This is a genomic window from Klebsiella sp. P1954 (genome assembly GCF_018199955.1).
GTDB classification, from domain to species: Bacteria; Pseudomonadota; Gammaproteobacteria; order Enterobacterales; family Enterobacteriaceae; genus Klebsiella; species Klebsiella pneumoniae.
Window position 1 is genome coordinate 2,914,643 of record NZ_CP073373.1, and the last position, 115,343, is coordinate 3,029,985.

Annotated in this window: 105 protein-coding genes, 1 tRNA gene, 3 rRNA genes and 1 other annotated feature (2 of these 110 running past the window's edge); of the genes, 68 read left to right on the forward strand and 41 right to left on the reverse strand. The window is 56.0% G+C overall.

All coding sequences use genetic code 11. The features are described 5' to 3' along the window. From KB890_RS13955 to typA, 3 genes are all read right to left on the reverse strand, one after another. A protein-coding gene (locus KB890_RS13955; protein WP_004146232.1) for a virulence factor BrkB family protein crosses the window boundary here: on the reverse strand, positions 1-789 show its 5' portion. The gene continues 72 nt to the left of window position 1, outside the view; 789 of the gene's 861 nt are visible here — the first part of the coding sequence; the start codon lies at positions 787-789; its stop codon lies beyond the left edge, outside the window. After that, positions 783-1,382 (reverse strand): glucose-1-phosphatase, encoded by a 600-nt coding sequence (yihX, locus tag KB890_RS13960; protein ID WP_004151865.1) that lies wholly within the window; start codon positions 1,380-1,382, stop codon positions 783-785. Before yihX ends, KB890_RS13955 begins: the two co-directional genes overlap by 7 nt. A gap of 135 nt (positions 1,383-1,517) precedes the next feature. Continuing rightward, positions 1,518-3,341 carry a ribosome-dependent GTPase TypA gene (typA, locus tag KB890_RS13965; protein WP_002882755.1) on the reverse strand — a complete coding sequence of 608 codons (1,824 nt, stop codon included), beginning with the start codon at positions 3,339-3,341 and terminating at the stop codon, positions 1,518-1,520. 378 nt (positions 3,342-3,719) lie between these two features. Between typA and glnA the strand changes: the two genes are divergently transcribed. The 4 genes from glnA (at position 3,720) to KB890_RS13985 (ending at position 8,006) form a co-directional block, all read left to right on the forward strand. Beyond that, a complete protein-coding gene (glnA, locus tag KB890_RS13970) occupies positions 3,720-5,129 on the forward strand; it encodes a glutamate--ammonia ligase (RefSeq protein ID WP_002882753.1) in 1,410 nt (469 codons plus the stop codon). Positions 5,130-5,317: 188 nt separating this feature from the next. Beyond that, positions 5,318-6,367 carry a nitrogen regulation protein NR(II) gene (glnL, locus tag KB890_RS13975; protein WP_004146229.1) on the forward strand — a complete coding sequence of 350 codons (1,050 nt, stop codon included), beginning with the start codon at positions 5,318-5,320 and terminating at the stop codon, positions 6,365-6,367. Positions 6,368-6,375: 8 nt separating this feature from the next. Next, positions 6,376-7,785 (forward strand): nitrogen regulation protein NR(I), encoded by a 1,410-nt coding sequence (gene glnG, locus KB890_RS13980; RefSeq protein WP_002882749.1) that lies wholly within the window; start codon positions 6,376-6,378, stop codon positions 7,783-7,785. Positions 7,786-7,895: 110 nt separating this feature from the next. After that, on the forward strand, positions 7,896-8,006 hold the full coding sequence (locus KB890_RS13985) for a YshB family small membrane protein (RefSeq protein ID WP_004152951.1): 111 nt from the start codon (positions 7,896-7,898) through the stop codon (positions 8,004-8,006). 35 nt (positions 8,007-8,041) lie between these two features. Here KB890_RS13985 and hemN read toward each other — a convergent pair whose 3' ends face one another. Both hemN and yihI read right to left on the reverse strand, forming a co-directional pair. Next, positions 8,042-9,415: an oxygen-independent coproporphyrinogen III oxidase gene (hemN, locus tag KB890_RS13990; RefSeq protein WP_002882745.1), complete on the reverse strand. Its 1,374-nt coding sequence runs from the start codon at positions 9,413-9,415 to the stop codon at positions 8,042-8,044. 188 nt (positions 9,416-9,603) lie between these two features. Further along, on the reverse strand, positions 9,604-10,110 hold the full coding sequence (yihI, locus tag KB890_RS13995) for a Der GTPase-activating protein YihI (RefSeq protein WP_002882743.1): 507 nt from the start codon (positions 10,108-10,110) through the stop codon (positions 9,604-9,606). A gap of 583 nt (positions 10,111-10,693) precedes the next feature. Between yihI and yihA the strand changes: the two genes are divergently transcribed. After that, positions 10,694-11,326, forward strand: a complete 633-nt coding sequence (yihA, locus tag KB890_RS14000) for a ribosome biogenesis GTP-binding protein YihA/YsxC (RefSeq protein ID WP_002882734.1) — start codon at positions 10,694-10,696, stop codon at positions 11,324-11,326. Between the two features lie 347 nt (positions 11,327-11,673). Here yihA and polA read toward each other — a convergent pair whose 3' ends face one another. Beyond that, the gene (polA, locus tag KB890_RS14005; RefSeq protein ID WP_004195596.1) at positions 11,674-14,466 is read right to left on the reverse strand and encodes a DNA polymerase I; all 2,793 of its coding nucleotides are present in this window, start codon (positions 14,464-14,466) and stop codon (positions 11,674-11,676) included. A gap of 396 nt (positions 14,467-14,862) precedes the next feature. Here polA and KB890_RS14010 point away from each other — a divergent pair, with 396 nt between their 5' ends. Then, positions 14,863-15,762, forward strand: coding sequence for an acyltransferase (locus KB890_RS14010; protein WP_002882728.1), 900 nt, complete (start codon positions 14,863-14,865; stop codon positions 15,760-15,762). 48 nt (positions 15,763-15,810) lie between these two features. Here KB890_RS14010 and dsbA read toward each other — a convergent pair whose 3' ends face one another. The 3 genes from dsbA to KB890_RS14025 all read right to left on the reverse strand — a co-directional run bounded on the left by dsbA (position 15,811) and on the right by KB890_RS14025 (position 17,793). Next, complete coding sequence (gene dsbA / locus KB890_RS14015) at positions 15,811-16,434, reverse strand: thiol:disulfide interchange protein DsbA (RefSeq protein ID WP_004146224.1); 624 nt, start codon at positions 16,432-16,434, stop codon at positions 15,811-15,813. A 27-nt stretch (positions 16,435-16,461) separates the two neighbouring features. Next, the gene (locus tag KB890_RS14020; protein WP_004181610.1) at positions 16,462-17,448 is read right to left on the reverse strand and encodes a serine/threonine protein kinase; all 987 of its coding nucleotides are present in this window, start codon (positions 17,446-17,448) and stop codon (positions 16,462-16,464) included. Positions 17,449-17,523: 75 nt separating this feature from the next. Further along, positions 17,524-17,793: a YihD family protein gene (locus KB890_RS14025; RefSeq protein WP_002882612.1), complete on the reverse strand. Its 270-nt coding sequence runs from the start codon at positions 17,791-17,793 to the stop codon at positions 17,524-17,526. A gap of 71 nt (positions 17,794-17,864) precedes the next feature. Here KB890_RS14025 and mobA point away from each other — a divergent pair, with 71 nt between their 5' ends. Beyond that, a complete protein-coding gene (mobA, locus tag KB890_RS14030; protein ID WP_004181609.1) occupies positions 17,865-18,446 on the forward strand; it encodes a molybdenum cofactor guanylyltransferase MobA in 582 nt (193 codons plus the stop codon). After that, complete coding sequence (gene mobB / locus KB890_RS14035; RefSeq protein WP_002882596.1) at positions 18,443-18,949, forward strand: molybdopterin-guanine dinucleotide biosynthesis protein MobB; 507 nt, start codon at positions 18,443-18,445, stop codon at positions 18,947-18,949. The genes mobA and mobB overlap by 4 nt, the downstream gene beginning before the upstream one ends. Positions 18,950-19,161: 212 nt before the next feature. On the opposite strand, the gene rrf is transcribed toward mobB, so the two are convergent. The 4 genes from rrf to KB890_RS14055 all read right to left on the reverse strand — a co-directional run bounded on the left by rrf (position 19,162) and on the right by KB890_RS14055 (position 24,158). Beyond that, positions 19,162-19,277: ribosomal RNA gene (rrf, locus tag KB890_RS14040) — 5S ribosomal RNA — on the reverse strand. A gap of 96 nt (positions 19,278-19,373) precedes the next feature. After that, positions 19,374-22,275: ribosomal RNA gene (locus KB890_RS14045) — 23S ribosomal RNA — on the reverse strand. A gap of 182 nt (positions 22,276-22,457) precedes the next feature. Then, positions 22,458-22,533: transfer RNA gene (locus KB890_RS14050), tRNA-Glu, on the reverse strand. Between the two features lie 85 nt (positions 22,534-22,618). Next, positions 22,619-24,158, reverse strand: a 16S ribosomal RNA gene (locus KB890_RS14055). The 16S, 23S and 5S rRNA genes sit together here with 1 tRNA gene alongside, the layout of an rRNA operon. A gap of 476 nt (positions 24,159-24,634) precedes the next feature. Between KB890_RS14055 and KB890_RS14060 the strand changes: the two genes are divergently transcribed. Both KB890_RS14060 and mdtD read left to right on the forward strand, forming a co-directional pair. After that, complete coding sequence (locus KB890_RS14060; protein ID WP_002882540.1) at positions 24,635-25,336, forward strand: FadR/GntR family transcriptional regulator; 702 nt, start codon at positions 24,635-24,637, stop codon at positions 25,334-25,336. Between the two features lie 12 nt (positions 25,337-25,348). Beyond that, on the forward strand, positions 25,349-26,746 hold the full coding sequence (gene mdtD, locus KB890_RS14065; protein WP_002882539.1) for a multidrug transporter subunit MdtD: 1,398 nt from the start codon (positions 25,349-25,351) through the stop codon (positions 26,744-26,746). Here the strand turns inward: mdtD and rbsR are convergent. The 7 genes from rbsR to kup form a co-directional block, all read right to left on the reverse strand. After that, entirely contained in the window at positions 26,743-27,735 is a 993-nt protein-coding gene (gene rbsR, locus KB890_RS14070; protein WP_004187944.1) for a ribose operon transcriptional repressor RbsR, read from the reverse strand. The genes mdtD and rbsR overlap by 4 nt on opposite strands. Before the next feature lie 3 nt (positions 27,736-27,738). Beyond that, on the reverse strand, positions 27,739-28,671 hold the full coding sequence (gene rbsK / locus KB890_RS14075; protein WP_004181606.1) for a ribokinase: 933 nt from the start codon (positions 28,669-28,671) through the stop codon (positions 27,739-27,741). 100 nt (positions 28,672-28,771) lie between these two features. Continuing rightward, complete coding sequence (gene rbsB, locus KB890_RS14080; protein WP_002882536.1) at positions 28,772-29,662, reverse strand: ribose ABC transporter substrate-binding protein RbsB; 891 nt, start codon at positions 29,660-29,662, stop codon at positions 28,772-28,774. Positions 29,663-29,689: 27 nt separating this feature from the next. Next, a complete protein-coding gene (rbsC, locus tag KB890_RS14085; RefSeq protein ID WP_002882531.1) occupies positions 29,690-30,655 on the reverse strand; it encodes a ribose ABC transporter permease in 966 nt (321 codons plus the stop codon). A gap of 5 nt (positions 30,656-30,660) precedes the next feature. Next, the gene (gene rbsA, locus KB890_RS14090; RefSeq protein WP_020324519.1) at positions 30,661-32,166 is read right to left on the reverse strand and encodes a ribose ABC transporter ATP-binding protein RbsA; all 1,506 of its coding nucleotides are present in this window, start codon (positions 32,164-32,166) and stop codon (positions 30,661-30,663) included. Between the two features lie 10 nt (positions 32,167-32,176). Continuing rightward, positions 32,177-32,596 (reverse strand): D-ribose pyranase, encoded by a 420-nt coding sequence (gene rbsD, locus KB890_RS14095; RefSeq protein ID WP_002882527.1) that lies wholly within the window; start codon positions 32,594-32,596, stop codon positions 32,177-32,179. A gap of 185 nt (positions 32,597-32,781) precedes the next feature. Beyond that, positions 32,782-34,650 carry a low affinity potassium transporter Kup gene (kup, locus tag KB890_RS14100; RefSeq protein WP_002882520.1) on the reverse strand — a complete coding sequence of 623 codons (1,869 nt, stop codon included), beginning with the start codon at positions 34,648-34,650 and terminating at the stop codon, positions 32,782-32,784. Positions 34,651-34,867: 217 nt separating this feature from the next. Between kup and ravA the strand changes: the two genes are divergently transcribed. Next, positions 34,868-36,367, forward strand: a complete 1,500-nt coding sequence (gene ravA / locus KB890_RS14105; protein WP_004151555.1) for an ATPase RavA — start codon at positions 34,868-34,870, stop codon at positions 36,365-36,367. Next, entirely contained in the window at positions 36,364-37,812 is a 1,449-nt protein-coding gene (gene viaA / locus KB890_RS14110) for an ATPase RavA stimulator ViaA (protein WP_002882517.1), read from the forward strand. Before ravA ends, viaA begins: the two co-directional genes overlap by 4 nt. A 3-nt stretch (positions 37,813-37,815) precedes the next feature. Here viaA and asnA read toward each other — a convergent pair whose 3' ends face one another. After that, the gene (gene asnA, locus KB890_RS14115; protein ID WP_002882514.1) at positions 37,816-38,808 is read right to left on the reverse strand and encodes an aspartate--ammonia ligase; all 993 of its coding nucleotides are present in this window, start codon (positions 38,806-38,808) and stop codon (positions 37,816-37,818) included. Between the two features lie 151 nt (positions 38,809-38,959). Between asnA and asnC the strand changes: the two genes are divergently transcribed. The 23 genes from asnC to KB890_RS14230 all read left to right on the forward strand — a co-directional run bounded on the left by asnC (position 38,960) and on the right by KB890_RS14230 (position 63,578). After that, the gene (asnC, locus tag KB890_RS14120) at positions 38,960-39,418 is read left to right on the forward strand and encodes a transcriptional regulator AsnC (RefSeq protein ID WP_002882510.1); all 459 of its coding nucleotides are present in this window, start codon (positions 38,960-38,962) and stop codon (positions 39,416-39,418) included. Positions 39,419-39,517: 99 nt separating this feature from the next. Continuing rightward, complete coding sequence (gene mioC, locus KB890_RS14125; protein WP_004181604.1) at positions 39,518-39,958, forward strand: FMN-binding protein MioC; 441 nt, start codon at positions 39,518-39,520, stop codon at positions 39,956-39,958. A gap of 381 nt (positions 39,959-40,339) precedes the next feature. Continuing rightward, complete coding sequence (gene mnmG, locus KB890_RS14130) at positions 40,340-42,229, forward strand: tRNA uridine-5-carboxymethylaminomethyl(34) synthesis enzyme MnmG (protein WP_004144989.1); 1,890 nt, start codon at positions 40,340-40,342, stop codon at positions 42,227-42,229. Between the two features lie 115 nt (positions 42,230-42,344). After that, positions 42,345-42,968, forward strand: coding sequence for a 16S rRNA (guanine(527)-N(7))-methyltransferase RsmG (gene rsmG / locus KB890_RS14135; RefSeq protein ID WP_004151554.1), 624 nt, complete (start codon positions 42,345-42,347; stop codon positions 42,966-42,968). A gap of 616 nt (positions 42,969-43,584) precedes the next feature. After that, positions 43,585-43,965: a F0F1 ATP synthase subunit I gene (gene atpI, locus KB890_RS14140; protein WP_004144991.1), complete on the forward strand. Its 381-nt coding sequence runs from the start codon at positions 43,585-43,587 to the stop codon at positions 43,963-43,965. A 7-nt stretch (positions 43,966-43,972) separates the two neighbouring features. Next, on the forward strand, positions 43,973-44,788 hold the full coding sequence (gene atpB, locus KB890_RS14145; RefSeq protein ID WP_004173838.1) for a F0F1 ATP synthase subunit A: 816 nt from the start codon (positions 43,973-43,975) through the stop codon (positions 44,786-44,788). 49 nt (positions 44,789-44,837) lie between these two features. Further along, positions 44,838-45,077: a F0F1 ATP synthase subunit C gene (gene atpE, locus KB890_RS14150; protein WP_000429386.1), complete on the forward strand. Its 240-nt coding sequence runs from the start codon at positions 44,838-44,840 to the stop codon at positions 45,075-45,077. A 50-nt stretch (positions 45,078-45,127) separates the two neighbouring features. Further along, positions 45,128-45,598, forward strand: a complete 471-nt coding sequence (atpF, locus tag KB890_RS14155) for a F0F1 ATP synthase subunit B (protein ID WP_004107293.1) — start codon at positions 45,128-45,130, stop codon at positions 45,596-45,598. Positions 45,599-45,612: 14 nt separating this feature from the next. Beyond that, positions 45,613-46,146, forward strand: coding sequence for a F0F1 ATP synthase subunit delta (gene atpH, locus KB890_RS14160; RefSeq protein WP_004144994.1), 534 nt, complete (start codon positions 45,613-45,615; stop codon positions 46,144-46,146). A 12-nt stretch (positions 46,147-46,158) separates the two neighbouring features. Next, positions 46,159-47,700: a F0F1 ATP synthase subunit alpha gene (atpA, locus tag KB890_RS14165; protein WP_004144995.1), complete on the forward strand. Its 1,542-nt coding sequence runs from the start codon at positions 46,159-46,161 to the stop codon at positions 47,698-47,700. Positions 47,701-47,750: 50 nt separating this feature from the next. Beyond that, positions 47,751-48,614, forward strand: a complete 864-nt coding sequence (atpG, locus tag KB890_RS14170) for a F0F1 ATP synthase subunit gamma (protein WP_004144996.1) — start codon at positions 47,751-47,753, stop codon at positions 48,612-48,614. A gap of 26 nt (positions 48,615-48,640) precedes the next feature. Next, a complete protein-coding gene (gene atpD, locus KB890_RS14175) occupies positions 48,641-50,023 on the forward strand; it encodes a F0F1 ATP synthase subunit beta (RefSeq protein WP_004144997.1) in 1,383 nt (460 codons plus the stop codon). Between the two features lie 20 nt (positions 50,024-50,043). Beyond that, positions 50,044-50,463, forward strand: coding sequence for a F0F1 ATP synthase subunit epsilon (locus tag KB890_RS14180; RefSeq protein ID WP_001251971.1), 420 nt, complete (start codon positions 50,044-50,046; stop codon positions 50,461-50,463). Positions 50,464-51,159: 696 nt separating this feature from the next. Then, positions 51,160-52,530: a bifunctional UDP-N-acetylglucosamine diphosphorylase/glucosamine-1-phosphate N-acetyltransferase GlmU gene (gene glmU, locus KB890_RS14185; RefSeq protein WP_004181603.1), complete on the forward strand. Its 1,371-nt coding sequence runs from the start codon at positions 51,160-51,162 to the stop codon at positions 52,528-52,530. Between the two features lie 183 nt (positions 52,531-52,713). Next, positions 52,714-54,543 carry a glutamine--fructose-6-phosphate transaminase (isomerizing) gene (gene glmS, locus KB890_RS14190; protein ID WP_004150309.1) on the forward strand — a complete coding sequence of 610 codons (1,830 nt, stop codon included), beginning with the start codon at positions 52,714-52,716 and terminating at the stop codon, positions 54,541-54,543. A 336-nt stretch (positions 54,544-54,879) separates the two neighbouring features. Next, on the forward strand, positions 54,880-55,920 hold the full coding sequence (pstS, locus tag KB890_RS14195) for a phosphate ABC transporter substrate-binding protein PstS (protein WP_004150308.1): 1,041 nt from the start codon (positions 54,880-54,882) through the stop codon (positions 55,918-55,920). Positions 55,921-56,048: 128 nt separating this feature from the next. Beyond that, complete coding sequence (gene pstC, locus KB890_RS14200) at positions 56,049-57,008, forward strand: phosphate ABC transporter permease PstC (RefSeq protein ID WP_004145004.1); 960 nt, start codon at positions 56,049-56,051, stop codon at positions 57,006-57,008. Beyond that, entirely contained in the window at positions 57,008-57,898 is an 891-nt protein-coding gene (gene pstA, locus KB890_RS14205; RefSeq protein ID WP_004151547.1) for a phosphate ABC transporter permease PstA, read from the forward strand. The genes pstC and pstA overlap by 1 nt, the downstream gene beginning before the upstream one ends. Before the next feature lie 47 nt (positions 57,899-57,945). Further along, on the forward strand, positions 57,946-58,719 hold the full coding sequence (pstB, locus tag KB890_RS14210) for a phosphate ABC transporter ATP-binding protein PstB (RefSeq protein ID WP_004145006.1): 774 nt from the start codon (positions 57,946-57,948) through the stop codon (positions 58,717-58,719). A gap of 50 nt (positions 58,720-58,769) precedes the next feature. Beyond that, entirely contained in the window at positions 58,770-59,495 is a 726-nt protein-coding gene (gene phoU / locus KB890_RS14215) for a phosphate signaling complex protein PhoU (protein WP_004145007.1), read from the forward strand. A gap of 477 nt (positions 59,496-59,972) precedes the next feature. Further along, complete coding sequence (locus KB890_RS14220) at positions 59,973-61,607, forward strand: carbohydrate porin (protein WP_004150305.1); 1,635 nt, start codon at positions 59,973-59,975, stop codon at positions 61,605-61,607. 38 nt (positions 61,608-61,645) lie between these two features. Beyond that, entirely contained in the window at positions 61,646-62,812 is a 1,167-nt protein-coding gene (locus tag KB890_RS14225; protein WP_004145104.1) for an alpha/beta hydrolase-fold protein, read from the forward strand. Between the two features lie 49 nt (positions 62,813-62,861). Beyond that, positions 62,862-63,578 (forward strand): glucosamine-6-phosphate deaminase, encoded by a 717-nt coding sequence (locus KB890_RS14230; RefSeq protein WP_004181602.1) that lies wholly within the window; start codon positions 62,862-62,864, stop codon positions 63,576-63,578. A 79-nt stretch (positions 63,579-63,657) separates the two neighbouring features. Here KB890_RS14230 and yieH read toward each other — a convergent pair whose 3' ends face one another. Continuing rightward, positions 63,658-64,323: a 6-phosphogluconate phosphatase gene (yieH, locus tag KB890_RS14235; protein WP_004181601.1), complete on the reverse strand. Its 666-nt coding sequence runs from the start codon at positions 64,321-64,323 to the stop codon at positions 63,658-63,660. A gap of 169 nt (positions 64,324-64,492) precedes the next feature. Between yieH and KB890_RS14240 the strand changes: the two genes are divergently transcribed. After that, positions 64,493-65,830 carry an NCS2 family permease gene (locus KB890_RS14240; RefSeq protein WP_004145100.1) on the forward strand — a complete coding sequence of 446 codons (1,338 nt, stop codon included), beginning with the start codon at positions 64,493-64,495 and terminating at the stop codon, positions 65,828-65,830. A 45-nt stretch (positions 65,831-65,875) separates the two neighbouring features. On the opposite strand, the gene KB890_RS14245 is transcribed toward KB890_RS14240, so the two are convergent. From KB890_RS14245 to rpmH, 10 genes are all read right to left on the reverse strand, one after another. Then, entirely contained in the window at positions 65,876-66,442 is a 567-nt protein-coding gene (locus tag KB890_RS14245; protein WP_004181600.1) for an NADPH-dependent FMN reductase, read from the reverse strand. Positions 66,443-66,478: 36 nt separating this feature from the next. Next, positions 66,479-67,054, reverse strand: a complete 576-nt coding sequence (locus tag KB890_RS14250) for a 4'-phosphopantetheinyl transferase family protein (protein WP_004145098.1) — start codon at positions 67,052-67,054, stop codon at positions 66,479-66,481. Between the two features lie 309 nt (positions 67,055-67,363). Then, on the reverse strand, positions 67,364-68,323 hold the full coding sequence (gene yidZ / locus KB890_RS14255; protein ID WP_004181599.1) for an HTH-type transcriptional regulator YidZ: 960 nt from the start codon (positions 68,321-68,323) through the stop codon (positions 67,364-67,366). Continuing rightward, positions 68,298-69,476 (reverse strand): MFS transporter, encoded by a 1,179-nt coding sequence (locus KB890_RS14260; RefSeq protein ID WP_004181598.1) that lies wholly within the window; start codon positions 69,474-69,476, stop codon positions 68,298-68,300. Before KB890_RS14260 ends, yidZ begins: the two co-directional genes overlap by 26 nt. Before the next feature lie 99 nt (positions 69,477-69,575). Then, positions 69,576-69,995 carry a GNAT family N-acetyltransferase gene (locus KB890_RS14265; protein WP_004151539.1) on the reverse strand — a complete coding sequence of 140 codons (420 nt, stop codon included), beginning with the start codon at positions 69,993-69,995 and terminating at the stop codon, positions 69,576-69,578. 119 nt (positions 69,996-70,114) lie between these two features. Next, positions 70,115-71,479 carry a tRNA uridine-5-carboxymethylaminomethyl(34) synthesis GTPase MnmE gene (gene mnmE, locus KB890_RS14270; RefSeq protein WP_004181597.1) on the reverse strand — a complete coding sequence of 455 codons (1,365 nt, stop codon included), beginning with the start codon at positions 71,477-71,479 and terminating at the stop codon, positions 70,115-70,117. 194 nt (positions 71,480-71,673) lie between these two features. Then, a complete protein-coding gene (yidC, locus tag KB890_RS14275; protein ID WP_004150295.1) occupies positions 71,674-73,320 on the reverse strand; it encodes a membrane protein insertase YidC in 1,647 nt (548 codons plus the stop codon). 2 nt (positions 73,321-73,322) lie between these two features. Next, positions 73,323-73,580, reverse strand: coding sequence for a membrane protein insertion efficiency factor YidD (gene yidD, locus KB890_RS14280; RefSeq protein ID WP_020324524.1), 258 nt, complete (start codon positions 73,578-73,580; stop codon positions 73,323-73,325). Further along, positions 73,544-73,903 (reverse strand): ribonuclease P protein component, encoded by a 360-nt coding sequence (rnpA, locus tag KB890_RS14285; RefSeq protein ID WP_004151535.1) that lies wholly within the window; start codon positions 73,901-73,903, stop codon positions 73,544-73,546. Before rnpA ends, yidD begins: the two co-directional genes overlap by 37 nt. A 15-nt stretch (positions 73,904-73,918) precedes the next feature. Continuing rightward, complete coding sequence (gene rpmH, locus KB890_RS14290; protein WP_000831330.1) at positions 73,919-74,059, reverse strand: 50S ribosomal protein L34; 141 nt, start codon at positions 74,057-74,059, stop codon at positions 73,919-73,921. A gap of 621 nt (positions 74,060-74,680) precedes the next feature. Here rpmH and dnaA point away from each other — a divergent pair. The 13 genes from dnaA to KB890_RS14355 all read left to right on the forward strand — a co-directional run bounded on the left by dnaA (position 74,681) and on the right by KB890_RS14355 (position 90,561). Further along, positions 74,681-76,084, forward strand: coding sequence for a chromosomal replication initiator protein DnaA (gene dnaA / locus KB890_RS14295; RefSeq protein WP_004151534.1), 1,404 nt, complete (start codon positions 74,681-74,683; stop codon positions 76,082-76,084). A gap of 4 nt (positions 76,085-76,088) precedes the next feature. Beyond that, positions 76,089-77,189 (forward strand): DNA polymerase III subunit beta, encoded by a 1,101-nt coding sequence (dnaN, locus tag KB890_RS14300; protein ID WP_004145090.1) that lies wholly within the window; start codon positions 76,089-76,091, stop codon positions 77,187-77,189. 146 nt (positions 77,190-77,335) lie between these two features. Then, positions 77,336-78,409, forward strand: a complete 1,074-nt coding sequence (gene recF / locus KB890_RS14305; RefSeq protein ID WP_004151532.1) for a DNA replication/repair protein RecF — start codon at positions 77,336-77,338, stop codon at positions 78,407-78,409. Positions 78,410-78,437: 28 nt separating this feature from the next. Further along, on the forward strand, positions 78,438-80,852 hold the full coding sequence (gyrB, locus tag KB890_RS14310) for a DNA topoisomerase (ATP-hydrolyzing) subunit B (protein ID WP_004173845.1): 2,415 nt from the start codon (positions 78,438-78,440) through the stop codon (positions 80,850-80,852). 201 nt (positions 80,853-81,053) lie between these two features. Further along, on the forward strand, positions 81,054-81,866 hold the full coding sequence (yidA, locus tag KB890_RS14315) for a sugar-phosphatase (protein WP_004151530.1): 813 nt from the start codon (positions 81,054-81,056) through the stop codon (positions 81,864-81,866). 149 nt (positions 81,867-82,015) lie between these two features. Then, the gene (locus tag KB890_RS14320) at positions 82,016-83,098 is read left to right on the forward strand and encodes a porin family protein (protein ID WP_009485044.1); all 1,083 of its coding nucleotides are present in this window, start codon (positions 82,016-82,018) and stop codon (positions 83,096-83,098) included. Next, positions 83,095-84,228 carry a BamA/TamA family outer membrane protein gene (locus KB890_RS14325; RefSeq protein WP_004181596.1) on the forward strand — a complete coding sequence of 378 codons (1,134 nt, stop codon included), beginning with the start codon at positions 83,095-83,097 and terminating at the stop codon, positions 84,226-84,228. Before KB890_RS14320 ends, KB890_RS14325 begins: the two co-directional genes overlap by 4 nt. 229 nt (positions 84,229-84,457) lie before the next feature. Beyond that, positions 84,458-85,147 (forward strand): D-galactonate utilization transcriptional regulator DgoR, encoded by a 690-nt coding sequence (gene dgoR, locus KB890_RS14330; protein ID WP_004145084.1) that lies wholly within the window; start codon positions 84,458-84,460, stop codon positions 85,145-85,147. Beyond that, a complete protein-coding gene (locus KB890_RS14335) occupies positions 85,144-86,022 on the forward strand; it encodes a 2-dehydro-3-deoxygalactonokinase (RefSeq protein ID WP_004145083.1) in 879 nt (292 codons plus the stop codon). Before dgoR ends, KB890_RS14335 begins: the two co-directional genes overlap by 4 nt. Beyond that, entirely contained in the window at positions 86,006-86,623 is a 618-nt protein-coding gene (locus KB890_RS14340; RefSeq protein ID WP_004181595.1) for a 2-dehydro-3-deoxy-6-phosphogalactonate aldolase, read from the forward strand. Before KB890_RS14335 ends, KB890_RS14340 begins: the two co-directional genes overlap by 17 nt. After that, the gene (gene dgoD, locus KB890_RS14345) at positions 86,620-87,768 is read left to right on the forward strand and encodes a galactonate dehydratase (RefSeq protein WP_004150286.1); all 1,149 of its coding nucleotides are present in this window, start codon (positions 86,620-86,622) and stop codon (positions 87,766-87,768) included. The genes KB890_RS14340 and dgoD overlap by 4 nt, the downstream gene beginning before the upstream one ends. 177 nt (positions 87,769-87,945) lie before the next feature. Then, a complete protein-coding gene (locus KB890_RS14350; protein ID WP_004150285.1) occupies positions 87,946-89,283 on the forward strand; it encodes an MFS transporter in 1,338 nt (445 codons plus the stop codon). Positions 89,284-89,334: 51 nt separating this feature from the next. Then, positions 89,335-90,561 carry a DUF3748 domain-containing protein gene (locus tag KB890_RS14355; protein WP_004181594.1) on the forward strand — a complete coding sequence of 409 codons (1,227 nt, stop codon included), beginning with the start codon at positions 89,335-89,337 and terminating at the stop codon, positions 90,559-90,561. Position 90,562: 1 nt separating this feature from the next. Here KB890_RS14355 and KB890_RS14360 read toward each other — a convergent pair whose 3' ends face one another. Then, on the reverse strand, positions 90,563-90,895 hold the full coding sequence (locus tag KB890_RS14360) for a YceK/YidQ family lipoprotein (protein WP_004151524.1): 333 nt from the start codon (positions 90,893-90,895) through the stop codon (positions 90,563-90,565). Positions 90,896-91,140: 245 nt separating this feature from the next. After that, positions 91,141-91,216: a sequence feature (ROSE (Repression Of Heat Shock gene Expression) occurs in the 5'-region of heat shock genes and acts as an RNA thermometer to modulate expression.), on the forward strand. Here KB890_RS14360 and ibpA point away from each other — a divergent pair. The 4 genes from ibpA to KB890_RS14380 all read left to right on the forward strand — a co-directional run bounded on the left by ibpA (position 91,210) and on the right by KB890_RS14380 (position 94,892). Then, positions 91,210-91,623, forward strand: a complete 414-nt coding sequence (gene ibpA, locus KB890_RS14365) for a small heat shock chaperone IbpA (protein WP_004151523.1) — start codon at positions 91,210-91,212, stop codon at positions 91,621-91,623. Its footprint overlaps the feature before it by 7 nt. 116 nt (positions 91,624-91,739) lie before the next feature. Continuing rightward, the gene (gene ibpB, locus KB890_RS14370) at positions 91,740-92,168 is read left to right on the forward strand and encodes a small heat shock chaperone IbpB (protein WP_004181593.1); all 429 of its coding nucleotides are present in this window, start codon (positions 91,740-91,742) and stop codon (positions 92,166-92,168) included. Positions 92,169-92,304: 136 nt separating this feature from the next. Then, positions 92,305-93,129 carry a DNA damage-inducible protein D gene (dinD, locus tag KB890_RS14375; RefSeq protein ID WP_004181592.1) on the forward strand — a complete coding sequence of 275 codons (825 nt, stop codon included), beginning with the start codon at positions 92,305-92,307 and terminating at the stop codon, positions 93,127-93,129. A 101-nt stretch (positions 93,130-93,230) separates the two neighbouring features. Further along, a complete protein-coding gene (locus tag KB890_RS14380) occupies positions 93,231-94,892 on the forward strand; it encodes a putative transporter (protein WP_004181591.1) in 1,662 nt (553 codons plus the stop codon). Here the strand turns inward: KB890_RS14380 and KB890_RS14385 are convergent. After that, entirely contained in the window at positions 94,860-95,606 is a 747-nt protein-coding gene (locus tag KB890_RS14385; RefSeq protein ID WP_004181590.1) for a GntR family transcriptional regulator, read from the reverse strand. The genes KB890_RS14380 and KB890_RS14385 overlap by 33 nt on opposite strands. A gap of 298 nt (positions 95,607-95,904) precedes the next feature. Here KB890_RS14385 and KB890_RS14390 point away from each other — a divergent pair, with 298 nt between their 5' ends. The 5 genes from KB890_RS14390 (at position 95,905) to KB890_RS14410 (ending at position 100,144) form a co-directional block, all read left to right on the forward strand. Then, positions 95,905-97,527: an alpha-glucoside-specific PTS transporter subunit IIBC gene (locus tag KB890_RS14390; protein ID WP_002923307.1), complete on the forward strand. Its 1,623-nt coding sequence runs from the start codon at positions 95,905-95,907 to the stop codon at positions 97,525-97,527. Then, positions 97,524-98,846 (forward strand): 6-phospho-alpha-glucosidase, encoded by a 1,323-nt coding sequence (locus KB890_RS14395; protein WP_004181589.1) that lies wholly within the window; start codon positions 97,524-97,526, stop codon positions 98,844-98,846. The genes KB890_RS14390 and KB890_RS14395 overlap by 4 nt, the downstream gene beginning before the upstream one ends. Positions 98,847-98,947: 101 nt before the next feature. Continuing rightward, on the forward strand, positions 98,948-99,295 hold the full coding sequence (locus tag KB890_RS14400; RefSeq protein ID WP_002923305.1) for a YidH family protein: 348 nt from the start codon (positions 98,948-98,950) through the stop codon (positions 99,293-99,295). Next, complete coding sequence (locus KB890_RS14405) at positions 99,285-99,647, forward strand: DUF202 domain-containing protein (RefSeq protein ID WP_002923304.1); 363 nt, start codon at positions 99,285-99,287, stop codon at positions 99,645-99,647. The genes KB890_RS14400 and KB890_RS14405 overlap by 11 nt, the downstream gene beginning before the upstream one ends. 74 nt (positions 99,648-99,721) lie before the next feature. Next, a complete protein-coding gene (locus KB890_RS14410; protein ID WP_002923302.1) occupies positions 99,722-100,144 on the forward strand; it encodes a radical SAM protein in 423 nt (140 codons plus the stop codon). Positions 100,145-100,147: 3 nt separating this feature from the next. On the opposite strand, the gene dsdA is transcribed toward KB890_RS14410, so the two are convergent. Both dsdA and dsdX read right to left on the reverse strand, forming a co-directional pair. Then, positions 100,148-101,476, reverse strand: a complete 1,329-nt coding sequence (dsdA, locus tag KB890_RS14415; protein ID WP_004181588.1) for a D-serine ammonia-lyase — start codon at positions 101,474-101,476, stop codon at positions 100,148-100,150. A gap of 17 nt (positions 101,477-101,493) precedes the next feature. Then, entirely contained in the window at positions 101,494-102,831 is a 1,338-nt protein-coding gene (dsdX, locus tag KB890_RS14420) for a D-serine transporter DsdX (protein ID WP_004173855.1), read from the reverse strand. A gap of 91 nt (positions 102,832-102,922) precedes the next feature. Here dsdX and KB890_RS14425 point away from each other — a divergent pair, with 91 nt between their 5' ends. Both KB890_RS14425 and dsdC read left to right on the forward strand, forming a co-directional pair. Then, on the forward strand, positions 102,923-103,057 hold the full coding sequence (locus KB890_RS14425) for a hypothetical protein (protein WP_004145063.1): 135 nt from the start codon (positions 102,923-102,925) through the stop codon (positions 103,055-103,057). After that, positions 103,057-103,980, forward strand: coding sequence for a DNA-binding transcriptional regulator DsdC (dsdC, locus tag KB890_RS14430; protein WP_004150274.1), 924 nt, complete (start codon positions 103,057-103,059; stop codon positions 103,978-103,980). Before KB890_RS14425 ends, dsdC begins: the two co-directional genes overlap by 1 nt. Positions 103,981-104,139: 159 nt before the next feature. Here the strand turns inward: dsdC and emrD are convergent, their stop codons facing one another. From emrD to KB890_RS14455, 5 genes are all read right to left on the reverse strand, one after another. Continuing rightward, positions 104,140-105,324, reverse strand: coding sequence for a multidrug efflux MFS transporter EmrD (emrD, locus tag KB890_RS14435; RefSeq protein WP_004181587.1), 1,185 nt, complete (start codon positions 105,322-105,324; stop codon positions 104,140-104,142). 175 nt (positions 105,325-105,499) lie between these two features. After that, positions 105,500-106,333, reverse strand: coding sequence for a DMT family transporter (locus KB890_RS14440; RefSeq protein ID WP_002923296.1), 834 nt, complete (start codon positions 106,331-106,333; stop codon positions 105,500-105,502). A gap of 68 nt (positions 106,334-106,401) precedes the next feature. After that, entirely contained in the window at positions 106,402-106,848 is a 447-nt protein-coding gene (locus KB890_RS14445) for a GNAT family N-acetyltransferase (protein ID WP_002923294.1), read from the reverse strand. A gap of 90 nt (positions 106,849-106,938) precedes the next feature. Then, positions 106,939-107,058, reverse strand: a complete 120-nt coding sequence (gene tisB / locus KB890_RS14450; protein ID WP_004145059.1) for a type I toxin-antitoxin system toxin TisB — start codon at positions 107,056-107,058, stop codon at positions 106,939-106,941. 452 nt (positions 107,059-107,510) lie between these two features. Next, positions 107,511-107,678 (reverse strand): hypothetical protein, encoded by a 168-nt coding sequence (locus KB890_RS14455; RefSeq protein ID WP_004150272.1) that lies wholly within the window; start codon positions 107,676-107,678, stop codon positions 107,511-107,513. Between the two features lie 12 nt (positions 107,679-107,690). On the opposite strand from KB890_RS14455, the gene ivbL reads away from it, so the two are divergent. The 8 genes from ivbL to KB890_RS14495 form a co-directional block, all read left to right on the forward strand. Further along, positions 107,691-107,786 (forward strand): ilvB operon leader peptide IvbL, encoded by a 96-nt coding sequence (ivbL, locus tag KB890_RS14460; RefSeq protein WP_002923286.1) that lies wholly within the window; start codon positions 107,691-107,693, stop codon positions 107,784-107,786. A 104-nt stretch (positions 107,787-107,890) separates the two neighbouring features. Further along, positions 107,891-109,579, forward strand: coding sequence for an acetolactate synthase large subunit (gene ilvB, locus KB890_RS14465; protein ID WP_004181586.1), 1,689 nt, complete (start codon positions 107,891-107,893; stop codon positions 109,577-109,579). Positions 109,580-109,582: 3 nt separating this feature from the next. Continuing rightward, positions 109,583-109,870, forward strand: coding sequence for an acetolactate synthase small subunit (ilvN, locus tag KB890_RS14470; RefSeq protein WP_002923283.1), 288 nt, complete (start codon positions 109,583-109,585; stop codon positions 109,868-109,870). 150 nt (positions 109,871-110,020) lie between these two features. After that, positions 110,021-110,614 (forward strand): transcriptional regulator UhpA, encoded by a 594-nt coding sequence (gene uhpA / locus KB890_RS14475; protein WP_094965550.1) that lies wholly within the window; start codon positions 110,021-110,023, stop codon positions 110,612-110,614. Positions 110,615-110,631: 17 nt separating this feature from the next. Continuing rightward, positions 110,632-112,113 carry a signal transduction histidine-protein kinase/phosphatase UhpB gene (uhpB, locus tag KB890_RS14480; protein WP_020324525.1) on the forward strand — a complete coding sequence of 494 codons (1,482 nt, stop codon included), beginning with the start codon at positions 110,632-110,634 and terminating at the stop codon, positions 112,111-112,113. 11 nt (positions 112,114-112,124) lie between these two features. Then, positions 112,125-113,453 carry an MFS transporter gene (locus KB890_RS14485; RefSeq protein ID WP_004181584.1) on the forward strand — a complete coding sequence of 443 codons (1,329 nt, stop codon included), beginning with the start codon at positions 112,125-112,127 and terminating at the stop codon, positions 113,451-113,453. 145 nt (positions 113,454-113,598) lie between these two features. Next, positions 113,599-114,990: a hexose-6-phosphate:phosphate antiporter gene (gene uhpT / locus KB890_RS14490; RefSeq protein ID WP_002923280.1), complete on the forward strand. Its 1,392-nt coding sequence runs from the start codon at positions 113,599-113,601 to the stop codon at positions 114,988-114,990. Positions 114,991-115,126: 136 nt separating this feature from the next. Next, positions 115,127-115,343, forward strand: the 5' portion of a protein-coding gene (locus KB890_RS14495) for a DUF1198 domain-containing protein (protein WP_004181583.1). 236 nt of this gene lie beyond the right edge of the window; 217 of the gene's 453 nt are visible here — the first part of the coding sequence; it begins with the start codon at positions 115,127-115,129; the stop codon falls past the right edge of the window.

A 115,343-nucleotide genomic window follows, 5' to 3' on the forward strand; every position in this document is an offset into this window, starting at 1 on the left:
CAAGACGATACACCAGGTCCAGTACACCCAGACGAACAAAATCGGCACCACCGAAATCACGCCATAAATTAGCTGATAGGACGGAAAGGTGGTGATATAGAGGGCAAACGCCTTTTTACCTGCCTCAAACAGCAGCGCCGCCACCAGCGCCCCGATCACCGCGTCGCGGTTACGTACCTGGGTAGTCGGTACAATACTATAGAGCAGCCAGAACGCTGCCCAGGAGAGGATCAGCGGAAATAGGCGGAGCAGATTATCAATTACGCCGTCCAGGTCGCTTGCCCAGCGCAGCGACAGCAGATAGGAACTGATCGCCAGGCTGGCGCCCGCCAGCAGCGGGCCGAGGGTCAGGATCATCCAGTAAACGGCAAAGGAATAAACTTTGGGGCGGCTGCGCGTGCTACGCCAGATGGTGTTTAGCGCGCTGTCGATCGAGTACATCAGCAGCAGCGAGGTGACGATCAGGCCAAAGGCGCCTACGGCGGTCATGCGGCTGGAGTTGGCCACGAACTGCTCGATATATCCCTGGATTACATCCCCGGTCGCCGGAATAAAATTGGCGAAGATAAAATGACGGATCTGCACGCTGACTTCGGAGAACATAGGAAAGGCCGCAAACAGCGCGAACACGACGGCAATCAGCGGCACCAGGGACAGTAATGACACATAGGCGAGGTTCCCCGCCAGGGTGGTCATATGGTCTTCATCAATGCGCCGCCACAGCAGCTTTAGCCACGCCAGCAGCGGCCGGGTATGGTGGAGTAATTTTTGATGAACGGTTTTTAGCATAGCTGTTTCGCGAAATAGTCAGGGATGGTCTCCTTACCAGTCACCAGGATACTGGTGATCCCCAACCGGTTGGCCCCTGCTATATTATCGACGTTATCATCAAAAAAGACCGTATCTGCGGCGGAAAACCCCTCTTCTTCCAGTACTCGCAGATAAATTTGCGCTTCAGGCTTACGCAATCCCATCTCCTGCGACAGATAAATGCGATCGGCGGCCGCGCGCACTTCCGGGTATTCATCGGGCCAGAACGTGGTGTGCAGACGATTGGTATTGGAGAGCACCACCACCCGATGCCCCTGGGCACGAAGTTTATGCATGATGGTAATCACCTCCGGGCGCAGCGCGACAAATACCGCCTGCCAGCCGTGAGCAAACTGTTCATAGCTGAGGGGCATATTCATTTCATGGCACATGGCGGCGGCAAAGTCTTCATCGCTGAGCTCGCCGCGCTCATGCTGATGGAAAGCCTCACCCATGGTGAAATGCTGCTTCAGCGTCGCCAGCGGGATGCGGGTTAAATCGCTCCAGGCTCCCAATACCCGGTTGAAGTCAATGTCGACAATCACATTACCTAAATCAAAGATATAGAGCATTTTTGTCTCCTTCCGCGCCGTGGAAAATTAACTTTAGCGGGAAAGGCTGGATTTGACTATTGGCGTGTGATGCAGGAATGAAAAAAAGAAACCCCGCCGGAGAGGCGGGGTTTAGCGAACAACAAGAAGAAAAAATTACTCTTCTTTTGCACCGCGCATCGCGCGTTTACGGTCGTTCTCGGTCAGGTGACGTTTACGGATACGGATAGAGGTCGGAGTAACTTCTACCAGTTCGTCGTCATCGATGAACTCCAGAGCCTGCTCCAGGGTCATCTTAACCGGCGGAACCAGAACCGTGGCTTCGTCAGTACCAGACGCACGCATGTTGGTCAGTTTCTTACCGGTCAGGCAGTTTACCGTCAGGTCGTTGGAACGGCTGTGAATACCGATGATCTGGCCTTCGTAAACTTCAGCGCCGTGGCCGAGGAACAGCTTACCGCGATCCTGCAGACCGAACAGCGCGAACGCTACCGCTTTACCCTGACCGTTGGAGATCAGTACGCCGTTGTTACGCTGGCCCACTTCGCCCGGACGAACGTCGTCGTAGTGGCTGAAGGTGGAGTACAGCAGACCGGTACCGGAGGTCATGGTCATGAACTCTGAACGGAAGCCGATCAGACCGCGGCTTGGGATCACGTAGTCAAGACGTACGCGGCCTTTACCGTCCGGATTCATGTTTTTCAGGTCGCCTTTACGCTCGCCCAGCGCCTGCATGACAGAACCCTGGTGCTGCTCTTCGACGTCCAGCGTCACGTTCTCGAACGGCTCTTGTTTACGGCCGTCGATTTCGCGGAAGATAACTTTCGGACGGGAAACCGCCATCTCGAAACCTTCACGACGCATGTTTTCAATCAGAACGGACAGGTGCAGTTCACCACGGCCGGACACGCGGAACGCATCAGCGTCTTCGGTTTCTTCAACGCGCAGCGCCACGTTGTGCACCAGCTCTTTATTCAGACGGTCCAGGATCTGGCGAGAGGTAACGAACTTACCTTCTTTACCGCAGAACGGAGAGGTGTTGACGTTGAAGAACATGGAAACGGTCGGCTCATCAACGGACAGGGCCGGCAGCGCTTCGACATTCTGCGGGTCGCAGATGGTGTCGGAGATGTTCAGCTCGCCCAGACCGGTGATCGCGATGATGTCGCCAGCTTCAGCTACGTCGCTCTCAATTCGCTCCAGACCCAGGTGAGTCAGCACTTTACCGACTTTACCGTTACGGGTTTTGCCTTCGCTATCGATGATAGTGACCTGCTGGTTCGGCTTCACTTTACCGCGCTTGATGCGGCCGATGCCGATAACACCAACGTAGTTGTTGTAGTCCAGCTGGGAGATCTGCATCTGCAGCGGACCGTCAAGATCAACGTCCGGCGCCGGCACGCGATCGACAATCGCCTGGTACAGCGGGGTCATGTCGTCAGCCATGTCTTCGTGATCCAGACCCGCGATACCGTTCAGCGCGGACGCGTAAACGATCGGGAAGTCCAGCTGTTCGTCGGTCGCATCGAGGTTAACGAACAAGTCGAACACCTGATCGACAACCCAGTCCGGACGCGCGCCCGGGCGGTCAACTTTGTTGATGACCACGATCGGCTTCAGACCGTGGGCAAAAGCTTTTTTGGTCACGAAGCGCGTTTGCGGCATCGGGCCATCAAAGGCATCTACCACCAGCAGCACAGAGTCAACCATGGACATAACACGCTCAACTTCACCTCCGAAGTCGGCGTGCCCTGGGGTATCAACGATGTTGATACGGTAATCATTCCATTTGATTGCGGTGTTTTTCGCGAGGATGGTAATCCCACGCTCTTTCTCCAAATCGTTGGAGTCCATCACACGTTCTTGTGCTTCAGTACGTGCGTCGAACGTACCGGATTGCTGTAGCAGCTTGTCAACCAGGGTAGTTTTACCATGGTCAACGTGCGCGATGATGGCGATATTACGCAGATTTTCGATCACAACTTTGCCTCAGGCATTAGAAATAGCGCGTTATTGTACACGTATTAAGCGAAGGACTGAACAGGATCACAAACATCCTCCGCAAACAAGTATTGCAGAGTTTCTTTGTGACCGCTTTCACGGAGCGATAAAAGGGCACCGTAACAAAAATTGCACCAAAATGGTGCTCAATGTTCACACTGAAGCACTATTTTGGTGCATTATCTCCATCATGGTGCAGTCCTTTTGCACTATGGTGCGCATGATACAGCGTTTTATAGGGCATTTAAAAGTTGGCACAGATTTCGCTTTATATTTTTTAAGGCAACAACGCCACTTTTAAGCAGTATGAAGTTTTCGTTACCACGACGACAATGACCAATCCGGGAGAGTTTAAGTATGTCCGCTGAACACGTTTTGACGATGCTGAACGAGCACGAAGTGAAGTTTGTCGATCTGCGCTTCACCGATACCAAAGGTAAAGAACAGCACGTCACGATTCCGTCTCATCAGGTAAATGCCGAATTCTTCGAAGAAGGCAAAATGTTTGATGGCTCCTCGATTGGTGGCTGGAAAGGTATCAACGAATCTGACATGGTCCTGATGCCGGACGCGTCCACCGCGGTCATTGACCCGTTCTACGAAGAACCGACCCTGATCATCCGCTGCGATATCCTCGAGCCAGGCACCCTGCAGGGCTATGACCGTGACCCGCGCTCCATCGCGAAACGCGCTGAAGAGTACCTGCGCGCCACCGGCATCGCTGATACCGTCCTGTTCGGGCCAGAACCAGAATTCTTCCTGTTCGACGACATCCGTTTTGGCGCCTCTATCTCCGGCTCCCATGTCGCGATCGATGACATTGAAGGTGCGTGGAACTCCTCCACCAAATACGAAGGCGGTAACAAAGGTCACCGTCCGGGCGTGAAAGGGGGTTACTTCCCGGTTCCGCCAGTAGACTCTTCTCAGGACATCCGTTCCACCATGTGTATGATCATGGAAGAGATGGGTCTGGTTGTTGAAGCCCATCACCATGAAGTAGCAACCGCAGGTCAGAACGAAGTGGCAACCCGCTTCAATACCATGACCAAAAAAGCGGATGAAATTCAGATTTACAAATACGTTGTTCACAACGTCGCTCACCGCTTTGGTAAAACCGCGACCTTTATGCCGAAACCGATGTTCGGCGACAACGGCTCCGGCATGCACTGCCATATGTCTCTGGCGAAAAACGGTACCAACCTGTTCTCCGGCGACAAATACGCCGGTCTGTCTGAGCAGGCGCTGTTCTACATCGGCGGCGTAATCAAACACGCTAAAGCCATCAACGCCCTGGCGAACCCGACCACCAACTCCTACAAGCGTCTGGTCCCGGGTTACGAAGCGCCGGTTATGCTGGCTTACTCTGCCCGTAACCGCTCTGCCTCTATCCGTATTCCGGTGGTGACCTCTCCGAAAGCGCGTCGTATCGAAGTGCGCTTCCCGGACCCGGCTGCCAACCCGTACCTGTGCTTTGCGGCGCTGCTGATGGCTGGCCTTGATGGTATCAAGAACAAAATCCATCCGGGCGAAGCAATGGATAAAAACCTGTATGACCTGCCGCCGGAAGAAGCGAAAGAGATCCCGCAGGTTGCCGGTTCTCTGGAAGAAGCCCTGCAGGCCCTGGATGCTGACCGCGAGTTCCTGACCGCTGGCGGCGTGTTCACCAATGACGCTATCGATGCCTACATCGCCCTGCGTATGGAAGAGAACGACCGCGTACGCATGACTCCGCATCCGGTTGAGTTCGAACTGTACTACAGCGTCTAATTTTGCTGTAAATCCAGGGTATGTCGTGTTGTGGCGCGAGATGCCCGGGATATTTTGTTGCCGTGGAAACTTTCAGCCCATCTCAGGATGGGCTTTTTTCTCCACCAACACGCTGATCTCGCGAGCTTTTTACCGATAAAAAGCTATACTGCACTAAATTGGTGCACTCATTTTCAGGAGACTGTCGAATGGCAACAGGCACACTGCCCGATGCTGGGCAGATCCTTAACTCCCTTATCAACAGTATTTTACTGGTCGATGATGACCTGGCGGTGCACTTTGCCAACCCTGCGGCGCAGCAGCTGCTGGCGCAGAGCTCGCGCAAACTGTTTGGCACCCCATTACCTGAGCTGTTGAGCTATTTTTCGTTGAATATCGGGCTGATGCAGGAGAGCCTGCAGGCGGGCCAGGGATTTACCGATAACGAAGTGACGCTGGTTATCGATGGCCGTTCGCACATCCTGTCGTTGACCGCCCAGCGGCTGCCGGAAGGCTTTATTCTGCTGGAAATGGCGCCGATGGATAATCAGCGCCGCCTGAGCCAGGAGCAGCTGCAGCATGCGCAGCAGGTCGCCGCTCGCGACCTCGTCCGCGGCCTGGCGCATGAGATAAAAAACCCGTTAGGCGGCCTGCGCGGCGCGGCCCAGCTGCTCAGCAAAGCGCTGCCCGACCCGGCGCTAACGGAATATACCAAAGTGATCATTGAGCAGGCCGACCGGCTAAGAAATCTGGTCGACCGCCTGCTCGGACCACAGCATCCGGGCATGCACGTTACCGAAAGCATCCACAAAGTCGCCGAACGGGTAGTTAAACTGGTTTCCATGGAGTTGCCGGACAACGTGAAGTTGATCCGCGATTACGACCCCAGCCTACCAGAGCTACCCCACGACCCGGATCAAATTGAACAGGTGTTGCTGAACATCGTCCGTAATGCGCTGCAGGCGCTGGGGCCGGAAGGGGGCGAAATTATTCTTCGCACCCGCACCGCTTTCCAGCTGACGCTGCACGGGGTGCGTTATCGCCTCGCCGCCCGCATCGACGTTGAAGATAATGGCCCGGGTATTCCGCCCCATCTCCAGGATACGCTGTTCTATCCGATGGTCAGCGGCCGCGAAGGCGGTACCGGCCTGGGCTTATCTATCGCCCGTAGCCTTATCGATCAGCACTCCGGCAAAATTGAATTCACCAGCTGGCCGGGTCATACCGAATTTTCGGTATACCTGCCTATTCGGAAGTAGAGGTGTTTATGCAACGAGGGATAGCCTGGATCGTTGATGACGATAGCTCCATCCGCTGGGTGCTTGAACGCGCGCTCACCGGAGCCGGCTTGAGCTGCACAACGTTCGAAAGCGGCAATGAGGTGCTAGATGCCCTCACCACCAAAACCCCGGATGTACTGCTGTCAGATATCCGTATGCCCGGAATGGATGGTCTGGCGCTGCTCAAACAGATTAAGCAGCGCCATCCAATGCTTCCGGTCATCATAATGACCGCGCATTCCGATCTGGACGCCGCGGTCAGCGCTTATCAGCAGGGCGCGTTTGATTATTTGCCTAAACCTTTTGATATCGATGAAGCCGTCGCCCTCGTCGACCGGGCGATAAGCCACTATCAAGAGCAGCAGCAGCCGCGAAATGCGCCGATAAGTAGCCCAACTGCCGACATCATCGGCGAAGCGCCAGCTATGCAGGATGTCTTTCGCATTATTGGCCGCCTGTCGCGCTCATCCATCAGCGTGCTGATCAATGGCGAATCCGGTACCGGTAAAGAGCTTGTCGCACATGCCCTGCATCGCCATAGTCCACGCTCAAAAGCGCCGTTTATCGCGCTGAATATGGCGGCGATCCCCAAGGACCTGATTGAGTCCGAGCTGTTCGGCCATGAAAAAGGAGCCTTTACCGGCGCAAATACCGTCCGTCAGGGTCGCTTTGAACAGGCTGACGGCGGTACGCTGTTCCTGGATGAAATTGGCGATATGCCGCTTGATGTCCAGACTCGTCTGCTGCGCGTGCTGGCGGATGGTCAGTTTTATCGCGTGGGCGGTTACGCGCCGGTGAAGGTCGATGTGCGGATCATCGCCGCTACCCACCAGAACCTGGAACAGCGCGTGCAGGAGGGGAAATTTCGTGAAGATTTGTTCCACCGTCTGAACGTCATCCGGGTGCATTTACCGCCGCTGCGCGAGCGCCGGGAAGATATTCCACGCCTGGCCCGCCATTTTCTGCAGATAGCCGCCCGCGAGCTCGGCGTTGAAGCCAAACAGCTGCATCCGGAAACGGAGACAGCGCTGACCCGCCTGGCGTGGCCAGGCAACGTCCGTCAGCTGGAAAACACCTGTCGCTGGCTCACCGTCATGGCCGCCGGCCAGGAGGTGCTGACGCAGGATCTGCCGAGCGAACTGTTTGAGACCACGATTCCTGATAGCCCAACGCAGATGCAGCCTGACAGCTGGGCTACGCTGCTGGGTCAGTGGGCCGATCGGGCGTTGCGATCCGGTCATCAAAACCTGCTCTCAGAAGCGCAACCCGAAATGGAGCGCACGCTGCTAACGACCGCCCTGCGCCATACTCAGGGGCACAAGCAGGAGGCTGCGCGCCTGCTGGGATGGGGACGTAATACCCTGACGCGTAAGCTAAAAGAGTTGGGTATGGAGTAGGGTTCAACAGCATGATGAAAAATAGCCGATCGGCGCAAAGTGCTGCTATTTTGTACTTTACTGTTCCGATGAGTTGAGTATGATCGTGCCCGGCATTAGGGGAGAGCATCATGTTTGAATCACTGGTGAGTATGATATCGAGCGGCGCCGCTGCGAGTCACACGCCACAAACGGCAGTCGCTGCCGTGCTGTGCGCTGCGCTGGTCGGGCTGTTCAGCTAATTGTTCCCCCTCTCCTGCGGGAGAGGGGGAAAATATTAAATAACCCGTGAGAACTGCTGCATCCGGGCCTTTTGCCGTAGGTAGGCATCAAAGCACATACAGATGTTGCGGATCAGCAGGCGGCCTTTCGCCGTCACCTGAATGACCTTATCATCCACAGCCACCAGCCCGTCATGCGCCAGCGGCGCCAGCAGCTTCAGATCCTCGGCGAAATAAGACGCAAAATCCACGTCCCACTGCGCCTCGACCGCCGCGATATCCAGCTGGAAGTTACAGATCAACGCTTTAATCACGTCGCGACGCAGACAGTCATCGCGAGTTAACGCGATCCCGCGCCACAGGGCGTTCCCTTGCTCTGCTACCTGCTGGTAGTACTGCTTGAGCTCTTTTTGGTTCTGGGCGTAGCTGTCGCCAATCATGCTGATCGCCGAAACGCCCATCCCCAGCAGATCGGTATCGCCCTGAGTGGTGTAGCCCTGGAAATTACGATGCAGTACGCCGTGACGTTGCGCGACCGCTAATTCATCATCGGGACGGGCGAAATGGTCCATGCCGATAAACTGATAGCCTGCCGTCGTCAGCGAGCCGATGGTTTCCTGCAGGATCTCCAGCTTCTGCTCAGCGGAGGGCAGATCGGCATCTTTAATCTTCCGCTGAGCGGCAAAGAGCGTGGGCAGATGCGCATAGTTAAACACGCTCAGGCGGTCAGGATTGAGCTCGGCGACCTTTTGCAGGGTAAAGGCGAAGCTCTCCGGCGTTTGCTTCGGCAGGCCATAAATGAGGTCGATATTGGTCGAGGTAAAACCAATCTCCCGCGCATGGTTGAGCAAATCAAAGATGAACGCTTCGTCCTGCTCACGGTTAACCAGACGCTGAACCTCTTTATTGAAGTCCTGTACGCCCATACTCAGGCGGTTGAAACCCTCAGCGCGTAAATGATCGAGGACATCCAGTTCGATCTCACGCGGATCGACCTCTATGGAGATCTCGGCTTCCGCGCTGAAATGGAAATGGCTGCGCAACAGATCCATCAGGCGACTGATTTGCGCCTTATTGAGATAAGTTGGCGTGCCGCCCCCCCAGTGCAGTTGCTTCACCTGGCGAGTGGCAAACAGCGGCGCGCGGTGGATGATCTCCTGTTCAAGGACATCGAGATATTGATCGGCCTTATGCTGCTGGCGGGTGACTATCTTATTGCAGCCGCAGAAATAACACAGCTTATGGCAAAACGGGATATGCACGTACAGCGACAGGGGACGCTGTGGGTAACGGGCCACAGCGGCATCGAATTCCGCCGCGCCAAATTGCGGTGAAAACTCCAGCGCGGTGGGATACGAGGTATAGCGCGGCCCGGAATAGTTATATTTCTGGATCAGGGCCAGATCCCAGTCGATTATCTGCTCAGACATGCTCACTCCTTCCGATGGTGCCGCCGACGGGTACGCCGTCCCGGCCCCACCGCACCGCGGGTCATGAGCCGGTTGCGCAGCCATTTCTGACGCCGCGACAACCGTCGTAGTTTAACGAATAACCACAGCAGATAACATATAACCAGAAGGGTTATAAGGAGTACCGGGAATCCGATGGGATGCAAATGTTAGTTTCCACCCTTCAGCAGACGCATCATATCTTCCTGACGCTCTTCCTCTTCTTCATCTTCATCATCGTAAGAGAGGCCGAGCTGCTGCATCAGCTCATCAATGCGATCCAGTTTGGCGTCCACCCAGCTCTGCTCTTCAGCATTCAGGGTGCCGCCCTCTTCCAGACGTTCCAGCAGCGCGTCCAGGCGCTCATCATTCTCCAGCAACTCCAGCTCAGCCTGCGGTGAAAGCATAGGTTTCTCGCTCTTTGGTTTATGCTGCTTGGGGGCTGGAGCGCTGCTTTCGCTCACGCCCAGCGGGATCGGTTTTTTGCTACCCACGCGCGGATCTTGCGCCTGACGCTGTTTTTTACCCGCTGAAGCCGCATCGCCGCCGTTCGCGCGACTGCCTGCCGCGTGGCCACGATGTTTCTTCTGCCGTTTGCGATCGCGAGCTTCCTGATTTAACTCTTCACGCGACTTGCGGCCGGATTTGCCACGGGTGGCGGATGTCGGTTTTTTCATGATGTGTAATCTTCAGACAGTAGTATTCAGTATAGAATTGAGGCGGAATCTAGCAGAAAGCAAGCAAAGAAAAAAGGCGACAGATTACTCTGTCGCCTTTTTCCTCACTGACCACCCTTAACGGGCTCTTCTTTCCCTGTTCGCTAACGACTCACCCTGTCTTTCCCTTAGCGTCCAACGGTCCCTGTTTCTTCCTTTTCCCTGTAAAACGTCTCCAAGACGCGCGTCATCCTGACTATCCTGTGGTCTTCGCCTCCTGGCGCTTCCTGACTCCTCGTCCTGAGTCCTAATCCTTTCAGCATCCCCGCCGTTGTGTATTACTTTACCTTGTTGACAAAAATCGACAACCAGTCTGGCAGTTAAAAATCTATTTTCAGAATTCTCTATTTCTATAATTAATTAATTTTCAACACTTTAAATATGTTTTGTCTTATTTTCCTCAGGTATGTCCTATACAAAGAATAGTCAATGTCTCACAAACCATATGGTTTTTACTTACAGGAACGGCGTGCGGTAAAAACAGCCTTTTTCTGCTGTTCAGGTATAATCCCTGCCATAGCCTGTTTTAACGGAGACGACCGTCTTGACCAACTGGAATTATCAACTGACGCACTTTGTCACTAGCGCGCCAGATATCCGCCATCTTCCTGCCGATACCGGTATTGAAGTGGCGTTCGCCGGCCGCTCCAACGCGGGAAAATCCAGCGCGCTGAATACGCTGACTAATCAGAAGAATCTGGCGCGTACCTCCAAAACCCCGGGGCGTACGCAGCTGATTAACCTGTTCGAAGTCGCTGAGGGCAAGCGCCTTGTCGACCTGCCCGGCTATGGTTATGCGCAAGTACCCGAAGAGATGAAGATCAAGTGGCAGCGCGCGCTGGGGGAATACCTGGAAAAACGTCTGTGCCTGAAGGGTCTCGTGGTGCTGATGGACATACGTCATCCGCTTAAAGATCTCGATCAGCAGATGATCGAATGGGCGGTAGAGAGCGATATTCAGGTGCTGGTACTGCTCACCAAAGCCGATAAGCTCGCCAGCGGCGCGCGTAAAGCGCAAGTGAATATGGTGCGTGAAGCGGTACTGGCCTTCAATGGCGATGTCCAGGTTGAACCCTTCTCTTCGCTGAAAAAATCTGGCGTCGATAAGCTGCGACAGAAGCTGGATAGCTGGTTTAACGAAATCCCGCCGCAAGAAGCCGTCGAAGACGCCGAGTAACCCCCGCTTTTTCCGGATAACGGCGCGTAGCGCCCTATCCGGACGTTCATACTACGTTGTTTTCACAGCCTAAAACTTTTCTTTCGCGCAATAAAAAACGCCCCGGTCATAAATGACCGGGGCGGCTAAAATATTCAGCCAAATCCGATTACGTGAAGTAAAAGGTCTGAAAGATAGAACATCTTACCTCTGTACCCTACGCGAATAACTTTACTCTTCTTTCGCTCACGGATAAAGCATTTTTTGTAGTTTTTTTTCACTATTTACATAGCAAATTCAAATGATCCTCACAAAACTCTATAAGTTATGTTGCTTACTTACAGAAAATCGCGTTGCGCTTTGTATACTTAGTGCGCTTGATCCCAGTTTTCGCCGCTGCCCACTTCCACCAGCAACGGTACCGCCAGCGTAGTGCTGTTCTCCATCAGTTCGTGGATCTTTTTCGATACGGCATCGAGCTCATCCTTATGCACTTCAAAGACCAGTTCATCGTGAACCTGCATGATCATCCGCACGCGAGGTTTCTCGCTCCGCAGCCATTCATCAACGGCAATCATCGCCCGCTTGATAATATCCGCAGCCGTTCCCTGCATCGGGGCGTTAATCGCCGCACGCTCCGCGCCGGCACGACGAGCGCCATTGCTGGACTTGATATCCGGCAAATAGAGTCGACGGCCATCCAGCGTTTCAACATACCCTTGCTCCTTCGCCTGTGCGCGGGTGCGCTCCATATACTCCAGGACGCCCGGATAACGCTCGAAATAAAGATCCATGTACTTCTGCGCTTCTTTACGCGGGATGTTCAGCTGGCGGGCCAGGCCAAAGGCGCTCATGCCGTAGATCAGACCGAAGTTGATGGCTTTCGCACTACGCCGCTGTTCGCTGCTGACGCTGTCCAGCGGTAAGCCAAATACTTCAGCCGCCGTCGCCCGGTGAATATCCTTCCCTTCCGCGAAGGCGGTCAGCAGGCCTTTATCCCGCGACAGGTGCGCCATAATGCGCAGCTCGATTTGCGAGTAGTCCGCCGAGACAATGACGTAATCTTCCGGCGCGATAAACGCCTGGCGAATACGGCGCCCTTCTTCGTTACGCACCGGAATGTTTTGCAGGTTTGGATCGGTAGACGACAAACGGCCGGTGGCGGTGACCGCCTGATGATAGGAGGTATGCACGCGGCCCGTTTTGGGGTTAATCATCAGCGGCAGCTTATCGGTATAGGTCGACTTCAGCTTCGCCAGCCCACGATACTCCAGAATCACTTTCGGCAACGGATAATCGAGCGCCAGCTCTTCCAGCACCTCTTCAGAGGTGGACGGCGCACCGCCCGGCGTCTTCTTCAGCGGCTTGATACCCTGTTTTTCAAACAGGATCGTTTGCAGCTGTTTGGTGGAGGAGAGATTAAACGCTTCCCCGGCGATCTCATGTGCCCGCTGCTCCAGCTCAACCAGGCGCTGGGCAATTTCCTGCGAGTGCGCATGCAGCACGGCGGGGTCGATTTTAACGCCGTTGCGCTCAACGCGAGACAGCACCGGCACCAGCGGCATTTCAATGTGCTGGAAGATATTCAGCGGGCCTTCATGCTGCTGTAGCTTCGGCCACATCTTCAGATGCAGCTGGAGCGTAACGTCGGCATCTTCCGCCGCGTAGCGACCAGCCTCTTCCAGCGCAATCTGGTTAAAGGTGAGCTGATTCTTACCTTTACCAGCGATCTCTTCGAAGGTAATGGTTTTATGTTTCAGCCAGCGGTCGGAAAGACTGTCCATATCGTGGCGGCCCGCCACGCTGTCGAGAATGTAAGACTCGAGCATGGTATCGAACGCAATCCCGCGCAGCTCAATGTCGTAATTAGCCAAAATGCCGCGATCGTATTTGAGATTTTGCCCGACCTTGAGCACCTTCTCATCCTCCAGCAGCGGTTTAAGCAGCGTCAGCACGCGCTCGCGCGGGATCTGATCCGGCGCATCAAGGTAATCATGCGCTACCGGGACATAGGCGGCCACGCCCGGCTCAATAGCGAATGAAAGACCAACCATGTTGGCGGAGATGTTATCCAGGCTGTCGGTTTCCGTATCAAAGGCAAAGAGCGGCGCCTGCTTCAGCTTATCGATCCAGGTGAGCAGCGTAGCCTCATCAAGGATAGTGACATAATGCTCTGCTGAAAGTGCAGTAGCGTCTTCAACCTCTTCTTCCGCTTCTGCCGCTGCTGCAGGCGCTGCAGGTTTCGCAGCCGGTTTGCCCCCCTTAGCCTGCAGCCATTTTCCGGCCTCAACGTCGGTGGTCCAGCGCTTAAATTCATACTGTCTGAACAGCGCCAGCAGATCGTCTGCCGCCGGCGGCTGCACCTCCAGCTCTTCGCAGGTGAGCTCCAGCTCGACGTCGGTTTTGATGGTCGCCAGCTGATAAGAGAGATAAGCCACGTCCTTGTTCTGCTCGAGCTTCGCCGCCATCGTTTTCGCGCCGCGGAAGCTCAGTTCAGCGATCTTCTCCGGTTCCGCATACAGCGTATCAAGGCCGCCGAGGCCTTGCAGCAGCGCCTGGGCGGTCTTTTCGCCCACGCCCGGCACGCCGGGAATGTTATCCGAGGAGTCGCCCATCAGCGCCAGGAAATCAATAATCAGCTCCGGCGGGACGCCGTACTTAGTAACCACCTCATCCGGTCCGAGGATAGTGTTGGTCATGGTATTGATCAGGGTGATGCCCGGCGTCACCAGCTGGGCCATGTCTTTATCGCCGGTGCTGATCAGGACTGGGCGACCTGCCCTTTCCGCTTCCCGCGCCAGGGTGCCAATCACATCGTCAGCTTCGACGCCCGGGACTGCCATCAGCGGCAGCCCCATCGCTTTCACCATCTTATGCAACGGCTCAATCTGCGCGCGCAGATCGTCCGGCATCGGCGGGCGGTGAGATTTGTAATGCTCGAACAATTCATCACGGAAGGTTTTCCCTTTCGCATCAAAGACCACGACGGCATGAGTCGGTTGATACTGCAGTATCAAACTGCGCAGCATATTCAGTACGCCGTACATAGCCCCGGTGGGCTCCCCTGCGCTGTTAGTCAGCGGCGGAAACGCATGATACGCCCGATAAAGATAGGAGGAGCCGTCAACGAGGATGAGAGGGTTTTCTGGGATCTGAACCATAATTTCCGTGCCTGTTTATCAGATTATGGATAAAGGATGCCACAGACGGGCATGAAATCCTGAATTTTTCCCGCAATTCGCGGAAAAGATTCAACGATCGTCGCGATCGCGCGACAACTTAGCTTGTGGATAACTTTGTGTATAGTTTTACAACGTCAGCTTATCCGCCCCTGAAAATAAATGAATAAATAGTATTATTTACTATTTATCAACCACTTAAAAACAGATCAACGATCCTGGCATTAATTTGATGACCTAATCTTCCATGTGGATAGAAGATCCTTGTTTTTTTCTGTTCTGGTAAGACCCGTCATTTGCCGCGTTTTCTGATAAAATCAGCCTCTTGCGCAGCTTAAAGGCGCTCTTTGTCAGCCTAACTTTCTGAATAAACTAACTATGTCGAGATTACTCGCTGCGATAACACTTCCGCTGAGTATCGCCTTAACCATCTTAGTCACCATTATCTGCTCTGTACCGATCATCGTCGCCGGGCTGATTAAACTGCTGGTCCCCATTCCAGCGGTATGGCGCTCTATATCCGTTTTTTGCAATTTTATGATGTACTGCTGGTGCGAAGGGCTGGCGCTGCTGTTGCATCTCAATCCCTGGCTAAAATGGGACGTCCAGGGTCTGGAAGGCCTGAACAAAAAGAACTGGTATCTGCTGATCAGCAACCACCACAGCTGGGCAGACATCGTGGTGCTGTGCGTGCTGTTCCGCAAGCATATTCCGATGAATAAGTACTTCCTTAAACAACAGCTGGCGTGGGTACCCTTCATTGGCCTCGCCTGCTGGGCGCTGGATATGCCTTTTATGCGCCGCTACTCGCGCAGCTATCTTATTCGTCACCCGGAGCGCCGCGGTAAAGATGTCGAAACCACCCGCCGTTCGTGTGAAAAATTTCGCGCGCATCCGACGACTATCGTCAATTTTGTGGAAGGCTCGCGTTTTACCGAAGAAAAAAAGCGCGAAACGCGCTCTCCTTACCATAACCTGTTACCGCCGAAAGCCGCTGGTATCGCCATGGCGCTCAACGTACTCGGTTCGCAGTTCGATAAACTGCTGAACGTCACGCTGTGCTACCCGGATAATCATACAAGACCATTTTACGATATGTTAAGCGGCCGCCTGACGCGCATCGTGGTCCGTATCAATCTGGTCCCTATTGGCGAAGAGCTGCACGGCGATTACGTTAACGATAAGAACTTTAAGCGCGGCTTCCAGCGCTGGCTGAATGGCCTATGGGAAGAGAAAGACCGTCAGTTGACTGACATCATGAGGGACAAAGAACGGTAGCTATTGCAAAACAGATAAAGTAACGCCGGTCAGTGACCGGCGTTTTTTTTATTTCTTCTCTACCAGTTGCTTCACGGTATCCGCATACTGAGCGACGAAGACATCCATATTGCTGGTGTCCATCCCCTGCGGATTCAGCTGGTATTTACCATTAACATACATAGCCGGTACGCCCTGCAGCTGCAGATCGGCTGCCGCTTTCTCTTGCTGAGCGACCAGAGATTTCACCACGAAGCTATTCCATGCGGCATCGTAGTCTTCCCCTTTCACGCCAGCGTCGACAAACACTTTACGAATGTCAGCCACACTCTGCACAGTCTGGTTTTTCTGCACGGCTTCGAACATCGGCGCAGTAATTTTGTCTTCAACGCCCAGCGCGATGGCCACCGCCCATGCCTGCGTCAGATCCTTGCCCAGCGGACCCAGGAACTCAACGTGGTATTTGGTCATTTTAGTGCCTTCCGGCAATTTCTGGCGCACATTGTCAGAGACATGCAGCACTTCTTCAAACTGGTAGCAGTGCGGGCAGTAGAACGAAAAGAACTCGAGCACCTGCGGCTCGCCAGCTATCGGCTTATCAAGGGTGATGTACTGCTTGCCGTCGGTGATCTGGGCAGCGGATGCACTAAAAGCCAGAATCATACCAGCCAGCGCCAGCCAAACTTTTTTCATGATTTACTCTCTCCTGGATATATCACATTAATACATTGGCGTTAACTGAAGCGGGGGTTCCTGTAGAACCTTCACCTGCTCAAGAAAAGTCGACGTCTGCCCCCGCCAGTAATCCTCCCCGGTTAACCAGGGGAAATTGACCGGGAAAGCGGGATCGTCCCAGCGTCTGAGCAACCACGCCAGATAATAAACCAGTCGCATAGCGCGTAAAGGTTCAATCAGCGCGATTTCATCGCTGTTAAAGGGGCTGAATTCCTCATAGGCCTCGACAATAGTCTCCAGCTGCATACGCTGTTCAGCCTTATCGCCGTTGAGCAGCATCCACAGATCCTGAATCGCCGGGCCGGTGCGCGCATCGTCTAAGTCGACAAACAGTGGTCCGTCGCGCCAGAGGATATTACCGGCATGGCAGTCACCGTGCAGGCGCAACTTGTTCCCGCGGCCGTGCCATTGCTCCATGACGGCAGCAATGAGTTTATCGGTCGCCTTCAGGAAATCGGCCTTCAGGCCAGAGGGGATCAGCGTCGCCTGCTCAAACACCTGACGCGGTTCCAGCAGGTACTCCTGCACGCCAATTTCCGGGCGGGCAGTAAAGCGCTGTTTGCAGCCCGTCTGGTGCAGGCGCCCCAGATAGCGGCCAACCCATTCCATCTGATCAAGGTTATCCGCTTCGAACTGACGACCGCCAAGGCTTGGGAATACGGCAAAGTAGAATCCCTGATGCTGATGAAGCGTGCTGTCATTAAATAAGAGCGGCGCAGCAACGGGCACTTCATCTTCTACAAGCTGAAGCGCAAACTGGTGTTCTTCAAGGATCTGTTCTGCGGACCAGCGCTCAGGACGATAGAACTTTACCACATAGCGATGGCGCTCTTCGTCCTGGAACTGATAAACGCGGTTCTCATAGCTGTTTAGCGGGGTGAGACCGGAGTCCACCCGCATACCCAGATCGAATAACCCATCGATAATGGTATCCGGGCGAAGCGTCTGAAAAGTAAAAGCCTTATCGTGCATCCTGACATCCGATAATCGTACGAATAGTTCAGGATATCATCTCATTGCACTTTACGCGGTAGCGCTTACAACCTTTTACTCTTTTATTACCCCGCGGGCGCGCAGCAGCGCGGTTTTAAAGTCCTCTTCATAATCCTTCTGAATACCCGGGATGACAGCATCTTTGGAAGAGTCGCGCATCTTCAGGTGATAGATCAGAATATCGTCGGAAAGATCGCTCAGTTCGCCATCATAGCCGGCCTCTTTCGCCAGCTTCTGCAAAAATTGCATCAGGTTCAGTTCAGGCTCTTTTTGCCAGGCTGGCTGGAGGAGTTCAATTACTTCATTCAGACGTTTACATTTCATGGTCATGCTCCTTACTCTTGATAGGGACAAGTTAACAGGGTCAATCCCACAATGAAAGAGGCGATATTCATATGCAAAGCGAGGCGATAACCGGCGTCGTGCTGGCGGGCGGCAGGGCCACGCGGATGGGCGGCATTGATAAAGGATTACAGGCGCTAAATGGTCGCCCTCTCTGGCGACACGTCGCGGAAGCATTAGCCCCGCAGGTAGATGAGTTAGTCATTAGCGCCAATCGTCATCTTGAACAGTGGCGTGCCAGCGGATATCCGGTCTTTCGAGACATACAGGAGGGTTATCAGGGGCCGCTGGCCGGAATGCTTGCTGTGATGCAGCAGGTCGCGAGCCCATGGTTTGTTTTTTGCCCCTGCGACACGCCGTTCATTCCGTCCTTTTTGGTGGAGCGCTTTATCCAGCAGAGAGGGGACGCACCGGTCGTTTGGGCCCATGACGGCGAACGGGATCATCCTGCCGTTGCATTAGTTCATCGTCAAATCATTCCGGAACTGGAAGCTTATCTGGCACATGGAGAGCGCAGGGTGATGGTTTTTATGCGACAAATGGGTGGGCGCCCGGTGAATTTCAGCGATGTGAAAACTGCTTTCATTAATGTAAATACGCTCGAAAATTTGCAGCAGATGCAGGAGCCATCATGATCCCATTACTGGCGATCGCCGCATGGAGCGGTACCGGAAAAACAACATTATTAAAGCGTCTTATCCCTGAGCTTTGCGCTCTAGGATTACGCCCGGGACTGATAAAGCACACCCATCATGATATGGACGTGGATAAGCCGGGCAAAGATAGCTATGAACTGCGTAAGGCGGGCGCTGCGCAAACTATTGTCGCCAGCGAACAGCGGTGGGCATTGATGACCGAGACGCCAGAGAAGCCGGAATTAGATCTCACGTGGCTGGTCAGTCGAATGGATGCCAGCAAACTGGACCTGGTTTTAGTGGAGGGGTTCAAACATGAACCCGTGCCGAAGATCCTGCTTTTTCGGCAAAACAGCGGCCATCGTGTAGAAGAGCTGGTAATTGATGAGCATACCATCGCCGTGGCCAGCGATGTATCGATCGCGACCTCACTTCCGCTGCTGGATTTAAATGATGTACCACAGATCGCGACATTTATTGTGAGTTGGTTAGAGAGGCAATAGTCATTTATCGACGGTGATATAGGAGGGATTTTCCCGGAGGCGGTGCTGCGCACTTTGTCCGGGGTACGGTTTTGTAGCCCCGGTAAGCGCAGCGCCACCGGGGGAGATATACCCCACACAGCAAAAAACCCCGCACCTTTCGGGGCGGGGTTCTTTTTAAACGCAAAAACAAAAAGCCCGGTCTTTTGACCGGGCTTTCTGCTTTATTTGATGCCTGGCAGTTCCCTACTCTCACATGGGGAGACCCCACACTACCATCGGCGCTACGGCGTTTCACTTCTGAGTTCGGCATGGGGTCAGGTGGGACCACCGCGCTAGTGCCGCCAGGCAAATTCTGTTTTATCAACACGTCTCACCAACGTATCGATTAATCTGTATCAGAGCTGAAAATCTTCTCAATCCGCCAAAACATCTTCGGCGTTGTAAGGTTAAGCCTCACGGTTCATTAGTACCGGTTAGCTCAACGCATCGCTGCGCTTACACACCCGGCCTATCAACGTCGTCGTCTTCAACGTTCCTTCAGGAGACTTAAAGTCTCAGGGAGAACTCATCTCGGGGCAAGTTTCGTGCTTAGATGCTTTCAGCACTTATCTCTTCCGCATTTAGCTACCGGGCAGTGCCATTGGCATGACAACCCGAACACCAGTGATGCGTCCACTCCGGTCCTCTCGTACTAGGAGCAGCCCCCCTCAATTCTCCAGCGCCCACGGCAGATAGGGACCGAACTGTCTCACGACGTTCTAAACCCAGCTCGCGTACCACTTTAAATGGCGAACAGCCATACCCTTGGGACCTACTTCAGCCCCAGGATGTGATGAGCCGACATCGAGGTGCCAAACACCGCCGTCGATATGAACTCTTGGGCGGTATCAGCCTGTTATCCCCGGAGTACCTTTTATCCGTTGAGCGATGGCCCTTCCATTCAGAACCACCGGATCACTATGACCTGCTTTCGCACCTGCTCGCGCCGTCACGCTCGCAGTCAAGCTAGCTTATGCCATTGCACTAACCTCCTGATGTCCGACCAGGATTAGCTAACCTTCGTGCTCCTCCGTTACGCTTTGGGAGGAGACCGCCCCAGTCAAACTACCCACCAGACACTGTCCGCAACCCCGGTCAGGGGCCAACGTTAGAACATCAAACATTAAAGGGTGGTATTTCAAGGTTGGCTCCACGCAGACTGGCGTCCACGCTTCAAAGCCTCCCACCTATCCTACACATCAAGGCTCAATGTTCAGTGTCAAGCTATAGTAAAGGTTCACGGGGTCTTTCCGTCTTGCCGCGGGTACACTGCATCTTCACAGCGAGTTCAATTTCACTGAGTCTCGGGTGGAGACAGCCTGGCCATCATTACGCCATTCGTGCAGGTCGGAACTTACCCGACAAGGAATTTCGCTACCTTAGGACCGTTATAGTTACGGCCGCCGTTTACCGGGGCTTCGATCAAGAGCTTCTCCTTACGGATAACCCCATCAATTAACCTTCCGGCACCGGGCAGGCGTCACACCGTATACGTCCACTTTCGTGTTTGCACAGTGCTGTGTTTTTAATAAACAGTTGCAGCCAGCTGGTATCTTCGACTGGTCTCAGCTCCACCCGCAGGGGCTTCACCTACACACCAGCGTGCCTTCTCCCGAAGTTACGGCACCATTTTGCCTAGTTCCTTCACCCGAGTTCTCTCAAGCGCCTTGGTATTCTCTACCTGACCACCTGTGTCGGTTTGGGGTACGATTTGATGTTACCTGATGCTTAGAGGCTTTTCCTGGAAGCAGGGCATTTGTTACTTCAGCACCGTAGTGCCTCGTCATCACACCTCAGCCTTGATTATCCGGATTTGCCTGGATAATCAGCCTACATGCTTAAACCGGGACAACCGTCGCCCGGCTAACATAGCCTTCTCCGTCCCCCCTTCGCAGTAACACCAAGTACAGGAATATTAACCTGTTTCCCATCGACTACGCCTTTCGGCCTCGCCTTAGGGGTCGACTCACCCTGCCCCGATTAACGTTGGACAGGAACCCTTGGTCTTCCGGCGAGCGGGCTTTTCACCCGCTTTATCGTTACTTATGTCAGCATTCGCACTTCTGATACCTCCAGCATGCCTCACAGCACACCTTCGCAGGCTTACAGAACGCTCCCCTACCCAACAACACATAGTGTCGCTGCCGCAGCTTCGGTGCATGGTTTAGCCCCGTTACATCTTCCGCGCAGGCCGACTCGACCAGTGAGCTATTACGCTTTCTTTAAATGATGGCTGCTTCTAAGCCAACATCCTGGCTGTCTGTGCCTTCCCACATCGTTTCCCACTTAACCATGACTTTGGGACCTTAGCTGGCGGTCTGGGTTGTTTCCCTCTTCACGACGGACGTTAGCACCCGCCGTGTGTCTCCCGTGATAACATTCTTCGGTATTCGTAGTTTGCATCGGGTTGGTAAGTCGGGATGACCCCCTAGCCGAAACAGTGCTCTACCCCCGAAGATGAATTCACGAGGCGCTACCTAAATAGCTTTCGGGGAGAACCAGCTATCTCCCGGTTTGATTGGCCTTTCACCCCCAGCCACAAGTCATCCGCTAATTTTTCAACATTAGTCGGTTCGGTCCTCCAGTTAGTGTTACCCAACCTTCAACCTGCCCATGGCTAGATCACCGGGTTTCGGGTCTATACCCTGCAACTTAACGCCCAGTTAAGACTCGGTTTCCCTGCGGCTCCCCTATACGGTTAACCTTGCTACAGAATATAAGTCGCTGACCCATTATACAAAAGGTACGCAGTCACACCCGAAGGTGCTCCCACTGCTTGTACGTACACGGTTTCAGGTTCTTTTTCACTCCCCTCGCCGGGGTTCTTTTCGCCTTTCCCTCACGGTACTGGTTCACTATCGGTCAGTCAGGAGTATTTAGCCTTGGAGGATGGTCCCCCCATATTCAGACAGGATACCACGTGTCCCGCCCTACTCTTCGAGTTCACAACCTGTGCATTTTGGTGTACGGGACTATCACCCTGTACCGTCGGACTTTCCAGACCGTTCCACTAACACACAAGCTGATTCAGACTCTGGGCTGCTCCCCGTTCGCTCGCCGCTACTGGGGGAATCTCGGTTGATTTCTTTTCCTCGGGGTACTTAGATGTTTCAGTTCCCCCGGTTCGCCTCGTTAACCTATGTATTCAGTTAACGATAGTGCAACGAATTGCACTGGGTTTCCCCATTCGGACATCGCCGGTTATAACGGTTCATATCACCTTACCGACGCTTTTCGCAGATTAGCACGTCCTTCATCGCCTCTGACTGCCAGGGCATCCACCGTGTACGCTTAGTCGCTTAACCTCACAACCCGAAGATGTTTCACTTCTGATTGCGAAAATTTGAGAGACTCGAACACACATTGACTGTGTGTCGTTTCAATTTTCAGCTTGATCCAGATTTTTAAAGAGCAAATATCTCAAACGTCACCCGAAGATGAGTTTTGAGATACATCGGCACGCGTCTTTCACTCACGAACCAGCAAGTGGCGTCCCCTAGGGGATTCGAACCCCTGTTACCGCCGTGAAAGGGCGGTGTCCTGGGCCTCTAGACGAAGGGGACACTGAAGTCTCAATCGCAAGACGCCTTGCTTCTTTACGTTCATCAGACAATCTGTGTGAGCACTACAAAGGCAGGTTCTTTAAGGTAAGGAGGTGATCCAACCGCAGGTTCCCCTACGGTTACCTTGTTACGACTTCACCCCAGTCATGAATCACAAAGTGGTAAGCGCCCTCCCGAAGGTTAAGCTACCTACTTCTTTTGCAACCCACTCCCATGGTGTGACGGGCGGTGTGTACAAGGCCCGGGAACGTATTCACCGTAGCATTCTGATCTACGATTACTAGCGATTCCGACTTCATGGAGTCGAGTTGCAGACTCCAATCCGGACTACGACATACTTTATGAGGTCCGCTTGCTCTCGCGAGGTCGCTTCTCTTTGTATATGCCATTGTAGCACGTGTGTAGCCCTGGTCGTAAGGGCCATGATGACTTGACGTCATCCCCACCTTCCTCCAGTTTATCACTGGCAGTCTCCTTTGAGTTCCCGGCCGAACCGCTGGCAACAAAGGATAAGGGTTGCGCTCGTTGCGGGACTTAACCCAACATTTCACAACACGAGCTGACGACAGCCATGCAGCACCTGTCTCACAGTTCCCGAAGGCACCAATCCATCTCTGGAAAGTTCTGTGGATGTCAAGACCAGGTAAGGTTCTTCGCGTTGCATCGAATTAAACCACATGCTCCACCGCTTGTGCGGGCCCCCGTCAATTCATTTGAGTTTTAACCTTGCGGCCGTACTCCCCAGGCGGTCGATTTAACGCGTTAGCTCCGGAAGCCACGCCTCAAGGGCACAACCTCCAAATCGACATCGTTTACGGCGTGGACTACCAGGGTATCTAATCCTGTTTGCTCCCCACGCTTTCGCACCTGAGCGTCAGTCTTTGTCCAGGGGGCCGCCTTCGCCACCGGTATTCCTCCAGATCTCTACGCATTTCACCGCTACACCTGGAATTCTACCCCCCTCTACAAGACTCTAGCCTGCCAGTTTCGAATGCAGTTCCCAGGTTGAGCCCGGGGATTTCACATCCGACTTGACAGACCGCCTGCGTGCGCTTTACGCCCAGTAATTCCGATTAACGCTTGCACCCTCCGTATTACCGCGGCTGCTGGCACGGAGTTAGCCGGTGCTTCTTCTGCGGGTAACGTCAATCGATGAGGTTATTAACCTCACCGCCTTCCTCCCCGCTGAAAGTGCTTTACAACCCGAAGGCCTTCTTCACACACGCGGCATGGCTGCATCAGGCTTGCGCCCATTGTGCAATATTCCCCACTGCTGCCTCCCGTAGGAGTCTGGACCGTGTCTCAGTTCCAGTGTGGCTGGTCATCCTCTCAGACCAGCTAGGGATCGTCGCCTAGGTGAGCCGTTACCCCACCTACTAGCTAATCCCATCTGGGCACATCTGATGGCATGAGGCCCGAAGGTCCCCCACTTTGGTCTTGCGACATTATGCGGTATTAGCTACCGTTTCCAGTAGTTATCCCCCTCCATCAGGCAGTTTCCCAGACATTACTCACCCGTCCGCCGCTCGTCACCCGAGAGCAAGCTCTCTGTGCTACCGCTCGACTTGCATGTGTTAGGCCTGCCGCCAGCGTTCAATCTGAGCCATGATCAAACTCTTCAATTTAAGTTTGATGCTCAAAGAATTAAACTTCGTAATGAATTACGTGTTCACTCTTGAGACTTGGTATTCATTTTTCGTCCGAGGACGTTAAGAATCCATGTCACTTTGAGTGCCCACACAGATTGTCTGATAAATTGTTAAAGAGCAGTGCCGCTTCGTTTTCGCTGCGGCGCGGGGTGTGCATATTACGCTTTCCCGCTGCAGAGTCAAGCATTTATTTTTGCTTTTCTCTGCGAGGTCCTCACCGGAACCCCGCTGACCCGGCGGCTTGTTTGCCGTTGTTCCGTGTCAGTGGAGGCGCATTATAGGGAGTAATTCTGAGGTGACAAGGGGAAATGCAAAAAAAGTTTTCAACCGTCTCTTTTTTCAACAACGCGGCGAGGAATGTCGCAAAAAACCGCCGTTTTGCCGTTTTAACCGACGAAACGGGGCGCTTGGTGGCATACTGTTAGAGTAGAGGAAAGAAAGGAACGGCATTTATGTCTTTAAGCGCACAGCAACTGGCGGCACAAAAGAACATCTCCTGGGTACTGGCCGAAAAGCTCGCCCAAAAAATACTGACTGGCGAATATCAGCCGGAAAGCATTCTTCCCGGCGAAATGGAGTTGGGGGAGCAGTTCGGCGTAAGCCGTACCGCCGTCCGCGAAGCGGTGAAGACGCTTACTGCAAAAGGCATGCTGCTGCCCCGCCCTCGCATTGGCACCCGGGTGATGCCGCGCAGCAGCTGGAATTTCCTTGATAAGGAACTGCTCTCCTGGTGGCTAACAGAAGATAACTTCGAAGAGGTGGTAAGCCACTTTCTCGTCATGCGCAGCAGCCTGGAGCCACAGGCCTGCTTTCTCGCCGCCGCCAACGGCACCGCCGGGCAAAAAGCGCAGCTCAATACATTAATGGAAGAGATGATTGCTCTGAAACGCCATTTTCAGCGCGAACGCTGGATAGAAGTCGATATGGCCTGGCATGAACATATCTATGAAATGAGCGGTAATCCTTTCCTCAGCTCTTTCGCCTCGCTGTTTCATTCGGTCTACCACACCTACTTCACGTCGATTACGCAAAATGAAGTGGTGAAGCTCGATCTCCACCAGGCGATTGTCGATGCCATTCTTAACAGTGATGCGCCGGGGGCGTTGCTCGCCTGCCAGGCATTGTTGAACGCCCCACACCACGTAAATCAATAACAAGGATTTGGCATGAGCGGAAAAAAAGGGCGCAGCATGGCTGGCCTGCCGTGGATCGCGGCGATGGCCTTCTTTATGCAGGCGCTGGATGCCACCATTCTTAACACCGCCCTCCCGGCTATCGCCCACAGTCTTAATCGTTCTCCCTTAGCGATGCAGTCGGCCATTATCAGCTATACGCTGACGGTGGCGATGCTGATCCCGGTCAGCGGCTGGCTGGCCGATCGCTTCGGCACGCGCCGGGTCTTTATCATCGCCGTTAGCCTGTTCACCCTCGGTTCCCTCGCCTGCGCCCTCTCCAGTTCCTTAACGGAACTGGTCATTTTTCGCGTAATTCAGGGGATCGGTGGGGCGATGATGATGCCGGTGGCGAGGCTGGCCCTGCTGCGTGCCTACCCCCGCAGCGAACTGTTGCCGGTCCTGAACTTTGTCACCATGCCGGGATTGGTGGGGCCGATTCTGGGCCCGGTACTCGGCGGGGTATTTGTTACCTGGGCCAGCTGGCATTGGATTTTCCTGATAAACATTCCGATCGGCGTAATTGGCATTCTGTACGCCCGTAAATACATGCCAAATTTCACAACGCCGCGCCGACGCTTCGATATAGGCGGTTTTCTGTTATTTGGCTTAAGTCTGGTGTTATTTTCCAGCGGTATTGAACTGTTTGGGGAAAAAATCGTGGCGACATGGCAGGCGCTGGCCGTGATTGCCGTCAGTCTGTTACTGCTCGTGGCCTATGTGCGTCACGCGCGTCGCCATCCGACGCCGCTTATCTCGCTCTCTTTATTTAAGACCCATACGTTCTCGGTTGGCATTGCCGGCAACCTCGCCACGCGGTTAGGTACCGGCTGCGTACCGTTTCTGATGCCGCTGATGCTGCAGGTTGGTTTCGGCTATCCGGCCATTATCGCCGGCTGTATGATCGCCCCCACCGCTATCGGCTCGATTATTGCGAAATCCACCGTTACCCAGGTGCTGCGCTGGTTTGGCTATCGTAAGACCCTGGTGGGGATCACCGTGTTTATTGGCCTTATGATCGCCCAGTTCTCGCTGCAGTCGCCAGAGATGCCGCTGTGGATGCTTCTTCTGCCGCTGTTCGTGCTGGGGATGGCGATGTCCACGCAGTTTACCGCCATGAATACCATTACCCTGGCCGATCTGACCGATGATAATGCCAGCAGCGGCAACAGCCTGCTGGCCGTCACCCAGCAGCTTTCAATTAGTCTCGGGGTGGCCATCAGCGCTGCGGTGCTACGCTTCTATGAAGGTTTTGATAATGCAAGCACGGTACAGCAGTTTCACTACACCTTTATAACCATGGGCGTGATAACCATTATATCGGCGCTGATGTTTATGCTGTTAAGAGCGAAGGATGGCCGCAACCTGATTAGCGAGCGGCATAAACGCTAAGCGGAACCGCGAACCACCAGCTCCGGCGTTAACTGAACGCGCTGCTGTTTTTGCTGCGGATCGGCCATGCGATGGATCAGTACGTCGATGGCCAGTTCCCCCAGCTCATCCTTTGGCTGGTGAATGGTGGTCAATGGCGGCGTCATATAACGTGCCAGCTCAATATCATCGTAGCCCACCAGCGCCATATCCTGCGGAATCTGCAGCCCGGCCTGGTATAACGCCTGATAAGCGCCAACCGCCATCGCATCGTTACCGACAAACACCGCCTGCGGACGCTGCGGCAACGCCAGCAGCTGCTGCATCGCGCTAAACCCGCCGCCAAACTCAAAATCACTGGTCACCACGTATCCTTCGGCAACCGGCAGGCCGCAGCGCGCCATCGCGGCATGATAGCCTTCAAGACGCAGGCGCGCCGGGGTTTTATCCAGCGGGCCGGCAATACAGGCAATGCGTGAATGCCCCTGGTCAATCAGATACTGGGTCGCCATATCGCCGCCGAGCAGCGAGTTATCCTGAATCAGATCGCTATCGCCATCAAAGGGGGCCCAGTCCATCATAACCGTCGGTACCGACGGATAGCGCTGCATGATTTCCGGGGAGGGCTGATGGGTCTCCGTGCACAGCAGGAGTAATCCATCGACGCGTTTTTGCATTAGCGTCTCCAGATTACGATTCATTCGCTGCTCATCACCTTCGGTATTGCAGAGCACGAGGCTATAACCCCGCTCAAAGCAGCTACGCTCCACGCCCCGCACCAGCTCCGAATAAAACGGATTGGTACTGGCGGTGATCAGCATGCCGATGGTACGGGTTTGATTGAGCTTGAGGCTACGCGCCAGCGCAGAGGGGGCGTAGTTGAGGCTTTTGATCGCAGCGTCAACTTTGGCGGTAATCGCCTCGCTGACAAAGCGGTCCTTATTGATGACGTGTGACACCGTCGATGTGGAAACGCCCGCGATGCGGGCCACATCTTTCATCGTAGCCAAGCATTACCCCTGTTGCGCTAAAAATTCATCGATCTCTGTGCGCCACGGCACGGACGGCTGAGCGCCTTTGCGGGTTACGGCGATCGCCGCTGCGGCATGCGCAAAGCGAATCGCCTCCGGCAGGGCGGTCCCTTCCAGCAGCGCGGTCACCAGCGCGCCGTTAAAGGTATCACCGGCCGCGATAGTATCAATGGCCTGTACGCGAAACCCTAGGATCCGGCGGCTTTCGCCTTCGGCACTGAGCCAGACGCCGCGGCTGCCGAGGGTGATCATCACCGTACCAATGCCTTTGGCATGCAGCACGTCGGCGGCTTTTGCCGCATCTTCGTCACTCTCAACGCGAATACCGGTCAGCTTTTCCGCTTCGGTTTCGTTAGGGGTAATAATATCCACCAGCGCCAGCAGTTCATCCGGTAGTTCACGCGCTGGCGCGGGGTTCAGCACCACGGTGGTGTGATGGTGATGGGCGATTTTCGCCGCCGCTATGACGCTCTCCAGCGGCGACTCCAGCTGCATCAACAACGCCTGTGCGCTGGCGATACGCTCTTTTTCCGCCTCAACCTGGGAGACGGAAAGCGCCGCATTGGCGCCGGCATGAATACCGATGACATTCTCACCTTCGGCGTTAACGAAAATTAACGCCACCCCGGTCGCTTCCCCGGCAACCGCGCGCACGGGCGCCACGTCGATTTTATCGCTCGCCAGCTGACGACGGATGCGTTCACCGATATCGTCATCGCCGGTGCAGGCGATAAACGCGATATCCGCTCCGCTGCGCCCGGCGGCCACCGCCTGGTTGGCCCCTTTTCCACCGAACGCCACCTGATAATGGTGGCCGGTGACGGTTTCGCCCGGCGTCGGGAAAGCGTCAAGGTTAAGAATGTGATCGGCATTGATACTGCCAAGGACGACAAGTTTGCCTGCAGTTTTCATCATTTCTGTTCCCGGGAAAGCGCGCCACCGGGATCCGGTGGCGCATGCCCTGCTTTTCTTTTTTTATATTGTCCCTCGGACCGTTGCCAGTCCGAATCGCATATTACTGCTTAACGACCAGCTTCAGCTCAACCGGGTAGTTAGCTTCCACTTTTTCGCCCTTCAGTACCTTATCAGCAGTCTCAACGCCTTTCGCGCCGATCTGCTCCGGCAACTGTGCGACGGTCGCCGCCAGTTTGCCACTGTTTACTGCTTTTTCGCCATCCGGAGTGCCGTCAAATCCAACCACCATCACATCGGACTTGCCTGCGGTCTGCAGCGCGCGCAGGGCGCCCAGCGCCATTTCATCATTTTGCGCAAACACTGCCTGGACGTCAGGATGTGCGGTCAGCAGGTTCTGCATCACGTTCAGGCCTTTGGTGCGGTCAAAATCGGCCGGCTGGCTGGCCAGGACGTTGAATTTGTGCGCCGCCACGGCCTGTTTAAAGCCTTCGCCACGCTCGCGCGCCGCAGAAGTTCCGGCAATGCCCTGCAGCTCAATGACTTTTGCACTTTCACCCACTTTTTTCGCGATGTAATCGCCAGCCATTTTCCCACCCTGCACGTTGTCAGAGGCGATATGGCTCACGACATCGCCTTTTGTCGCCTGACGGTCGAGAGTGATGACCGGGATTTTCGCCTGGTTCGCCATCTTCACGGCGTTGCCGACGGCATCAGAGTCGGTGGGGTTGATCAGCAGCAGCTTGGTACCGCGCACCGTTAAATCCTGGACGTTCGCCAGCTCTTTCGCCGGGTTGTTCTGGGAATCCAGCACCACCAGGTTGTAGCCCAGCTTGTCAGCTTCTTTTTGCGCGCCGTCTTTCAGCGACACGAAGAACGGGTTGTTGAGGGTAGAGATAACCAGAGCGATGGTGTCTTTGGCCATCGCGTTCGCGCTAACGGTCGCACTTAGCGCAACAGCAGAGACCAGGGTCGCCAGTTTTTTCATATTCATAGTTAAGATGTCCTGTAGAGTTCTCAGTTACTGCTTTTTGTTATCTACCAGTACCGCCAGCAAAATCACCACCGCTTTAACGATCATCTGGTAATAGGAAGAAACGCCTAAAAGATTAAGACCATTATTCAGGAAGCCAAGGATCAGCGCACCAATCAGCGTGCCGACAATGCGTCCTTTGCCACCAGCGAGGCTGGTGCCGCCGAGCACCACCGCCGCAATGGCGTCCAGCTCATAGCCCGTCCCCGCCGTCGGCTGCGCGGAGGAGAGACGCGCCACTTCGATGATCCCGGCCAGCGAAGCCAGCATTCCGCACAAGGCGTAAACGATAATTTTAACTTTATTGACGCTAATCCCGGACAGACGCGTCGCCGCTTCATTACCGCCCAGGGCATAAATATAACGGCCCAGGCGAGTATGGTGCAGCATGTACCAGGCCGCCAGGAAGACAATCGCCATGATCCATACCGGCGTCGGGATCCCCAGCGGACGCCCGATGCCAAACCAGCCAAACAGATCGGCATTATCGCTAAAGCCGGTATTGATCGGGCTGCCGTTGGTGTACACCATGGTTACGCCGCGCAGCAGCAGCATCATCACCAGGGTGGCGATGAAGGCCTGCACGCGGCCTCTCGCTACAATCACCCCGGTGACTGCGCCGATCGCCGCACCTAATGCGAGGGCAGCCGCGACCGCCACCAGCGCATTAACCTCAATGCCAACGATCGACGCTGCCACCGCACCGGTGAGCGCCAGCAGGGAACCGACGGACAGATCGATCCCCGAGGTCAGTATGACCAGCGTCATCCCTACCGCCATAATGGCGTTAACGGAGGTTTGCTGCAGAATATTGAACAGGTTATTGACGGTAAAAAAGTTGGGGCTCATGGTCGATACCACCGCGATCAGCACCAGCAGGGCAATCAGCGATTTTTGCTCCATCAGCCACGCTTTTGTGAAATAGCGGCGACCAGAAACAGCCTGGGTTGTCATCTTTCTTACTCCTGATTCACACGGTTAAGCTTGCCCACAGCGGCAGCCATCAATACTTCCTGGGTGGCCTGCTCGCGTGTGAATTCACCGCCGAGATGCCCTTCATGCATCACTATGATGCGATCGCTCATGCCCAACACTTCCGGCATCTCGGAGGAGACCAGAATGATGCTCAGGCCGTCGGCTTTGAACTGGTTGATGAGCTGGTAGATCTCTTTCTTCGCCCCGACGTCGACGCCGCGGGTCGGTTCATCGAGGATCAGCACCTTCGGCCGGGTCATCAGCCCGCGGGCGATGGCGACCTTTTGCTGGTTGCCGCCGGAGAGCAGGCCGATCGCCTGCTCCATGGACGGCGTTTTCACGTTAAACAGGCGGATGAAATCACTCACCGCCTGCTGTTCATCTTTATGCTTAAGACTACCGCCCGCCCGGCTGAAATAGCGCAGCGCCGTCAGGGACATGTTTTCTTTTACCGACATCCCGAGAACCAGACCATCGCGCTTACGGTCTTCGGAGATATAGACAATGCCGTTCGCCAGACCATCCTGCGGCGAACGGGTCACCACTTCGCGGCCATCGAGCGTCACGGAACCGCTGCTGCGCGGCAGCGCGCCGTACAGCACTTTCATCAGTTCGGTCCGCCCCGCGCCCATCAGCCCGGCAACGCCGAGGATCTCCCCCTGGCGCAGGGCAAAGGTCACGTTATCCACCCCCGGGCCGCAGAAGTTGTCGACCTTCAGGCGCACCGCGCCGGGCGCCTTATCGAGGTGGGGATATTGGTCTTCCAGCTTACGGCCGACCATCATCTCGATAAGTCGGTCCTCATCCAGCGACGAGACCTCGCGCTCGGCGATAAACTGCCCGTCACGAAAGACCGTCACGTCGTCGCAAATCTCGAAGATCTCTTTCATACGGTGGGAGATATAGACGATACCGCGCCCCTGCGACTTCAGTTCGCGGATGACGCGGAACAGCGATTCGGTTTCGGTATCGGTCAGCGCATCGGTCGGTTCATCCATAATGATGACTTTCGATTCGAAGCTCAGCACTTTGGCGATCTCCACCATTTGCTGATCGCCAATCGATAGATCGCCCACCAGTTTCTGGCTGGTAAAGCGGAGATTCAGCTTTGCCAACAGCTTGTCGGCTTCGGCATACATCAGCTTCCAGTCGATTTTGCCAAAACGGTTAACGAACTCGCGGCCAAGGAAGATGTTCTCGGCGATCGTCAACTGAGGGATCAGGTTCAGTTCCTGATGGATAATGCCGATCCCGGCTTCCTGGGAGGATTTTGGGCCGTTAAAGGTCGTCTCTTTGCCTAACCACAGCAAAGAGCCGGCATCACGGGTGTAGATCCCGGTCAACACCTTCATCATAGTGGACTTGCCGGCGCCATTTTCCCCTACCAGCGCCATCACCCGGCCGGCATAGACATTCAGCGCCGCGCCGGAGAGCGCCTTGACGCCAGGGAACGCTTTGTCGATCCCTTTCAGTTGCAATAAGGCTTCCATGACGGCGACCTCAGAACGTGACGCCGGCACAGAGAATGATATTCGCAAACGGGGAACACTCCCCGCTGCGAATTACCGCCTGACTGTCTGCGGTTTGTTTTTTGAACTGCTCATGGCTGGTGTAACGAATTTCAATGGTATTTCCCTGGTGCTGCTGCAGCTGCTCGAGGTGAGTGAGCAACGTCGCGTGGAGCTGCGGATTATGGGTTTTAATCTCTTCCGCGATGACAGCCGCTTCAACCTGCATTTCCGTCGTCACCACTTCCAGCACCTGCATAAATGAAGGTACGCCCTGAGTCAGCGCCATATCAATGCGCGTGCTGCTGCGGGGAACCGGTAATCCGGCATCGCAGACCACCAGCGTATCGGTGTGGCCCAGGCGGGAAATGACCGCGGAAATATCAGCGTTAAGTACGGTGCCTTTTTTCATTTTTTCTCTTTTGCTCCACTAGCGAAACGTTTCGCTAAAATAATTATTATCAATGTGTGAGCAGAAAACCATCACCAGAAGAGAGAAATGTGATCGCCATCGAAACGTTTCGCGAGGCAGCGACAGGACATAACAACCGGAGTGAGAAACAAAAAGCCCTTCGCAACGGAAGGGCTTTTTTGACATCAGATTTCGACCTGGGTACCGAGCTCGATAACCCGGTTTGGCGGGATCTCAAACTGATCCGGCGCCCGCAGGGCGTTACGCTGCAGCAGCAGATAAAGCTTGCCGCGCAGGCGCAGATACCATGGCCGTTTGCCGATAATCAGCGACTCATGCGACATAAAGAACGAGGTTTCCATCATCCGGCAGCTGAGTCCTTCCAGGCCACAGCGGTGGAACACCTCTTCAACGTTAGGCGTTTCCCGCCAGCCGTAGCTGGCCACCACCCGCCAGAAGGACGGTGACAGCTGCTCAATCTGCACCCGGCGAACGTTATGCACGTAAGGCGCATCTTCGGTACGCAGGGTCAGGAGGATCACTCGCTCATGCAGCACCTTGTTGTGCTTCAGGTTATGCAGAAGGGCAAACGGGATCACGTTCAGGGCGCGGGACATATACACCGCAGTACCCGGCACACGCACTGGCGGTGACTTCTCCAGCGAAGAGATCATCGCTTCCAGCGAGTTGCCATGCTCGTGCATCCGGCGCAGCAGGCGGAAACGCTCGCTCTTCCAGGTCGTCATCACCGTAAACATGACCATCCCCAGGGACAACGGTAGCCAGCCGCCGGAGACAATCTTATCGAGGTTCGCCGAGAACAGCGGAATATCAATGCACAGGAAGGCCACCAGCATCAGACCGACAAACAGCTTGTTCCAGTGCCAGTTTTTGCGCGCCACGGTCGCCGACAGAATGGAGGTCAGCACCATGGTGCCCGTTACGGCGATACCATACGCCGCCGCCAGGTTAGACGAATGCTCAAAGCTGACGATAACGATGACCACAGAAACGTACAGCAGCCAGTTAATGAACGGAATGTAAATCTGCCCGGACTCCATTTCCGAGGTATGGATAATGCGCATCGGCGACAGATAGCCCAGACGCACTGCCTGACGGGTCAGGGAGAAGACCCCGGAAATCACTGCCTGGGAGGCGATAACCGTCGCCAGCGTGGCGATAATCAGCATCGGGATCAGCGCCCACTCAGGCGCCAGCAGGAAGAACGGGTTTTTAATCGCTTCCGGGTGCTTCAGCAGCAGCGCGCCCTGGCCAAAATAGTTCAGCACCAACGAGGGCAGCACGACGGAGAACCAGGCAACGCGGATCGGCAGTTTGCCGAAGTGGCCCATATCGGCGTACAGCGCTTCCACCCCGGTAATCGACAGCACCACCGCGCCAAGCGCAATAAAGGAAACGGTCTTGTATTGCAGGAAGAAGTGCACAGCCCAGTAGGGGTTCAGCGCCTGCAGAACTTCCGGATTAGCGTAAATGCTTCGCGCGCCCAGCACCGCCAGCAACAGGAACCAGATCAGCATAATCGGCGCAAACAGCTTGCCGACCATGCCAGTCCCGTGCTTCTGGATCACAAACAGCAGGGTGAGCACGATAATGGAGATAGGGACAATCCAGGTATCGAGCTGCGGGGCGATAATTTCTAACCCCTCTATCGCCGACATTACCGAAATCGCCGGGGTAATCACCACTTCGCCATAGAAGAAACTGCCGCCGATAAGGCCGAGGATCACCAGCACGGAGGTCATTCTGGCCGAAGTATTACGTCCGGCCAGCGACATCAGCGTTAAGATCCCGCCTTCCCCGGCGTTATCCGCCCGCATCACGAAGGTGATGTATTTAATCGATACGGTAAAGATTAACAGCCAGAAAATCAGCGACAAAAAGCCAAAAACGGCATCGCGCTCTACGCCAAAGCCAAACTGACCTGACAGGCATTCGCGCAGGGTATACAGTGGACTGGTACCGATATCGCCGTACACCACGCCGATGGCCGCCAGCGTTAACGCCGGCAACGATTGTTTATTATCAGTGCTCATAGACTAGTCTTTTCGTTTATAAAACAAATGTGTGCCTAGTCCCTTGGCCCACAAAAAGCGCACAGTATGCACGATTATTTGTGAAATCGTACCCCTAACAGACACCATATTAACCTGGCTCAAAAAAAATAAATCGATTCTTCAGGCTATTACCGCCCCGGCTCTAACATCTATACTCGTCCCAATAACGATACATGACAAAGCACGCAACTCAATTATGGCTCAAACACATTTACTGGCTGAAAGAATTTCCCGGCTCAGCGCGGCACTCGAAAAAGGACTCTTTGAACGCAGCCACGCGATACGCCTCTGCCTGCTGGCGGCGCTCAGCGGCGAGAGCGTTTTTTTGCTTGGTCCACCGGGGATCGCCAAAAGCCTGATTGCCCGCCGCCTCAAATTCGCCTTCCAGCAGGCGCGCGCTTTTGAATACCTGATGACCCGCTTCTCCACCCCGGAAGAGGTATTTGGGCCACTGTCCATTCAGGCGCTGAAAGATGAAGGCCGTTACGAACGTTTAACCGCCGGCTACCTGCCGGAAGCGGAAATCGTGTTTCTCGATGAAATATGGAAAGCAGGTCCGGCTATCCTCAACACCCTACTGACGGCGATTAACGAACGTCACTTCCGCAATGGCGCGCATGAAGAGAAAATCCCAATGCGCCTGCTGGTGGCCGCGTCGAACGAACTCCCGGAAGCCGACAGCAGCCTGGAAGCGCTGTATGACCGAATGCTGATCCGTCTATGGCTTGATAAAGTGCAGGATAAAGGTAATTTCCGTTCGATGCTGGTCAGCCAGCAGGATGAAAACAGCAATCCAGTGCCCAGCGCGCTGCAGGTGAGCGACGAGGAATTTACCCAATGGCAGCAGCAGATCGGCAATATTAAACTGCCGGACGCGGTGTTTGAGCTGATATTCCAGCTCCGCCAGCAGCTGGACGCCCTGCCAAATGCCCCCTACGTCTCGGATCGCCGCTGGAAAAAGGCTATTCGCCTGCTGCAGGCCAGCGCCTTCTTCAGCGGCCGCGACAGCATCGCGCCGATTGACCTTATCCTGCTGAAAGATTGTCTGTGGCACAACGTCGAAAGTATGAACCTGATGTCGCAGCAGCTGGAAACGCTCATGACCTGTCACGCCTGGCAACAGCAGGCGATGCTGACGCGGTTGGGGGCGATTGTGCAGCGACGCATTCAGATCCAACAACAGCAAAGCGACAAAACGGCGCTGAAGGTCACCCGCCTTGGCGGGATGTTTAGCCGCAAACCGCACTATGAACTGCCGGCGGAGATCCAGGGGACCACCCTGACGCTGCTGCTGCAGCAGCCGCTCAAACTTCACGATATGGAAGTGATCCACATTACTTTTGAACGCGAGGCGTTAGCCAACTGGCTGGAAAAGGGCGGCGAGATCCGCGGTAAGCTCAACGGGATCGGCTTTGCCCAACTACTCAATATGGATGTCGACACCAGCCAGCATCTGGTCGTCCGCGATGTGAGCCTGCAGGGCTCACGCCTCGCGCTGCCCGGCAGCGCAGCGCAGGAGAATATGCCGGCGGAAATTCGCCAGCAGCTGGAAGCGCTGGATGATGAGTGGCACCAGCAACACAACCGCTTCAGCGAGCAGCAAAAGTGCCTGTTTATCCCGGTCGAATGGCTGGGAAGAATCGAAGCCAGCCTGCAGGACGTCGGCGCGCAGATTAAACAGGCGAAGCAGCCATGACGCTCGATATGCTGAATGTCATGCTGGCAGTCAGCGAAGAGGGAATGATCGAGGAGATGCTGCTGGCGCTGTTGGCCTCTCCTCAGCTGGCGGTGTTCTTTGAAAAATTTCCCCGCCTGAAAAACATCATCGCGGCGGATATTCCGCGCTGGCGGGAAGCCGTTCGCGCCCGCTTAAAAGAAGTTAACATCCCGCCGGATCTGGACGCCGAAGTGCAAACCTATCAGCAGGCTCAGCTGCTCTCTACCTCGCAGTTTATCGTCCAGCTCCCGCAAATTCTCGGCAAACTGCACCAGCTCCAGTCCCCTTTTGCCGCCCAGGCGCAGAAGCTGGTGGATGACAATGCCACCTTTACCCCGGCGCTCCATACGCTGTTTTTACAGCGCTGGCGACTGAGCCTGGTGGTGCAAGCCACCAGCCTTAACCAGCAGCTGCTGGACGAGGAGCGCGACCAGTTGCTCAGTGAGGTCCAGGAACGAATGACGCTCAGCGGTCAGCTCGATCCGGTGCTGGCGGAAAATGATACCGCCGCCGGACGCCTGTGGGATATGAGCGCCGGGGAACTCAAACGAGGCGACTACCAGCTGATCGTGCGCTATGGCGATTTTCTTAACCAGCAACCGGAGCTGCTGCAGCTGGCGGAACAGCTGGGGCGTTCAAGGGAAGCGAAATCCGTGCCGAAGAAAGATGCGCCGATGGAAACCTTCCGCAGCCTGGTACGCGAGCCGGCAACGGTGCCTGAACAGGTCGACGGCCTCCAACAGAGTGACGACATTCTACGCCTGCTGCCGCCGGAGCTGGCGACGCTTGGCATCACGGAGCTGGAGTTTGAATTTTATCGCAAGCTGGTGGAGAAACAGCTGCTCACCTACCGGCTACACGGCGATGCCTGGCGCGAGAAAATTACCGAACGCCCGGTAACGCGGCAGGATTTTGATGAGCAACCGCGCGGGCCGTTCATTGTCTGCGTCGATACGTCAGGATCGATGGGCGGTTTTAACGAACAGTGCGCTAAGGCCTTTTGTCTGGCCCTGATGCGCATCGCGCTGGCCGATAACCGTCGCTGCTTCATTATGCTGTTCTCCAGCGAAGTGGTGCATTACGAGTTGACCAGCGAGAGCGGACTGGAGCAGGCGATCCGTTTCCTGAGCCAGCGTTTTCGCGGCGGCACCGATCTGGCCAGCTGTTTTCGCGCCATTATTGAACGTTTGCAAAACCCGCAGTGGGTGGATGCGGATGCCGTGGTGATCTCCGACTTTATTGCCCAACGGTTGCCGGATGAGGTGATTGCTCAGGTGGGGGAGTTACAGCGTAAGCATCAGCACCGTTTTCACGCGGTGGCGATGTCGGTTCACGGCAAACCCGGCATCATGCGCATCTTCGATCATATCTGGCGCTTTGACACCGGGCTGCGTAGCCGCCTGCTGCGACGCTGGCGGCGCTAATCGTTACAGCAGCGCGGAAACGCTTTCGCGAACCTGCGCTGGCCATACGCCGCACTGCACCTGACCGATATGGTCAAGCTGCAGCAACAGCATCGTCAAACGAGACTGGCCAATGCCGCCGCCGATAGTCTGCGGCATCTCGCCGCGCAGCAGCGCCTGGTGCCACTCCAGTTTCAGGCGATCTTCATCGCCGGTCAGCGCCAGCTGGCGCTTTAGCGCCTCGGCGTCAACGCGGATCCCCATCGAGGAGATCTCGAACGCATCCTCCAGCACCGGGTTCCACACCAGGATATCGCCGTTCAGGCCGGCAAAACCTTCAGAAACCTCAGTACTCCAGTCATCATAATCCGGCGCACGCACGTCGTGGCGCTTGCCATCAGCTAGTTTGCCGCCGATACCAATTAAGAAGACGGCGCCCAGCTCTTTGGCAATAGCCCGCTCACGACCTTTGGCATCAAGCTCTGGATAGCGGCTCAGCAGCTCCTGGCTGTGAACAAAATGGATCTGTTCCGGCAGGAACGGCGTCAGGCCAAACTCCTGGCTGACCGCCAGCTCGGTGGCTTTGATCCCGGCGTAGATCGCCTCGACGGTTGCCTTCAGGGTGCCGACGTGACGCTCTTCATCCCCCATCACGCGCTCCCAGTCCCACTGGTCCACATAGACGGAATGGATAGGCGTCAGACGGTCTTCATCGGGGCGAAGGGCTTTCATGTGCGTGTACAGCCCTTCGCCCGCGCTGAAGTCGTGTTGTCCCAGGGTTTGACGCTTCCACTTCGCCAGCGAATGAACCACTTCGAACTGGGCGTCGGGCAGTGTTTTCACTTTTACCTGAACCGCTTTCTCGCAGCCGGACAAGTTATCCTGCGTCCCATCGCCCACGCGGCTTAAGATTGGCGCCTGGACTTCAATCAGGCCAAGCTTCTCTTCCAGCTGACGGGAAAAGTGGGATTTAACGAAACTGATCTGGCGTTGTTTTGCGATATATGCGGTTTTCATTTTTATGACTCCTGCGTCCTGTTGCCATTGATTAAGCAACAAAACAGGGCGACAATACAATAATCAATCAATAAAAAGGCGCATCAACTTTTAATTCATTAAAATATGGCGCTAAAATAGTAAGAACCCTCAAACTTCATAAGAAAAAGATATGGAAAATTATCAGATCGACAATCTGGACCGCGGCATTCTTGATGCGCTGATGGCCAACGCCCGTACCGCCTATGCCGAACTGGCCAAACAGTTCAGCGTCAGCCCGGGCACCATTCACGTGCGCGTCGAAAAGATGAAGCAGGCGGGTATCATTACCGGCGCGCGCATTGACGTCAGCCCCAAGCAGCTGGGCTACGACGTCGGTTGCTTTATCGGCATTATTTTAAAAAGCGCCAAAGACTATCCCTCCGCCCTCGCCCGCCTGGAAAGTCTGGAGGAGGTCACCGAGGCTTACTACACCACCGGCCACTACAGCATCTTTATTAAGGTGATGTGTAAATCCATCGATGCTCTGCAGCAGGTACTTATCAACAAGATCCAAACAATCGATGAAATTCAGTCCACTGAAACTCTGATCGTGCTGCAGAACCCGATCATGCGCACCATCAAGCCCTGATCGCTTTTTTTAATCCCACATTTTTCCACAGGTAGATCCCAGCTCGCTCACAGCGTACAATACGCCACTCTGAACAGTTGAGCGGGCGATCGGCGATCTATGGCAGACATTACACTTATCAGCGGCAGCACCCTGGGCAGTGCGGAATATGTAGCAGAGCATCTGGCGGAAAAGCTGGAAGAAGCCGGCTATAGCACTGAAATCCAGCACGGTCCGCTGGTGGACGATCTGCAGGCGCAAGGGATCTGGTTAATTATCTCTTCCACCCATGGCGCCGGCGACATTCCCGACAACCTGGTTCCCTTCTATGACGCGCTGCAGGAGAAGCTGGCCGATCTTTCCGCCGTGCGCTTTGGCGCTATAGGGATCGGCAGCCGCGAATACGACACCTTTTGCGGCGCGATCGATAAATTAGAAGCGGCGCTGAAGGCCTGCGGGGCAAAACAGATCGGTGAGACGCTGAAGATCAACGTCCTTGAACACGAAATTCCGGAGGATCCAGCGGAAATCTGGCTGGGATCCTGGAAAAATTTGCTCTGAGAATTGTAAAGATCGTCCGATCTTCTGTGGATAACCATGCTTAAAAGCTTGGATCAACCGGTAGTTATCCAAAGAATAACCGTAGTATGGTTTTTGAGCTGTGCATAACCCTTCATTCTGATCCCAGCTTATACGGACCAGGATCACCGATCATTCACAGATAGTGATCCTTCTTAAGCTTTTGATCTTACTTCGCGGATCCGACTTATCCACAAAGAGAGTCGATCCTAATAAGAGATCACAATAGAACAGATCTCTATATAAAGATCTTCTTTTTAATACTCAGGATCCCGGAGTCTTTCTCGAAAGACGAAAGTTGAGTAGAATCCACGGCCCGGGCTTCAATCCATTTTCATACCGCTTTATGCGAGGCAGACCACCATGTTTTATCAGGATCCTTTTGACGTCATTATCATTGGCGGGGGTCATGCAGGCACTGAGGCCGCAATGGCCGCAGCGCGTATGGGTCAACAAACCCTGCTTTTGACACACAATATCGACACGCTGGGGCAAATGAGTTGCAACCCGGCGATTGGCGGCATTGGGAAAGGACACCTGGTAAAAGAAGTGGATGCGCTCGGCGGTTTGATGGCCAAAGCGATCGATCAGGCGGGTATTCAGTTTAGGATACTAAACGCCAGCAAAGGACCGGCAGTGCGCGCCACCCGCGCCCAGGCTGACCGCGTGCTTTATCGTCAGGCAGTACGTACCGCGCTGGAGAACCAGCCGAACCTGATGATCTTCCAGCAGGCGGTTGAAGATCTGATTGTCGAAAACGATCGCGTCGTGGGCGCCGTCACCCAGATGGGCCTCAAATTCCGCGCTAAAGCGGTAGTGCTGACCGTCGGGACCTTCCTTGACGGCAAAATCCATATTGGTCTGGACAACTACAGCGGCGGCCGCGCCGGCGATCCGCCGTCTATCCCGCTGTCTCGTCGTCTGCGTGAATTGCCTCTGCGCGTAAGTCGTCTGAAAACCGGTACTCCGCCGCGTATTGACGCGCGCACCATCGATTTCAGCGTGCTGGCGCAGCAGCATGGCGATAACCCGATGCCGGTCTTCTCGTTCATGGGATCCGCGGATCAGCATCCGCGCCAGGTACCGTGCTATATCACCCACACTAACGAGAAAACCCACGATGTGATCCGCAATAACCTCGATCGCAGTCCTATGTACGCCGGAGTGATCGAAGGGATCGGACCTCGCTATTGCCCGTCGATCGAAGACAAAGTCATGCGCTTTGCCGATCGCAACCAGCATCAGATCTTCCTCGAGCCGGAAGGACTGACCTCAAACGAAATTTATCCGAACGGTATATCCACCAGCCTACCGTTTGATGTGCAAATGCAAATCGTCCGCTCGATGCAGGGGATGGAGAATGCGCGGATCGTCCGTCCAGGCTACGCTATTGAGTACGATTTCTTCGACCCGCGCGATCTGAAGCCAACGCTTGAGAGCAAATTTATTCAGGGTCTGTTCTTCGCCGGCCAAATCAACGGTACCACCGGTTATGAAGAGGCGGCGGCTCAGGGGCTGCTGGCCGGACTTAACGCCGCCCGCTTCTCTGCGGAAAAAGAGGGCTGGGCGCCGCGTCGCGATCAGGCTTACCTCGGCGTGCTGGTAGATGACCTCTGCACCCTGGGTACCAAAGAACCGTACCGCATGTTTACTTCCCGCGCTGAATATCGTCTGATGCTGCGCGAAGACAACGCCGATTTGCGTTTGACCGAACAGGGGCGCGAGCTGGGTCTGGTGGATGACGAACGCTGGGCACGTTACAACGAGAAGCTGGAAAGCATCGAACGTGAACGCCAGCGTCTGAAATCCACCTGGGTGAATCCGCAGGCAGAGAGCGCCAACGAAGTGAACGCTCACCTGACCGCGCCGTTGTCGCGTGAAGCCAGCGGCGAAGATCTGCTGCGTCGTCCGGAAATGACCTACGAACAGCTGGTTCAACTCTCGCCATTCACCCCGGGACTGGAAGATCGTCAGGCGGCTGAACAGGTAGAGATCCAGGTGAAGTATGAGGGCTATATCGCGCGCCAGCAGGATGAGATTGAGAAACAACAGCGCAATGAGAATACCTTGCTGCCAGCGACCCTCGACTACCGCCAGGTCACTGGGCTGTCTAACGAGGTGATTGCCAAACTGAACGACCATAAACCGTCGTCGATAGGGCAGGCGTCACGTATCTCCGGGATCACCCCGGCGGCGATCTCTATTTTGCTGGTTTGGCTGAAAAAGCAGGGGATGCTGCGCCGCAGCGCCTGATTGCGGCTGCCTGCCGCGCTGATTTCCCAGTTGCATAATCAGCGTTCGCCTTTATCATTCATAGCCCGGTAAGCGTTAGCGCCTCCGGGCTCATTATTTTTTGAAGGTACTTACCGTGCTCAACAAACTTTCTCGTCTGCTGGATGAAGCGGGTATTTCGCTCACCGATCACCAGAAAAATCAGCTGGTGGCTTACGTCGGACTGCTCGATAAGTGGAACAAAGCCTATAACCTGACCTCCGTTCGCGATCCGAATGAGATGCTGGTGCGTCATATTCTCGACAGCATCATCGTGGCGCCTTATCTGCAGGGCTCGCGCTTTATCGATGTTGGTACGGGCCCGGGGTTGCCGGGGATCCCGTTGGCCATCGTATGTCCGGAGTCACATTTCACCCTGCTGGACAGCCTTGGCAAGCGCGTGCGCTTCCTGCGTCAGGTGCAGCACGAGCTGAAGCTGGATAACGTCACCCCGGTGCAGAGCCGCGTGGAAGCCTTCCCGGCCGAGCCGCCGTTTGATGGCGTGATAAGCCGCGCTTTCGCATCGCTTAATGATATGGTGAGCTGGTGCCATCATCTGCCGGCAGCGAATGGTCACTTCTATGCGCTCAAAGGGTTAGCGCAAAAAGAAGAAATGGAAAGTCTGCCGGAAGGGTATGACATTGTCGAGGTGATTGAGCTGCATGTTCCTCGGTTGGAAGGGGAGCGGCATCTGGTGGTGATTAAGCCAAAATCGAGTTAATTTTTATCAAAAAATGTGGAAAAAATGTGGCCCGCGCATGTTACAAAAATAAAGGACGTCCCCCGATATTAACGGGCTGCATTTAACCTTGTTTTTACTAAGGCTTTTCTTGCAGTTAACTTAGTGTAAGTGATTCACTGACAAAATAGTCAACTTTGAAAATATCAGGGTGCTAAAAATCGACAATGATGAACAGCATAGTGATGTTAAATTTTTATTATAAATGTCAATAAAAGGTTTTTATTGTATGTGAGGTTGTTTTAGATAATGTCCTCACTTTTTATCTTGAATATCAAAAGCATGAAAAATAGTGTTTTATGTCCTTGATTCATTAAAGGGCGCTTGAAATGTTTATTATGTGATCTGATGCACGCTTTAATTGCCGTGTTTCCTCGTTATTTGCAGTTTTGTATGACCGCTCACAGAACGCTGAAATGCACGGAAAGTTGTCCGTTGGAAAATAATTAAACATTTATTCACTATTTTGCTACTTATTGTTTGAAATCACGGGGCGTCACCGTATAATTTGTCCGCTTTTTGATGCTTGACTCTTCGTCTTAAAGGACGTTTTATACGACACGCGACATACCTCAAAGGGAGCAGGAGTAAAAACGTGATGTCAGTGTCGCTCTTGAGTCGAAACGTTGCTCGCAAGCTTCTGTTTATTCAGTTACTGGCAGTAATGGCAAGTGGACTGCTGTTCAGCCTCAAAGACCCCTTCTGGGGCATTTCCGCTGTATGCGGCGGTTTGGCAGTGGTCTTGCCAAATCTGATGTTTATAATTTTTGCCTGGCGTCATCAGGCGCATACACCAGCAAAAGGCCGTGTGGCCTGGACCTTCGCCTTCGGTGAAGCCTTCAAGGTGTTGCTGACCTTCGCCCTTCTGGCGGTGGCGCTGGCCGTTTTAAAAGTGGTATTTTTGCCACTGATCGTGACGTGGGTTTTGGTGCTGGTGGTACAAGTTCTGGCGCCAGCTGTAATTAACAACAAAGGGTAAAGGCATCATGGCTTCAGAAAATATGACGCCGCAGGATTACATAGGACACCATCTGAACAACCTTCAGTTGGACCTGCGTACATTCTCGCTGGTGGATCCGCACAACCACACAGCCACCTTCTGGACGCTCAACATTGACTCCATGTTCTTCTCGGTGGTTCTCGGTCTGCTGTTCCTTGCCATGTTCCGTAGCGTTGCTAAGAAAGCGACCAGCGGCGTACCAGGGAAATTCCAAACCTTCATCGAAATGATCATCGGCTTCGTCCATGGCAGCGTCAAAGACATGTACCATGGCAAGAGCAAGGTTATCGCGCCGCTGGCGCTGACCGTGTTCGTCTGGGTCTTCCTGATGAACCTGATGGACCTCTTGCCTATCGATTTCTTACCTTGGATCGGTGAGCACATACTCGGCCTGCCTGCACTGCGCGTGGTTCCGTCTGCCGACGTGAACATCACCCTGTCGATGGCGCTTGGCGTGTTCATCCTGATTATTTTCTACAGCATCAAAATGAAAGGCGTTGGTGGGTTCGTTAAAGAACTGACCATGCAGCCGTTCAATCACTGGGCGTTCATTCCTGTCAACTTAATCCTTGAAGGGGTAAGCCTGCTGTCCAAACCGGTCTCTCTCGGTCTGCGACTGTTCGGCAACATGTATGCCGGTGAGCTGATTTTCATTCTGATTGCTGGTCTGTTGCCGTGGTGGTCACAGTGGGTTCTGAATGTGCCTTGGGCCATTTTCCACATCCTGATTATTACGCTGCAAGCCTTCATCTTCATGGTTCTGACGATTGTCTATCTGTCGATGGCATCTGAAGAGCATTGATTTTTTACCAACACTACTACGTTTTAACTGAAACAAACTGGAGACTGTCATGGAAAACCTGAATATGGATCTGCTGTACATGGCTGCCGCTGTGATGATGGGTCTGGCGGCAATCGGTGCTGCGATCGGTATCGGCATCCTCGGAGGTAAATTCCTGGAAGGCGCAGCGCGTCAGCCGGATCTGATCCCTCTGCTGCGTACTCAGTTCTTTATCGTTATGGGTCTGGTGGATGCTATCCCGATGATCGCTGTAGGTCTGGGTCTGTACGTGATGTTCGCCGTCGCGTAGTAAGTTGTTAGAAACCTAAGCCACAGAGTTAATTAAAGAGGTATTGTGCTGTGAACATGAACGCAACAATCCTCGGCCAGGCCATCGCGTTTGTTATCTTCGTATGGTTCTGCATGAAATACGTATGGCCGCCTTTAATGGCTGCCATCGAAAAACGCCAGAAAGAGATTTCTGACGGTTTAGCTTCTGCAGAACGCGCTAAGAAAGATTTGGACCTTGCACAGGCCAACGCGACCGACCAGCTGAAAAAAGCGAAAGCGGAAGCCCAGGTAATCATTGAGCAGGCGAACAAGCGCCGCTCTCAGATTCTGGACGAAGCTAAAGCTGAAGCAGAACAGGAACGCACCAAAATCGTTGCACAAGCGCAGGCTGAAATTGATGCTGAGCGTAAACGTGCACGCGAGGAGCTGCGTAAGCAGGTCGCTATCCTGGCTGTTGCTGGCGCCGAGAAGATCATCGAACGTTCCGTGGATGAAGCTGCTAACAGCGACATCGTGGATAAACTTGTCGCTGAACTGTAAGGAGGGAGGGGCTGATGTCTGAATTTGTAACGGTAGCTCGCCCCTACGCCAAAGCAGCTTTTGACTTTGCCGTCGAACACAACAGTGTTGAACGCTGGCAGGATATGCTGGCGTTTGCCGCCGAAGTGACCAAAAACGACCAAATGGCAGAGCTTCTCTCCGGTGCTTTGGCGCCGGAAACGCTCTCAGAAGCGTTTATCGCTATCTGCGGCGAGCAACTCGACGAAAATGGCCAGAACCTGATTAAGGTGATGGCGGAAAATAATCGTCTGAAGGTGCTCCCGGACGTTCTTGAGCAATTCATTCACCTGCGCGCGGCCAGTGAGGCCATCGCAGAGGTAGAAGTAATATCTGCCAACCAACTGAGTGATGAACAGCTTGCCAGGATCGTCAGCGCGATGGAAAAACGTCTGTCACGCAAAGTTAAGCTGAATTGCAAAATCGATAAGTCTGTTATGGCAGGTATTATCATCCGTGCGGGTGATATGGTCATTGATGGCAGCGTACGCGGCCGTCTTGAGCGCCTTGCAGACGTCTTGCAGTCTTAAGGGGACTGGAGCATGCAACTGAATTCCACCGAAATCAGCGAACTGATCAAGCAGCGCATTGCTCAGTTCAATGTTGTGAGCGAAGCTCATAACGAAGGTACTATTGTTTCTGTAAGTGACGGTGTTATCCGCATCCACGGCCTTGCCGAATGTATGCAGGGCGAGATGATCTCCCTGCCGGGTAACCGTTACGCTATCGCACTGAACCTGGAGCGCGACTCCGTAGGTGCGGTGGTAATGGGTCCGTACGCTGACCTCGCCGAAGGCATGAAGGTGAAATGTACTGGCCGTATCCTGGAAGTTCCGGTAGGCCGTGGCCTGCTGGGCCGCGTGGTTAACACCCTGGGCGCGCCAATTGATGGTAAAGGTCCGCTGGAAAATGACGGTTTCTCCGCCGTTGAAGCGATCGCACCGGGCGTAATCGAACGTCAGTCCGTCGATCAGCCGGTACAGACCGGTTACAAATCCGTTGACGCCATGATCCCAATCGGTCGTGGTCAGCGTGAACTGATCATCGGCGACCGTCAGACCGGTAAAACTGCGCTGGCTATCGATGCCATCATCAACCAGCGTGATTCCGGCATCAAGTGCGTCTATGTCGCTATCGGTCAGAAAGCGTCCACCATCTCTAACGTGGTGCGTAAACTGGAAGAGCACGGCGCGCTGGCTAACACCATCGTAGTGGTAGCGACTGCATCTGAATCTGCTGCACTGCAATACCTGGCGCCATACGCTGGTTGCGCAATGGGCGAATACTTCCGCGACCGCGGTGAAGATGCGCTGATCGTTTACGATGATCTGTCTAAACAGGCTGTTGCTTATCGCCAGATCTCCCTGCTGCTCCGTCGTCCGCCTGGACGTGAAGCGTTCCCGGGCGACGTATTCTACCTCCACTCTCGTCTGCTGGAGCGTGCTGCGCGTGTTAACGCCGAATACGTTGAAGCCTTCACCAAAGGTGAAGTGAAAGGGAAAACCGGTTCTCTGACCGCGCTGCCGATTATCGAAACGCAGGCGGGTGACGTTTCCGCATTCGTTCCGACCAACGTAATCTCTATTACCGATGGTCAGATCTTCCTGGAAACCAACCTGTTTAACGCCGGTATTCGTCCTGCGGTTAACCCGGGTATCTCCGTATCCCGTGTTGGTGGTGCAGCGCAGACCAAGATCATGAAGAAACTGTCCGGTGGTATCCGTACCGCGCTGGCGCAGTATCGTGAACTGGCGGCGTTCTCCCAGTTTGCATCCGACCTTGACGATGCAACCCGCAAACAGCTGGACCACGGTCAGAAAGTGACCGAGCTGCTGAAACAGAAACAGTATGCGCCGATGTCCGTCGCGCAGCAGTCTCTGGTTCTGTTCGCAGCAGAACGTGGTTACCTGGCTGATGTAGAACTGGCGAAAATCGGTAGCTTCGAAGCCGCTCTGCTGGCTTACGTCGACCGTGATCACGCTCCGCTGATGCAAGAGATTAACCAGTCCGGTGGCTATAACGACGAAATCGAAGGCAAGCTGAAAGGCATCCTCGATTCCTTCAAAGCAACCCAGTCCTGGTAACGTCTGGCGGTCTGTCTTAGGGCAGGCCGCAAGGCATTGAGGAGAAGCTCATGGCCGGCGCAAAAGAGATACGTAGTAAGATCGCAAGCGTCCAGAACACGCAAAAGATCACTAAAGCGATGGAGATGGTCGCCGCTTCCAAAATGCGTAAATCGCAGGAGCGCATGGCGGCCAGCCGTCCTTACGCAGATACTATGCGCAAAGTGATTGGTCACCTTGCGAACGGTAATCTGGAATATAAGCACCCTTACCTGGAAGAACGCGACGTTAAGCGCGTGGGCTACCTGGTGGTGTCGACCGACCGTGGTCTGTGCGGCGGCTTGAACATTAACCTGTTCAAGAAACTGCTGGCGGAAATGAAAGCATGGTCCGATAAAGGCGTTCAGTGCGACCTCGCAATGATCGGCTCTAAGGGCGTTTCTTTCTTTAACTCCGTGGGCGGCAACGTGGTTGCACAGGTGACCGGTATGGGGGATAACCCATCCCTGTCCGAACTGATCGGCCCGGTAAAAGTGATGTTGCAGGCCTATGATGAAGGCCGTCTGGACAAGCTGTACGTTGTCAGCAACAAATTTATTAACACCATGTCTCAGGTTCCGACGATCACTCAGCTGCTGCCGTTACCGGCATCAGAAGATGCTGATCTGAAACGTAAATCCTGGGATTACCTGTATGAGCCCGATCCGAAAGCGCTGCTGGATACCCTCCTGCGCCGCTACGTCGAATCTCAGGTTTATCAGGGCGTGGTTGAAAACCTGGCCAGCGAGCAGGCCGCCCGTATGGTGGCGATGAAAGCCGCGACCGATAATGGCGGCAGCCTGATTAAAGAGCTGCAGTTGGTATACAACAAAGCTCGTCAGGCCAGCATTACTCAGGAACTCACCGAGATCGTCTCGGGGGCCGCCGCGGTTTAACCAGGTTATTTCGTAGAGGATTTAAGATGGCTACTGGAAAGATTGTCCAGGTAATCGGCGCCGTGGTCGACGTCGAGTTCCCTCAGGATGCCGTACCACGCGTGTACGAAGCCCTTGAGGTACAGAATGGTAATGAAGTTCTGGTGCTGGAAGTTCAGCAGCAGCTGGGCGGCGGTATCGTACGTACCATCGCCATGGGTTCTTCTGATGGTCTGCGCCGCGGTCTGGATGTAAAAGACCTCGAGCACCCGATCGAAGTCCCGGTAGGTAAAGCAACGCTGGGTCGTATCATGAACGTACTGGGTCAACCGGTTGACATGAAAGGCGACATCGGCGAAGAAGAGCGTTGGGCTATCCACCGCGCGGCACCGTCCTATGAAGAGCTGTCCAGCTCTCAGGAACTGCTGGAAACCGGCATCAAAGTTATCGACCTGATGTGTCCGTTCGCCAAGGGCGGTAAAGTTGGTCTGTTCGGCGGTGCGGGTGTAGGTAAAACTGTAAACATGATGGAGCTGATCCGTAACATCGCGATCGAGCACTCCGGTTACTCTGTGTTTGCGGGCGTAGGTGAGCGTACTCGTGAGGGTAACGACTTCTACCACGAAATGACCGACTCCAACGTTATCGATAAAGTATCCCTGGTGTACGGCCAGATGAACGAGCCGCCGGGAAACCGTCTGCGCGTTGCGCTGACCGGCCTGACCATGGCTGAGAAATTCCGTGACGAAGGTCGTGACGTACTGCTGTTCGTCGATAACATCTATCGTTACACCCTGGCCGGTACTGAAGTATCCGCGCTGCTGGGTCGTATGCCTTCAGCGGTAGGTTATCAGCCGACCCTGGCGGAAGAGATGGGCGTTCTGCAGGAACGTATCACCTCCACCAAAACCGGTTCTATCACCTCCGTACAGGCGGTATACGTACCGGCGGATGACTTAACTGACCCATCCCCAGCCACTACCTTTGCTCACTTAGATGCAACCGTAGTACTGAGCCGTCAGATCGCATCCCTGGGTATCTACCCGGCCGTTGACCCGCTGGATTCCACCAGCCGTCAGCTGGATCCGCTGGTTGTTGGTCAGGAACACTACGACACCGCGCGTGGCGTTCAGTCCATCCTGCAGCGTTATCAGGAACTGAAAGACATTATCGCCATCCTCGGTATGGACGAACTGTCTGAAGAAGACAAACTGGTGGTAGCTCGCGCGCGTAAGATCCAGCGCTTCCTGTCCCAGCCGTTCTTCGTGGCAGAAGTCTTTACCGGTTCTCCGGGCAAATACGTGGCGCTGAAAGACACCATCCGTGGCTTTAAAGGCATCATGGAAGGCGAATACGATCACCTGCCAGAGCAGGCGTTCTACATGGTCGGTTCCATCGACGAAGCCGTGGAAAAAGCCAAAAAACTTTAACGCCTTAATCGGAGGGTGATATGGCAATGACTTACCACCTGGACGTCGTCAGCGCAGAGCAACAAATGTTCTCTGGTCTGGTCGAAAAAATCCAGGTAACGGGTAGCGAAGGTGAACTGGGTATTTACCCGGGCCACGCGCCGCTGCTCACCGCCATTAAGCCTGGTATGATTCGCATCGTTAAACAGCACGGTCATGAAGAGTTTATCTATCTGTCCGGCGGCATTCTTGAAGTGCAGCCTGGCAGCGTGACCGTCCTGGCGGATACCGCAATTCGCGGTCAGGACCTCGACGAAGCGCGAGCGCTGGAAGCGAAACGCAAAGCGGAAGAGCACATTAAGAGCTCTCACGGCGATGTGGATTACGCTCAGGCGTCTGCGGAACTGGCCAAAGCGATCGCTAAACTGCGCGTTATCGAGTTGACCAAAAAAGCGATGTAACACCGGCTTGAACGTAAAAAGCCAGTCTGGGTTCCAGGCTGGCTTTTTTTATTGCCCGCTGCTGACGAGCGGATGAAGTGAAAACAGCATTCACCCTTAATTGTTATTGATTAGTTAAATGATGAGGCGTAAACTCTTTTTGTGTGATGTATATCACAAAAAAGAGCGTTATAAACTGCACCTGCGTCAGGAAATCATCATGAAACTGTTCCATAAAATCATCGCTAAATTTAGCGTCCTGAGCTTCTAAGCTCCGCGCTATCTCGCCCGCTGACACGACGTATCGCCCATCAAAACGACAACACTGGCGATGTGAAACCGGGAAAAGAAGGTCACCTGATAGGTGGCCTTTCGTTTTTTATGGATAGCATCCATCACTTTACCGCCCTCCCCCGCCAGCGACTGGCGAATATTTATCCTGGTTCTTCCCGCTGTGGGTGCTGATAAACGCCTGCCGCTGCGGCTTTATTCAGGTGGCGAAAAAACAGCAAAAGCAGTGAGATAGTTAATGATTCTCCACCCCGCCCTCCTTTTTCAGCGTTAAACTGATTTGCAGTGGTTAAAAATAGCGTCATAAAATGGGGTAAAACAGTGAGCCTGGACGTTTTCTCCACGTCTCGTTTTATGATGAAAAATATGTAGAAATTTCAACGTGAAAGGCTTTTACTTTTCGTTCTAACTACCGTCAGGATGAGTATGTCAAATAGTGCGATGAGCGTGGTTATCCTTGCTGCAGGCAAAGGGACCCGCATGTATTCCGATCTTCCTAAGGTGCTTCATACCCTGGCCGGGAAGCCAATGGTGCAGCATGTCATTGATGCCGCTAACGATTTAGGCGCATGTGCGGTACACCTGGTATACGGCCACGGCGGCGATCTGCTGCGTCAGACTCTGCATGAAGACAACCTGAACTGGGTGCTGCAGGCCGAGCAGCTCGGAACCGGGCACGCTATGCAGCAGGCGGCGCCATTCTTCAATGATGATGAAGACATCCTGATGCTCTATGGCGACGTGCCGCTGATCTCCGTTGAGACGCTACAGCGCCTGCGCGCCGCGAAACCACAGGGTGGGATTGGTCTGTTAACGGTGAAGCTGGATGACCCAACCGGCTATGGCCGCATTACCCGTGAAAATGGCCAGGTGACGGGCATCGTTGAGCACAAAGATGCCAGCGAGGCCCAGCGCCAGATCCAGGAAATCAACACCGGGATCCTGATCGCCGGCGGAGCGGATCTAAAGCGCTGGCTGGCGAAACTCACCAATAACAACGCTCAGGGTGAATACTACATCACCGATATCATCGCCATGGCGCACCAGGAAGGACACCAGATCGTCGCAGTGCATCCGCAGCGCCTGAGCGAAGTCGAAGGCGTCAACAACCGCCTGCAGCTTGCGCGCCTGGAGCGCGTCTACCAGGCGGAGCAGGCGGAAAAGCTGCTGCTGGCGGGCGTGATGCTGCGCGATCCGGCGCGTTTCGATCTGCGCGGTACGCTGCAGCACGGGCGCGATGTAGAGATCGATACTAACGTTATTCTGGAAGGCAACGTGGTGCTGGGCGATCGAGTGAAAATCGGCGCCGGCTGCGTGATCAAAAACAGCACCATCGGCGATGACTGCGAAATTAGCCCCTACAGCGTGGTGGAAGATGCCCAGCTGCATGCGGCCTGCACCATCGGTCCATTTGCCCGTCTGCGCCCGGGCGCCGAACTGCTGGAAGGCGCCCACGTTGGTAACTTCGTGGAAATGAAAAAAGCGCGTCTCGGGAAAGGCTCCAAGGCGGGTCATCTGACCTATCTGGGCGATGCGGAGATTGGCGATAACGTCAATATCGGCGCGGGCACCATCACCTGCAACTACGATGGTGCGAACAAGCATAAAACGATTATTGGCGATGATGTCTTTGTCGGCTCGGATACCCAGCTGGTGGCCCCGGTCACGGTAGGCAACGGCGTCACGATCGCCGCCGGCACCACCGTCACGCGCAATATCGCCGATAACGAGCTGGTGTTGAGCCGCGTACCGCAGGTCCACAAACAGGGCTGGCAGCGTCCGGTGAAGAAGAAATAATTTGGATTATCGCCGGGGAAATTTTCCCGGCGAACCAGGATGAGAGGGTCAACATAGATCCCCGTCCGCAGGCAGTACCATAACAATAACCCCACTCTCTACAAGGCTCGGGGCGCCCGGAAAACGGGCAAATACAGGTCAGCGACAACGCATGGCATATCGCCATTATCAGGAAATTTAACTATGTGTGGAATTGTTGGCGCAGTCGCGCAGCGTGATATTGCTGAAATCCTTCTCGAAGGTTTACGTCGTCTGGAATACCGTGGCTATGACTCTGCCGGTCTGGCAGTGGTCGACAGCGAAGGTCATATGACCCGCGTGCGTCGCCTGGGTAAAGTTCAGATGCTGGCTCAGGCGGTAGAAGAGCAACCGTTACACGGTGGTACCGGGATCGCCCATACTCGTTGGGCGACGCACGGCGAACCGTCTGAGAGCAATGCGCATCCGCATGTTTCTGAACACATTGTGGTGGTCCATAACGGGATCATCGAAAACCATGAGCCGCTGCGCGCCCTGCTGCAGTCTCGCGGCTATGTCTTCGTCACTGAGACCGATACCGAAGTTATTGCCCATCTGGTGCACTGGGAGCTGGAACAAGGCGGTACCTTGCGTGAAGCCGTCCTGCGCGCTATCCCGCAGCTGCGCGGCGCTTACGGTACGGTGATCATGGATACCCGTGACCCGGGAACTCTGCTGGCGGCCCGCTCCGGTAGCCCGCTGGTAATTGGCCTGGGGATGGGTGAAAACTTTATCGCTTCCGACCAGCTGGCATTGCTGCCAGTTACCCGCCGCTTCATCTTCCTCGAAGAAGGCGATATCGCGGAAGTGACTCGCCGTTCGGTGGTGATTTTTGATAAGTCCGCTGCGCAAGTGAAGCGCCAGGAGATCGAATCCAATCTGCAGTATGACGCTGGCGATAAAGGTATCTACCGCCACTATATGCAGAAAGAGATTTTCGAGCAGCCGAACGCGATTAAGAACACCCTGACCGGGCGCATCAGCCATGGCGAAGTGGATCTCAGCGAACTGGGGCCGAACGCCAATGAAATGCTGGCTCAGGTTGAACATATTCAGATAGTTGCCTGCGGGACTTCCTATAACTCCGGGATGGTCTCCCGCTACTGGTTCGAAGCGTTAGCCGGCGTCCCGTGCGATGTGGAAATCGCCTCCGAATTCCGCTATCGCAAGTCCGCAGTGCGTCGCAATAGCCTGATGATCACCCTCTCCCAGTCCGGTGAAACCGCCGATACCCTGGCGGCGCTGCGTCTGTCGAAAGAGCTGGGCTATCTCGGCTCGCTGGCCATCTGCAACGTGCCGGGCTCGTCGCTGGTGCGCGAGTCCGATCTGGCGCTGATGACCAAAGCCGGAACGGAAATCGGCGTGGCCTCGACCAAAGCCTTTACCACTCAGCTAACCGTGCTGTTGATGCTGGTGGCGAAACTGGCGCGACTGAAAGGTCAGGATGCGTCTATCGAGCATGATATCGTGCACGGCCTTCAGGCTCTGCCGAACCGTATCGAGCAGATGCTCTCCCAGGACAAGCGTATTGAGCAGCTGGCAGAGCGCTTCTCTGATAAGCACCATGCGCTGTTCCTTGGCCGTGGCGATCAGTATCCGATCGCTATGGAAGGGGCGCTGAAGCTGAAAGAGATCTCCTACATTCACGCGGAAGCCTATGCGGCGGGCGAGCTTAAGCACGGCCCACTGGCGCTGATTGATGCGGAAATGCCGGTGATCGTGGTGGCGCCGAACAACGAACTGCTGGAAAAACTGAAATCCAACATCGAAGAGGTTCGTGCCCGCGGCGGTGAACTATACGTCTTCGCCGACGGTGAAGCCGGCTTCAACGGTAGCGATAACATGCACATCATTGAGATGCCGCATGTGGAAGAGACCATCGCCCCTATCTTCTATACGGTTCCGCTGCAGCTGTTGGCTTATCACGTCGCGCTGATCAAAGGCACTGACGTTGACCAGCCGCGTAACCTGGCGAAATCGGTAACGGTTGAGTAAAGCATCCTATCCTGCAAAGGGCTGCCGACGGCGGCCCTTTTTATTTGCACCTGCTGTTTTCCACCGATTACGTGCGTAATATTTTGGCTGGCGGTAGATGACAAACGATCGTTTTACGGTCCGATTTCGCCGTCATAAAAAGAAAATTATTTTGTCATTGCACGGTCATGATTAAAGATAACCATCTGAGTTATAAGTGTATTATTTGGCGTAAAATCCACTCTCCCGGCCTGTCATAAAACTGTCATAATTCGTACATTTTACTGTCACCTCTTTGACCTATTTTGCTCACCATAGCCTCGAAACAATGATTTACGAATCCCAGCAGGAGACATTATGAACGTTATGCGTACCACCGTCGCAACAGTTGTCGCCGCGACCTTATCGATGAGCGCTTTCTCTGCCTTCGCAGCAGCAAGCCTGACTGGCGCAGGCGCAACTTTCCCTGCGCCGGTGTATGCCAAATGGGCTGATACCTATCAGAAAGAAACCGGCAATAAAGTGAACTACCAGGGTATTGGTTCCTCTGGTGGCGTTAAGCAGATTATTGCCAACACCGTTGATTTCGGTGCTTCTGATGCTCCGCTGGCTGATGACAAACTGACTCAGGAAGGTCTGTTCCAGTTCCCCACCGTGATTGGCGGCGTGGTACTGGCGGTTAACCTGCCTGGCGTGAAATCTGGCGAGCTGGTGCTGGATGGCAAAACCCTCGGTGATATCTACCTGGGTAAAATTAAAAAATGGGATGACGAAGCGATCGCTAAGCTCAACCCGGGCCTGAAGCTGCCGTCGCAGAACATCGCCGTGGTCCGCCGCGCCGATGGTTCAGGTACCTCCTTCGTTTTCACCAGCTACCTGTCCAAAGTGAATGAAGAGTGGAAATCGAAAATCGGCGCCGGCTCTACCGTAAACTGGCCAACCGGTCTGGGCGGTAAAGGCAACGATGGTATCGCCGCCTTTGTTCAGCGTCTGCCGGGCTCGATTGGTTACGTCGAATACGCTTACGCTAAGCAAAACAACCTGGCCTACACCAAACTGGTCTCTGCCGACGGCAAGCCGGTTAGCCCGACTGAAGACAACTTCGCTAACGCCGCAAAAGGCGTTGACTGGAGCAAGTCTTTCGCTCAGGACCTGACCAACCAGAAAGGCGAGAATGCATGGCCGATCACCTCAACCACCTTCATCCTGGTGCACAAGGCGACGAACAAGCCGGAACAGACCGCTGAAGTGCTGAAGTTCTTCGACTGGGCGTATAAAAACGGCGGCAAAGAAGCGAATGCGCTGGATTACGCGACGCTGCCGGAAAGCGTGGTAGAGCAGGTTCGCGCGGCATGGAAAACCAACGTCAAAGACAGCAGCGGTAAAGCGCTGTACTAACAGTAGATTTTTGACGAAGATGGCGGGGGCGTTCAGGCGCTGCCCGCCCTACGGTTCAGACTGTAGGCCCGGGAGCCAACGCCACCGGGCATTTATTCGAACAAGTTTTAATACGTAAAGAGTAATCTATGGCTGCAACCAAGCCTGCATTTACCCCTCCGGGGAAAAAGGGTGACATGATTTTCAGTGCGCTGGTAAAACTGGCTGCGCTGATTGTGCTATTGATGCTGGGCGGCATCATCGTTTCCCTGATCATCTCTTCCTGGCCGAGCATTCAAAAGTTTGGCTTTGCCTTTTTGTGGACCAAAGAGTGGGATGCGCCTAACGAGATCTTCGGCGCGCTGGTCCCGATTTACGGAACCCTGGTCACCTCTTTTATCGCGCTGCTGATCGCCGTTCCGGTGAGCTTCGGCATCGCGCTGTTTCTGACAGAATTGTCCCCCGCCTGGCTCAAGCGTCCGCTGGGCATTGCGATTGAGCTGCTGGCGGCAATCCCGAGCATCGTGTACGGCATGTGGGGCCTGTTTATTTTCGCCCCGCTGTTTGCGACTTACTTCCAGGAGCCGGTCGGCAACGTCCTGTCGACCATCCCGTTCGTCGGCGCGCTGTTTGCCGGCCCGGCTTTTGGTATCGGTATTCTCGCCGCTGGCGTCATTCTGGCCATCATGATCATCCCTTACATCGCCGCGGTCATGCGCGATGTTTTCGAGCAGACCCCGGTGATGATGAAAGAGTCGGCCTATGGCATCGGCTGCACCACCTGGGAGGTGATCTGGCGCATCGTTTTACCGTTCACTAAAAACGGGGTGATCGGCGGGGTGATGCTCGGTCTGGGCCGCGCGCTGGGTGAAACCATGGCGGTCACCTTTATCATCGGCAACACCTACCAGCTCGACAGCATCTCGTTGTATATGCCGGGGAACAGTATTACCTCCGCGCTGGCTAATGAGTTCGCCGAAGCGGAAACCGGCCTGCACGTGGCGGCGCTGATGGAGCTGGGCCTGATCCTGTTCGTTATCACCTTTATCGTTCTGGCCGCGTCGAAGTTTATGATTATGCGCCTCGCGAAGAATGAGGGGGCACGCTAATGGCGACCATTGAATTGCAAACTACCGCCGAACTGGCGGAGTCCCGTCGCAAGATGCAGGCCAAACGCCGCATGAAGAACCGTATCGCTCTGGCGCTGTCGATGGCGACCATGGCGTTTGGTTTGTTCTGGCTTATCTGGATCCTGATGGCGACGATAACCCGCGGTTTCGACGGCATGAGTCTGGCGCTGTTCACCGAAATGACGCCGCCGCCGAATACGGCGGGCGGTGGACTGGCTAACGCCCTCGCCGGCAGCGGCCTGCTGATCCTGTGGGCAACCGTATTTGGTACGCCGCTGGGTATCCTCGCCGGAATTTATCTGGCGGAATATGGCCGCAAGTCGGTGCTGGCGGAAATCATCCGCTTTATCAACGACATTCTGCTTTCCGCGCCGTCTATCGTGGTGGGTCTGTTCGTCTACACCATTGTGGTGGCGCAGATGCAGCACTTCTCGGGCTGGGCGGGCGTTATCGCGCTGGCGCTGCTGCAGGTGCCTATCGTTATTCGTACCACCGAAAACATGCTGAAGCTGGTGCCGGATAGCCTGCGTGAAGCGGCCTATGCGCTGGGGACGCCGAAGTGGAAGATGATCTCGGCGATCACCCTGAAAGCCTCCGTCTCAGGGATTATGACCGGGATCCTGCTGGCTATTGCCCGTATCGCCGGGGAAACGGCGCCGCTGCTGTTCACCGCGCTGTCCAACCAGTTCTGGAGCACCGACATGATGCAGCCGATTGCTAACCTGCCGGTGACCATTTTCAAATTTGCCATGAGTCCGTTTGCGGAGTGGCAGCAACTGGCATGGGCCGGGGTGTTGATTATCACCCTGTGCGTCTTGCTGCTGAACATCCTGGCGCGCGTTATCTTCGCCAAGAAGAAACACGGTTAATTTTTTGCGGCGCAGCAACTGCTGCGCTGAATGAGGAAGAGATTGAGATGAGTATGGTGAATACAGCTCCGGGTAAGATTTCAGTTCGTAACCTGAACTTCTACTACGGCAAATTCCATGCCCTGAAGAACATCAACCTGGATATCACCAAAAACCAGGTGACGGCGTTTATCGGTCCGTCAGGCTGTGGTAAATCCACCCTGCTGCGCACGTTCAACAAGATGTTTGAACTGTATCCGGAGCAGCGCGCGGAAGGTGAGATCCTGCTGGATGGCGACAACATTCTGACTAACACCCAGGATATCGCCCTACTGCGCGCTAAGGTTGGCATGGTGTTCCAGAAACCAACGCCGTTCCCGATGTCCATATACGACAATATCGCCTTCGGCGTGCGCCTGTTTGAAAAGCTGTCCCGTGCCGATATGGACGAGCGCGTGCAGTGGGCGCTGACCAAAGCCGCATTATGGAACGAAACCAAAGATAAACTGCACCAGAGCGGGTATTCTCTCTCCGGTGGTCAGCAGCAGCGTCTGTGCATTGCCCGCGGTATCGCGATCCGCCCGGAAGTGCTGCTGCTTGATGAGCCGTGCTCCGCGCTGGACCCGATCTCCACCGGGCGTATCGAAGAGCTGATCACCGAGCTGAAACAGGACTACACCGTCGTTATCGTGACTCACAACATGCAGCAGGCTGCGCGTTGCTCCGACCATACGGCATTTATGTATCTTGGCGAGCTGATTGAGTTCAGCAACACGGATGACCTGTTCACTAAGCCCGCGAAGAAACAAACTGAAGATTATATTACTGGCCGCTACGGTTGATTTGCCCTTGTGCTTTCAGGCTCTCACCAGTTGGGCAATCAGGAGACACCATGGACAACCTAAATCTTAACAAACATATTTCCGGCCAGTTCAACGCTGAACTGGAGTATATCCGCACCCAGGTGATGACCATGGGTGGGCTGGTGGAACAGCAGCTCTCTGATGCCATCACCGCCATGCATAACCAGGACAGCGATCTGGCGAAACGCGTCATCGACGGCGACAAGCAGGTCAACATGATGGAAGTGGCTATCGATGAAGCGTGCGTGCGCATCATCGCCAAGCGCCAGCCGACCGCCAGCGACCTGCGCCTGGTGATGGCGATCATCAAGACTATCGCTGAGCTGGAACGCATTGGCGACGTGGCGGATAAAATCTGCCGCACCGCGCTGGAGAAGTTTTCCCAGCAGCACCAGCCGCTGCTGGTGAGCCTCGAATCGCTGGGCCGCCACACGGTGCAGATGCTGCATGACGTACTGGATGCGTTTGCGCGTATGGATCTCGACGAAGCGGTACGTATCTATCGCGAAGATAAGAAAGTCGACCAGGAGTATGAAGGCATCGTGCGTCAGCTGATGACCTACATGATGGAAGACTCGCGCACTATTCCCAGCGTCCTGACCGCGCTGTTCTGCGCGCGCTCCATCGAGCGTATCGGCGACCGCTGCCAGAATATCTGCGAATATATTTTCTACTTCGTCAAAGGTCAGGATTTCCGTCACGTTGGCGGCGATGAGCTGGATAAACTGCTCGCTGGCAAAGATCCGAAAGAGTAATAATCATTCTGTCTAATTCTGGTAAATGGATTTATCAGAATTAGATATGTTTTACCCCGCGGCAGCGAGATTGCTGAGATTATCGTCACAATTAACAATCTGCCCGTTTGAGTTATTCATTTTATCGCGTAACAATCAGCTGCCACTCACTGAGTTTTAACGCTCAGGATGGTTTAAACGGATTGTGACTGCGACAGCAGGCAAAACCTGATATTGCTCCTGGGGGCGATATCAGGTTTTTTGTTTTATGCGGGCCAATAATGGCTGAATGAGGGTTGCTACCGCGATGCGCGGGCAAAACCTGAAGAGGATTATCTGCCAAGGCAGATGGTCTTCTTCAGGTTTTTTTGTTTTTGTCTAACCGCAAAAATAACAGCCGCCGCGACGTCAAACGGTATGGATACGGCTATTAGCACCGGCACGGAATAGGGTTGTTGTCGTGTTTTATTTACGCCAATGATTATATAAGGGAATATTATGATGAGAAAAAACAGGATCGCTTCGGCGATAGTCTTGCTGGCGCCACTTTGTTATTCAACTAATCTGCTAGCGAGCCAGTTGACGGTGGAACAACGGCTTGAGCTGCTGGAAAAAGCGCTCAAAGACACGCAAAAAGAGCTCAAAAAATATCAGGACCAGGAAAGAAAAAGAGACCAGATTTGGGCCTCATGGTCTCCACCTGCGGAAGGTCAGAAGCGCAAGACCGGGGGGGCGACCGCCGGGCCGAAAACGGCGGTTAAACCGGATGCGGTGCTGGTTAAAAATCAACAACCTGTCACCGATGGCGCGCCAGCCTACAGCGCGATGACGCTGAAAGACTTTAGCAAGTTCGTGAAAGATGAAATTGGCTTTAGCTATAACGGCTACTTCCGTTCCGGCTGGGGGACCGCCTCGCACGGCTCGCCAAAATCATGGGCGATCGGTTCGCTTGGCCGCCTGGGCAATGAATATTCCGGCTGGTTCGATCTGCAGCTGAAGCAGCGGGTGTTTCAGGAAGGCGATAAACGCGTCGACGCCATCGTGATGCTCGACGGGAACGTCGGCCAGCAGTATTCCACTGGCTGGTTTGGTGACAATGCCGGCGGCGAAAACTACATTCAATTCTCGGATATGTATGTTAACACCAAAGGGTTCCTGCCGTTTGCGCCGGAAGCCGATTTCTGGGTCGGCAAACACGGGGCGCCAAAAATTGAAATCCAGATGCTGGACTGGAAAACGCAGAGAACCGATGCGGCGGCCGGCGTAGGGCTGGAAAACTGGCAGGTGGGCGCCGGGAAATTCGATATCGCGTTGATTCGCGAAGATGTCGATGATTATGACCGTTCTTTAAGCAATAAGCAGCAAATTAACACCAACACCCTGGACGTTCGCTACAAAGAGATTCCGCTGTGGGATAAAGCCAGCCTGATGGTTAGCGGACGCTATGTCGCCGCCAACCAAAGTTCATCAGAGAAATATAAAGAGGGCAATGAAGGTTATTATCCGTGGAAAGATACCTGGATGGCTGGTACCTCGTTAACGCAGAAATTTGCTAACGGCGGCTTTAACGAATTCTCTTTCTTACTGGCCAATAACTCTATTGCCAGCAGCTTCTCACGCTATGCCGGATCCAGCCCCTATACCACCTTTAATGGCCGCTATTATGGCGATCATACCAATGGCACCGCCGTGCGCTTAACCTCGCAGGGGGAAACCTATTTACGCGATGACGTTATTATGGCGAATGCCATCGTCTACTCTTTTGGTAACGACGTCTATAGCTACGAAACCGGGGCCCACTCCGATTTTGAATCTATCCGTACGGTTCTGCGACCGGCTTATATCTGGGATAAATATAACCAGACCGGCGTCGAGTTGGGGTACTTCAAACAGCAAAACAAAGATGTTACCGGCAAGAAATATAACGAGTCCGGCTACAAGACCACGCTGTTCCATACCTTCAAAGTCAATACCAGTATGCTGACCTCGCGCCCGGAAATTCGTTTCTATGCCACCTATATTAAAGCGAAGGATATTGACCTGGATAAGGCCGCGAATAATACCACCAGCATTTTTGAAGACGGGAAGAACGATCAGTTTGCCGTGGGGGCGCAGGCGGAAATCTGGTGGTGAGACGATAACTGAGCGGACACAACGAAAGAGGAACAACGATGAAACGACATGCAATTTATTTCGCCCTGGCGCTGGCGGGCGCGGCGTTTACCCTCCAGGCGGCGCCATTACCCGCGATGCCGGACCCAAGCCTGCCGGTGAGCCACTTTATCACCCAGGTTAACGCGGATAAGAGTATCACTTACCGCTTGTTTGCCCCTGATGCCCGGCGGGTCTCGATAGTGACTGGCGCCACGCCGGACTCCTTTGTCTCGCACGACATGACCAAGGCAGCGGACGGAGTCTGGACATGGAAAAGCGAGCCGATGAAGCCCAATCTCTATGAATACTATTTCGATGTGGATGGCTTCCGCTCGGTAGATACCGGCAGCCGCTATCAGAAGCCGCAGCGCCAGGTGAACACCAGTTTGATTCTGGTGCCGGGCAGTATTCTTGACGATCGGGAGGTTGCGCATGGCGATCTGCGCACCCTCACCTATCACTCGAAGGCTCTGAACGCCGAACGTCGTCTCTATGTCTGGACGCCGCCGGGCTATAGCGGAACCGGCGATCCGCTGCCGGTGCTCTATTTCTATCATGGCTTTGGCGACAGCGGCCTGTCGGCCATCGATCAGGGGCGGATCCCGCAAATCATGGATAACCTGCTGGCGGAGGGCAAGATTAAGCCGATGCTGGTGGTGGTCCCGGATACCGAAACCGATATCCCGGAAGCGGTAGCGGAAAACTTCCCGCCGCAGGAGCGGCGCAAAACCTTCTATCCACTTAATGCGCAGGCGGCGGATAAAGAGCTCATGCAGGATATTATTCCGCTGATCGATGCCCGATTTAACGTGCGTAAAGATGCCGACGGTCGGGCGCTGGCGGGCCTCTCGCAGGGCGGTTATCAGGCGCTGGTTTCCGGAATGAATCATCTGGAGAGCTTTGGCTGGCTCGCCACCTTTAGCGGCGTTACGACTACCACGGTGCCGAATGCCGGCGTGGAAGCGCAGCTGAAGCAGCCTGACGCGATCAATAAGCAGCTGCGTAACTTTACCGTGGTCGTCGGGGAAAAAGATTCTGTGACCGGTAAAGACATTGCTGGTCTGAAAAGTGAGCTGGAAAAACAGCAGATTAAATTTGATTACCACCAGTATCCCGGCCTGAACCATGAAATGGACGTCTGGCGCCCGGCCTACGCCGAGTTTGTGCAAAAACTGTTTAAATAACCTTTAGGGGGCCTTCAGCCCCCGTTTTGTGCTTGTGAAGGACGACAAGATGAAAATGATTGTGACCGAAGATTATGAAGAGATGAGCCTGGTCGCCAGCCATCATGTTCTGGGCTATATCACGGCGCCGCGGCGGGTGAATCTGGCGGTGACGGCGGGGAGCACGCCAAAGCGGATGTATGAGCATTTGACCGCCGCCGTGAAAGGCAAAGCATTCTATGATCGGGTGCACTATTACAACTTCGATGAGATCCCTTTTCGCGGCCAGTCGCGAGAAGGCGTCACGATATCTAATTTGCGCCAGCTGTTTTTTACTCCGGCGCAGATCAAAGAAGAGAACATTCACAAGCTGACGCTGGACAACGCCGCTCAGCACGATCGCCATCTGGAAGAGGCTGGCGGTCTGGATCTGATGGTGCTGGGGCTGGGGGCTGACGGCCATTTTTGCGGCAACCTGCCGAATACCACCCGCTTTCATGATCAGACGGTCGAAGTGCCGATTCATGGGGAAATGATTGCTCTTATCGCTAACAGCGAGATGGGCGGGGATATCTCGGCAGTACCAGACAGCTATGTCACCATGGGGCCGAGAAGCGTGATGGCGGCGAAAAATTTATTGCTAATTGTCAGCGGTGCGGCAAAAGCGCACGCGTTAAAGCAACTGGTGGAAGGTCCGGTCAGCGTGCAGGTGCCGGCTTCAGTGCTCAAATTGCACCCTTCACTGGTGATTATTGCCGATAAAGCGGCGGCGGAATTGCAGCAATAAAAAGCCGCTAGTTCTATTCCCCGCTTACGCAGATGCATAGCGGGGGTTCATCGATGCCAACGTGCCGCTCACCAGGCCCTTAACGCGTGATATCCCAGCCGCGCGCCTGCCACAATGCCGGCAGCTCTGCCAGATCGGTAAAGGTCGTCACTTTGGGATGATCGATCGGCTGGTTGTGCGGATCGGCGCAGAAATAAAACACTTCCATGCCGGCGGCAATCCCCGACTGAGCGCCGGCGCTGGAGTCATCCACCAGAATACAGTTTTCGGCTTTTACCTGCATGGCCTCTGCCGCATGAAACATCAGCGCCGGGTCGGGCTTCCAGCGCTGAATATCGTAGCCGCTGTACAAGCGGTCAGTGAAATGGCGCAGCAGGCCGGTGCGTCCGAGCGAGTGCTGCATCTTACTGACCGGGCCATTGGAAACCACGCACATCGGGACGCTTACCGCATCCAGCAGCGCCTGGGCTCCGGGAATCACCTCCAGCTCGCTATCGAACAGGCGAGCGACCTCCGTCCGGTAAATCGGCTCCAGGGTGGCCTTTTGCAGGTTAACGCCATACTCAGCGTTGATGGTGTCGATAATTTCGTACAGCTTCACACCTTTGAAGCGCTTAAAAATCTCGGCGAGGTCCAGCGTAATGCCGAATTCCTGAAACATGTGAACGTAGGCGCGGGAGCAAATCACCTCGCTGTCGACCAGCGTGCCGTCACAGTCAAAAAATACTGCTTCTGGTTGAGTCATAGCCTTTCCATATTAACAAGTTTAACGTTTTCGTAATGCTCAATGCCGCGACGCAATCGTTGCCGTATAAGCAAAATAAATGAAAAAAATTACCATACAACCGCGCCTGGTGCCGTAATTTGGTATAGGATAGCCTCGAATTTTCCCTCCTTACGTTCGGAAACCGATAATGAGTCAACAACAAACCAGCCAGTCTTCTGGCCAGGGTCTGCTGGAGCGCGTATTTAAGCTGCGCGAGCACGGCACCACGGTGCGCACCGAAGCCATCGCCGGTTTCACCACGTTCCTGACGATGGTGTATATCGTTTTTGTTAACCCACAAATTCTTGGCGTAGCGGGCATGGATACCAGCGCCGTGTTTGTGACCACCTGTCTGATTGCCGCTTTCGGCAGTATCCTGATGGGTCTGTTCGCGAACCTGCCGGTCGCCCTGGCGCCGGCGATGGGCCTGAACGCCTTTTTCGCCTTTGTGGTGGTGCAGGCGATGGGGCTGCCGTGGCAGGTGGGCATGGGCGCCATCTTCTGGGGCGCCGTGGGCCTGCTGCTGCTGACCATCTTCCGCGTACGTTACTGGATGATCGCCAATATTCCGCTTAGCCTGCGTGTAGGTATCACCAGCGGTATCGGCCTGTTTATCGGCATGATGGGCCTGAAAAACGCCGGGGTGATTGTCGCCAATCCGGAAACGCTGGTCAGCATTGGTCATTTGACTTCCCACAGCGTACTGCTGGGCGTGCTGGGCTTCTTTATCATCGCGATTCTGGCGTCGCGCAACATTCACGCCGCGGTACTGGTCTCTATCGTTGTGACCACCCTGCTGGGCTGGATGCTGGGCGACGTGCATTACACCGGGATCGTCTCGGCGCCGCCGAGCGTGGCTTCGGTGATTGGTCAGGTCGATCTGGCGGGCTCCCTGAACCTGGGCCTGGCCGGCGTGATCTTCTCCTTTATGCTGGTCAACCTGTTTGACTCCTCCGGGACGCTGATTGGCGTGACGGATAAAGCGGGTCTCGCGGATGCCAACGGTAAATTCCCGCGCATGAAGCAAGCGCTGTTTGTCGATAGCGTCTCGTCGGTGGCGGGCTCCTTCATCGGTACCTCGTCGGTGACGGCCTATATCGAATCTTCTTCCGGCGTTTCCGTGGGCGGGCGTACCGGCCTGACCGCCGTTGTCGTTGGTATCCTGTTCCTGCTGGTTATTTTCCTCTCTCCGCTGGCGGGGATGGTTCCTGGCTATGCCGCCGCGGGCGCGCTGATATACGTTGGCGTGCTGATGACCTCCAGCCTCGCGCGCGTGAAGTGGAGCGACCTGACCGAGGCGGTGCCTGCGTTCATCACCGCAGTGATGATGCCGTTTAGCTTCTCGATCACCGAAGGTATCGCCCTGGGCTTTATCTCTTACTGCGTGATGAAGATCGGTACCGGCCGGCTGCGCGAGCTCAGCCCGTGTGTGATTATCGTTTCGCTGCTGTTCGTGCTGAAAATTGTCTTTATCGATGCACATTAATCCGCACGCATGATGAAAAAGCCCGGCATCGCTGCCGGGCTTTTTTTATGCTTTAACCCGCCGAATATAGTCGCCGAAAGCGGTCAGTTGGCCGCGCAGATGGTCGAGGGTGCTTTGATCGACCACTTCACCCGCCTGCGGATCCACTTTGTTCTGGATGACGCCGCCCATAAATTCCGGTTTATTCATTACCATCGCATCAAGGAAGACCAGAATCTGCCGCAGATGATACTGGCAGCGCGCACCGCCGATGGCGCCCATTGAGCTGGTCTGAATCAGTACCGGTTTGCCGGACAGCGGCTGCTCGGGCAGGCGTGACAGCCAGTCGATGGCGTTTTTCAGGCCGCCAGGCACGGAATAGTTATATTCTGGAGTGACTATCACTACCCCATCCGCCTCGCGGATCTGTTGCGCAATCTCCTGCACGCGCTGCGGAAAACCTTCTTCCTCCTGCATATCAGCATCGTACAGCGGGATATCACCGATCGACGGCAGCGCGGAGATATCCATGCCCGCTGGCGCGATGTCGGGCAGGGTGCGCGCGACCATTCCATTAAACGACCCTTTACGCAGGCTGCCGAGTAACGTAACCACTTTCAAGGTATCTGACATGATTGCTCCTTTGGATCATGATGCCGGCAAGACCGGTCAATTGAGGGATAAGGTTTTTTCCATGGGTAAGCTGGTAAAGCGCATCAGGCGGGCTGACGGTTCGCGTGCGCGCTGCTGCGCATCCGCCAGGCTGCGCCAGTCACCTCCCTTAGCATCATATTCCCAGACCTTCAGCGAGCCGATGTTCGGGGTAGCGGCAATGGACCATACCAGCAGCGATTCGGCGTCACATACCGCTTCGATTGGCTGACTGCCGGCGGTGCGCAGGCGGCCAGAGCCGGGCAGCAGCTGCAGCTGCGTTGATGCTTCGCCGGTCAGCTTTAGCACGCTGCGACGCAGCGCTACCAGCTGGCTGCGCGCTTCGTCCGGATCATGCTGTATGTTAATCCACAGATTCTCATTGTTGCTGAAATTGTGCCGGTCGGCGTCGTGGCTGCGGACAGTGCGCTGCAGTTCCATGTCGAGGCCACAATCCCCCTCGGTGGTGAGGGCAACACCAACGATATTGCCAGTATAAGCGATCGAAAAGCGGGGGAGTTGGCGATCGCTAAAAACCGGTCGGCCATTCGCTTCGTTGATGATTTCAGGCAGCTCGCTGATGCCGTAAAGCATAAACAGCAGCTCGGCAAGCAGCGAGCGCGACGCGCAAAAGCGAGCCTGGCGATATGTCGGGAGAAGACGTGCGGATTGATGACAGGCCGCTGACAAACGTGTCGATAGCGGCTCCCCGGTACTGAGTATCCCTCTTGCAAAATGCGTTGCCATACGTCGCTCCGTGAGTAATGGTCTGGATAAAACTGCGGGCGCTATTATCGCCTGGTATTAACAGGTTTTAATGCCGAAATCCCCCATTGAAAAGGGAATTTGTTTGAATTTTACAAATTCTTGCGCAAATAAGGTGCTATGGGCACGAAACAAGGCTTAAAGCGTACCGGAATAGAGCGCTTTCAGCGTATCTCTAAGCCAGACAAGCTTCGGGTTGTAGCTGTTGCGCTTATGCCATAGCAGGGTGAAGGGAACGCGCAGCTTTTCCAGATGCTGCGCCTCCAGGGGGAGCGGCCGGGAGACGAGCGGCAGCTGGTGCTGCTGATTATAGTGCTGACAGTAGCGCGGCGCGGTGGCCAGCATGGTGTGCTGCGGCTGAGCGGCCATAAAAAGTGATTGCTCAAACCCCGGCACGGTCAGCGCCACGTTACGCTTATACCCCAGCTCCTGCAGCACGTCGTCCAGGGCCCAGGTATCGCGTTGTTCCCAGCAGATAGTGATATGCGGATAGCGTAAGAATGCCGCCAGATCCCACTCTTCCCTGAGCGCCGGATGATCGGCGCGCAGCCAGACCTGCGGCAGGTCGGTGAACAGCACATCAAAATCGATATACCACGGCAGCAGGCTCAGCAGCTCACGCGACTGCGGATGGCTTTCGCGTCCGCAGAAGCCGATATCCACCTCACCGCGGATGATGGCGTCCAGGGAGTCGTAGTCCCAGTTGCGCAAACGAATCAATGCCTGCGGATAGCGCTGATAGATGCGCTGAGAGAGGGTGTTAAACAGGATCATCAGCAGCGGCGTTTCCGCCGCCAGTTCGAATTTGAGGCCGCTGGGCATGGTATGGTGCGGTTTATCGAGGATTTGGTTGCCCATCTGCATCCAGTCCGCCAGATCCTGCTCCATGCTGCTGACCAGCGGCGTGGGCGCCAGGCCCAGCGGGGTTTTCACAAACAGCGGATCGTCAAACCAGGCGCGCAGTTTGGCCAGCGACTTGCTCACCGCTGACGGCGAAACGTTCATCCGCTTCGCCGTACGGGTAACGCTGAGCTCCTGGGTCAGGAGCTGCAGGCAGAGGAGTAAATTAAGATCAAGACTCGACAGCGGCTTCTTCATCGTATTGCGCAACCCGCGGCGGGGTGACGACCAGTAACAAAACAAGGCTCACTATGCTACAGGCAATGAGTATCCCGATCAGCATATTCATTGCGCTGAGTCCGATGATGGCGGCGAGCCAAATCCACAGCGATGAACCGCACACCTGCGCGATGCCGAGGACCGAGCTGGCGACGCCCGCGCGCAGCGTGAACGGCCCCAGCGCCTGGCTCATCGCGACGCCGAACCCAACGGAGAAGCCGGCGCAAATCATGCCCAGCCCGATCAGGGTGACGGCCTGGCGAGTGGCGAGGCTCAGCGTCACGCCTGCCGCCAGAAACAGCACCTGTGAGGTCAGCATTAAGGTGCGGGGATTAAACAGCGACAGGGCGAACGGCGTTGAGAAGGAGACCGCCATGCTGATCATCGCCATCAGAGCCATCGCCATTGAGTAAGTTCCCCGGTCGAACCCCATCTCTTCCATCATTAGTACCGGCGAGACGTTAACGTAGGTCAGGATCACCGTCACGCTGAGGGTGGTAATGAGTAAGCGGCTGAGGAAAAAGCGGTTCAACAGCGATTCGCCAGCGTCATGCTGCGGTGACGCTGCCTGCGGAGGCGCCGTCGGCCGCGTTTCACGCAGGATAAAGACCGACAGCACAGCGACCATGACGCCCATGCCGGTCATCGTGTAGAACAGGCTCTGCCACGGATATTTCAGCATAATCAGGTGGCCAAGCACCGGCGCCAGGACGGGGATAATGCAGGTGATGCCGTTGAGCAACGACAGCACCTTGGCGCGGCGACGGTCGTCCAGCGTATCGCGCAGGATAGCGAAAGCCACCACGTAGCAGCTGCCGGCGCCGATCCCCTGGATAAAGCGTCCGATGAGGAAGTGGCTGCTGGTATGCGCCTGGGCGCAGATCAGGGAGGCGATAACAAAGATCGCTGCACCTACAATAGCGACAGGCTTACGCCCCGAGCGGTCGGCGATGCGGCCAGCAAACAGCATCGCGGAGGCCATACCGGCCAGATAGACCGAGAAGGCGATATGTAATTGCGCCTCGCTGGCCCCCAGGTCCTGAGCAATACGCGGCAGGCCGACCAGATACATATCGATGCCGGAGGGGTAGAGCAGAACCAGGGCAAAGCTGCAGAGAAGAAAGCGTGTCATGGGATCCTCGCGATGTGAATGGCATTCAGCATAGTGAGGAACGCGCCGTAAGACGAGTTGCCATTTGGACAACGCTCTTTTCCTGGCAGGAAATGCGAGCTAACGACTGCGGGTTCGCCAGACGCGGGCCATCCCCTCGCTCTCCGGGCGAACGCTTTCGAAGCCGAACTTCGCGTACAGTTCCGGCACATCCGCCACCAGCGTAACGTAGGCGCCATCAAAGGCGTTAGCGTCCAGCCAGGCGACCAGCTTCTCCATCACCAGCCGGCCAAGGCCTTTTCCCTGGTGAGCCGGATCGACGGCGACGTCGACAATATCGAAATTAATCGCGCCGTCGCCGACGATGCGTCCCATCGCGATCGGCGTCTCCTGCCAGAGGATATGTACGCCATAACAGCTATGCGGCAGTCCGGCTCTGGCGCCTTCCAGGGGGCGCGGCGACATGCCGGCGGCTACCCGCAGGTGGCAAAACGCTTCGGCGGAGGGCACCTTCTCGATCACGGTATATTCAACGGTCATGTTTTAGTCTCGCGGCAGAGGGGGAGATAAAAGTAGAGAACGTTGCGTTGCAAAGGGCAAGAAAAAACCCGCATTAACGCGGCGTTAATACGGGTTAGTGAACGTTTACGGACTGACGGTTACTTACCGATGCAGAAGCTGGAGAAGATGCGGCCCAGCAGATCGTCGGAAGTGAACTCCCCGGTGATCTCGCTCAGCGCCTGCTGCGCGAGGCGCAGCTCTTCCGCCAGCAGCTCGCCGGCCCAGGCGCCCAGCAGCTGGGCTTTGCCTTGCTGCAGATGGTTCGCCGCCTCTTCCAGGGCCTGCAGGTGACGGCGGCGGGCGAGGAAGCCGCCTTCCATATTGGTATCGAAGCCCATGCTCTGCTTGAGGTGGTTACGTAGCACCTCCACGCCGTCGCCGGTACGTGCCGACAGGCGAATAAGTGAGTGGCCATTTACTTCGCTGATACCCAGCGCTTCGCCGGTGACATCGGCTTTATTGCGCACTACGGTAATCGGCAATTTAGCGGGCAGGCGCTCGATAAAGTCTGGCCAGATCTCCGCCGGGTCAACGGCGCCGGTGGTGGTGCCATCGACCATAAACAGCACCCGATCGGCCTGGGCAATCTCCTGCCAGGCGCGCTCGATGCCGATACGTTCCACTTCGTCATTAGCATCGCGCAGGCCTGCGGTATCGATGATATGCAGCGGCATGCCGTCGATATGGATATGCTCGCGTAGCACGTCGCGGGTGGTACCGGCGATATCGGTGACGATCGCCGCTTCGCGGCCCGCCAGGGCGTTCAGCAGGCTTGATTTACCGGCATTTGGCCGCCCGGCGATCACCACTTTCATCCCTTCGCGCAGCAGGCTGCCCTGACGAGCTTCAGCGCGGACGGCGTCGAGATCGGCCATCACCTCGTTCAGCTGGGCTTCAATTTTGCCGTCGGAAAGGAAATCGATTTCTTCATCCGGGAAGTCAATGGCCGCTTCCACGTAGATGCGCAGGTGAGTGAGCGCTTCCACAAGATGATTCACCCGCGCGGAGAACGCCCCCTGCAGCGAATTCAGCGCCGAGCGCGCCGCCTGCTCTGAACTGGCGTCGATAAGGTCGGCGATGGCCTCTGCCTGCGCCAGATCGAGCTTGTCGTTGAGGAACGCGCGCTCGGAAAACTCACCCGGCCTGGCGATGCGCAGGCCCGGCAGGGTCAGAATACGTTTAAGCAGCAGGTCGAGAATGACCGGGCCGCCGTGGCCCTGCAGCTCAAGCACATCTTCCCCGGTAAAGGAGTTCGGCCCGGGGAACCACAGCGCAATCCCCTGATCCAGCGGGGTACCGTCAACGTCGTTGAACGGCAGGTAGTCGGCATAGCGCGGCTTCGGCAGCTTGCCCAGCACCGCCTGCGCGACGTCGCGCGCCTTAAGGCCGGAGATACGCAGGATGCCCACACCCCCGCGTCCCGGAGGGGTTGCCTGGGCGACGATAGTGTCGTTATGGCTCATGGTGACTCTCTATGTAGATGTAAAAAAGGCGGTCCATTGACCGCCTTCTCTGGCATTAACGCTACCGTAGATACTCGAAATAATTCAAGTTGCAGAAAGGCGGCAAGTTAGTGAGGCCCCAGGAGCTTACTGTAGTAAGTGACTGGGGCGAACTAATGAAGCCAACGCATCTGCGGCTTGAAGAATGAAGAGTATCAGGATTTCTTCTTCTCGCGGCTATGCAGGCCACGTTTCTCCAGACCACGGTAAATCAGCTGCTGCTGAATAATGGTGACCAGGTTGCTGACGATGTAGTACACCACCAGGCCAGACGGGAACCACAGGAAGAACACCGTGAAGATGACCGGCATAAAGGTCATGATCTTCTGCTGCATCGGGTCGGTCACGGTGGTCGGCGACATCTTCTGGATGAAGAACATGGTCGCGCCCATGATGATCGGCAGGATGTAGTACGGGTCCTGAGCAGACAGGTCGTGGATCCACAGGATAAACGGCGCATGACGCAGTTCAACCGAGGCGCTCAGCATGTAATACAGCGCAAGGAAGATCGGCATCTGAATAATCAGCGGGAAGCAGCCGCCCAGCGGGTTTACTTTTTCCGCTTTATACAGCGCCATCATCTCCTGGCTTTGACGTTGTTTATCGTCGCCCAGACGCTCACGCATGGCCTGAATCTTCGGCTGCAGCATGCGCATCTTCGCCATGGAGGTGTACTGCGCTTTGGTCAGCGGGTACATGATGCCACGAACGATAAAGGTGATAACGATGATCGAGAAGCCCCAGTTGCCGAGGAAGCTGTGGATGAATTTCAGCAGCTTGAACAGCGGTTGGGAGATGAACCACAGCCAGCCGTAGTCGACGGTCAGATCCAGATGCGGCGCAACGGCAGCCATTTTGTCCTGAATAGCCGGGCCGACCCACAGCGTGCTCTGCAGTTTGTCGGTCTGGCCTGGCTGCACCAGTACCGGCTGCGATTTGTAGCCAATAGCGACAACGCCGTTGCCGAGGTTGGCGGTGTAGAAGTTATTCGTCCCGTTATTCCGCGGCACCCATGCGGTGGTGAAGTACTGCTGCAGCATGGCAACCCAACCGTTTTTGGTGCTGACGTTCAGGTTTTCGTTATCCAGAATGGTATCGAATTTATATTTCTCGTATTTCGAATCCGCAGTGGAGAACGCGGCGCCACGGAAAGTATGCATCGTGGACAGGCCACCGGTCTGCGTATCGCGACTGGTCGGCAGCGCAGCGGTCTGCTTCAGCTGACCGAAGGTCGAGACTTCCAGAGGCTTCTCGCTGGCATTCTGCACGCTGTAACCCACGTTCACCGCATAGCCACCGCGCTTCAGGGTGAAGGTTTTGGTGAAGACGTTGCCGGCTTTGTCAGTGTAGGTCAGCGGGATAACGAGCTCATCCTGGCCATCGGCCAACACAAACGCCTCTTTATCGACGTTGTACAGCGGACGCGGGCCGTTTGCCGGGTTATCCGGACCGTCACGGCCGGTTAAGCCGCTCTGCGCCTGGTAGACAAACTGCGGCGTGGTTTCCAGTAACTGGAACGGTTCGGTCGATTTCAGCGTTTTTGGATACGCCAGAAGCAGCGCCTGCTCAATATCGCCACCGTTGGTGTTGATAGTCAGCTCAAGCACGTCGGTTTTAACCGTAATCAGTTTCCCCTGGCCACTGGCCGGTACGCCCTGGTCGGCGGCGCTACCCGCTGCTGTGGTCGTAGTCTGCGTGGTCTGCTGCTGGGGCTGCGGATTTTTGTCCTGCTCCCAGGCTTGCCAGATCATGAAAGACACGAACAACAAAGCGATGATAAGAAGATTGCGTTGCGAATCCATCGTTAGTGTTCTCTGGTATCAAATGGTCCAGGCGGGACGGGATCGTCACCACCAGGGTGTAAAGGGTGGCATTTTAATACGCGTTTCATCGTCAACCAACTGCCTTTTATCACTCCAAACCTGCGAAAGGCCTCAATTCCGTATTGAGAACAGGTTGGGGTGAAACGACAATGCGGCCCGAGTAGCGGACTAATCAGGCGCTGATAAACTCGAATCAGGCCGATCAGGACCCGCGAGCCAGGCGACAATGGCGGCGCCATAATTTTTCCAACGCTTCCGAGAGAGCACGGTTATCGAGGTCGGCAACCCCTCTTTTCGCCACCACCACGAAATCCATTGGCGGGAGTTCATGTTGACGCAAACGAAAACTTTCACGCGTCAGACGTTTAATCCGATTGCGTTCATGTGCGCGTTTCACGTTTTTCTTGGCGACGGTGAGACCGATGCGGGGATGCCCCAGCGAATTCAGGCGGCCGAGGATGGTGATTTGCGGCGTGCCAGCCCGTTGTGGCTGCTGGAAGACGAAAGTGAAATGACTGGGAGTTAACAAGCGTAACTCCCTGGGAAATGCGAGCTTAACCACGCAGGGTTAGCTTTATTACTTGGAAACGGTCAGACGAGCGCGGCCTTTAGCACGACGACGTGCCAGAACCTGACGACCATTTTTAGTAGCCATACGAGCACGGAAGCCGTGAGAACGGTTGCGCTTCAGTACAGACGGTTGAAAAGTGCGTTTCATGGCGATTTCTACCTAAACTTGAATAAATTCACTGACTTTTGCGTAGACCCGAACGAACTTCGAACGACTTACGCCTCAGCGTGGGTGATTAAAGAGGCCGGATTGTAATAATTGTACACTCCGGAGTCAATTCTCTTTCCTTATTTCTCGCACCTCGTCGCACAAAAAATAAGCTGAGACGCGTGACGAAAACGGGCATTACGCGCCGGGTGGGGGATTATACGGCCTGGCCAGTAAAGCGCAAGGATCCGCAAGGATCTTTATTAGATCGTTTCCGCCCAAAAGCGGCATAGCTCATTAATTTTTCCAATATGCGGCGGAAATCGTGCTTCACTCCCCGCAGGATCGATTACACTTACCCGGTTTCGATCCTTCCTGTGGATAAATCGGGAAGAATCTGTTGAGAAACACAAGATCTCTTTCTCAGTTTAGGCTATGATCCCCGGTCCCGATCGCGATCCCCGGATCCGCAGCGGGTAATAACCGCAGATAGCGGTTCGCACGTCACCCCTTTTGTGCAGGGGCTTTTCGGCTAATGCAGGGTCTTGTCGACGTGTGCCAACAATCACGATTGTTTCAGTTTTTCTTTGATATCGATTTTATGTTCGAGTGGAGTCCGCCGTGTCACTTTCGCTTTGGCAGCAGTGTCTTGCCCGATTGCAGGATGAGTTACCAGCCACAGAATTCAGCATGTGGATCCGCCCATTGCAGGCGGAACTGAGCGATAACACGCTGGCACTGTATGCGCCAAACCGTTTTGTGCTCGACTGGGTAAGGGACAAATACCTCAATAATATCAATGGACTCCTCAATGATTTTTGCGGTGCGGACGCCCCGCAGCTGCGTTTTGAGGTGGGCGCTAAGCCCGCCAGCTCGCTGCAGAAAGGGGCGGTAAGCCCGGCTGCGGCGGCCATTCCGGCGGCGCAGGTGCAGACCGCGCGCGCGGCGCCGACGATCGTGCGCCCTGGCTGGGATAATGTCCCGGCGCCGGCGGAGCCGACCTACCGCTCTAACGTTAACGTGAAACACACGTTTGATAACTTCGTCGAAGGTAAATCTAACCAGCTGGCCCGCGCGGCGGCGCGTCAGGTGGCGGATAACCCGGGCGGCGCCTACAACCCCCTGTTCCTCTATGGCGGGACGGGTCTGGGTAAAACTCACCTGCTGCACGCGGTGGGGAACGGCATTGTGGCGCGTAAGCCGAACGCGAAAGTGGTCTATATGCACTCCGAGCGTTTCGTTCAGGACATGGTTAAAGCGCTGCAGAACAACGCCATCGAAGAGTTTAAGCGTTACTACCGCTCCGTTGACGCCCTGCTGATCGATGACATTCAGTTCTTTGCCAATAAAGAACGATCCCAGGAAGAGTTTTTCCACACCTTCAATGCGCTTCTGGAAGGTAATCAGCAGATCATCCTGACGTCGGATCGTTATCCAAAAGAGATCAACGGCGTTGAGGATCGTCTAAAATCCCGCTTCGGCTGGGGGCTGACGGTGGCGATCGAGCCGCCGGAGCTGGAAACCCGCGTCGCGATCCTGATGAAAAAAGCCGACGAGAACGACATCCGCCTGCCGGGCGAAGTGGCGTTCTTTATTGCCAAGCGTCTGCGCTCGAACGTGCGTGAGCTGGAGGGGGCGCTGAACCGCGTTATCGCCAACGCCAACTTCACCGGCCGGGCGATCACCATCGATTTCGTGCGCGAAGCGCTGCGCGATCTGCTGGCGCTGCAGGAAAAACTGGTCACCATCGACAATATTCAAAAGACGGTGGCGGAGTACTACAAGATTAAGGTAGCGGACCTGCTGTCCAAACGCCGCTCCCGTTCGGTGGCGCGTCCTCGCCAGATGGCGATGGCGCTGGCCAAAGAGCTGACCAACCACAGCCTGCCGGAAATCGGCGATGCGTTTGGCGGTCGCGACCATACCACCGTGCTGCACGCCTGCCGCAAGATTGAGCAGCTGCGTGAAGAAAGCCACGACATTAAAGAAGATTTTTCCAATTTAATCAGAACATTATCCTCGTGACGCTATGAAATTTACCGTAGAACGTGAACATTTATTAAAACCGCTGCAACAGGTGAGCGGTCCGTTAGGTGGTCGTCCGACGCTGCCCATTCTCGGTAACCTGCTGCTTCAGGTCGCGGACGGCGCGCTGTCGCTGACCGGTACCGATCTTGAAATGGAGATGGTGGCGCGCGTGGCGCTGGTTCAGCCGCACGAAGCGGGCGCAACGACCGTTCCGGCACGGAAATTCTTTGATATCTGCCGCGGCCTGCCGGAAGGCGCGGAGATCGCGGTTCAGTTGGAAGGCGATCGCATGCTGGTGCGTTCCGGCCGCAGCCGCTTCTCGCTGTCGACCCTGCCCGCCGCCGATTTCCCGAATCTGGATGACTGGCAGAGTGAAGTGGAGTTTACCCTGCCGCAGGCGACCATGAAGCGTCTGATCGAAGCCACCCAGTTCTCGATGGCGCACCAGGATGTTCGTTACTACTTAAACGGCATGCTGTTTGAAACCGAAGGCAGCGAACTGCGCACGGTGGCCACCGATGGTCACCGCCTGGCGGTCTGTTCGATGCCGCTGGAAGCGTCGCTGCCGAACCATTCGGTGATCGTGCCGCGTAAAGGGGTGATTGAGCTGATGCGGATGCTCGACGGCGGCGATACCCCGCTGCGCGTGCAGATTGGCAGCAACAATATCCGCGCCCACGTTGGCGATTTTATCTTCACCTCTAAGCTGGTTGATGGCCGTTTCCCGGATTATCGCCGCGTATTGCCGAAAAATCCGGATAAACACCTCGAAGCGGGCTGCGATATTCTGAAGCAGGCTTTTGCGCGCGCGGCGATTCTCTCCAACGAGAAATTCCGCGGCGTGCGGCTGTACGTTAGCGAAAACCAGCTGAAAATCACCGCCAATAACCCGGAACAGGAAGAAGCGGAAGAGATTCTGGATGTGACCTACGCCGGAACGGAGATGGAGATTGGCTTCAACGTTAGCTATGTGCTGGATGTGCTGAATGCGCTGAAGTGCGAGAATGTACGCATTCTGCTGACGGATTCGGTGTCGAGCGTGCAGATTGAGGATGCGGCCTCTCAATCCGCAGCCTATGTCGTCATGCCTATGAGATTGTAGTGGAAAATATCGGGCTATCTTACTTGCCATTTTCAACCTGGGCTGTGCTCGCCCCTGTCACGTACTTTGTGTACGCTCCAGGGTCTGCGCGCAGTCCGCGTTGAAACTGGCTGCGCCGATAACGCCCTGGCCCAAAGAACGCTGATATGTCACTGACGCGCTTGCTCATCAAAGACTTCCGCAATATTGAAAGCGCGGATCTCGCTTTATCTCCCGGCTTTAACTTCCTGGTTGGCGCGAACGGCAGCGGCAAAACCAGCGTGCTGGAAGCTATCTACACGCTTGGCCACGGCCGGGCATTTCGCAGTTTGCAAATTGGCCGGGTGATCCGACACGAGCAGGATGCGTTTGTTCTGCATGGCCGTCTGCAGGGCGAAGAGCGGGAAACCGCCATCGGCCTGACCAAAGACAAACAGGGCGACAGCAAGGTGCGTATCGACGGCACCGACGGCCACAAAGTGGCGGAGCTGGCGCACCTGATGCCGATGCAGCTGATTACGCCGGAGGGGTTTACTTTACTCAACGGCGGCCCCAAATACAGAAGAGCATTCCTTGACTGGGGATGCTTTCATAACGAAGCCGGATTCTTCACCGCCTGGAGCAACCTGAAGCGCCTGGTCAAGCAGCGCAACGCCGCGCTGCGTCAGGTCAGCCGCTATGCCCAGCTGCGGCCTTGGGATCTGGAATTAATCCCGCTGGCGGAGCAGATCAGCCGCTGGCGTGCCGAATACAGCGCCGCTATCGTCGAAGACATGGCGGATACCTGTCAGCAATTTTTACCGGAATTCACGCTCACCTTCTCTTTCCAGCGCGGCTGGGAAAAAGAGACCGACTACGCGGAGGTGTTGGAGCGGAATTTCGAGCGCGACAGAATGTTAACCTACACCGCCCACGGCCCGCATAAAGCGGATTTTCGCATTCGCGCCGACGGGGCGCCGGTGGAAGATACCTTGTCGCGCGGGCAGCTTAAGCTGCTGATGTGCGCCCTGCGTCTGGCGCAAGGAGAGTTCCTCACCCGCGTCAGCGGGCGGCGCTGCCTGTACCTGATAGATGATTTTGCCTCGGAACTTGATGATGCCCGCCGCGGTCTGTTATCCAGCCGCCTGAAAGCGACGCAGTCTCAGGTTTTCGTCAGCGCGATCAGCGCTGAACACGTTATGGACATGTCGGACAAAAATTCGAAGATGTTCCGCGTGGAAAAAGGTAAAATAACGGATTAACCCAAGATTAAATGAGCGAGAAACGTTGATGTCGAATTCTTATGACTCCTCCAGTATCAAAGTCCTGAAAGGGCTGGATGCGGTGCGTAAGCGCCCGGGTATGTATATCGGCGACACGGATGACGGCACCGGTCTGCACCACATGGTATTCGAGGTTGTGGATAACGCTATCGACGAAGCGCTCGCGGGTTACTGCAAAGATATCGTTGTCACCATCCACAGCGATAACTCCGTCTCCGTCCAGGATGACGGCCGCGGCATCCCGACCGGCATTCACCCGGAAGAGGGCGTCTCCGCAGCGGAAGTTATCATGACCGTCCTGCACGCTGGCGGTAAATTCGATGATAACTCCTATAAAGTTTCCGGCGGTCTGCACGGCGTAGGCGTCTCGGTGGTTAACGCCCTGTCGCAGAAGCTGGAGCTGGTTATCCAGCGCGATAACAAAGTTCACAAGCAGATGTACGAACACGGTGTGCCGCAGGCACCGCTGGCCGTGACTGGCGAAACCGACAAAACCGGCACCATGGTGCGTTTCTGGCCAAGCCTGGAAACCTTCACCAATGTCACCGAATTTGAATATGACATCCTGGCGAAACGCCTGCGCGAGCTGTCGTTCCTGAACTCCGGCGTCTCTATCCGCCTGCGCGATAAGCGCGATGGCAAAGAAGACCATTTCCACTACGAAGGCGGCATCAAGGCGTTCGTTGAGTATCTCAACAAGAACAAAACGCCGATCCACCCGAATATTTTCTATTTCTCCACCGAAAAAGACGGTATCGGCGTGGAAGTGGCCCTGCAGTGGAACGACGGCTTCCAGGAAAACATCTACTGCTTTACCAACAACATTCCGCAGCGTGACGGCGGTACTCACCTCGCCGGCTTCCGCGCGGCGATGACCCGTACCCTTAACGCCTATATGGACAAAGAGGGCTACAGCAAAAAAGCGAAAGTCAGCGCCACCGGCGACGATGCGCGTGAAGGCCTGATTGCCGTGGTATCCGTGAAGGTGCCGGATCCGAAATTCTCCTCGCAGACCAAAGACAAGCTGGTCTCCTCCGAGGTGAAATCGGCGGTGGAGCAGCAGATGAACGAACTGCTGAGCGAATACCTGCTGGAAAACCCATCCGATGCGAAAATCGTGGTCGGCAAAATTATTGACGCCGCGCGCGCCCGTGAGGCCGCACGTCGCGCTCGTGAGATGACTCGTCGTAAAGGCGCGCTGGATCTGGCAGGCCTGCCGGGCAAACTGGCGGATTGCCAGGAGCGCGACCCGGCGCTGTCCGAACTGTACCTGGTGGAAGGGGACTCCGCGGGCGGCTCTGCTAAACAGGGTCGTAACCGCAAGAACCAGGCGATCCTGCCGCTGAAGGGTAAAATCCTTAACGTTGAGAAAGCCCGCTTCGATAAAATGCTCTCTTCCCAGGAAGTGGCGACGCTGATCACCGCGCTGGGCTGCGGTATCGGTCGCGATGAGTACAATCCGGATAAACTGCGCTACCACAGCATCATCATCATGACCGATGCGGACGTCGACGGCTCGCACATTCGTACCCTGCTGTTGACCTTCTTCTATCGTCAGATGCCGGAGATCGTTGAGCGCGGCCACGTCTACATTGCCCAGCCGCCGCTGTACAAAGTGAAGAAAGGCAAGCAGGAACAGTACATTAAAGACGACGAAGCGATGGATCAGTATCAGATCTCCATCGCGCTCGACGGTGCGACCCTGCACACCAACGCCAATGCGCCGGCGCTGGCGGGCGAACCGCTGGAAAAACTGGTTGCCGAGTTCAATGCCACCCAGAAAATGATTGGCCGCATGGAGCGCCGCTTCCCGAAAGCGCTGCTGAAAGAGCTTATCTATCAGCCGACCCTGACCGAGGCCGACCTGGCGGACGAGCAGAAGGTGACCCGCTGGGTGAACACCCTGGTCTCCGAGCTGAACGAGAAAGAACAGCACGGCAGCCAGTGGAAATTCGATCTCCACGAGAACAAAGAACTGCAGCATTTTGAGCCGGTTATTCGCGTACGTACCCACGGCGTGGATACCGACTATCCGCTGGATAACGAGTTCATTATGGGGCCGGAATATCGTCGTATTTGTGCCCTGGGCGAGAAACTGCGCGGCCTGATGGAAGAAGATGCTTACATCGAGCGCGGCGAACGTCGTCAGCCGGTAGCCAGCTTCGAGCAGGCCCTGGACTGGCTGGTGAAAGAGTCCCGTCGCGGTCTCTCCATCCAGCGCTATAAAGGTCTGGGCGAGATGAACCCGGATCAGCTGTGGGAAACCACCATGGATCCGGACAGCCGTCGCATGCTGCGCGTGACCGTCAAGGATGCCATCGCTGCCGATCAGCTGTTCACCACCCTGATGGGTGATGCCGTTGAGCCGCGTCGCGCGTTTATCGAAGAGAATGCCCTGAAAGCGGCGAATATCGATATTTAAGCCGCATGTTTCCCGGTAACGAGTTTTACCGGGGCAACAGGATGTATAAGCCCGGTCGCATCGCGCGATCGGGCTTTTCTTTTGCCGCTAAAAGAGGAATCCGCTGCTGCGGTTCCATCCCCCTTTCTGGCCGACACTTTTACTGTTTTTTGAGCGGAATCGCGTTAGCATGAGGGGAGACTCATCTTACCCGGGGACCCTATGGCTATTAAACTGATTGCAATCGATATGGACGGCACGCTGCTGCTGCCCGACCATACCATCTCTCCAGCGGTGAAAGCCGCCATCGCCGCGGCGCGCGAGCGCGGTGTTAACGTGGTGCTGACCACCGGTCGCCCTTACGCTGGCGTCCACAGCTATTTGAAAGAGCTGCATATGGAGCAGCCGGGTGATTACTGCATTACCTACAATGGCGCGCTGGTGCAGAAGGCTGGTGACGGAAGCACCGTCGCGCAAACCGCGCTGAGCTATGACGACTATCGCTTCCTTGAGCAGCTCTCCCGCGAGGTCGGCTCCCACTTCCATGCGCTGGATCGCAATACGCTGTATACCGCGAACCGCGATATCAGCTACTACACCGTCCACGAATCCTATGTGGCAACCATTCCGCTGGTGTTCTGCGAAGCGGAGAAAATGGATCCTGAGATCCAGCTGCTGAAAGTGATGATGATTGATGAGCCGGCAATCCTCGACCAGGCCATCGCCCGTATTCCGGCGGAAGTGAAAGAGAAGTACACCGTGCTGAAAAGTGCGCCTTACTTCCTCGAAATACTGGATAAACGCGTCAATAAAGGCACTGGCGTGAAGTCGCTGGCCGATGCGCTGGGCATCAAGCCGGAAGAGATTATGGCGATTGGCGATCAGGAAAATGATATCGCGATGATTGAATTTGCCGGCGTCGGCGTGGCAATGGATAACGCCATTCCTGCGGTCAAAGAAGCGGCGAACTTCATCACCAAATCGAACCTTGAAGATGGCGTTGCCTTCGCCATTGAAAAATACGTTTTAGCGTAAACTTCTTTCCGGCCCGGCGTTCGCCGGGTCTGTCTTCTCTTTTTTCATGAACAGATGTTAATCCGCATTTAAATCCCTCAATCCTTGCAGGGGATTCTATAAGCTACCCGCCCTCTTTTTAGCAACTCAGAACTAACATCATACTTTTCATGAATATATACCACCGTTTGATGTTGGTTACGCTGCCATTCGCCTCTGTTCAGATTTGCGCGGCCGCGGAACCAACGGCGCCGCTCGAACCGGCGTATGCCTATCACGGCGCAGAGCCCGCGGATCTGCCGGCGCCAGAAAGTCGCCAACCTGCGGCCGCAGCATCGTCCTCGCTACTCCCTTTGCTAGGCGATGAGGCCAGAAAGCGCGGCTACGTCCTGCCGCTGCCGTTTGGCGTCAGCATTAACTATATGGATATGCGGCAGAATATTAATGTCGACAGCATAAACTTCACCGGGCTGTCGCTGGATGGCCGCAATATCGATTGCGGTAAGGATCCTGTCTGCAAGCACGCCGTGAATAACATTTTCGCTAATGGGCCGGTCTCGCTGGATAACGCTTTCCAGATTGGCGTTGGTCATACGCGGGAAAGCAGCAAAACCGAGACGCTCAAGCTGGATGCCTGGCTGCTGCCGTTTATGAACGTTTATGGCCTGGTGGGGCACACCGAAGGGCATTCAATTTCGCAGATAGCTGTCGGCCTGAAGGGACCGAACGGTAAAGTGGTGCCCCTGCCGGGGATGCAGGATCTCGACTTTCGTCTCGATTTTAAAGGTACTACCTACGGGATGGGCACCACCCTGGTGGGCGGCGTCGGCAATTGGTTTACCGTGCTGGACGCCAACTACACGCAAACGCGCTTTGATATCCTCGACGGCAGCATCGATGCGCTTACCTTTTCGCCACGCGTTGGCTATCGTTTCAGTACGCCATCGGTCGATGCGCTGCATCTCCCCGCCGGAAAGCTAAATCTGTGGGTTGGCAGCATGTATCAGGATGTGCAGCAGGAGTTTAAAGGCAGCCTCAGCGATCTCTCGATGCCGTCGCCGATGCTGCAGAATATGGTTAATCTGGCCAACCAGGACAATAACGGTCGCTTCGATGTGAAGCAGCATCTGCAGTCGCCATGGAACGTTCTGGTGGGCGCGCAATACGAGCTGACGCAGAATTTTAATATTACTACCGAGTTTGGCTTTGCCGAACGTAACAGTTTCTTTATTGCCGGCGAGTATCGCTTTTGAGCCGACTGTTTATCACTTTTCTGCTGCTGATGGCCTGCCCGACAGGCAGCCAGGCCGAGGCGCTCAGCCGCGAGAAAATCGACGGCTGGCTGCAGCATCTCGGCGCCAGCGATAAGTTCGACGCCAGCAAAGGCATCGACTGGGGCGTGATGCCCGGTCCGTTCTATACGCCGGAACTAGGGTTGGGCATTGGCACCGCTGTCGTCGGCCTGTATCGTCCCGACCCGCAGGATACCACCAGCCAGAACTCGACCCTGACGCTCAGCGGCTACGCCAGCTCTACCGGCGCCTTTGGCCTCAGCGTGAAAAACTACACCTTTTTCGATCGTGATCTGTGGCGCGTTTTTGTCGACGGGTCGATAGCCAATACGCCCACTTATTATTGGGGGCAGGGTTTTCATGCCGGGGATAAAGACAATGAAAAAGAGAAGTATACCGCCCAGGTACTGACCCTGCGACCCACCCTTTATCGGCAGCTTATCGATCATGTTTATCTCGGGGCGGGATGGTCGCTGGCGGCGCAGAATGCCGATGAGATGGACCATGACGATCGGCCGAAGATAGAAAACACTCCGCAGGGGCCGTCGGTATTCAGCTCCGGCGCCAGCATCGATATCAACTGGGACGATCGCGACTTTGTCCCTAACCCGCGCCGGGGTCAGTATGCCAACCTCCGCTATACCCACTATGCGCCCGGATTAGGTAGCGATACCCGCTTTGAGGAATTTCAGCTGCATTATAGCCATTATCATGCCCTGAGCGAGAAAAGCGTGCTCGCCTGGGAAGCCGATGGCGCCTTCACCCAGGGCGAGGTACCGTGGAGCATGATGCCGCTGCTCGGCAGTGATGAACGGATGCGCGGCTACTACCAGGGGCGCTACCGGGATAAAAACGTCGTCAGCGGCCAGCTGGAATACCGCCGGCAGCTCACCTGGCGGCACGGGATTGTCGCCTGGGCCGGGGCGGGAACCATGGGGCCCTCACTGTCGTCGCTGAATAATGGCCGCTGGCTGCCTTCGGCGGGCATTGGCTACCGCTTTGAATTCAAACCTCGCGTTAATGTTCGCCTCGACTACGGTATCGGCAATGGCAGCAGCGGCTTTTACTTCCAGGTCGGCGAAGCGTTTTAACGCCTCCTCCCCTTAATTTTCTCTCTTATCGCCTCTTGTCAGGGCCGCTGCGCTTTAATTTTTATGAATTGTTCTTTTTGTGATCCAAATTGTAGTACAACACAATAATGTTGTACTACATTATGCTCATGTTGATAACGTACAGCATCACGTTAGTAGTACAAACATGAGGCGAAATTCAGCAGCGACGGTAAAGTAGAGCAGTACACATAGAGCACAAGGACTCTCCATGACTCTCAATAAGACCGATCGCATTGTGATCTCGCTGGGCAAACAGATCGTCAGCGGTAAATACGTCCCGGGTTCGGCGCTTCCGGCCGAAGCGGAACTCTGTGAGGAGTTTGAAACCTCGCGCAACATCATTCGTGAAGTGTTTCGTTCCCTGATGGCGAAGCGGCTGATTGAAATGAAGCGCTATCGCGGCGCGTTTGTCGCTCCCAGAAACCAGTGGAACTACCTCGACACCGAGGTGCTGCAGTGGGTACTGGAAAATGACTATGACCCGCGTCTTATCAGCGCGATGAGTGAAGTGCGCAACCTGGTTGAACCCGCCATCGCGCGTTGGGCGGCGGAACGCGCCACCTCAAGCGATCTGGCGGAAATCGAGTCGGCGCTCAATGACATGATCGCCAACAACCAAAACCGGGATGCCTTTAACGAAGCGGATATTCGCTACCACGAGGCGGTGCTGCAGTCAGTACATAACCCGGTTTTGCAGCAGCTTAGCGTGGCGATCAGTTCGCTGCAGCGGGCGGTATTTGAACGGACCTGGATGGGCGATGAAGGCAACATGCCGAAAACCCTCCAGGAACATAAAGCGCTATTTGACGCCATTCGGCATCAGGATAGCGACGCGGCGGAGCAGGCGGCGTTGACGATGATCGCCAGCTCGACACGAAGGCTTAAGGAAATCACATGACGGCTCGCTACATCGCAATAGATTGGGGATCGACGAATTTACGCGCCTGGCTTTATCAGGGCGAAGAATGCCTGGAAAGCAGGCAATCTGAAGCAGGCGTAACGCGCCTGAATGGTCGCTCTCCCGCTGCGGTGTTAGCGGAAATCACCCAGCACTGGCGCGATGGCGCCACGCCGGTGGTGATGGCAGGGATGGTCGGCAGCAACGTGGGCTGGAAAATCGCCCCTTATTTGCCGCTTCCTGCCGCGTTCTCGGATATTGGCCAGCAGTTAACTGCCGTTGGCGACAATATCTGGATAATTCCCGGCCTTTGCGTTTCCCGTGACGATAACCATAACGTCATGCGTGGGGAAGAAACGCAGCTGCTGGGCGCACGCGCCTTAGCCCCTTCGTCTGTCTACGTGATGCCGGGAACCCACTGCAAGTGGGTACTGGCCGATCGCCGGCAAATTCACGATTTTCGTACCGTTTTGACCGGTGAATTGCATCATCTGTTGCTTCAGCACTCGCTGGTGGGCGCCGGCTTACCGCCGCAGGAAACGTCCGCTGCCGCATTCGCGGCAGGTCTGCAGCGCGGTATCAACAACCCCGCCGTCCTGCCGCAGCTGTTTGAAGTTCGCGCTTCGCACGTGCTGGGCGCGCTGCCTCGCGAGCAGGTTAGCGAATTTCTTTCCGGCCTGCTGATTGGCGCTGAAGTTGCCACCCTCAGCGACACATTCGCCGGACAGCAGGCGATCAGTCTCGTCGCTGGGTCATCGTTAACATCCCGCTATCAGCAGGCATTCGCCGCCATTGGCCGTGAAGTCAGCGCGGTTGCGGGCGATACGGCATTTCAGACAGGAATAAGGAGCATCGCTTATGCAGTGGCAAACTAACCTTCCACTTATCGCTATCCTGCGCGGTATTACGCCAGACGAGGCGCTGGCTCACGTTGGCGCCGTTATCGACGCCGGTTTCGACGCGGTCGAAATCCCGCTGAACTCGCCGCAGTGGGAGAAAAGTATTCCGCAGGTCGTCGACGCTTACGGCGAGCAGGCGCTTATCGGCGCGGGCACGGTGCTGCAACCGGAGCAGGTCGACAGGCTGGCGGCCATGGGCTGTCGGCTGATTGTGACGCCAAACATTCAACCGGAAGTGATCCGGCGAGCGGTGGGTTACGGCATGACCGTGTGTCCAGGCTGCGCCACCGCCAGCGAAGCCTTTAGCGCGCTCGATGCCGGCGCGCAGGCGCTAAAAATCTTCCCGTCATCGGCTTTTGGCCCGGATTACATCAAAGCGTTGAAAGCCGTGCTGCCGCCCGAGGTTCCGGTCTTTGCCGTTGGCGGCGTGACGCCGGAAAACCTGGCGCAGTGGATTAATGCCGGCTGTGTTGGGGCAGGATTGGGTAGCGATCTCTATCGTGCCGGCCAGCCGGTTGAACGTACCGCGCAGCAGGCAGCCGCATTCGTAAAAGCGTATCGAGAGGCAGTGAAATGAAAATAACCAATATCACCACGTACCGTTTACCTCCGCGTTGGATGTTCCTGAAGATTGAAACCGATGAAGGCATCGTCGGCTGGGGCGAACCGGTGATTGAAGGGCGCGCCCGTACGGTGGAGGCAGCCGTTCATGAATTTGGCGATTACCTGATTGGTCAGGATCCGGCGCGGATTAACGACCTGTGGCAGGTAATGTACCGCGGCGGCTTTTATCGCGGCGGCCCGATTATGATGAGCGCCATCGCCGGTATTGATCAGGCGCTATGGGATATTAAAGGTAAGGTCCTGAATGCCCCGGTGTGGCAACTGATGGGCGGGCTGGTGCGCGACAAAATTAAAGCCTACAGCTGGGTGGGCGGCGACCGCCCCGCCGAAGTGATTGACGGGATTAAGAAGCTGCGCGGCATTGGTTTCGACACCTTTAAATTAAACGGCTGCGAAGAGATGGGTATCATTGATAATTCCCGCGCGGTTGATGCCGCGGTGAATACCGTGGCGCAAATCCGCGAAGCGTTTGGCAATGAAATTGAGTTTGGTCTCGATTTTCACGGCCGCGTTAGCGCGCCGATGGCTAAGGTATTAATTAAAGAGCTGGAGCCATATCGCCCATTATTTATTGAGGAGCCGGTATTGGCCGAGCAGGCGGAATATTATCCGCGGCTGGCGGCGCAAACCCATATTCCTATTGCCGCCGGCGAACGTATGTTTTCGCGCTTTGAATTTAAACGGGTCCTGGAAGCGGGCGGGGTGGCTATTTTACAACCCGATCTGTCGCACGCAGGCGGTATTACCGAATGCTATAAAATTGCCGGCATGGCGGAAGCCTATGACGTTGGGCTGGCGCCGCACTGTCCGCTGGGGCCGATCGCGCTGGCAGCCTGTCTGCACGTTGATTTCGTTTCGCATAACGCGGTCTTCCAGGAGCAGAGCATGGGGATCCATTACAACAAAGGCGCCGAACTGCTTGATTTTGTGAAAAACAAAGAAGATTTCAATATGGAAGGCGGCTTCTTTAAACCATTGATGAAGCCGGGGCTGGGCGTGGAAATTGATGAGGCCCGCGTGATTGAGTTAAGTAAAAACGCGCCGGACTGGCGAAATCCGTTGTGGCGGTATGAGGATGGATCTGTCGCCGAATGGTAAATGCGCATCATACTTCGCACTGGTGATGCGTTGGCTGCATTTTCTTACCCTGGTCACATACTATTGTATGCTCCCAGGGATGCGAAAATTTGCCGCCTTTCCCCAGCACGAATTATTTAGCGCATCGCAACATAGTTATTAATAAAAAACAAAAACACCCTCTGTAAATTACCGGGCATGGTGAGCGGCTTCGCTATGCCCAAAATCTGGAGACAGATTGCGATGGATATTTCAGTTACCGCTGTAAAAACCGGGCGTCGCCGTTATCTGACGCTCATCATGATCTTTATTACCGTGGTTATTTGTTATGTTGACCGCGCCAACCTCGCCGTCGCCTCGGCGCATATTCAGGAGGAGTTTGGTATTAGCAAAGCGGAAATGGGCTACGTATTTTCCGCCTTTGCCTGGCTGTATACCCTCTGCCAGATCCCTGGCGGTTGGTTCCTTGACCGCGTGGGATCCAGGCTTACCTACTTTATCGCTATATTTGGCTGGTCGGTGGCGACGTTGCTACAAGGCTTCGCCACCGGTTTAATGTCGCTTATCGGTTTACGCGCCATTACCGGCATCTTCGAAGCGCCAGCCTTCCCGACCAACAACCGCATGGTGACCAGCTGGTTCCCGGAGCACGAGCGCGCTTCCGCCGTCGGGTTTTATACCTCGGGGCAATTTGTGGGTCTGGCTTTCCTCACCCCGCTGCTGATCTGGATCCAGGAGCTATTGAGCTGGCACTGGGTGTTTATCGTTACCGGCGGTATCGGCATTATCTGGTCGCTGATCTGGTTCAAGGTTTATCAACCGCCGCGCCTGACTAAAAGCATCAGTAAAGCCGAACTCGACTATATCCGCGACGGCGGCGGCCTGGTGGATGGCGATGCGCCGGTGAAGAAAGAGGCGCGTCAACCGTTATCGAAAGCGGACTGGAAGCTGGTTTTTCACCGCAAGCTGGTTGGCGTTTACCTTGGACAGTTCGCGGTAACCTCGACGCTGTGGTTCTTCCTGACCTGGTTTCCGAACTACTTAACCCAGGAAAAAGGCATCACCGCGCTGAAGGCCGGCTTTATGACCACGGTGCCCTTCCTCGCCGCGTTTTTTGGCGTCCTGCTGTCTGGTTGGCTGGCGGATAAGCTGGTGAAAAAAGGCTACTCGCTGGGCGTGGCGCGCAAAACGCCGATCATCTGTGGACTGTTGATCTCCACCTGCATCATGGGGGCAAACTACACCAACGACCCCATCTGGATCATGGCGCTGATGGCGCTGGCGTTCTTCGGTAACGGTTTTGCGTCTATCACCTGGTCGCTGGTCTCCTCCCTGGCGCCGATGCGCCTGATCGGCCTGACCGGCGGGGTGTTTAACTTTGTTGGCGGCCTGGGCGGCATCACCGTCCCGCTGGTGATTGGCTATCTGGCGCAGGATTACGGCTTTGGCCCGGCGCTGGTTTATATCTCCGTGGTGGCGTTAATAGGCGCGCTGTCTTATATCCTGCTGGTCGGCGATGTGAAACGTGTAGGCTAATTTTTTGCGATACGCTACCCTGATGCGTAAGTCTCGCATCAGGGTATCGTCATGAAACAAGTCACTTTTGCTCCCCGTCATCACCAGCTTACCAATATTAATACCTGGACTCCCGACAGCCAGTGGCTGGTATTCGACGTTCGTCCGTCCGGCGCATCGTTTACCGGCGAAACCATTGAGCGAGTGAACGTAAACAGCGGTACTGTGGAGACCATTTATCGTGCCACGCAGGGCGCGCACGTGGGCGTGGTAACCGTGCATCCAACCCAGGAGCGCTATGTGTTTATTCATGGCCCCGAGCGGCCGGATGCGCAGTGGCAGTATGATTTTCATCATCGCCGCGGGGTGGTGGCCTTTCAGGGGGCTGTCGAGAATCTGGACGCCATGGACATTACCCCCCCCTACACGCCCGGCGCGCTGCGCGGCGGCAGCCACGTCCATGTCTATAGCCCCAACGGTCAGTTTGTCAGTTTTACCTACAACGATCACGTGCTGCACGAGCGCGATCCGGCGCTGGATCTGCGCAACGTCGGCGTGGCGGCGCCCTATGGACCGGTGACGCCGCAGGGACAGCATCCGCGCGAATATGGCGGCAGCCACTGGTGCGTGCTGGTAAGTCGCACGACGCCGGCACCCGCGCCGGGCAGCGATGAGATTAATCGCGCCTATGAGGAGGGCTGGGTCGGGAACCATACTCTGGCGTTTATTGGCGATACGCTGGCGGAAAATGGCGATAAAGTGCCTGAGCTGTTTATTGTCGATCTGCCGCAGGATGAAGCCGGCTGGAAGCAGCCTGGCGGGGCGCCGCTGGCCGGTACCGCAACCACAATGCCGGCGCCGCCGGTGGGCGTCAGCCAGCGTCGTTTGACCTTCACCCACCATCGCCGCTACCCGGGACTGGTGAACGTCCCGCGCCACTGGGTGCGCGCCAATCCCCAGGCGACGGCGATAGCCTTTCTGATGCGCGACGACGCCGGCGTAGTGCAGCTGTGGCTTATTTCCCCGCAGGGGGGCGAGCCGCGGCAGTTGACGCATCACGCGTCGGGTATCCAGTCGGCGTTTAACTGGCATCCGTCGGGAGAGTGGCTGGGTTTTGCGCTGGAGGATCGGATTGCCTGCTGCCATGCCGGTACGGGAGATATCACCTTTTTAACCGATACGCATGCGCATGCGCCCTCGGCGGACGCGATCGTCTTTTCGCCAGACGGTAAACAGATTGCCTGGATGGAGGAGGTGGACGGTTATCGTCAGCTGTGGGTTACGCAGACCGGACGATAACTTACTGGGCAGGCATCGGCGCTGGCGGGATCACCGAGTTGGTCGCCAGCGTAGCCTTCTCGCTCTTTTCGACCCGAGATTTGATTGAGCTGTCGGTGCGGAACATATCCCACGGCAGCAGCAGGGTATCCATGACGGCGGTGAACGGCATGTCCAGCGCCACCAGCGATTTCACACCCCAGTTGGTATCGCTGTCCCCCAGCGTTTGCGCACTGGATCGCGTGCCCGGATAGGTTCCCTCTTTGCCACCGGTATGTGACATTACGCTGGAGCAACCGCTCAGGCTTATTATCCCGCTGAACAGGACCAGCTTTAACAGTCGTCTGCTTTTCATTGTTCTTCCATTGTCGTTTCGGGCGTTGAGATAACCTTTCAGCGGTTATATCGGGCCATCCCGTGAATGCATAGTGTTATTGCGCCGCACTGTGGCGGGCATCGCACTTTGCTTTTTGTGCTCCTCCACCCAGTCTAAGCAATCATCGATAAACTGCAAAAAAAATTGCCCTCAATCCCTTGAAAAGCACGGGGAGAAACCCATTTTATAGGTGTAACCCACTGAGAATACGCCTGAGGGGTATTCCGGATTACCGCGGCCTGTCCACGATGGAAGGTCATTTGATTCTCGCTGATTTTCAGGAGCTATTTACTATGCGTAACTTCGATCTTTCCCCGCTATATCGTTCAGCCATTGGTTTCGACCGCCTGTTCAACCTGCTGGAAAACAATCAAAGCCAGAGCAACGGCGGCTACCCTCCGTATAACGTCGAGCTGGTAGACGAAAACCACTATCGCATCGCTATCGCGGTGGCTGGCTTTGCTGAAAGCGAGCTGGAGATCACTGCCCAGGACAATCTGCTGATCGTCAAAGGCGCCCACGCCGCCGAGCAGAAAGAGCGGACCTACCTGTATCAGGGGATCGCCGAGCGCAACTTCGAGCGCAAATTCCAGCTGGCGGAAAACATTCACGTCCGCGGCGCCAATCTGGTGAACGGCCTGCTGTATATCGATCTGGAACGGGTGATCCCGGAAGCGAACAAGCCGCGCCGCATCGAAATCAACTAATTGTCCGTTTCAGGCCGCGTGGCGGCCTGATGTAACAACCTGCTCGCCGTCAGGGAGCAGATGCGAATTTACAGAATTCGCAGGTATTCACTCGCTTCTTAGAAGGAGAAAACAGTATGCGTAACTACGATTTATCCCCCCTGCTGCGTCAATGGATCGGTTTTGACAAACTGGCCAGCGCCCTGCAAACCGCCGGTGAAAGCCAAAGCTTCCCGCCCTATAACATCGAAAAAAGCGACGATAACCACTACCGCATTACTCTTGCGCTGGCCGGTTTCCGTCAGGAAGATCTGGATATTCAACTGGAAGGCACCCGTCTGGTGGTGAAAGGCACGCCGCAGCAGGCGGAAAAAGAGACCACATGGCTGCACCAGGGGTTGGTGAGCCAGGCCTTCAGCCTGAGCTTCACCCTCGCCGACAACATGGAGGTCTCTGGCGCGACCTTCACCAATGGCCTGCTGCATATCGATCTGACCCGCAATGAGCCTGAGCAGATCGCCCCGCAGCGTATCGCCATCAGCGAACGACCAGCGTTAAATAGTTAATTAAGCGAATAACTTATAAGGCCCCGATTTTCGGGGCTTTTTTGTGTGCGAGAGCACAATAAACTTCTTTGCTGCAACGGGTGTTTCAGTTTAAAAAATAATCATACTTTGGGACTCACTCAAACAAGGATACGTTATGAACGAACAGCAGCCATTTGAAGCGATTAGAAAGAGCGATGAGGCGGGGCGGGAGTATTGGTCTGCCCGCAACCTTGGTCCCCTGCTTGACTATAAAGAGTGGCGGAATTTTTATAAGGTCATTGCAAAAGCGATAATTTCATGTGAGGCGAGTGGTCATCCCTCGGCAGACCATTTTGTTGAAACCAACAAAATGGTCGAATTAGGTTCTGGCGCCAGCAGGAATCTTGAAGATTTCCACCTCTCACGCTACGCCTGCTATCTGGTAGTGCAAAATGGCGATCCGTCGAAACCGGTGATTGCTGCGGGGCAAACGTACTTTGCCTTGCAAACCCGGCGCCAGGAATTGCAAGATGATCAAATATTTAAGTCTCTACGAGAGGATGAAAAGCGACTGTTCCTGCGCAATGAGCTCAAAGAGCATAATAAACATCTGGTTGAAACGGCCCAACGTGCTGGTGTTGAGACGACTCTTGATTTTGCTGTCTTTCAAAACCATGGTTATAAAGGTCTCTATGGTGGTCTTGACCAAAAAGCAATCCATGAGCGTAAGGGCCTAAAGAAAAGCCAAAAAATACTCGACTATATGGGATCGACTGAGCTCGCGGCCAACCTGTTTCGTGCTACCCAAACGGAAGAAAAACTACGTCGGGACGCGGTTGATTCGAAGCAACTCGCCAACAAAACGCATTATGACGTAGGGCAAAAAGTACACCAGACTATTAAAGACCTGGGTGGCACTATGCCTGAAGCACTTCCTTCCCCGGAGAAAAGTATTCAGCAACTCACTATCGCAGCGAAAAATAAGAACGCGCCTGAGTAGCGTATCTTACTCCATGATTATTGTGCGCCAGGCAGCATACAATCCGCCTGGCCGCGGTCATAATCCCTGTTAATAATAATGTTATTCACAGGGACGGTACCATGAGTGAGATAGCATTGACGGTCAGCGTGCTGGCGCTGGTGGCGGTGGTTGGGTTGTGGATCGGCAATGTCAAAATCCGCGGCGTTGGCTTTGGTATTGGCGGCGTGTTATTTGGCGGCATTATCGTCGGCCACTTTGTCGATCAGGCGGGCGTCGCCCTCAGCAGCCCGATGCTGCATTTTATTCAGGAATTCGGCTTGATCCTGTTCGTCTACACCATCGGTATTCAGGTGGGGCCGGGCTTTTTCGCCTCGCTGCGGGTCTCTGGCCTGCGGCTCAATCTGTTCGCTATTCTTATCGTTATCCTCGGCGGCCTGGTGACCGCGGTGCTGCATAAGCTGTTCAATATTCCTCTCCCGGTGGTGCTCGGTATCTTCTCCGGCGCGGTGACCAACACGCCAGCGCTGGGGGCCGGGCAGCAAATTCTGCGCGATCTCGGCGTACCGTTCGAGGTGGTTGATCAGATGGGGATGAGCTACGCGATGGCGTATCCGTTCGGCATCTGCGGCATTCTGCTGACCATGTGGCTGGTGCGTCTGTTCTTTCGCATCAATGTCGAGAAAGAGGCCCAGCGGTTTGAGGAGAGCAGCGGTAACGGCCACGCCCATTTGCACACCATCAACGTGCGGGTGGAAAACCCCAACCTCAACCAGATGGCGATTCAGGATGTGCCGATGCTCAACAACGACAACATCGTCTGTTCGCGGCTGAAACGCGGTGAGCTGTTGATGGTGCCTGCGCCGGGCACCCTTATCCAGGCTGGCGACCTGCTGCACCTGGTGGGGCGACCTGAGGATTTGCACAATGCGCAGCTGGTGATAGGCCAGGAGGTGGCGACCTCGCTGTCGACGCGCGGCACCGATCTGAAAGTGGAGCGGGTGGTGGTCACTAACGAAAAAGTGCTGGGAAAGAAAATACGCGATCTGCACGTCAAACAGCGCTATGACGTAGTGATCTCCCGGCTTAACCGGGCAGGCGTCGAGCTGGTAGCCAGCAGCAGCGCCAGCCTGCAGTTTGGTGACATCCTCAACCTGGTCGGCCGTCCGGAGGCAATTGACGCCGTGGCCGCCGAACTGGGTAACGCTCAGCAGAAGCTGCAGCAGGTCCAGATGCTGCCGGTGTTTATCGGCATCGGACTCGGGGTACTGCTGGGATCTATCCCGTTGTTTATTCCCGGCTTCCCTGCAGCATTGAAGCTGGGACTGGCCGGTGGGCCGCTGATTATGGCGCTGATCCTTGGGCGTATCGGCAGTATCGGCAAGCTGTACTGGTTTATGCCGCCGAGCGCCAACCTGGCGCTGCGCGAGCTGGGGATCGTGCTGTTTCTGGCGGTGGTCGGGCTAAAATCGGGGGGTGACTTTGTCGCCACCCTGACCCAGGGCGATGGTCTGAGCTGGATCGCTTACGGCATTTTCATCACCGCCATCCCGCTGCTGACGGTGGGCATCCTCGCGCGCATGCTGGCGAAAATGAACTATCTGACGCTGTGCGGCATGCTGGCCGGCTCCATGACCGACCCGCCGGCGCTGGCCTTCGCCAACAACCTGCACGCCACCAGCGGCGCAGCGGCGCTCTCGTATGCCACCGTCTATCCGCTGGTGATGTTCCTGCGCATTATCACCCCGCAGCTACTCGCCGTGCTGTTCTGGGGACTGAGCTAGCGGGCTTTGCGCCTGGACGCGGCGCAGGTGATAGTCCACCTGATACTCGCTGGCGTTGCGGAACATGACCGAATAGTTAAGAAACTCGCCGCTGTCGCTGTAGGAAAGGGAGGTAATACGCAGCAGCGGCGTCTGCTCCGGGACGTTCATTGAGCGCGCCAGCTGCTTGTCCGCCAGCACCGGCGTCAGCGTTTCATAGTTCCCGCTGATGATGATCCCGCACTCCTTCTCAATATAATCAAATTTCGACCCTTCCAGATGACTCAGCGACAGGTTGCGGAACAGCTTCACCGGCATATAGCTATCCTCCAGCATCAGCGGCTTGCCGTCGACGTAGCGCACCCGCCGTGAGAAGTAGATCCGTTCATCAATTTTAATCCGCAGCAGACTGGCGATGGCCGGCGGGGCGGGCATCACCTCGAAGGCCAGCACCTGACTCACCACCTCTTTACCCTGCTTGCGCAGCACTTCCGCCAGGCCGGTCAGATTGCTGGTTTCATGATGGACGTCTTTACGCGCCACGTAAGTTCCCGAGCCGTGGCGACGCACAACCAATCCCCAGTCCACCAGCAGATCGATGGCTTTGCGAATAGTCATGCGCGCCACCCCGAACTCCTCGGCCAGTTTTTTCTCTCCTGGTAGCGGGCTGCCGATGGCGAAGTCGGCGGAATTCAGCCGCAGCCGCAGGCGGTCAGCAATGGATTTGTAGATCACCAGTAGTCCTCTTGTGCAGGAAAAGGGGATGTCGCTTTGTGCTCTTTTTTCTAAAAAAATAGATTAATTACAATCAATTAAGAAACATTCATTTAGTTAATTTCGCTGCCTGACTTATCGATGTCTAACTTTTGTTATCGAAGTAGACAACTTTGGCCAAATTAAAACCATGAATGGGATCACGAATCGCAACGGCGCGGCATGTTGTCGGACGGGCAAATTTTTATTCTCCAGTCAGGCCGGTAATCAAGAAAAAGAAGGCCACTCACCCTACGAGTTGTTACATGAGGATTTCCCAATGCTCAGTCAAATACAACGCTTTGGCGGCGCCATGTTTACCCCGGTTTTATTGTTTCCTTTTGCCGGGATTGTGGTCGGTATCGCCATCATGCTGCGCAACCCGATGTTCGTCGGCGAAGCGCTGACCGCACCCGACAGCCTGTTTGCCCAGATCGTTCACATCATTGAGGAGGGCGGCTGGACCGTCTTTCGTAATATGCCGCTGATTTTCGCCGTCGGTCTGCCGATCGGCCTGGCGAAACAGGCCCAGGGCCGGGCCTGTCTGGCGGTGCTGGTGAGCTTTCTCACCTGGAACTATTTTATCAACGCCATGGGGATGACCTGGGGCCACTTCTTCGGCGTCGATTTTTCCGCTGAACCCACGGCCGGCAGCGGCCTGACGATGATTGCCGGGATCAAAACCCTCGACACCAGCATTATCGGCGCCATCGTCATCTCCGGTCTGGTGACGGCCCTGCACAATCGCTATTTCGATAAACCCCTGCCGGTATTCCTCGGCATCTTTCAGGGTTCATCGTTTGTGGTCATTGTCGCCTTCCTCGCGATGATCCCTTGCGCCTGGCTGACCCTGCTCGGCTGGCCAAAGGTCCAGCTGGGTATTGAATCGCTGCAGGCCTTTCTGCGCTCAGCCGGGGCGCTTGGAGTGTGGGTTTACATCTTCCTTGAGCGCATCCTGATCCCCACCGGCCTGCACCACTTCGTCTATGGCCCGTTCATCTTTGGCCCGGCGGTGGTGGAGGGCGGACTGCAGGTCTACTGGGCAGAGCATCTGCAGGCGTTCAGTCAGAGTACGGAACCGCTGAAGACGCTGTTCCCGGAGGGCGGCTTTGCCCTGCACGGTAACTCGAAAGTGTTTGGGTCGGTGGGGATTGCGCTGGCGCTCTATTTCACCGCCGCGCCGGAAAACCGCGTCAAGGTCGCCGGCCTGCTGATCCCCGCCACCCTGACCGCGATGCTGGTCGGGATCACCGAGCCGCTGGAGTTCACCTTCCTCTTCATCTCGCCGCTGCTGTTCGCCGTTCACGCGGTGCTGGCGGCGACCATGGCGACGGTGATGTACATCTGCGGCGTGGTGGGCAACTTCGGCGGCGGCCTGCTCGATCAATTCTTGCCGCAAAACTGGATCCCAATGTTCCATCACCACGCTTCGATGATGTTCATTCAGATAGGCATCGGCCTCTGTTTCACCGCCCTCTACTTCGTAGTCTTCCGTACCCTGATCCTGCGTCTGAACCTGAAGACGCCTGGCCGGGAAGAGAGCGAAATCAAGCTCTACAGCAAGGCCGATTACCAGGCGGCACGAGGTAAAACCACGGCCGCCGCCGCGCCAGAGACCCGGCTGGGTCAGGCCGCTGGCTTCCTGCAGGCCCTCGGCGGCGCCGACAACATTGAAAGCATCAACAACTGCGCCACCCGACTGCGCATCGCGCTGGTCGATATGGCGAAAACGCAAAGTGACGACGTCTTTAAAGCGCTGGGCGCCCACGGGGTAGTACGCCGCGGCAACGGGATTCAGGTCATCGTCGGCCTGCACGTTCCCCAGGTGCGCGACCAGCTGGAAAACCTGATGAAAGATTCTCTTTCGACCGAACATACCACCATGACGGAGGCAGTATCATGAAAAAATTCTCAGTTGTTATCGCAGGCGGCGGCAGCACCTTCACCCCGGGCATTGTCCTGATGCTGCTGGCAAACCAGGATCGTTTTCCGCTGCGGTCGCTGAAATTTTACGACAACGACGGCGCGCGCCAGGAGACCATCGCCGAGGCGTGCAAAGTGATCCTCAAAGAGCAGGCGCCGGAGATTGAATTCAGCTATACCACCGATCCGCAGGCGGCGTTTACCGATGTTGATTTTGTCATGGCGCATATCCGCGTCGGGAAATATCCGATGCGTGAACAGGATGAGAAAATTCCGCTACGCCACGGCGTGCTGGGCCAGGAGACCTGCGGACCGGGCGGGATCGCCTACGGTATGCGCTCTATCGGCGGCGTGCTGGAGCTGGTGGATTATATGGAAAAATATTCGCCGAACGCCTGGATGCTTAACTACTCCAACCCGGCGGCGATTGTGGCGGAAGCCACTCGTCGTCTGCGGCCGAACGCCAAAATCCTCAACATCTGCGATATGCCGATCGGCATTGAAGGGCGGATGGCGCAGATTGTCGGCCTCAAAGACCGTAAACAGATGCGCGTGCGCTACTACGGCCTCAACCACTTCGGCTGGTGGACCTCGATTGAGGACCTCGACGGCAATGATTTGATGCCGAAACTGCGCGAATATGTGGCGAAATACGGCTATGTGCCGCCCTCGAACGATCCGCACACCGAGGCCAGCTGGAACGACACCTTTGCCAAAGCGAAAGATGTGCAGGCGCTGGATCCGCAGACCATGCCGAACACCTACCTGAAATATTATCTGTTCCCGGACTATGTGGTAGCCCACTCCAACCCGGAACGCACCCGCGCCAATGAGGTGATGGATCATCGGGAGAAAAACGTCTTCAGCGCCTGCCGGGCGATCATCGCCGCCGGGAAATCCACCGCCGGCGATCTGGAGATTGACGAGCATGCCTCCTATATCGTCGATCTGGCGACGGCTATCGCCTTTAACACGCAGGAAAGGATGCTGCTGATTGTGCCGAACAATGGCGCGATCCATAACTTTGACGCCGACGCGATGGTGGAGATCCCTTGTCTGGTAGGCCACAACGGACCGGAGCCGCTGACGGTAGGCGACATCCCGCATTTCCAGAAAGGGCTGATGAGCCAGCAGGTGGCAGTGGAAAAACTGGTGGTCGATGCCTGGGAACAGCGCTCTTACCACAAGCTGTGGCAGGCGATTACCCTGTCGAAAACCGTGCCGAGCGCCTCGGTGGCGAAAGCGATCCTCAACGACCTCATTGCCGCCAACAAAGATTACTGGCCTGAGCTGCATTAATCCCCGTTATAATACCGGCGCCCTGCGGGGCGCCGGTTCTTCTCCCCGGTTCCTGATTTACGCTATGCTGAAGCCTGCAGCGCGATGAACAAGGAACTGTAATGAAAATCTCCCGCCTCGGCGAAGCGCCGGATTACCGCTTTTCGCTGGCTAACGAACGCACCTTTCTGGCATGGATCCGCACGGCGCTCGGTTTTCTTGCCGCCGGCGTCGGCCTTGACCAGTTAGCGCCGGACTTTGCCACGCCGCTGATCCGTGAAATTCTCGCCCTGCTGCTGTGTCTCTTTGCCGGCGGCATGGCCATCTATGGCTATCTGCGCTGGCTGAATAACGAGAAGGCGATGCGCCTCAAGCAGGACCTTCCCTATACCCGCACGCTGCTGGTGATTAGCATTCTGCTGCTGGCGGTGGTGGCCGCGGTGATGCTGCTGGTGGTGTATGGCGGATAAACGCCGGGCGCGGCGGGAAAGCGATCCCGGTCTTCAGCCAGAGCGCACCTCGCTGGCCTGGTTTCGCACCCTGTTGGGCTACGGCGCGCTGATGGCGCTGGCGATTAAGCACAGCTGGCACCGCGCCGGCCTGCCGTTCTGGCTGTCGATCGGTGTACTGGCGATTGTGGCGGTGATCCTCTGGGGCTATACCCGCCGTCGTCATCTGATGGATGTCGACGATAGCGATTTTTTACAGCCGCGGGCGGTTCGTGACAAATTTTTGATCGCACTCGCAGTACTTTCTCTGGCATTCCTGTTTGCTGTTACTCACCTTCAACCGATCGTTTTATTCATTAGGGATATGTCATGACAGGATGTCCGGCGAATTTGCCTCTCACTCATGCCCCCGGCCAGCAACATGACACTCCCTTTCAGGCTGTCGTGGTGGAGGCGCATCATTGCCATCAACCGCAGGCGTTCTATGCGCAGCTGCGTCAACAGGGGCTCACCGCTATCCATTTTATTCCGCAGCTGGCGGCCGGCGACGCCGCGCTTTGGGGAGAGTTTCTCTGCGCAGTCTTTCACCGCTGGGTGCGGGAAGATATTGGGCGCATCAATATTTTACTGTTTAGCGAGACGCTGAGCGCCTGGTGCGGCGAGACGCTGACCCAGCCAGGCGCGCCGGCGGCCAACAGCACCTGCTACGGCTGCCCGTGGCTGCGCCTGTGCCGCTGTGGCGAACAGGAAGACCCGCTGTGCGCGGGTTACCGGCAGTTCTACGATTTTAGCGGGCCTTATATGCGAGTGATGCGGGACCTGCGGCGACAGCAGCGGCCGCCAGAGGCGCTGATGCCGCTGCTGCGCTAAAGATTAGCGCCCCTTCGCCAGGTACTGCGCCATCTCCTCCTCCGGCACCATGCCGCCGCCGGTGGCCCACACCAGGTGGGTGGCCTGCTGCAGCTGTTGCTCACTCAGCCCCTGCAGCTGATGGTACGCTTTGCTGGCGCAGACCCGCTGCGCTCCGGCCATCCCGGCCAGCGCGGAGGGTTCAAGGCGGATATTTTCCGCTGCCGCCAGCCAGCCCAGCATGTCATACATCTTCTGGTCGTCAAGGGTATAGAACCCGTCGAGCAGGCGCTCCATTGCCCGGCCAACGAACCCGGACGCCCTGCCGACCGCCAGACCGTCGGCCGCGGTCAGGTTATCAATGCCTAAATCCTGCACCGCTATCTGGTCGTGGAGCCCGGTATAGACGCCGAGCAGCATGCATGGCGAATGGGTCGGTTCGGCGAACAGGCAGTGAACATGGTCGCCGAAGGCCAGCTTCAGGCCAAATGCCACGCCGCCGGGGCCGCCGCCGACGCCGCACGGCAGATAGACGAACAGCGGATGATCGGCATCGACCACGCGCCCTGCTTGCGCGAACTGCGCTTTCAGGCGCTCGCCGGCTACGGCATAGCCGAGGAACAGCGTGCGCGAGTTTTCATCATCGATAAAAAAGCAGTTCGGATCGGATTCCGCTGCCTTGCGCCCCTGTTCGACCGCCACGCCATAGTCCTCTTCATACTCAACCACCGTTACGCCGTGGCTGCGCAGTTTGGCTTTTTTCCACGCCCTGGCATCGGCGGACATATGCACCGTGACTTGAAAACCAATGCACGCGCTCATGATGCCGATTGACATCCCAAGGTTGCCGGTGGAGCCGACGGCGATGCTGAACTGGCTAAAGAACTGTTTAAACTCCGGCGTCAGCAATTTGCGATAATCGTCTGCGGTCGTCAGCAGCCCGGCTTCCAGCGCCAGCTTTTCCGCATGGGTCAGCACTTCATAAATCCCACCGCGCGCTTTGATTGATCCGGAGATCGGCAGATGGCTGTCTTTTTTCAGCAGCAGTTCGCCGCTAATTGGCTGGCCGAATTTTTGCTCAAGGCTGCGTTTCATTGCCGGAATGGCAACCACTTCTGATTCGATAATCCCGCCGCTCGCGGCGGTTTCCGGGAAGGCTGCCGCCAGATAGGGCGCGAAGCGCTGAAGGCGGGCATGGGCGTCTTGCACATCGTCGGCGGTCAGACCGACGTAAGGCAACCCCTCCGCCAGGGTGGTGGTTGCCGGGTTAAACCAGGTGGTTTCTTTCAGGGCGATCAGATCCTGCACAAGCGGGAAGGTCGCGGTTAAGGTGGTCAGGTCAACGTGTTTCATCATACGTCTCTTTGCGCTCAGATAATGAAAGAAAGCAGGAAGGTGGCGGCCAGTGCAAGTAGCGACGCGATAAATGTCGCTGTCGTGTAGTACTTGAACGTTTCACTGAGGCTGGCGCCGCAGTACTGTTTTACCAGCCAGAACAGGGAATCGGTGACGATCGTGCAGCCAATGGCGCCGGAACCGATGGCAATGGCGATGATCTCCGGGCTTACGCCGGGATAAAGCGGCAGCATCGGGGCAACGATGGCGGTAGCGCCCATCATCGCCACGGTGGCGGAGCCAACGGCGGCGTGCAGGATAAGCGCCACCAGCCAGGCCAGCAAAATCGGGTGCATATCAAGGTTCGACAGGATCACCGCGAGGCTATCGGCCAGGCCGCTGGATTTCAAAATCGCGTTGAATGCGCCGCCGGCGCCGATAATCAGCAGGATGTTGGCGATGGACCCAAAGCCGTTTTCGGTATGAGTCAGCAGAACGCCCATCCCCATTTGCCGACGGATGCCGAGCATGTAATAGGCGACAAAGACGGCGATAAACATCGCGGTGATGGGGTTGCCGATAAATTCCAGCACTGTATACAGCGTGCCGCCTTTCGCCATATTCAGTTCAGCGACGGTTTTCACCAGCATCAGGCCAATCGGTAACAGCACGGTAAACAGCGTGGCGCCGAGCGACGGCAGCGTCGATTCTTCGCGAACGTCGAGGTTGGAAAACTCGGCTGGCACTGGTTTAAACGGCAGGCGGTTGCCGAGCAGCCTGAGGAACAGCGGGCCGCCGACCAGCGAGGCGATCAGACCGACCAGCAGGCCATAGACGATAACCGTCCCGATATCAGCCCCCAGTTTATTCGCCACGAACAGCGCGGCCGGATGCGGCGGTACCACGCAGTGCACCGCCATCAGCGCGGTACACAGCGGAATAGCCAGCTTCAGCAGCGAAGTATTGGTTTTTTTGGCGATGGAGAATGCCAGCGGGATCAGCAGCACCACCCCGACTTCGACAAACAGGGTAATGCCGCAGATCAGGCCGACCAGCACCATAATCACATCCGCCGACAGCCAGCGGCAGCGCTGGAGCGTCAGGCCGATGCGCTCCGCCGCGCCGGAGACCTCCATCATCTTGCCGAGAATGGTGCCGAGACCGATCACCGCCGCCAGGAAGCCCAGCGTACCGCCGATCCCGCTCTCAATGGCGTTGACCATCTCCAGCGGGCCCATTCCCATCATCGCCCCGACGAAAAAGCTCGCCAGCAGAAGCGCCAGAAACGGATGAAACTTCAGTTTGACGATGGTTAATACAATTAACACGATGCTAATCAGCAATGTGCTCACAACCCAAATTTGCGATTCCATACCCCACCTCGCCGTAAGTAACGTGTGGTTATTGAACAGAAACTCGGCATGGGCTGACAAACGATATAAATGACCTTTCAGATGAGCCAAATTGAATCAAAAAGGTGATTTAGCTCTAAAAGTGACCTCTAAATATGCTATGGGTCAAATTAACTCATCCTTTAGCGGAAGTTCCGGCGTTATTTTTTTATCATCCAGACTCCCTTTTATCGCCAGGAGCGCATAATGGATGTGCTAAAAACCTTAGGTACCCGGTTGCTGAACGGCTGGCAACTCTCCAGGCTGTCGACGTTTGAGGTGGCGGCGCGGCACGAGTCGTTCGCCCTTGCCGCCGACGAGCTGGCGCTCACCCCAAGCGCCGTCAGTCACCGGATTAATCAGCTGGAAGAGGAGCTGGGGATCCAGCTCTTTGTCCGCTCGCACCGCAAAGTGGAGCTGACGCGTGAAGGGAAGCGCGTTTACTGGGCGCTGAAGGCGTCGCTGGATGGTCTCAATCAGGAGATTCTGGACATCAAAAACCAGGAGCTCTCCGGCAGTCTGACGGTCTACTCGCGGCCCTCTATCGCCCAGTGCTGGCTGGTGCCGGCGCTGGGGGATTTCAGTCGCCGCTACCCGGCCATCTCGCTGACCGTGCTGACCGGCAACGATAACGTCAACCTGCAGCGGGCGGGTATCGATCTGGCAATCTATTTTGATGACGCGCCGTCGTCGCAGCTAAGCCACCATTTTCTGATGGATGAGGCGATCGTGCCGGTATGTACGCCGTATTACGCCCGCCAGCTGCAGTTAACGTCAAATCCTGCCAGTCTGCGCCACTGTACGCTGCTTCACGATCGCCAGGCATGGAGCAATGATTCCGGCACCGATGAATGGTTCAGTTGGGCACAGCAATTTGGGATTGAACTGCCGCAATCGTCGGGCATTGGCTTCGATCGTTCTGATTTAGCGGTGATTGCGGCGATGAATCATGTCGGGGTAGCGATGGGGCGTAAACGGCTGGTGCAGAAGCGGCTGGAGAGTGGGGAGTTGATCGCCCCGTTCGGCGATATGACGCTGAAATGCCATCAGCATTATTACGTGACCACCCTGCCGGGCCGTCAGTGGCCGAAAATCGACGCCTTTATCGAGTGGCTGCATAGCCTGACCTGAAAATGAGCCGGGCTATCCCTCGGTGTTGTTAGGGAGGCCGGGTAAGGCGTGAGCCGCCACCCGGCAAAATGACGGCACTGCGCATGCGCGGGCCGGCAGACGACCAGTCCGGTAGCCCGGATAAGGCGTCAACCGCCATCCGGGGAACGGCCGCCGCGCTTATACCGGCTGCTGATGGTGGGTGAAGCGCGAGGCCAGCGGCAGCCAGCACAGCAGAATCAACAGGCCCATCAGCATCATCAGCAGGCCGAGGCTGCCCTGACCGGTTTGCGGCATCATCGCCGACAGCCAGGCCAGCACGCCGGAGCCGATATTCTGCAAGCCGCCCACCAGCGCCCCGGCGGTTCCGGCGAGGAACGGGAACGGCTCCATCGCGCCGCTGGTGGCCAGCGGGAACAACATCCCGGCGCCGAAGAAGAACAGCGCCGCAGGCACCAGCAGGGTCCAGACGGTCATGATGCCCAGCAGCCCTGGGATCCACATCATCAGACCTGCCAGCAGGCAGCAGATCACCGACTGCCACATCAGGGTCGGGAAACGCTTGTTCGGCCGGCCGGCAAACCACGCCCCGAAGAACGCCGCCGGGATCGGCAGAATAAACAGAATACTCACCGCCATGCTGCTCAGGCCGAGCACCGCGCCCATCAGCACCCCGGAGCAGGCTTCGAATACCGCAATCCCCGCCAGGCCGCCGATCAGCATCAGCAGATAGCAGTTAAAGGCGCCGGTGCCGAACAGCGTTTTGTAGCTGGCCAGAAGTTTGGTGCGCGGCGCCCCTTCCGGGCGCGTTTCCGGCATCCACTTCGCCATGCTGAAGGTCACCCCGGCGCACAGGACCAGCAGGAAAGCGTAGCAGGCGCGCCAGCTCCACAGGGTGTCGAGGATGCCGCCGAGCAGCGGGGCAATCAGCGGGCTGACCAGAATACCCATATTTAACAGGCTATTGGCATGACGCAGCTGAGCGCCTTCGTACAGGTCGCGGGGCAGGGTACGCGCCATCACGCCGCCGACCCCGGTGCCCATCCCCTGCATGGCGCTGGCGGCGATCAGCACTGGCAGGCTATGGGTGGTAATAGCTACCAGCGTCGCCAGCATAAAAATCGACATCCCGACGAGGATCACCGGTCGGCGACCGACGCGGTCAGAGAGCGGGCCGTAGAACAGCTGTGAAATACCGTAGGTCAGCAGATAGGCCGCCATCACGCTTTGTACCGCCCCTTCGCGGACGTTCAGCGCGACCGCCATGTCAGCGATGGCCGGAATATAAATGGTCTGCGCCATCTGGCCGACGGCCACCAGCAGTACCAGCATCAACAACAAATTGAAGTTCTTATGCCGTTTCATGTCGATGAATACTTTGTGAGTAAAGAGAAATGAAGAATATGTGACTGGCACATCCCGTAAACGATGGAGGAATCTACCATATTAAAATGACAGAACAACTGCAAAGTGCCGATTGTTGAGGGAATTCCAGGCAGATTATGTAAACAGGAACGGCAACTAATGTTGCCATCTCAGGCTACGCCAGGCGCAGGAGGATCGCCCCGGCGGCAATCCCGCAGGCGGCCACGATGCGCAGCGGCATCAGTTGCTCTTTCAGGACGATAAAGGCGATCAGCGCGCCGAAGAGAATGGAGGTTTCACGCAGCGCGGCGACCACCGCCAGCGGGGCCTGGGTCATCGCCCATAGCGCCAGGCCGTAGGAGCCCATGGTGCCGATCCCGCCGAGGATGCCTTTTTTCCAGTGCTGACGTAAATAACGACTGGCCTCACGCCGTCGCGCCACCATCGCCCAGCACAGCAGGCAAAAGCCGTTCATAAAAAAGGTCCACAGGGTGTAGCCCAGCGCCGAGCCCGCCAGCCGGACGCCGGTGCCGTCCACCAGCGTATAACCGGCGATAAAGCAGGCGTTGATCAGCGCCAGCACGATGCCTTTGCGCGAGCTGGCGCGGCCGTTAAAGGCCATCGCCAGAATCGCCAGGCAGATGACGCCGATACCCAGCCAGGCCAGCGGCGACAGACGATCGCCGAGGAACAGCACGCTTATCGCCGCCACCAGCAGCGGCGCAGTGCCGCGCATCAGCGGATAGGTCTGGCTCATATCCGATACCTGGTAGGTCTTCGCCACCAGCACCGTATACACCACCTGTAACGCGCACGACGCCAGCAGATAGGGGGCGCTGACCAGCGCGGGCTGCGGGGCAAAGGGGAGCATCACCAGGGCGATCAGCGCGGCCGAGCCGCTGACGCCGATCGCCGCGTACATTTTATCGCCGCTGGCTTTGACGATAGCGTTCCAGCTGGCGTGCAGCAGGGCGGCGAACAGCAAAATGCAGAATACGGTGAGGGTCATCGCAGACAGGTTCAACAGTGAAGGTCACCGGAATGTAACACGCGCCCGCGCTGCCTGCCAGCGGGGGGTTAAAGCGAACAAAACAGGCGATGCGTTACCCGCGGTTCATCGTACACCGGGCGAAAACCAAGCCTTTCATAAAAGGGCCAGGCCTGCGCCGGGGCATGGGTGTTGAGAAAGTCGAACCAGGCGCTGGAGTGGGTGATAACCGAGACCAGCAGCTGCTGGCCGATGCCCCGGCGACGATAGCGTTCGCTGATGTAGAGGTGGCGAATGCGCCCGGCCCGCGGCTGCGGACTGAAGGGATCGCTATTGATGCCGCATACCCCTACCAGCTGGTGGTTGACGAAGGCGCCCAGCAGCGTTTCGCCCGGCGCGTTAAAGCGGTTTTTGCCGCTCTGCCAGTTTTCCGCCAGGCGGCGCAGCATATTGAAATGCTGTTCAAGGCTTTCAATTCGTAGCGCCGCGAACCCCGGGGCATCCGGCGTCGTGGCGGCAATTAACAGGGGTGGCATAGCATCCTCCATCAAGTCATACCGGGACGCCCGGCGGGCGCCTGCAGGGGGGCGGTTTCCCGCCCCCCTCAGGTGCGACTTGAACCTGAATCAGCGGAACTGTTTCAGGACTGCATCAAGTAGTTGCAACACAGCAACCATGAGTTTCAGGATCAAAATAATAATATCCATTCCGCCCATACGCGCGTCTCCTGTGGTTAAGGAGCACAATAAGCTGACGTACCTTTCCGCTGCCCGTTGCCAGCTTATCCCTGCCTGTCGCCGGCGGCGTCTGCCCTGGCCGATAGTTCGTCCTTTCCATGAACGGCTTCCCGGCCCGCCGCCTGCAACGACAGGGGTGCGCAGCGCTGAGCCACGCGTTGCCGCGCGGGCCAGTGACTGCACGTTGTTGACGTAACACAGTGTGCTCTCTCGGGGTTAAGGCACTGACGGCACCACCCGTTTCAGCCAGGACTTCGTTGCGCCGGTCAAACTTGCGGCCCCCGAATGGCACAAAGTGAACACACCCAGTATAGATAAATACTGTATGGATGAGCAGTATTTTTTGGACAAATCCGCCCCTCTCATCCATACTCTATGACAGAGAAAAACCGACCTTAAATTGCGCGAACTGCAGCGATCGCGTATACTTTTGGCGTTGACGTAATACAGTGTGCTTGCGGCTACCACCTGTAACCATGCTGATAAAAACCTCGCTCCGGCGGGGTTTTTTGTTTTCTGTCCTTTTGCGCCGAACTGTGATCTTTCGCGCAAATTTTCGTGGATGAAAATAAATCCATTGTGAAAACGTAAAACCTGTGTTTGTATAAATTCAGCTTATTTTTCGACACAACAGGTCCCTAATGAACGCAACCCTGATCGCTTCGACCCTACTAAAAACCGCGCCAGCCGCGGTGGTCGTCGTGTCTGTGGTGGTCGTCGTCGGCAATGCGCCGTAGGGTCCGGAACAACACGAATTCCAAACCCCGCCGGCGCAAACCGAGCGGGGTTTTTTGTTGGCGAGCCCCCCGGTAAAGTCGGCCCAGAAGAAAAGGACTGGAGCATGGCAAGTTCGGGCACCACATCAAACACAATGCGCTTTACCGGCGCGCAGCTGGTTGTTCATTTACTGGAGCGCCAGGGTATCACTATGGTCAGCGGCATTCCGGGCGGCTCCATCCTGCCTATCTACGATGCCTTAAGCCAGAGCACGCAGATCCGCCACATCCTGGCGCGCCACGAGCAGGGCGCGGGCTTTATCGCCCAGGGGATGGCGCGTACCGAAGGCAAGCCGGCGGTCTGTATGGCCTGCAGCGGCCCGGGGGCGACGAACCTGGTGACGGCGATCGCCGATGCCCGCCTGGATTCGATTCCGCTGGTCTGCATCACCGGCCAGGTACCGGCCTCGATGATCGGTACCGACGCCTTCCAGGAAGTGGACACCTACGGCATCTCTATCCCCATCACCAAACATAACTATCTGGTGCGCGACATTGCCGAGCTGCCGCAGGTGATCAGCGACGCCTTCCGTATTGCCCAGTCCGGGCGTCCCGGGCCGGTGTGGATAGACATTCCTAAGGACGTGCAGTCGGCGACCATTGAGCTGGAAGCGCTGCCTGAGCCTGGCGAGCGCGCCCCGGCACCGGCATTCGCGCCTGAAAGCGTGCGTGAAGCGGCGGCAATGATCAACGCGGCGAAACGCCCGGTACTGTATCTGGGCGGCGGGGTGATTAACGCGCCGCAGGCGATCCGTGAGCTGGCGGAAAAAGCCAACCTGCCGACCACCATGACCTTAATGGCGCTGGGCATGCTGCCGAAGGCGCATCCTTTGTCGCTGGGCATGCTGGGGATGCACGGCGCGCGCAGCACCAACTTCATTCTGCAGGAGGCGGATTTACTGATTGTTTTAGGCGCCCGTTTTGATGACCGGGCGATTGGCAAGACCGAGCAGTTCTGCCCGAACGCGAAGATTATCCACGTCGATATCGACCGCGCCGAACTGGGCAAAATTAAGCAACCGCACGTGGCGATTCAGGGCGATGTGGCGGAAGTCTTAGCCCAGCTGAACCCGCAGATTGAGGCGCAGCCGCGCGAGGAATGGCGCCAGCTGGTGGCCGACTTGCAGCGCGAATTCCCCTGCGCCATCCCGCAGGAAAGCGACCCGCTCTCCCATTACGGCCTGATTAACGCCGTGGCCGCCTGCGTGGATGATGAAGCGATCATCACTACCGACGTTGGCCAGCACCAGATGTGGACGGCGCAGGCCTACCCGCTCAATCGTCCGCGCCAGTGGCTGACCTCCGGCGGCCTCGGCACCATGGGCTTCGGCCTGCCGGCAGCCATCGGCGCGGCGCTGGCCAATCCGCAGCGCAAGGTTATCTGCTTCTCCGGCGACGGCAGCCTGATGATGAATATTCAGGAGATGGCCACCGCCGCCGAAAATCAGCTGGATGTAAAAATTATCCTGCTGAACAACGAAGCGCTGGGGCTGGTGCATCAGCAGCAGAGCCTGTTCTATCAGCAGGGCGTTTTTGCCGCCACCTATCCGGGGATGATTAACTTTATGCAGATTGCCGCCGGTTTTGGCCTGCAAACCTGTGATTTAAATAATGAATTCGATCCGCAGGCGGCGCTGCAGGCGATCATCGACCGTCCGGGGCCGGCGCTGATCCACGTGCGCATCGACGCACAGCAGAAAGTGTATCCGATGGTACCGCCGGGTGCGGCCAATACTGAAATGGTGGGGGAATAAGCCATGCAAAAACAATGTGATAACGTCATTCTGGAACTCACCGTCCGCAACCATCCCGGCGTCATGACCCACGTGTGCGGGCTTTTTGCCCGTCGCGCGTTTAACGTCGAAGGCATTCTCTGTCTGCCAATTCAGGGCAGCGAACACAGCCGCATCTGGCTGCTGGTAAATGATGACCAGCGACTGGGGCAGATGATTAGCCAGATTGAAAAGCTGGAAGATGTCACCAAAGTGGCGCGTAACCAGTCCGATCCCACCATGTTTAACAAAATTGCGGTGTTCTTCGAATAGCGCTCAAGGCTTGAACAGCCACGCGCTTATCGCTAAGGTAAGCGCCTTTACCGGATGACGCTGCGCTTATCCGGCCTACAAGCAGTGAATCCGTAGGCCGGATAAGGCGTTTACGCCGCCATCCGGCGTTTTCAGGCACCAGGACACACCATGACCACCATCGCCCTTATTGACGATCATTTGATTGTCCGCTCCGGCTTTGCTCAGCTGCTGGGGCTGGAAGCTGATTTTCAGGTTGTCGCCGAATTTGGTAGCGGCCGCGAGGAGCTGACGGGGCTACCGGGGCGCGGCGTGCAGGTCTGTATCTGCGATATCTCAATGCCGGATATTTCCGGGCTGGAGCTGCTCAGCCAGCTGCCGAAGGGGATGGCGACCATCATGCTGTCGGTACACGATAGCCCGGCGCTGATCGAGCAGGCGTTGAACGCCGGCGCGCGCGGCTTCCTGTCGAAACGCTGCAGCCCCGATGAACTTATCGCCGCGGTACGCACGGTGGCGGCGGGCGGTTGCTATCTCACGCCGGATATCGCCATGAAGCTGGCCGCCGGGCGCCAGGATCCGCTCACCAAACGCGAGCGTCAGGTGGCGGAAAAGCTGGCGCAGGGCATGGCGGTGAAAGAGATTGCCGCCGAGCTCGGTCTGTCGCCGAAAACCGTCCACGTACACCGCGCCAACCTGCTGGAAAAGCTGGGCGTCAGCAACGACGTTGAGCTGGCGCGCCGCATGTTCGATAGCTGGCAATGAAGGCCGTCGTCTCACGATTGCTGTCGGTCATCGGCTGCGCCTTTATCTTCGCGGCCGCCTGGTTCTGCCTGTGGAGCATCAGTCTGCATCTGGTGGAACGCGCGGATTTAGCGGTGCTGCTGTTTCCCTTTGGCCTGCGGCTGGGGTTAATGCTGCAATGCCCCCGCGGCTACTGGCCAGTGCTGCTGGGAACCGAATGGCTGCTTATCTTCTGGCTGGCGCAGGAGGTGGCGCTGGCGCACCCGATAATTTTGATGACCGGAAGCCTGCTGACTCTGCTGCCGGTGGCGTTGATCTCGCGCTACCGGCAGCAGCGCGACTGGCTGACGCTGCTGCGCCAGGGCGGGGCGTTAATGGCCGCCGCGCTGCTGCAATCGCTGCCGTGGCTGGCGGAGGGGGACGAGGGGCTTAACGCCCTGCTGTTGACGCTGACCGGCGGCCTGACGCTGGCGCCGACCTGCCTGGTTTTCTGGCACTATCTTACCAGCACCGTCTGGCGGCCGCTGGGGCCGGCGCTGGTGGCGCAGCCGGTTAACTGGCGCGGGCGGCATCTGATCTGGTATCTGCTGTTATTCACCATTAGCCTGTGGCTGCAGCTTGGCCTGCCCGCCGAGCTCTCCCGCTTTACCCCGTTTTGTCTGGCGCTGCCGATTATCGCCCTCGCCTGGCACTACGGCTGGCAGGGCGCGCTGATCGCCACCCTGATGAACGCTATCGCCTTGATTGCCAGCCAGACCTGGCACGATCACCCGGTCGATTTATTGCTTTCCCTGCTGGCACAGAGCCTCACCGGGCTGCTGTTGGGGGCGGGGATCCAGCGGTTACGCGAGCTGAACCAGTCATTACAAAGCGAGCTGGCGCGTAATCGTCGGCTGGCTGAACGCCTGCTGGAGACCGAAGAGAGCGTGCGGCGAGACGTCGCCCGCGAGCTCCATGATGATATCGGCCAGACCATCACCGCGATCCGCACCCAGGCCGGGATCGTACAGCGGCTGGCGCCGGACAATGCCAGCGTGCGCCAGAGCGGTCAGCTGATAGAACAGCTGTCGCTGGGAGTTTACGACTCGGTGCGTAGACTGCTAGGCCGTCTGCGTCCGCGTCAGCTCGACGACCTGCCGCTGGAGCAGGCGGTACGTTCGTTGATGCGCGAGATGGAGCTGGAGGACCGCGGCATTGTCAGCCATCTCGACTGGCGGATTAACGAGGCGGGACTGAGCGAGAACCAGCGCGTGACGCTGTTTCGCGTTTGCCAGGAGGGGCTGAATAATATCGTCAAGCACGCCAGCGCCAGCGCTGTCACTCTGCAGGGCTGGCAGCAGGATGAGCGACTAATGCTGGTGCTGGAAGATGACGGTTGCGGCCTGCCGCCGGGGTCGAATCTGCAGGGGTTCGGCCTGACCGGCATGCGCGAGCGCGTGACCGCCCTGGGCGGCACACTGACGATCTCCTGCACCCACGGTACCCGGGTGTGCGTCAATCTACCGCTGCGTTACGCCTGAGAGGATCGCCGATGTTCGCCTTTTTAAAAGCCCCGCCGGACGCTGCGCCGATTAGCGATAAACGCGAGCTTGATGCGCGTTATCGCTACTGGCGTCGCCATATCCTGTTGACCATCTGGCTGGGCTACGCGCTGTTCTATTTCACCCGCAAAAGCTTTAACGCCGCGGTCCCGGAAATTCTCGCCAGCAACGTCCTGACCCGCAGCGATATTGGCCTGCTGGCCACGCTGTTCTATATCACCTACGGACTGTCGAAATTTTTCTCCGGTATCGTCAGCGACCGCTCCGACGCCCGCTATTTTATGGGGCTGGGGCTTATCGCCACCGGGGTGGTGAATATTCTGTTCGGTTTTTCTTCCTCACTATGGGCTTTCGCGCTGCTGTGGGCGCTGAATGCCTTCTTCCAGGGCTGGGGCTCGCCGGTCTGCGCCCGACTGCTGACGGCCTGGTATTCGCGGACCGAGCGCGGCGGCTGGTGGGCGCTATGGAATACGGCGCATAACGTCGGCGGCGCGCTGATCCCGATGGTGGTGGGAGCGGCGGCGCTGCACTACGGCTGGCGTGCCGGGATGACCATCGCCGGCTGTCTGGCGATCCTCGCCGGACTGTATCTGTGCTGGCGGCTGCGCGATCGCCCGCAGGCGGTGGGGTTACCCGCCGTGGGCGACTGGCGTCACGATGCGCTGGAAATCGCCCAGCAGCAGGAAGGCGCTGGGATGTCTCGTAAAGCGATCCTGACCCGCTACGTGCTGGCCAATCCCTACATCTGGCTACTGTCGCTGTGCTATGTGCTGGTGTACGTGGTGCGGGCGGCGATTAACGACTGGGGCAATCTGTATATGTCGGAGACGCTAGGCGTCGATCTGGTGACCGCTAACTCGGCGGTGACCATGTTTGAGCTGGGCGGTTTTATCGGCGCGCTGGTGGCGGGGTGGGGCTCGGATAAGCTGTTTAACGGCAACCGTGGGCCGATGAACCTGATTTTCGCCGCCGGAATTTTGCTGTCGGTTGGCGGCATGTGGCTGATGCCGTTCGCCAGCTATGTCATGCAGGCGGCCTGCTTCTTCACTACCGGTTTCTTCGTTTTCGGCCCGCAGATGCTGATCGGCATGGCGGCGGCGGAATGTTCGCATAAAGAAGCCGCCGGGGCGGCAACCGGGTTTGTCGGCCTGTTCGCTTATCTTGGCGCCTCGCTTTCCGGCTGGCCGCTGGCGCAGGTGATGGATATCTGGCACTGGACCGGATTCTTCGTGGTGATTGCGATTGCCGCCGGCATTTCCGCGCTGCTGCTGCTGCCGTTTTTAAACGCGCAGGCGCCGCGTACCGCCAGCGAAGCGTGATGTAGCTCACCCTTTCGCCGCGAACGGGGCAAAACTAAGAAATTTTCCCGGTTTTACCTGGACGCCGTCTCAGGCCAGACGGCGCGCTGGTTTTTACAATGCCTGGTTATTACGCAGGCATAAAAAATCAGCTCAGGAGATACCCATGCTGGCCTTTCTGAATCAGGTGCGCAAGCCGACCCTGGATCTGCCGCTCGATGTGCGGCGCAAAATGTGGTTCAAACCTTTCATGCAGTCCTATCTGGTGGTTTTCATCGGCTACCTGACCATGTACCTGATCCGCAAGAACTTTAACATCGCGCAGAACGACATGATCTCCACCTACGGGTTGAGCATGACGCAGCTGGGGATGATTGGCCTGGGCTTCTCCATCACCTACGGCGTGGGCAAGACGCTGGTCTCTTATTATGCCGACGGCAAAAACACCAAGCAGTTCCTGCCGTTTATGCTGATCCTCTCCGCCATCTGTATGCTGGGCTTTAGCGCCAGCATGGGGGCGGGTTCTACCAGCCTGTTCCTGATGATCGCCTTCTATGCGCTGAGCGGTTTCTTCCAGAGCACCGGCGGCTCGTGCAGCTATTCCACCATCACCAAGTGGACGCCCAGACGCAAACGCGGCACTTTCCTCGGCTTCTGGAATATCTCCCACAACCTCGGCGGCGCGGGCGCGGCGGGCGTGGCGCTGTTTGGCGCCAACTATCTGTTCGACGGCCATGTGATCGGCATGTTTATCTTCCCGTCGATTATTGCGCTGATCGTTGGCTTTATCGGCCTGCGCTACGGTAGCGACTCTCCGGAATCCTACGGCCTCGGCACGGCGGAAGAGCTGTTTGGCGAAGCGATCAGCGAAGAGGACAAAGAGACCGAAGAAAATGCGATGACCAAGTGGCAGATCTTTGTTGAGTACGTGCTGAAAAACAAAGTGATCTGGCTGCTGTGCTTCTCCAACATCTTCCTCTACGTGGTGCGTATCGGTATCGATCAGTGGTCCACCGTGTACGCCTTCCAGGAGCTGAAGCTGTCGAAAGAGGTGGCGATTCAGGGCTTTACCCTGTTTGAGGTCGGCGCGCTGGTCGGCACGCTGCTGTGGGGCTGGCTGTCGGATCTGGCCAACGGCCGCCGCGCGCTGGTGGCCTGCATCGCGCTGGCGCTGATTATCGCCACCCTCGGGGTTTACCAACATGCCAGCAACCAGTACGTCTATCTGGCCTCGTTGTTTGCGCTGGGCTTCCTGGTGTTTGGTCCGCAGCTGTTGATCGGCGTCGCCGCCGTCGGTTTCGTACCGAAAAAAGCGATCGGCGCCGCCGATGGGATCAAGGGCACCTTCGCCTATCTGATCGGCGATAGCTTCGCCAAACTGGGTCTCGGGATGATCGCCGACGGCACCCCGGTCTTCGGCCTGACCGGCTGGGCCGGCACCTTTGCGGCGCTGGACGCCGCCGCCGTCGGCTGTATCTGCCTGATGGCCATCGTGGCTATCTTTGAAGAGCGTAAAATTCGCCGCGAGAAAAAGAACCGTATTTTGCAGACCGCCTGATTCACCAGGTATTTGGTAACCTTGCCCGGCCTTCGCGCCGGGCTTTTTTATTTCTTGCGCATTATGCCAGGCCCGACAGTCGACAGCAGGCAAATTCCCATTATGATAGTCAGGCTGCGATTGGATGAGAGGATGCATGATCTGGATAGGACTGGCCACCCTGGTAGTGGTGTTTGTTGTGGGATTTCGGGTGCTTACCTCTGATTCACGCCGCGCGATCCGCCGCCTGAGCGAACGCCTCGGCATCACGCCTGTCCCGCTGGAATCGATGATCGATCAGCTGGGAAAAACCGCCGGTAATGAGTATTTGCGTTACCTGGAGCGGCCGAATGAAGCACATCTGCAGAACGCCG

Bases quoted from the DNA above. Each gene is read 5' to 3' on its own strand.
- KB890_RS14230 (WP_004181602.1), top strand. From the start codon at position 62,862: ATGAAAATGATTGTGACCGAAGATTATGAAGAGATGAGCCTGGTCGCC.
- KB890_RS14010 (WP_002882728.1), top strand. From the start codon at position 14,863: ATGTCGAGATTACTCGCTGCGATAACACTTCCGCTGAGTATCGCCTTA.
- dgoD (WP_004150286.1), top strand. From the start codon at position 86,620: ATGAAAATAACCAATATCACCACGTACCGTTTACCTCCGCGTTGGATG.
- KB890_RS14250 (WP_004145098.1), bottom strand. From the start codon at position 67,054: ATGCTTTACGGCATCAGCGAGCTGCCTGAAATCATCAACGAAGCGAAT.
- KB890_RS14020 (WP_004181610.1), bottom strand. From the start codon at position 17,448: ATGCACGATAAGGCTTTTACTTTTCAGACGCTTCGCCCGGATACCATT.
- polA (WP_004195596.1), bottom strand. From the start codon at position 14,466: ATGGTTCAGATCCCAGAAAACCCTCTCATCCTCGTTGACGGCTCCTCC.
- pstC (WP_004145004.1), top strand. From the start codon at position 56,049: ATGGCTGCAACCAAGCCTGCATTTACCCCTCCGGGGAAAAAGGGTGAC.
- yidA (WP_004151530.1), top strand. From the start codon at position 81,054: ATGGCTATTAAACTGATTGCAATCGATATGGACGGCACGCTGCTGCTG.
- atpH (WP_004144994.1), top strand. From the start codon at position 45,613: ATGTCTGAATTTGTAACGGTAGCTCGCCCCTACGCCAAAGCAGCTTTT.
- ilvN (WP_002923283.1), top strand. From the start codon at position 109,583: ATGCAAAAACAATGTGATAACGTCATTCTGGAACTCACCGTCCGCAAC.
- KB890_RS14265 (WP_004151539.1), bottom strand. From the start codon at position 69,995: ATGACCGTTGAATATACCGTGATCGAGAAGGTGCCCTCCGCCGAAGCG.
- dsbA (WP_004146224.1), bottom strand. From the start codon at position 16,434: ATGAAAAAAGTTTGGCTGGCGCTGGCTGGTATGATTCTGGCTTTTAGT.
- KB890_RS14445 (WP_002923294.1), bottom strand. From the start codon at position 106,848: ATGCCACCCCTGTTAATTGCCGCCACGACGCCGGATGCCCCGGGGTTC.
- KB890_RS14440 (WP_002923296.1), bottom strand. From the start codon at position 106,333: ATGACCCTCACCGTATTCTGCATTTTGCTGTTCGCCGCCCTGCTGCAC.
- KB890_RS14220 (WP_004150305.1), top strand. From the start codon at position 59,973: ATGATGAGAAAAAACAGGATCGCTTCGGCGATAGTCTTGCTGGCGCCA.
- rbsC (WP_002882531.1), bottom strand. From the start codon at position 30,655: ATGACAACCCAGGCTGTTTCTGGTCGCCGCTATTTCACAAAAGCGTGG.
- mnmE (WP_004181597.1), bottom strand. From the start codon at position 71,479: ATGAGCCATAACGACACTATCGTCGCCCAGGCAACCCCTCCGGGACGC.
- mdtD (WP_002882539.1), top strand. From the start codon at position 25,349: ATGAGCGGAAAAAAAGGGCGCAGCATGGCTGGCCTGCCGTGGATCGCG.
- dsdX (WP_004173855.1), bottom strand. From the start codon at position 102,831: ATGGAATCGCAAATTTGGGTTGTGAGCACATTGCTGATTAGCATCGTG.
- rpmH (WP_000831330.1), bottom strand. From the start codon at position 74,059: ATGAAACGCACTTTTCAACCGTCTGTACTGAAGCGCAACCGTTCTCAC.
- KB890_RS14180 (WP_001251971.1), top strand. From the start codon at position 50,044: ATGGCAATGACTTACCACCTGGACGTCGTCAGCGCAGAGCAACAAATG.
- glmU (WP_004181603.1), top strand. From the start codon at position 51,160: ATGTCAAATAGTGCGATGAGCGTGGTTATCCTTGCTGCAGGCAAAGGG.
- dnaN (WP_004145090.1), top strand. From the start codon at position 76,089: ATGAAATTTACCGTAGAACGTGAACATTTATTAAAACCGCTGCAACAG.
- dinD (WP_004181592.1), top strand. From the start codon at position 92,305: ATGAACGAACAGCAGCCATTTGAAGCGATTAGAAAGAGCGATGAGGCG.
- mobB (WP_002882596.1), top strand. From the start codon at position 18,443: ATGATCCCATTACTGGCGATCGCCGCATGGAGCGGTACCGGAAAAACA.
- viaA (WP_002882517.1), top strand. From the start codon at position 36,364: ATGACGCTCGATATGCTGAATGTCATGCTGGCAGTCAGCGAAGAGGGA.
- KB890_RS14485 (WP_004181584.1), top strand. From the start codon at position 112,125: ATGTTCGCCTTTTTAAAAGCCCCGCCGGACGCTGCGCCGATTAGCGAT.
- yihX (WP_004151865.1), bottom strand. From the start codon at position 1,382: ATGCTCTATATCTTTGATTTAGGTAATGTGATTGTCGACATTGACTTC.
- atpI (WP_004144991.1), top strand. From the start codon at position 43,585: ATGTCAGTGTCGCTCTTGAGTCGAAACGTTGCTCGCAAGCTTCTGTTT.
- KB890_RS14025 (WP_002882612.1), bottom strand. From the start codon at position 17,793: ATGAAATGTAAACGTCTGAATGAAGTAATTGAACTCCTCCAGCCAGCC.
- dgoR (WP_004145084.1), top strand. From the start codon at position 84,458: ATGACTCTCAATAAGACCGATCGCATTGTGATCTCGCTGGGCAAACAG.
- KB890_RS14320 (WP_009485044.1), top strand. From the start codon at position 82,016: ATGAATATATACCACCGTTTGATGTTGGTTACGCTGCCATTCGCCTCT.
- pstA (WP_004151547.1), top strand. From the start codon at position 57,008: ATGGCGACCATTGAATTGCAAACTACCGCCGAACTGGCGGAGTCCCGT.
- KB890_RS14240 (WP_004145100.1), top strand. From the start codon at position 64,493: ATGAGTCAACAACAAACCAGCCAGTCTTCTGGCCAGGGTCTGCTGGAG.
- KB890_RS14405 (WP_002923304.1), top strand. From the start codon at position 99,285: ATGGCGGATAAACGCCGGGCGCGGCGGGAAAGCGATCCCGGTCTTCAG.
- ilvB (WP_004181586.1), top strand. From the start codon at position 107,891: ATGGCAAGTTCGGGCACCACATCAAACACAATGCGCTTTACCGGCGCG.
- atpD (WP_004144997.1), top strand. From the start codon at position 48,641: ATGGCTACTGGAAAGATTGTCCAGGTAATCGGCGCCGTGGTCGACGTC.
- hemN (WP_002882745.1), bottom strand. From the start codon at position 9,415: ATGTCTGAGCAGATAATCGACTGGGATCTGGCCCTGATCCAGAAATAT.
- KB890_RS14355 (WP_004181594.1), top strand. From the start codon at position 89,335: ATGAAACAAGTCACTTTTGCTCCCCGTCATCACCAGCTTACCAATATT.
- recF (WP_004151532.1), top strand. From the start codon at position 77,336: ATGTCACTGACGCGCTTGCTCATCAAAGACTTCCGCAATATTGAAAGC.
- KB890_RS14350 (WP_004150285.1), top strand. From the start codon at position 87,946: ATGGTGAGCGGCTTCGCTATGCCCAAAATCTGGAGACAGATTGCGATG.
- glnG (WP_002882749.1), top strand. From the start codon at position 6,376: ATGCAACGAGGGATAGCCTGGATCGTTGATGACGATAGCTCCATCCGC.
- KB890_RS13985 (WP_004152951.1), top strand. From the start codon at position 7,896: ATGTTTGAATCACTGGTGAGTATGATATCGAGCGGCGCCGCTGCGAGT.
- atpE (WP_000429386.1), top strand. From the start codon at position 44,838: ATGGAAAACCTGAATATGGATCTGCTGTACATGGCTGCCGCTGTGATG.
- gyrB (WP_004173845.1), top strand. From the start codon at position 78,438: ATGTCGAATTCTTATGACTCCTCCAGTATCAAAGTCCTGAAAGGGCTG.
- atpB (WP_004173838.1), top strand. From the start codon at position 43,973: ATGGCTTCAGAAAATATGACGCCGCAGGATTACATAGGACACCATCTG.
- uhpT (WP_002923280.1), top strand. From the start codon at position 113,599: ATGCTGGCCTTTCTGAATCAGGTGCGCAAGCCGACCCTGGATCTGCCG.
- yidZ (WP_004181599.1), bottom strand. From the start codon at position 68,323: ATGAAGAAGCCGCTGTCGAGTCTTGATCTTAATTTACTCCTCTGCCTG.
- KB890_RS14260 (WP_004181598.1), bottom strand. From the start codon at position 69,476: ATGACACGCTTTCTTCTCTGCAGCTTTGCCCTGGTTCTGCTCTACCCC.
- yihI (WP_002882743.1), bottom strand. From the start codon at position 10,110: ATGAAAAAACCGACATCCGCCACCCGTGGCAAATCCGGCCGCAAGTCG.
- KB890_RS14225 (WP_004145104.1), top strand. From the start codon at position 61,646: ATGAAACGACATGCAATTTATTTCGCCCTGGCGCTGGCGGGCGCGGCG.
- KB890_RS14360 (WP_004151524.1), bottom strand. From the start codon at position 90,895: ATGAAAAGCAGACGACTGTTAAAGCTGGTCCTGTTCAGCGGGATAATA.
- mobA (WP_004181609.1), top strand. From the start codon at position 17,865: ATGCAAAGCGAGGCGATAACCGGCGTCGTGCTGGCGGGCGGCAGGGCC.
- KB890_RS14390 (WP_002923307.1), top strand. From the start codon at position 95,905: ATGCTCAGTCAAATACAACGCTTTGGCGGCGCCATGTTTACCCCGGTT.
- atpG (WP_004144996.1), top strand. From the start codon at position 47,751: ATGGCCGGCGCAAAAGAGATACGTAGTAAGATCGCAAGCGTCCAGAAC.
- asnA (WP_002882514.1), bottom strand. From the start codon at position 38,808: ATGAAAACCGCATATATCGCAAAACAACGCCAGATCAGTTTCGTTAAA.
- asnC (WP_002882510.1), top strand. From the start codon at position 38,960: ATGGAAAATTATCAGATCGACAATCTGGACCGCGGCATTCTTGATGCG.
- ivbL (WP_002923286.1), top strand. From the start codon at position 107,691: ATGAACGCAACCCTGATCGCTTCGACCCTACTAAAAACCGCGCCAGCC.
- ibpA (WP_004151523.1), top strand. From the start codon at position 91,210: ATGCGTAACTTCGATCTTTCCCCGCTATATCGTTCAGCCATTGGTTTC.
- KB890_RS14245 (WP_004181600.1), bottom strand. From the start codon at position 66,442: ATGTCAGATACCTTGAAAGTGGTTACGTTACTCGGCAGCCTGCGTAAA.
- rbsK (WP_004181606.1), bottom strand. From the start codon at position 28,671: ATGATGAAAACTGCAGGCAAACTTGTCGTCCTTGGCAGTATCAATGCC.
- dsdC (WP_004150274.1), top strand. From the start codon at position 103,057: ATGGATGTGCTAAAAACCTTAGGTACCCGGTTGCTGAACGGCTGGCAA.
- yidC (WP_004150295.1), bottom strand. From the start codon at position 73,320: ATGGATTCGCAACGCAATCTTCTTATCATCGCTTTGTTGTTCGTGTCT.
- pstB (WP_004145006.1), top strand. From the start codon at position 57,946: ATGAGTATGGTGAATACAGCTCCGGGTAAGATTTCAGTTCGTAACCTG.
- mioC (WP_004181604.1), top strand. From the start codon at position 39,518: ATGGCAGACATTACACTTATCAGCGGCAGCACCCTGGGCAGTGCGGAA.
- rbsD (WP_002882527.1), bottom strand. From the start codon at position 32,596: ATGAAAAAAGGCACCGTACTTAACGCTGATATTTCCGCGGTCATTTCC.
- ibpB (WP_004181593.1), top strand. From the start codon at position 91,740: ATGCGTAACTACGATTTATCCCCCCTGCTGCGTCAATGGATCGGTTTT.
- dsdA (WP_004181588.1), bottom strand. From the start codon at position 101,476: ATGAAACACGTTGACCTGACCACCTTAACCGCGACCTTCCCGCTTGTG.
- mnmG (WP_004144989.1), top strand. From the start codon at position 40,340: ATGTTTTATCAGGATCCTTTTGACGTCATTATCATTGGCGGGGGTCAT.
- emrD (WP_004181587.1), bottom strand. From the start codon at position 105,324: ATGAAACGGCATAAGAACTTCAATTTGTTGTTGATGCTGGTACTGCTG.
- pstS (WP_004150308.1), top strand. From the start codon at position 54,880: ATGAACGTTATGCGTACCACCGTCGCAACAGTTGTCGCCGCGACCTTA.
- glnA (WP_002882753.1), top strand. From the start codon at position 3,720: ATGTCCGCTGAACACGTTTTGACGATGCTGAACGAGCACGAAGTGAAG.
- glmS (WP_004150309.1), top strand. From the start codon at position 52,714: ATGTGTGGAATTGTTGGCGCAGTCGCGCAGCGTGATATTGCTGAAATC.
- glnL (WP_004146229.1), top strand. From the start codon at position 5,318: ATGGCAACAGGCACACTGCCCGATGCTGGGCAGATCCTTAACTCCCTT.
- KB890_RS14380 (WP_004181591.1), top strand. From the start codon at position 93,231: ATGAGTGAGATAGCATTGACGGTCAGCGTGCTGGCGCTGGTGGCGGTG.
- rbsA (WP_020324519.1), bottom strand. From the start codon at position 32,166: ATGGAAGCCTTATTGCAACTGAAAGGGATCGACAAAGCGTTCCCTGGC.
- KB890_RS14340 (WP_004181595.1), top strand. From the start codon at position 86,006: ATGCAGTGGCAAACTAACCTTCCACTTATCGCTATCCTGCGCGGTATT.
- KB890_RS14335 (WP_004145083.1), top strand. From the start codon at position 85,144: ATGACGGCTCGCTACATCGCAATAGATTGGGGATCGACGAATTTACGC.
- phoU (WP_004145007.1), top strand. From the start codon at position 58,770: ATGGACAACCTAAATCTTAACAAACATATTTCCGGCCAGTTCAACGCT.
- yieH (WP_004181601.1), bottom strand. From the start codon at position 64,323: ATGACTCAACCAGAAGCAGTATTTTTTGACTGTGACGGCACGCTGGTC.
- KB890_RS14395 (WP_004181589.1), top strand. From the start codon at position 97,524: ATGAAAAAATTCTCAGTTGTTATCGCAGGCGGCGGCAGCACCTTCACC.
- rbsB (WP_002882536.1), bottom strand. From the start codon at position 29,662: ATGAATATGAAAAAACTGGCGACCCTGGTCTCTGCTGTTGCGCTAAGT.
- uhpA (WP_094965550.1), top strand. From the start codon at position 110,021: ATGACCACCATCGCCCTTATTGACGATCATTTGATTGTCCGCTCCGGC.
- ravA (WP_004151555.1), top strand. From the start codon at position 34,868: ATGGCTCAAACACATTTACTGGCTGAAAGAATTTCCCGGCTCAGCGCG.
- yidD (WP_020324524.1), bottom strand. From the start codon at position 73,580: ATGGCGCCGCCATTGTCGCCTGGCTCGCGGGTCCTGATCGGCCTGATT.
- atpA (WP_004144995.1), top strand. From the start codon at position 46,159: ATGCAACTGAATTCCACCGAAATCAGCGAACTGATCAAGCAGCGCATT.
- KB890_RS14400 (WP_002923305.1), top strand. From the start codon at position 98,948: ATGAAAATCTCCCGCCTCGGCGAAGCGCCGGATTACCGCTTTTCGCTG.
- kup (WP_002882520.1), bottom strand. From the start codon at position 34,650: ATGAGCACTGATAATAAACAATCGTTGCCGGCGTTAACGCTGGCGGCC.
- KB890_RS14060 (WP_002882540.1), top strand. From the start codon at position 24,635: ATGTCTTTAAGCGCACAGCAACTGGCGGCACAAAAGAACATCTCCTGG.